The 113,028-nt window shown below is 66.3% G+C and carries 107 protein-coding genes and 1 tRNA gene; 54 read left to right on the forward strand and 54 right to left on the reverse strand.

The features are described from left to right. Positions 1–333: 333 nt before the first annotated feature. Together ACM6JT_RS07700 and ACM6JT_RS07705 are read right to left on the reverse strand one after the other, a co-directional pair. Positions 334–660, reverse strand: a complete 327-nt coding sequence (locus ACM6JT_RS07700) for a hypothetical protein (RefSeq protein WP_414856219.1) — start codon at positions 658–660, stop codon at positions 334–336. Next, complete coding sequence (locus ACM6JT_RS07705; protein ID WP_414856220.1) at positions 641–907, reverse strand: hypothetical protein; 267 nt, start codon at positions 905–907, stop codon at positions 641–643. Before ACM6JT_RS07705 ends, ACM6JT_RS07700 begins: the two co-directional genes overlap by 20 nt. A 580-nt stretch (positions 908–1,487) precedes the next feature. Between ACM6JT_RS07705 and ACM6JT_RS07710 the strand changes: the two genes are divergently transcribed. Beyond that, positions 1,488–1,564: transfer RNA gene (locus tag ACM6JT_RS07710), tRNA-Val, on the forward strand. A 319-nt stretch (positions 1,565–1,883) separates the two neighbouring features. Then, entirely contained in the window at positions 1,884–2,399 is a 516-nt protein-coding gene (locus ACM6JT_RS07715; protein WP_414856221.1) for a DUF2628 domain-containing protein, read from the forward strand. Between the two features lie 115 nt (positions 2,400–2,514). Here ACM6JT_RS07715 and ACM6JT_RS07720 read toward each other — a convergent pair whose 3' ends face one another. Further along, entirely contained in the window at positions 2,515–3,396 is an 882-nt protein-coding gene (locus ACM6JT_RS07720) for a sigma-70 family RNA polymerase sigma factor (RefSeq protein WP_414856222.1), read from the reverse strand. Beyond that, a complete protein-coding gene (locus tag ACM6JT_RS07725) occupies positions 3,396–3,872 on the reverse strand; it encodes a carboxymuconolactone decarboxylase family protein (RefSeq protein ID WP_034183769.1) in 477 nt (158 codons plus the stop codon). The genes ACM6JT_RS07720 and ACM6JT_RS07725 overlap by 1 nt, the downstream gene beginning before the upstream one ends. A 551-nt stretch (positions 3,873–4,423) precedes the next feature. Between ACM6JT_RS07725 and egtB the strand changes: the two genes are divergently transcribed. Both egtB and egtD read left to right on the forward strand, forming a co-directional pair. Next, complete coding sequence (gene egtB / locus ACM6JT_RS07730; protein WP_414856223.1) at positions 4,424–5,656, forward strand: ergothioneine biosynthesis protein EgtB; 1,233 nt, start codon at positions 4,424–4,426, stop codon at positions 5,654–5,656. After that, positions 5,640–6,653 carry an L-histidine N(alpha)-methyltransferase gene (gene egtD, locus ACM6JT_RS07735; RefSeq protein ID WP_414856224.1) on the forward strand — a complete coding sequence of 338 codons (1,014 nt, stop codon included), beginning with the start codon at positions 5,640–5,642 and terminating at the stop codon, positions 6,651–6,653. The genes egtB and egtD overlap by 17 nt, the downstream gene beginning before the upstream one ends. A gap of 281 nt (positions 6,654–6,934) precedes the next feature. Here egtD and ACM6JT_RS07740 read toward each other — a convergent pair whose 3' ends face one another. Beyond that, the gene (locus tag ACM6JT_RS07740) at positions 6,935–7,987 is read right to left on the reverse strand and encodes an RNA-guided endonuclease InsQ/TnpB family protein (RefSeq protein ID WP_414856225.1); all 1,053 of its coding nucleotides are present in this window, start codon (positions 7,985–7,987) and stop codon (positions 6,935–6,937) included. Between the two features lie 86 nt (positions 7,988–8,073). On the opposite strand from ACM6JT_RS07740, the gene ACM6JT_RS07745 reads away from it, so the two are divergent. From ACM6JT_RS07745 to ACM6JT_RS07755, 3 genes are all read left to right on the forward strand, one after another. After that, entirely contained in the window at positions 8,074–8,391 is a 318-nt protein-coding gene (locus ACM6JT_RS07745; RefSeq protein WP_034183773.1) for a hypothetical protein, read from the forward strand. A 37-nt stretch (positions 8,392–8,428) separates the two neighbouring features. Further along, positions 8,429–8,683: a glycine zipper 2TM domain protein gene (locus ACM6JT_RS07750; RefSeq protein ID WP_034183774.1), complete on the forward strand. Its 255-nt coding sequence runs from the start codon at positions 8,429–8,431 to the stop codon at positions 8,681–8,683. A 205-nt stretch (positions 8,684–8,888) separates the two neighbouring features. Beyond that, positions 8,889–9,251 (forward strand): hypothetical protein, encoded by a 363-nt coding sequence (locus ACM6JT_RS07755; protein ID WP_034183775.1) that lies wholly within the window; start codon positions 8,889–8,891, stop codon positions 9,249–9,251. Positions 9,252–9,638: 387 nt separating this feature from the next. Here the strand turns inward: ACM6JT_RS07755 and ACM6JT_RS07760 are convergent, their stop codons facing one another. From ACM6JT_RS07760 to ACM6JT_RS07795, 8 genes are all read right to left on the reverse strand, one after another. After that, positions 9,639–12,665: a type III restriction-modification system endonuclease gene (locus ACM6JT_RS07760; protein WP_131946621.1), complete on the reverse strand. Its 3,027-nt coding sequence runs from the start codon at positions 12,663–12,665 to the stop codon at positions 9,639–9,641. Then, a complete protein-coding gene (locus ACM6JT_RS07765; protein ID WP_131946622.1) occupies positions 12,665–14,683 on the reverse strand; it encodes a site-specific DNA-methyltransferase in 2,019 nt (672 codons plus the stop codon). Before ACM6JT_RS07765 ends, ACM6JT_RS07760 begins: the two co-directional genes overlap by 1 nt. Before the next feature lie 351 nt (positions 14,684–15,034). Next, entirely contained in the window at positions 15,035–16,165 is a 1,131-nt protein-coding gene (locus ACM6JT_RS07770; RefSeq protein ID WP_105390337.1) for a porin, read from the reverse strand. Positions 16,166–16,436: 271 nt separating this feature from the next. Then, positions 16,437–17,114, reverse strand: coding sequence for a response regulator (locus ACM6JT_RS07775; RefSeq protein WP_131946623.1), 678 nt, complete (start codon positions 17,112–17,114; stop codon positions 16,437–16,439). Between the two features lie 12 nt (positions 17,115–17,126). Beyond that, positions 17,127–18,494, reverse strand: coding sequence for a sensor histidine kinase (locus ACM6JT_RS07780; RefSeq protein ID WP_414856245.1), 1,368 nt, complete (start codon positions 18,492–18,494; stop codon positions 17,127–17,129). An 88-nt stretch (positions 18,495–18,582) separates the two neighbouring features. Continuing rightward, positions 18,583–19,440, reverse strand: coding sequence for an ABC transporter permease (locus tag ACM6JT_RS07785; RefSeq protein ID WP_105390340.1), 858 nt, complete (start codon positions 19,438–19,440; stop codon positions 18,583–18,585). A gap of 38 nt (positions 19,441–19,478) precedes the next feature. Further along, positions 19,479–20,276: an ABC transporter ATP-binding protein gene (locus ACM6JT_RS07790; protein WP_034183780.1), complete on the reverse strand. Its 798-nt coding sequence runs from the start codon at positions 20,274–20,276 to the stop codon at positions 19,479–19,481. A gap of 122 nt (positions 20,277–20,398) precedes the next feature. Continuing rightward, positions 20,399–21,406: an ABC transporter substrate-binding protein gene (locus tag ACM6JT_RS07795; RefSeq protein ID WP_243565046.1), complete on the reverse strand. Its 1,008-nt coding sequence runs from the start codon at positions 21,404–21,406 to the stop codon at positions 20,399–20,401. 390 nt (positions 21,407–21,796) lie between these two features. On the opposite strand from ACM6JT_RS07795, the gene ACM6JT_RS07800 reads away from it, so the two are divergent. Further along, positions 21,797–22,441: a response regulator transcription factor gene (locus tag ACM6JT_RS07800; protein WP_034183782.1), complete on the forward strand. Its 645-nt coding sequence runs from the start codon at positions 21,797–21,799 to the stop codon at positions 22,439–22,441. A gap of 11 nt (positions 22,442–22,452) precedes the next feature. Here ACM6JT_RS07800 and ACM6JT_RS07805 read toward each other — a convergent pair whose 3' ends face one another. The 9 genes from ACM6JT_RS07805 to ACM6JT_RS07845 all read right to left on the reverse strand — a co-directional run bounded on the left by ACM6JT_RS07805 (position 22,453) and on the right by ACM6JT_RS07845 (position 33,550). After that, complete coding sequence (locus ACM6JT_RS07805; RefSeq protein WP_051983804.1) at positions 22,453–23,445, reverse strand: fimbrial protein; 993 nt, start codon at positions 23,443–23,445, stop codon at positions 22,453–22,455. Positions 23,446–23,489: 44 nt separating this feature from the next. Further along, complete coding sequence (locus tag ACM6JT_RS07810; RefSeq protein ID WP_131946627.1) at positions 23,490–26,159, reverse strand: fimbria/pilus outer membrane usher protein; 2,670 nt, start codon at positions 26,157–26,159, stop codon at positions 23,490–23,492. A 115-nt stretch (positions 26,160–26,274) separates the two neighbouring features. After that, positions 26,275–27,048, reverse strand: a complete 774-nt coding sequence (locus ACM6JT_RS07815; RefSeq protein ID WP_131946628.1) for a molecular chaperone — start codon at positions 27,046–27,048, stop codon at positions 26,275–26,277. A 130-nt stretch (positions 27,049–27,178) separates the two neighbouring features. Beyond that, on the reverse strand, positions 27,179–27,721 hold the full coding sequence (locus ACM6JT_RS07820; protein ID WP_243712248.1) for a fimbrial protein: 543 nt from the start codon (positions 27,719–27,721) through the stop codon (positions 27,179–27,181). Positions 27,722–27,955: 234 nt separating this feature from the next. Continuing rightward, on the reverse strand, positions 27,956–28,207 hold the full coding sequence (locus ACM6JT_RS07825) for a hypothetical protein (protein ID WP_034183783.1): 252 nt from the start codon (positions 28,205–28,207) through the stop codon (positions 27,956–27,958). A gap of 95 nt (positions 28,208–28,302) precedes the next feature. Beyond that, a complete protein-coding gene (locus ACM6JT_RS07830) occupies positions 28,303–28,614 on the reverse strand; it encodes a hypothetical protein (RefSeq protein WP_034183784.1) in 312 nt (103 codons plus the stop codon). Positions 28,615–28,719: 105 nt separating this feature from the next. Next, a complete protein-coding gene (locus tag ACM6JT_RS07835) occupies positions 28,720–30,861 on the reverse strand; it encodes a peptidase domain-containing ABC transporter (protein ID WP_414856226.1) in 2,142 nt (713 codons plus the stop codon). A 49-nt stretch (positions 30,862–30,910) separates the two neighbouring features. Then, the gene (locus ACM6JT_RS07840) at positions 30,911–32,170 is read right to left on the reverse strand and encodes an HlyD family secretion protein (RefSeq protein WP_034183786.1); all 1,260 of its coding nucleotides are present in this window, start codon (positions 32,168–32,170) and stop codon (positions 30,911–30,913) included. A 48-nt stretch (positions 32,171–32,218) separates the two neighbouring features. Next, entirely contained in the window at positions 32,219–33,550 is a 1,332-nt protein-coding gene (locus ACM6JT_RS07845) for a TolC family outer membrane protein (RefSeq protein WP_414856227.1), read from the reverse strand. Positions 33,551–34,055: 505 nt separating this feature from the next. Here ACM6JT_RS07845 and ACM6JT_RS07850 point away from each other — a divergent pair. After that, complete coding sequence (locus tag ACM6JT_RS07850; RefSeq protein ID WP_414856228.1) at positions 34,056–34,520, forward strand: type II CAAX prenyl endopeptidase Rce1 family protein; 465 nt, start codon at positions 34,056–34,058, stop codon at positions 34,518–34,520. A 133-nt stretch (positions 34,521–34,653) separates the two neighbouring features. On the opposite strand, the gene fliR is transcribed toward ACM6JT_RS07850, so the two are convergent. The 9 genes from fliR to ACM6JT_RS07895 all read right to left on the reverse strand — a co-directional run bounded on the left by fliR (position 34,654) and on the right by ACM6JT_RS07895 (position 40,564). Then, positions 34,654–35,436 (reverse strand): flagellar biosynthetic protein FliR, encoded by a 783-nt coding sequence (gene fliR / locus ACM6JT_RS07855; protein WP_414856229.1) that lies wholly within the window; start codon positions 35,434–35,436, stop codon positions 34,654–34,656. A 23-nt stretch (positions 35,437–35,459) separates the two neighbouring features. After that, positions 35,460–35,732 (reverse strand): flagellar biosynthesis protein FliQ, encoded by a 273-nt coding sequence (fliQ, locus tag ACM6JT_RS07860; RefSeq protein ID WP_131945615.1) that lies wholly within the window; start codon positions 35,730–35,732, stop codon positions 35,460–35,462. Between the two features lie 19 nt (positions 35,733–35,751). After that, positions 35,752–36,513 carry a flagellar type III secretion system pore protein FliP gene (gene fliP, locus ACM6JT_RS07865; protein WP_414856230.1) on the reverse strand — a complete coding sequence of 254 codons (762 nt, stop codon included), beginning with the start codon at positions 36,511–36,513 and terminating at the stop codon, positions 35,752–35,754. Positions 36,514–36,549: 36 nt separating this feature from the next. Continuing rightward, positions 36,550–37,131, reverse strand: coding sequence for a flagellar biosynthetic protein FliO (gene fliO / locus ACM6JT_RS07870; protein WP_414856231.1), 582 nt, complete (start codon positions 37,129–37,131; stop codon positions 36,550–36,552). Continuing rightward, positions 37,128–37,619, reverse strand: coding sequence for a flagellar motor switch protein FliN (gene fliN, locus ACM6JT_RS07875; RefSeq protein WP_034183791.1), 492 nt, complete (start codon positions 37,617–37,619; stop codon positions 37,128–37,130). The genes fliO and fliN overlap by 4 nt, the downstream gene beginning before the upstream one ends. After that, the gene (gene fliM / locus ACM6JT_RS07880) at positions 37,612–38,610 is read right to left on the reverse strand and encodes a flagellar motor switch protein FliM (RefSeq protein WP_034183792.1); all 999 of its coding nucleotides are present in this window, start codon (positions 38,608–38,610) and stop codon (positions 37,612–37,614) included. The genes fliN and fliM overlap by 8 nt, the downstream gene beginning before the upstream one ends. 22 nt (positions 38,611–38,632) lie before the next feature. After that, on the reverse strand, positions 38,633–39,169 hold the full coding sequence (fliL, locus tag ACM6JT_RS07885) for a flagellar basal body-associated protein FliL (RefSeq protein ID WP_051983809.1): 537 nt from the start codon (positions 39,167–39,169) through the stop codon (positions 38,633–38,635). 182 nt (positions 39,170–39,351) lie between these two features. Further along, positions 39,352–40,074, reverse strand: coding sequence for an LrgB family protein (locus tag ACM6JT_RS07890; protein WP_034183794.1), 723 nt, complete (start codon positions 40,072–40,074; stop codon positions 39,352–39,354). Between the two features lie 13 nt (positions 40,075–40,087). Beyond that, the gene (locus ACM6JT_RS07895) at positions 40,088–40,564 is read right to left on the reverse strand and encodes a CidA/LrgA family protein (protein ID WP_034183795.1); all 477 of its coding nucleotides are present in this window, start codon (positions 40,562–40,564) and stop codon (positions 40,088–40,090) included. A 140-nt stretch (positions 40,565–40,704) separates the two neighbouring features. On the opposite strand from ACM6JT_RS07895, the gene ACM6JT_RS07900 reads away from it, so the two are divergent. Continuing rightward, entirely contained in the window at positions 40,705–41,631 is a 927-nt protein-coding gene (locus tag ACM6JT_RS07900; protein ID WP_034183796.1) for a LysR family transcriptional regulator, read from the forward strand. A 19-nt stretch (positions 41,632–41,650) separates the two neighbouring features. Here ACM6JT_RS07900 and ACM6JT_RS07905 read toward each other — a convergent pair whose 3' ends face one another. The 4 genes from ACM6JT_RS07905 to ACM6JT_RS07920 all read right to left on the reverse strand — a co-directional run bounded on the left by ACM6JT_RS07905 (position 41,651) and on the right by ACM6JT_RS07920 (position 44,625). After that, the gene (locus ACM6JT_RS07905; protein WP_131945705.1) at positions 41,651–42,037 is read right to left on the reverse strand and encodes a type II toxin-antitoxin system VapC family toxin; all 387 of its coding nucleotides are present in this window, start codon (positions 42,035–42,037) and stop codon (positions 41,651–41,653) included. Continuing rightward, on the reverse strand, positions 42,034–42,282 hold the full coding sequence (locus ACM6JT_RS07910; protein ID WP_060364783.1) for a type II toxin-antitoxin system Phd/YefM family antitoxin: 249 nt from the start codon (positions 42,280–42,282) through the stop codon (positions 42,034–42,036). Before ACM6JT_RS07910 ends, ACM6JT_RS07905 begins: the two co-directional genes overlap by 4 nt. Positions 42,283–42,396: 114 nt before the next feature. Continuing rightward, positions 42,397–43,959, reverse strand: coding sequence for a DHA2 family efflux MFS transporter permease subunit (locus ACM6JT_RS07915; RefSeq protein WP_105390354.1), 1,563 nt, complete (start codon positions 43,957–43,959; stop codon positions 42,397–42,399). Between the two features lie 177 nt (positions 43,960–44,136). Further along, entirely contained in the window at positions 44,137–44,625 is a 489-nt protein-coding gene (locus ACM6JT_RS07920) for a MarR family winged helix-turn-helix transcriptional regulator (RefSeq protein WP_072442598.1), read from the reverse strand. 174 nt (positions 44,626–44,799) lie between these two features. Here ACM6JT_RS07920 and ACM6JT_RS07925 point away from each other — a divergent pair, with 174 nt between their 5' ends. The 4 genes from ACM6JT_RS07925 to ACM6JT_RS07940 all read left to right on the forward strand — a co-directional run bounded on the left by ACM6JT_RS07925 (position 44,800) and on the right by ACM6JT_RS07940 (position 47,377). Beyond that, positions 44,800–45,084, forward strand: coding sequence for a multidrug ABC transporter ATPase (locus tag ACM6JT_RS07925; protein WP_081938587.1), 285 nt, complete (start codon positions 44,800–44,802; stop codon positions 45,082–45,084). 278 nt (positions 45,085–45,362) lie between these two features. Beyond that, positions 45,363–46,898 carry an efflux transporter outer membrane subunit gene (locus ACM6JT_RS07930; protein WP_414856232.1) on the forward strand — a complete coding sequence of 512 codons (1,536 nt, stop codon included), beginning with the start codon at positions 45,363–45,365 and terminating at the stop codon, positions 46,896–46,898. Then, positions 46,895–47,035, forward strand: a complete 141-nt coding sequence (locus ACM6JT_RS07935) for a hypothetical protein (protein WP_414856233.1) — start codon at positions 46,895–46,897, stop codon at positions 47,033–47,035. Before ACM6JT_RS07930 ends, ACM6JT_RS07935 begins: the two co-directional genes overlap by 4 nt. A gap of 183 nt (positions 47,036–47,218) precedes the next feature. Next, on the forward strand, positions 47,219–47,377 hold the full coding sequence (locus tag ACM6JT_RS07940) for a hypothetical protein (RefSeq protein ID WP_414856234.1): 159 nt from the start codon (positions 47,219–47,221) through the stop codon (positions 47,375–47,377). A gap of 161 nt (positions 47,378–47,538) precedes the next feature. Here ACM6JT_RS07940 and ACM6JT_RS07945 read toward each other — a convergent pair whose 3' ends face one another. From ACM6JT_RS07945 to gspG, 8 genes are read right to left on the reverse strand one after another with little or no spacing between them, the layout of a single operon-like run. Beyond that, complete coding sequence (locus ACM6JT_RS07945; RefSeq protein ID WP_217590095.1) at positions 47,539–48,327, reverse strand: type II secretion system protein N; 789 nt, start codon at positions 48,325–48,327, stop codon at positions 47,539–47,541. Positions 48,328–48,358: 31 nt separating this feature from the next. Further along, entirely contained in the window at positions 48,359–48,865 is a 507-nt protein-coding gene (gene gspM, locus ACM6JT_RS07950) for a type II secretion system protein GspM (protein WP_034183975.1), read from the reverse strand. After that, entirely contained in the window at positions 48,862–50,241 is a 1,380-nt protein-coding gene (gspL, locus tag ACM6JT_RS07955) for a type II secretion system protein GspL (protein WP_414856235.1), read from the reverse strand. The genes gspM and gspL overlap by 4 nt, the downstream gene beginning before the upstream one ends. A 26-nt stretch (positions 50,242–50,267) precedes the next feature. Beyond that, a complete protein-coding gene (gene gspK, locus ACM6JT_RS07960) occupies positions 50,268–51,398 on the reverse strand; it encodes a type II secretion system minor pseudopilin GspK (RefSeq protein ID WP_217590096.1) in 1,131 nt (376 codons plus the stop codon). A 2-nt stretch (positions 51,399–51,400) separates the two neighbouring features. Continuing rightward, complete coding sequence (locus tag ACM6JT_RS07965; RefSeq protein ID WP_034183804.1) at positions 51,401–52,060, reverse strand: type II secretion system protein J; 660 nt, start codon at positions 52,058–52,060, stop codon at positions 51,401–51,403. Positions 52,061–52,067: 7 nt separating this feature from the next. Further along, a complete protein-coding gene (gspI, locus tag ACM6JT_RS07970) occupies positions 52,068–52,469 on the reverse strand; it encodes a type II secretion system minor pseudopilin GspI (RefSeq protein WP_034183977.1) in 402 nt (133 codons plus the stop codon). 2 nt (positions 52,470–52,471) lie between these two features. Continuing rightward, on the reverse strand, positions 52,472–53,041 hold the full coding sequence (locus ACM6JT_RS07975) for a GspH/FimT family pseudopilin (protein WP_034183805.1): 570 nt from the start codon (positions 53,039–53,041) through the stop codon (positions 52,472–52,474). A gap of 39 nt (positions 53,042–53,080) precedes the next feature. Next, positions 53,081–53,533 (reverse strand): type II secretion system major pseudopilin GspG, encoded by a 453-nt coding sequence (gene gspG / locus ACM6JT_RS07980; protein WP_006751354.1) that lies wholly within the window; start codon positions 53,531–53,533, stop codon positions 53,081–53,083. A 176-nt stretch (positions 53,534–53,709) separates the two neighbouring features. On the opposite strand from gspG, the gene ACM6JT_RS07985 reads away from it, so the two are divergent. Then, positions 53,710–54,120 carry a type II secretion system protein N gene (locus tag ACM6JT_RS07985; RefSeq protein ID WP_034183806.1) on the forward strand — a complete coding sequence of 137 codons (411 nt, stop codon included), beginning with the start codon at positions 53,710–53,712 and terminating at the stop codon, positions 54,118–54,120. Between the two features lie 36 nt (positions 54,121–54,156). On the opposite strand, the gene gspF is transcribed toward ACM6JT_RS07985, so the two are convergent. From gspF to gspD, 3 genes are read right to left on the reverse strand one after another with little or no spacing between them, the layout of a single operon-like run. Continuing rightward, the gene (gspF, locus tag ACM6JT_RS07990) at positions 54,157–55,374 is read right to left on the reverse strand and encodes a type II secretion system inner membrane protein GspF (RefSeq protein WP_034183807.1); all 1,218 of its coding nucleotides are present in this window, start codon (positions 55,372–55,374) and stop codon (positions 54,157–54,159) included. Between the two features lie 4 nt (positions 55,375–55,378). Continuing rightward, on the reverse strand, positions 55,379–56,878 hold the full coding sequence (gene gspE, locus ACM6JT_RS07995) for a type II secretion system ATPase GspE (protein WP_034183808.1): 1,500 nt from the start codon (positions 56,876–56,878) through the stop codon (positions 55,379–55,381). Continuing rightward, a complete protein-coding gene (gene gspD / locus ACM6JT_RS08000; protein WP_407971069.1) occupies positions 56,875–59,199 on the reverse strand; it encodes a type II secretion system secretin GspD in 2,325 nt (774 codons plus the stop codon). The genes gspE and gspD overlap by 4 nt, the downstream gene beginning before the upstream one ends. Before the next feature lie 366 nt (positions 59,200–59,565). Here gspD and ACM6JT_RS08005 point away from each other — a divergent pair, with 366 nt between their 5' ends. Both ACM6JT_RS08005 and ACM6JT_RS08010 read left to right on the forward strand, forming a co-directional pair. Next, positions 59,566–60,015, forward strand: coding sequence for a lytic transglycosylase domain-containing protein (locus tag ACM6JT_RS08005; RefSeq protein WP_034183810.1), 450 nt, complete (start codon positions 59,566–59,568; stop codon positions 60,013–60,015). A 146-nt stretch (positions 60,016–60,161) separates the two neighbouring features. Beyond that, a complete protein-coding gene (locus ACM6JT_RS08010; RefSeq protein ID WP_414856246.1) occupies positions 60,162–61,475 on the forward strand; it encodes a GTP-binding protein in 1,314 nt (437 codons plus the stop codon). Positions 61,476–61,605: 130 nt separating this feature from the next. On the opposite strand, the gene ACM6JT_RS08015 is transcribed toward ACM6JT_RS08010, so the two are convergent. Then, positions 61,606–61,884: an HU family DNA-binding protein gene (locus ACM6JT_RS08015; protein ID WP_006401505.1), complete on the reverse strand. Its 279-nt coding sequence runs from the start codon at positions 61,882–61,884 to the stop codon at positions 61,606–61,608. A gap of 388 nt (positions 61,885–62,272) precedes the next feature. Here ACM6JT_RS08015 and mnmC point away from each other — a divergent pair, with 388 nt between their 5' ends. The 7 genes from mnmC to ACM6JT_RS08050 all read left to right on the forward strand — a co-directional run bounded on the left by mnmC (position 62,273) and on the right by ACM6JT_RS08050 (position 71,165). Continuing rightward, positions 62,273–64,219 (forward strand): bifunctional tRNA (5-methylaminomethyl-2-thiouridine)(34)-methyltransferase MnmD/FAD-dependent 5-carboxymethylaminomethyl-2-thiouridine(34) oxidoreductase MnmC, encoded by a 1,947-nt coding sequence (gene mnmC / locus ACM6JT_RS08020; RefSeq protein ID WP_414856236.1) that lies wholly within the window; start codon positions 62,273–62,275, stop codon positions 64,217–64,219. Between the two features lie 679 nt (positions 64,220–64,898). Then, positions 64,899–66,113 carry a cation:proton antiporter gene (locus ACM6JT_RS08025; protein WP_034183813.1) on the forward strand — a complete coding sequence of 405 codons (1,215 nt, stop codon included), beginning with the start codon at positions 64,899–64,901 and terminating at the stop codon, positions 66,111–66,113. Between the two features lie 14 nt (positions 66,114–66,127). Next, positions 66,128–67,243 carry a YbdK family carboxylate-amine ligase gene (locus tag ACM6JT_RS08030; protein ID WP_034183814.1) on the forward strand — a complete coding sequence of 372 codons (1,116 nt, stop codon included), beginning with the start codon at positions 66,128–66,130 and terminating at the stop codon, positions 67,241–67,243. 507 nt (positions 67,244–67,750) lie between these two features. Next, the gene (locus ACM6JT_RS08035) at positions 67,751–68,389 is read left to right on the forward strand and encodes a MarR family winged helix-turn-helix transcriptional regulator (protein WP_034183815.1); all 639 of its coding nucleotides are present in this window, start codon (positions 67,751–67,753) and stop codon (positions 68,387–68,389) included. A gap of 28 nt (positions 68,390–68,417) precedes the next feature. Next, on the forward strand, positions 68,418–69,128 hold the full coding sequence (locus tag ACM6JT_RS08040; RefSeq protein ID WP_034183978.1) for a glutamine amidotransferase: 711 nt from the start codon (positions 68,418–68,420) through the stop codon (positions 69,126–69,128). Positions 69,129–69,341: 213 nt separating this feature from the next. Then, the gene (locus ACM6JT_RS08045; RefSeq protein ID WP_414856237.1) at positions 69,342–70,454 is read left to right on the forward strand and encodes an NADH:flavin oxidoreductase/NADH oxidase; all 1,113 of its coding nucleotides are present in this window, start codon (positions 69,342–69,344) and stop codon (positions 70,452–70,454) included. Between the two features lie 180 nt (positions 70,455–70,634). Continuing rightward, positions 70,635–71,165, forward strand: coding sequence for an SET domain-containing protein (locus tag ACM6JT_RS08050; RefSeq protein WP_407971067.1), 531 nt, complete (start codon positions 70,635–70,637; stop codon positions 71,163–71,165). 130 nt (positions 71,166–71,295) lie between these two features. Here ACM6JT_RS08050 and ACM6JT_RS08055 read toward each other — a convergent pair whose 3' ends face one another. Together ACM6JT_RS08055 and ACM6JT_RS08060 are read right to left on the reverse strand one after the other, a co-directional pair. Further along, entirely contained in the window at positions 71,296–72,780 is a 1,485-nt protein-coding gene (locus tag ACM6JT_RS08055; protein WP_414856238.1) for a sensor histidine kinase, read from the reverse strand. Between the two features lie 118 nt (positions 72,781–72,898). Next, on the reverse strand, positions 72,899–73,591 hold the full coding sequence (locus tag ACM6JT_RS08060) for a response regulator transcription factor (RefSeq protein ID WP_006401494.1): 693 nt from the start codon (positions 73,589–73,591) through the stop codon (positions 72,899–72,901). A 122-nt stretch (positions 73,592–73,713) separates the two neighbouring features. Here ACM6JT_RS08060 and ACM6JT_RS08065 point away from each other — a divergent pair, with 122 nt between their 5' ends. After that, positions 73,714–73,944 (forward strand): DUF3717 domain-containing protein, encoded by a 231-nt coding sequence (locus ACM6JT_RS08065; RefSeq protein WP_034183818.1) that lies wholly within the window; start codon positions 73,714–73,716, stop codon positions 73,942–73,944. Between the two features lie 92 nt (positions 73,945–74,036). Here the strand turns inward: ACM6JT_RS08065 and ACM6JT_RS08070 are convergent, their stop codons facing one another. Both ACM6JT_RS08070 and phhA read right to left on the reverse strand, forming a co-directional pair. Then, the gene (locus ACM6JT_RS08070) at positions 74,037–74,414 is read right to left on the reverse strand and encodes a 4a-hydroxytetrahydrobiopterin dehydratase (RefSeq protein ID WP_258170498.1); all 378 of its coding nucleotides are present in this window, start codon (positions 74,412–74,414) and stop codon (positions 74,037–74,039) included. A 71-nt stretch (positions 74,415–74,485) separates the two neighbouring features. Beyond that, a complete protein-coding gene (phhA, locus tag ACM6JT_RS08075) occupies positions 74,486–75,412 on the reverse strand; it encodes a phenylalanine 4-monooxygenase (RefSeq protein WP_310139224.1) in 927 nt (308 codons plus the stop codon). Between the two features lie 106 nt (positions 75,413–75,518). Here phhA and ACM6JT_RS08080 point away from each other — a divergent pair, with 106 nt between their 5' ends. Further along, positions 75,519–76,004 (forward strand): Lrp/AsnC family transcriptional regulator, encoded by a 486-nt coding sequence (locus ACM6JT_RS08080; protein ID WP_006408082.1) that lies wholly within the window; start codon positions 75,519–75,521, stop codon positions 76,002–76,004. 80 nt (positions 76,005–76,084) lie between these two features. Here ACM6JT_RS08080 and ACM6JT_RS08085 read toward each other — a convergent pair whose 3' ends face one another. Together ACM6JT_RS08085 and ACM6JT_RS08090 are read right to left on the reverse strand one after the other, a co-directional pair. Next, complete coding sequence (locus ACM6JT_RS08085) at positions 76,085–76,618, reverse strand: class IV adenylate cyclase (protein WP_105390365.1); 534 nt, start codon at positions 76,616–76,618, stop codon at positions 76,085–76,087. A 187-nt stretch (positions 76,619–76,805) separates the two neighbouring features. After that, positions 76,806–77,705, reverse strand: a complete 900-nt coding sequence (locus ACM6JT_RS08090) for a LysR family transcriptional regulator (protein ID WP_034183821.1) — start codon at positions 77,703–77,705, stop codon at positions 76,806–76,808. A 410-nt stretch (positions 77,706–78,115) separates the two neighbouring features. Here ACM6JT_RS08090 and ACM6JT_RS08095 point away from each other — a divergent pair, with 410 nt between their 5' ends. The 26 genes from ACM6JT_RS08095 to ACM6JT_RS08220 all read left to right on the forward strand — a co-directional run bounded on the left by ACM6JT_RS08095 (position 78,116) and on the right by ACM6JT_RS08220 (position 107,412). Next, positions 78,116–79,801: a GMC family oxidoreductase gene (locus tag ACM6JT_RS08095; protein ID WP_414856239.1), complete on the forward strand. Its 1,686-nt coding sequence runs from the start codon at positions 78,116–78,118 to the stop codon at positions 79,799–79,801. 447 nt (positions 79,802–80,248) lie between these two features. After that, entirely contained in the window at positions 80,249–81,028 is a 780-nt protein-coding gene (locus ACM6JT_RS08100) for an ABC transporter ATP-binding protein (RefSeq protein ID WP_006477266.1), read from the forward strand. After that, positions 81,025–81,780, forward strand: coding sequence for an ABC transporter ATP-binding protein (locus ACM6JT_RS08105; RefSeq protein WP_034183823.1), 756 nt, complete (start codon positions 81,025–81,027; stop codon positions 81,778–81,780). Before ACM6JT_RS08100 ends, ACM6JT_RS08105 begins: the two co-directional genes overlap by 4 nt. Positions 81,781–81,857: 77 nt before the next feature. Then, positions 81,858–83,057 carry an ABC transporter substrate-binding protein gene (locus tag ACM6JT_RS08110; protein WP_034183824.1) on the forward strand — a complete coding sequence of 400 codons (1,200 nt, stop codon included), beginning with the start codon at positions 81,858–81,860 and terminating at the stop codon, positions 83,055–83,057. Between the two features lie 128 nt (positions 83,058–83,185). After that, complete coding sequence (locus ACM6JT_RS08115; protein ID WP_034183825.1) at positions 83,186–84,070, forward strand: branched-chain amino acid ABC transporter permease; 885 nt, start codon at positions 83,186–83,188, stop codon at positions 84,068–84,070. Further along, a complete protein-coding gene (locus tag ACM6JT_RS08120) occupies positions 84,070–85,044 on the forward strand; it encodes a branched-chain amino acid ABC transporter permease (protein WP_034183981.1) in 975 nt (324 codons plus the stop codon). The genes ACM6JT_RS08115 and ACM6JT_RS08120 overlap by 1 nt, the downstream gene beginning before the upstream one ends. Positions 85,045–85,311: 267 nt before the next feature. Continuing rightward, complete coding sequence (locus ACM6JT_RS08125) at positions 85,312–86,088, forward strand: hypothetical protein (RefSeq protein ID WP_414856240.1); 777 nt, start codon at positions 85,312–85,314, stop codon at positions 86,086–86,088. 77 nt (positions 86,089–86,165) lie between these two features. Beyond that, entirely contained in the window at positions 86,166–87,323 is a 1,158-nt protein-coding gene (locus ACM6JT_RS08130) for an ABC transporter substrate-binding protein (RefSeq protein WP_034183826.1), read from the forward strand. Positions 87,324–87,525: 202 nt separating this feature from the next. After that, positions 87,526–88,581 (forward strand): branched-chain amino acid ABC transporter permease, encoded by a 1,056-nt coding sequence (locus ACM6JT_RS08135; RefSeq protein WP_174380335.1) that lies wholly within the window; start codon positions 87,526–87,528, stop codon positions 88,579–88,581. Positions 88,582–88,585: 4 nt separating this feature from the next. Next, the gene (locus tag ACM6JT_RS08140) at positions 88,586–90,370 is read left to right on the forward strand and encodes an ABC transporter permease subunit (RefSeq protein WP_414856241.1); all 1,785 of its coding nucleotides are present in this window, start codon (positions 88,586–88,588) and stop codon (positions 90,368–90,370) included. Next, entirely contained in the window at positions 90,370–91,125 is a 756-nt protein-coding gene (locus tag ACM6JT_RS08145; protein ID WP_105390372.1) for an ABC transporter ATP-binding protein, read from the forward strand. Before ACM6JT_RS08140 ends, ACM6JT_RS08145 begins: the two co-directional genes overlap by 1 nt. Before the next feature lie 569 nt (positions 91,126–91,694). Continuing rightward, the gene (mnmG, locus tag ACM6JT_RS08150; RefSeq protein WP_414856242.1) at positions 91,695–93,665 is read left to right on the forward strand and encodes a tRNA uridine-5-carboxymethylaminomethyl(34) synthesis enzyme MnmG; all 1,971 of its coding nucleotides are present in this window, start codon (positions 91,695–91,697) and stop codon (positions 93,663–93,665) included. Beyond that, positions 93,662–94,348: a 16S rRNA (guanine(527)-N(7))-methyltransferase RsmG gene (rsmG, locus tag ACM6JT_RS08155; protein ID WP_131946228.1), complete on the forward strand. Its 687-nt coding sequence runs from the start codon at positions 93,662–93,664 to the stop codon at positions 94,346–94,348. The genes mnmG and rsmG overlap by 4 nt, the downstream gene beginning before the upstream one ends. A gap of 50 nt (positions 94,349–94,398) precedes the next feature. Beyond that, positions 94,399–95,178 (forward strand): ParA family protein, encoded by a 780-nt coding sequence (locus ACM6JT_RS08160; RefSeq protein ID WP_034183831.1) that lies wholly within the window; start codon positions 94,399–94,401, stop codon positions 95,176–95,178. A 31-nt stretch (positions 95,179–95,209) separates the two neighbouring features. After that, positions 95,210–96,103: a ParB/RepB/Spo0J family partition protein gene (locus ACM6JT_RS08165; protein WP_034183983.1), complete on the forward strand. Its 894-nt coding sequence runs from the start codon at positions 95,210–95,212 to the stop codon at positions 96,101–96,103. 10 nt (positions 96,104–96,113) lie between these two features. After that, positions 96,114–97,244 (forward strand): SLC13 family permease, encoded by a 1,131-nt coding sequence (locus tag ACM6JT_RS08170; protein ID WP_414856243.1) that lies wholly within the window; start codon positions 96,114–96,116, stop codon positions 97,242–97,244. 567 nt (positions 97,245–97,811) lie between these two features. After that, positions 97,812–98,336: an ATP synthase subunit I gene (locus ACM6JT_RS08175; protein ID WP_034183833.1), complete on the forward strand. Its 525-nt coding sequence runs from the start codon at positions 97,812–97,814 to the stop codon at positions 98,334–98,336. A gap of 109 nt (positions 98,337–98,445) precedes the next feature. Beyond that, the gene (gene atpB / locus ACM6JT_RS08180) at positions 98,446–99,297 is read left to right on the forward strand and encodes a F0F1 ATP synthase subunit A (RefSeq protein WP_034183834.1); all 852 of its coding nucleotides are present in this window, start codon (positions 98,446–98,448) and stop codon (positions 99,295–99,297) included. Positions 99,298–99,372: 75 nt separating this feature from the next. Continuing rightward, entirely contained in the window at positions 99,373–99,642 is a 270-nt protein-coding gene (atpE, locus tag ACM6JT_RS08185) for a F0F1 ATP synthase subunit C (protein ID WP_006482730.1), read from the forward strand. Positions 99,643–99,771: 129 nt separating this feature from the next. After that, a complete protein-coding gene (locus ACM6JT_RS08190) occupies positions 99,772–100,242 on the forward strand; it encodes a F0F1 ATP synthase subunit B (RefSeq protein ID WP_006751767.1) in 471 nt (156 codons plus the stop codon). Between the two features lie 2 nt (positions 100,243–100,244). Then, a complete protein-coding gene (locus ACM6JT_RS08195; protein WP_034183835.1) occupies positions 100,245–100,784 on the forward strand; it encodes a F0F1 ATP synthase subunit delta in 540 nt (179 codons plus the stop codon). 44 nt (positions 100,785–100,828) lie between these two features. Then, positions 100,829–102,370 carry a F0F1 ATP synthase subunit alpha gene (gene atpA, locus ACM6JT_RS08200; protein WP_034183836.1) on the forward strand — a complete coding sequence of 514 codons (1,542 nt, stop codon included), beginning with the start codon at positions 100,829–100,831 and terminating at the stop codon, positions 102,368–102,370. A gap of 69 nt (positions 102,371–102,439) precedes the next feature. Beyond that, entirely contained in the window at positions 102,440–103,315 is an 876-nt protein-coding gene (gene atpG, locus ACM6JT_RS08205) for a F0F1 ATP synthase subunit gamma (RefSeq protein ID WP_034183837.1), read from the forward strand. Between the two features lie 65 nt (positions 103,316–103,380). After that, on the forward strand, positions 103,381–104,775 hold the full coding sequence (gene atpD, locus ACM6JT_RS08210; protein ID WP_034183838.1) for a F0F1 ATP synthase subunit beta: 1,395 nt from the start codon (positions 103,381–103,383) through the stop codon (positions 104,773–104,775). A 240-nt stretch (positions 104,776–105,015) separates the two neighbouring features. Then, positions 105,016–105,441, forward strand: coding sequence for a F0F1 ATP synthase subunit epsilon (locus ACM6JT_RS08215; protein WP_006477288.1), 426 nt, complete (start codon positions 105,016–105,018; stop codon positions 105,439–105,441). 243 nt (positions 105,442–105,684) lie between these two features. Next, complete coding sequence (locus tag ACM6JT_RS08220) at positions 105,685–107,412, forward strand: AMP-binding protein (RefSeq protein ID WP_414856244.1); 1,728 nt, start codon at positions 105,685–105,687, stop codon at positions 107,410–107,412. 728 nt (positions 107,413–108,140) lie between these two features. On the opposite strand, the gene ACM6JT_RS08225 is transcribed toward ACM6JT_RS08220, so the two are convergent. Beyond that, positions 108,141–108,941: a transporter substrate-binding domain-containing protein gene (locus ACM6JT_RS08225; protein WP_034183840.1), complete on the reverse strand. Its 801-nt coding sequence runs from the start codon at positions 108,939–108,941 to the stop codon at positions 108,141–108,143. Positions 108,942–109,090: 149 nt separating this feature from the next. Here ACM6JT_RS08225 and hemE point away from each other — a divergent pair, with 149 nt between their 5' ends. Together hemE and ACM6JT_RS08235 are read left to right on the forward strand one after the other, a co-directional pair. Further along, positions 109,091–110,185 (forward strand): uroporphyrinogen decarboxylase, encoded by a 1,095-nt coding sequence (gene hemE, locus ACM6JT_RS08230; protein ID WP_231944009.1) that lies wholly within the window; start codon positions 109,091–109,093, stop codon positions 110,183–110,185. A gap of 448 nt (positions 110,186–110,633) precedes the next feature. Beyond that, the gene (locus ACM6JT_RS08235; RefSeq protein WP_217590109.1) at positions 110,634–112,895 is read left to right on the forward strand and encodes a primosomal protein N'; all 2,262 of its coding nucleotides are present in this window, start codon (positions 110,634–110,636) and stop codon (positions 112,893–112,895) included. Positions 112,896–113,028 lie beyond the last annotated feature (133 nt).

Genomic DNA, 113,028 nt, shown 5'->3' on the forward strand with positions numbered 1-113,028 from the left:
CCATAGCGCACATCGCTATCAACCTCCCGCTACGGTCCGTCGAGCCTGGCTGGATTCCGATAATATCGACACGAGACTCACTGCCTGATTGGTCACAAAATTCAGCCTCAGGTCAGATGGACCTTCAGCGCTCGATTACGTCTTGGAAAACAACGCGATCGACAGTCGTTCGAGTTCGCCGGAATCCGCGCCCAGCTTGCGATCCGAACGCACGCTCACGAACCGGGCGCACAGCGTTCCGAATCGTTTCGTGAGCCGGTTATCCACAAACGAAGGCTGAGCACGTTCGCGTCACGAGCACATCATCGGTATAGCCGCGATATGAGCATCGCATCAATGCCGTTCGATGACGTATTGCTCCGGACTGCGCCACGCAATCGAACGGTACCCACGTCGCACGACACCGATGTCGCGGTAATACTCGACGAGCGCTTGCGGGCTCCAGTCGCGGCCCGCGGAAAACAATGCGTCGAGATCGACAAGCTCGGCAACGAGCGAGCGGCGATCGTCATCGTCCACGATCGCGCGTTCCCAGCAATCGGGATGTCGAGCGAAGCCCAGCCGCACCAGCGCCTCGACGACGGCCGCCACGTCCGTCACGACAACAGCGACATGGCCGGCAATATCCATCACAAGCGTCTCATTGACGGGTGTCTTCATCGATCGCCTCGCCCAGAGTGAGCCATCTGACGATCTCCGCGAAGTCTTCGTCGGACAGCCCGCCGATGCGATCAACAAACACCCCGTAGTCGAGATCGAACTTCACGTTGAATCGTTCGCCCTTGTAGCGGCAACACAGCACTTCGGCTTCGGGGATCGACACGCGTTGCTCGAACACGATGTCGCCCGGGTGTTGCTGCATCCGGTGTACGACGGCATCGATATCGAGCGCGTCGAGCCGGGTCAACGAAGAATCGGTCATTGCCGTGAGCCTGTGCGCCAGGCCTTCGTATCCTGAATGCCGGCGATTCTACAGATACAGCGGCTCGCGCATCATCCGATGCGCGCCACAGCTTGCCGCTTCGTCTATCCATTCACCGCACGCAGTGCATATCCTGAGCGGATCACAGTCGGCGGACTGTGCTTATCCAAAGGTGTTAACAGGGTTCGTATACATACGTAGTGATAGTTAACAAGCCCCGTGCCTCACAGTGGATAACCTCCGTAACGCACTGAATTTTCAACACGAAGCAGGATGCATAACCATGGGCGTGTCACGTGAACAGCTCCGCGGAGCACAGAACAACTTTTCGTCGATTCACAGCCGCGGCGACATATCCTCAATCGTTCCACTGTGAATCCAGAGGCTTGCAGGACGGTTATCCAGAGGGGCGTGTGGATAACCTCGCGGCGCCGACGCGTTTCGCTGTGACACCAGACATCAGGCACGCGCAGCAACCAGCAAGACCACACGCCTCTCGATTCAAAAAATTTTCACGACGGGGCTTGTGCTCTGCGAAAACCGTCTCTATAATTCGCGGCTTCTTAGGCTCGTAGCTCAGTTGGTTAGAGCACCACCTTGACATGGTGGGGGTCGTTGGTTCGAATCCAATCGAGCCTACCAACGAACAAAATGAAGGGGTCGGCAGCGCGAATTGCCTACAGGCAATCCGGCTCGCCAAACAGACAAACGCCACGCGGCAACTTCGCGTGGCGTTTGTCTTTTCCCGGCCGAAACAACGCATGTTGCCCCCGATGCGTTGCACGCGATTCACGGCATCGCATCCTCATCGGCATCCCGACCCGCGATACACACCGAGTAGAATCGTGTGCGCATCGAAGCGCGCTGCACCGCAAGCCGCCCGATTTCCGGCGCATCCAAACCGCATCAAAACCGCATCAAAACTACAACGCGCGATCCGCGCGACTGAGAGCAAACGACCATGTCCGAGGTCACGACCACCGCATCGTCCGCGAGCAACGACGAAATCGCCGCTTACGTCGGCAAGAAAGCCGCGTGGTTCGAGCGAAAGTGGGAGATCGCCGCATCGCGCAAGAACCGGCAGTCCTGGAACTGGGCAGCCTGTTTCCTGGGCCCGGTCTGGATGGCGTATCGCTGCATGTACTGGCAGGCGGCCGCCGTGCTGGGCGTCACGCTCGGCATCACGTTGGTCGAGTTGCTGTACTTCCCGAAATACTTCGAATCAAGCACGCTCGATCCGGTCACCATCGGGATCGCAGTTGCGCTCGGCTGGTGCGGGAACGGCATCTACAGGACGCACGTCGATCGCAACATCGAAAAGCTGCGCCCGAACGCGACGTCAAACCAATCGTTTCTCGCGCTGCTGGAGGCGCAAGGCGGCACGAACTGGCTTGCGGCGACCGGGTTCGCCATCGCGACGCCGCTGCTCGGTTTACTGATGGTCATGATCCACAACGTCGTGGTCGCGACGCAGTAACAGCGACAACCGACGATCGGCAAAGCAGGGCGGAGAAGCAGGAAGAGGCGGGCGAAAAGCGGGCGGAGGGCAACATCGCACACGTGCACGACACGCGACGCCCCCCGCGCCGCACTCAATGCAAATGCTTCAACTTGTCAGGATTCCGCACGACATAGATCGCGACGATCTTCCCGTCCTCGATCTCGAGCGCCGTCGTCTGCAGCTCACCATCCGATTCCAGCGTAACGAAACCCGGCAACCCGTTGACGAACCCGGCCCGCACGAGCTTCGACGCATGCGTGGCGAACAGCCCGGCCAGGTATTCGTGCACCTTCATCACGTGCTCGAAGCCGAACACCGGCTTGCCCGCAGCCGAGCGCTTGCCGCCGCCGTCCGAATGCAGGCTCACGTCCTCGGCGAGCATCGCGCCGAGCGCGCGCATGTCGCCGCTGCGCGATGCCGCGAAGAACGCCTCGGCCAGCTCGATCCCGCGCTGCTTCTCGACATGAAACCGCGGCCGCGCCTCGCGCACGTGCGTGCGGGCCCGCGCGGCGAGCTGCCGGCATGCGGCTGGGTCGCGCTGGATCGTCGTCGCAACTTCATCGAACTCGAGGCCGAACACGTCGTGCAGCAGGAACGCCGCACGTTCGAGCGGCGAGAGCCGTTCGAGCGCGAGCAGCAGCGGCAGCGTGATGTCTTCCTGTTCGTCTTCCTCGACGACCGGCTCGGGCAGCCACGGGCCGATATAGGTCTCGCGCTGGTGCCGCGCGGACTTCAGCTGGTCGAGGCACATGCGCATCACCATGCGGCGCAGGAACGCCTCGGGCACGCGCACCTCGGTACGGTCGACGTCCATCCAGCGGATGAACGCCTCCTGCACCATGTCCTCGGCATCCGCGACGGAACCGAGCATCCGGTACGCGACGCGAATCAGCGTGCGGCGCAGCGGGTCGAAGCTCGCGGCCGCGTCGGCCCGTTCTTCGGCGCTGCCCCTGGCCGGATCGAGGTTCGTCATCAGGCCACCATCTTCGCGGCAGCGGCCTTCGCGTCGGCCGGCTCGATCCACAGCCCGAAGCCGACAGCGAGCCGGTTCCAGCCGTTGATCACGTTGATCATCAGCGTGAGTTTCACCTGTTCCTCCTGGCTGAAGTGGTCGTTCAGCGCCGCATAGGCGGCTTCGTGCGCGGCGTGGCCCTCTGACAGCCGCGTGAGCGCTTCGGTCCAGCCGAGCGCCGCGCGTTCGCGGTCGGTGTAGCAGGGCGCTTCGCGCCACGCGGACAGCAGGTAGATGCGCTGCTCGGTCTCGCCTTGCTCGCGCGCCTCGGCGGTGTGCATGTTAATGCAGTTCGCGCACGCGTTGATCTGCGATGCGCGGATCTTGACCAGCTCGATCAGCGTCGGCTCGAGGCTCCCGGCGGCGGCGACCGACACGGTCATCCAGTTCTTCATCAGTGCGGGCGCGGCGGCAAACGGATTGAGTTTCGCAGTCATGGTTCCTTCTCCTTTCGTGTGGGTTCCGGTGATATGACGAGCGAGCCCCCCGCATGTGTGACATTGACGCAAAAAATTTTTCTGAAGCGCGCGGGAACGCGGGTCAGCAGGGTGCCGACGACCACGAACGACAGAACGACGTGACGGCGTTTGTCAGACGAGAACCCCACGCGTCACCGAGCCGTCACGATCGCCGCGCGGATGTCATGAGTCGTCAGTAGCCGCAACCGCCGGCATGCGCGTTGCGCTGCCTCGCAACGCAGGGCTCCAGCACGCATCGACGGTCTGTCACGCATGCGACACGCTCACGGCCAATGCTTTCATTTTTCTTTCTATCACGTTTCATCCGCATCCCGATTCGCAGCATTCACATTTCTAGACCATACTGTTCTGCACGGGCAGATGAAGTGAAGCCGCATCTGCGGCCCGGCGCGCGCGCCGGCTGCCCGACGACGCAGCAGCAGGTCGCACGTCAGCCGCGCGCATCATGCGCAAGGCTTTCCCTTTTCCGGCAACGCAACGCAGCGAATCGCGACGTGAACGGTAAACCGATGAGCCTCCTTGCATCACAGCTTCAGCGCCGTTTCCAGGACGTGCGCACCCATAGTGTCGCGTTGACCGCGACGCTGTCCGCCGAAGACCAGGCCGTGCAGTCGATGCCCGACGCGAGCCCGACGAAATGGCACCTCGCGCATACGACCTGGTTCTTCGAGACCGTCGTGCTGATGCGCCGCGTGCCCGGCTACGCGCCGTTCAACGACGCATTCCAGTTCCTCTTCAATTCCTATTACGAAGCGCTCGGCCCGCGCCATCCGCGGCCGCAGCGCGGGCTGCTCACGCGGCCGTCGCTCGACGAGGTGCACGCGTACCGGCAGCACGTCGACGAAGCGATGCTGCGCGCGCTGGCCGGTGCCGATCCGGCGCTGCTCGAGGTGATCGCGCCCGAGATCGAGCTCGGCCTGCATCACGAGCAGCAGCACCAGGAGCTGATCGTCACGGACATGCTGCATGCGTTCTCGTGCAATCCGCTGAAGCCGGCATTCCGGCCACGCAACGGGGCCGACCGAATCGACGGTGATGCGATGGCCGCAGGCGATGCCGGCGCGCAGCACTGGCTGCACCAGCCGGGCAGGCTCGTCGAGATCGGATACGACGGCGATGCGTTCTCGTTCGACAACGAACGGCCGCGCCATACGGCGCTCATACGGCCATACGAGATCGCGAACCGCCTCGTGACGAATGCGGAATTCGCGGCGTTCGTCGCCGACGGCGGCTACGCGCGCCCCGAATACTGGCTGTCCGACGGCTGGGCCACGGTGCAGCGGGAAGGGTGGCAAGGCCCTGCGTACTGGATGCCCGACGACGACGATGCAGCCGCGACGCGCGTACGGCGCACGTTCGGCCTGCACGGCGTCGAACCGCTCGCGCCCGATGCACCGGTGTGTCACGTGAGCTTCTACGAAGCGGCCGCGTATGCGGAATGGGCCGGCGCGCGGCTGCCGACCGAGTTCGAATGGGAAGCCGCGTTCGCCGCGGACGGCATCAGGCAGATGCTCGGGCACGTGTGGCAGTGGACGCGTTCGTCCTACGAGCCGTATCCGGGCTTTCGACCGCTCGCGGGTGTCGCGGCCGAATACAACGGCAAGTTCATGGTCGGCCAGCAGGTCCTGCGCGGCAGCAGCATCGCGACGCCGCCCGGGCACGAACGGCCGACGTACCGCAATTTCTTTCCGCCGGCCGCGCGCTGGCAATTCATGGGGGTGCGACTTGCGCGAGACGTCTGACCTCACGGCCAAGAGCGGTGGCCAGCAACCCGCCCGCGATTCGCGGCCGAGCGCGTTCGAGCGCGACCTGATCGACGGCCTGTCGCGCACGCCGCGCAGCATTCCGCCGAAATACTTCTACGATGCGGCTGGCTCAGCGCTGTTCGACCGCATCTGCGAACTGCCCGAGTACTACCCGACACGCACCGAGCTCGGCATCCTGCGCGATCGCGCGGCGGAGATCGTGCGGCGCGTGGGCCCGCATGCGGACATCGTCGAATTCGGCGCGGGCTCGCTCGAGAAGATCCGCGTGCTGCTCGACGCGTTCGCGGGCAACTACGCGAACGCGCCGGCGCGCTACGTGCCGGTCGACATCTCGGCCGACTACCTGCACGGCGCGGCCGCGCGGCTGCGTTCGGCCTATCCGTGGCTCGACGTCGCGCCGATCGCGGCCGACTACACGAAGGCCGAGCAACTCGCCGAGCTGAGCGCGACGCCGCGGCGGCGCATCGGTTTCTTTCCCGGCTCGACGATCGGCAACTTCTCGCCGGAAGAGGCCGACGCGTTCCTGCGCGATGCCGCGCGACTGCTGCGCGGCGGCGGCTTGCTGGTCGGCGCCGATCTCGTGAAGGACGAGCGCACGCTGCATCACGCGTACAACGACGCGCAGGGCGTGACCGCGCAGTTCAACCTGAACCTGCTCGCGCGCGCCAACGCAGAGCTCGGCGCGGACTTCGATCTCGACGCGTTCTCGCATTGCGCGTTCTACGATCGCGAACGGCAGCGCATCGAGATGCATCTGGTCAGCGACCTCGCGCAGACGGTGCACGTGCGCGGCCATGCGTTCCGCTTCGAGGCCGGCGAGCGCATCCACACGGAGAACTCGCACAAGTTCACGATCGACGGCTTCCATGCGATCGCGCGCCGCGCAGGATTCGAGCCCGATACCGTGTGGACCGACGCGGACAACCTGTTCAGCGTGCACTGGCTGCGCAGCGTCGACGATATCCGCGCGTAACGCGCGCTCCGGCGAACCGCCCGCGCACGGTGCGGGCGGTTCGTATTCCGGGCACGCCGAGCACGCCGGCGCGCTCCGATCGTCCGGTTTCGTACCGAAAATCCCCTTCTTGCCGGCTCGATGCGCCGTTGCAACGGTGCTTCGAATGCCGCCTCTCCCTTGTCCGACAAGGCTTTGCGCGTGCCGGTAAACGTCCGTTACGGGACTCGCATACCCGTTTCACCTGTGTCGGTGCGCGTTGCCTAGACTCCGAACCGTATTCACTTGACGTCTTCCCCCGCTTAAAGGTGGAGGATTCCCACACTTGGCGATGCACGTCCGCATCGGAGAATGTTCAACGCAGCGTTGGTATCTCGATCATGCAAGACACCACATACACTGCAGGTCCACTCTCTTATTCGCAGCCCCGCGATACCTTTCGGCCGCGTCGTGCTGTCTTTCGACCCGCACGACGAACAGGACTGGGTAGAACCGCTTTCGTCCACTTCCTCGAACGTGACCCCGTGCGCTATCGCTTTGTAACGAAGCTTGTTTCGGAAGGACGACCAGGATACGTCGTGAACGCTCTTCGCCATCCTGGTTCTGGCGAGTTTCGCGGCCGACACGTTGCCGACTGCGATGTAATCGAAGCGTCGCACCAAGGCGAGCGCGAGCTTGTGCTGGAAATCGGCGCGGGTATTTGCCACCTTCGCATGCAGCTTCGCGATTTGGCGCTTGTGTTTTCGCGCCCGTTGGGTTTTCGCGAGCTTCTCGGCCGCGCGCTGGCTGAACCGGTCGTTGGGCACCTTCTCGCCCGTCGAAAGTGTGGCGAAGTCTTTCAGGCCGAGGTCGATACCGACACCGAAAAGGATCGGGCGAACCTGAACATCAGGCATCTCAATCACGATGTTGAGGAACCAGTTGCCGCGCGTATCCCGCGCAAAGTTAGTGCCGTCTTTGATCTTCCCTTCCGGGAGCGGCCGGCTGTTGAACACACGGAAGGTATTGCCGGCAAAGCGAAACGCGTCACCCTCACGCTTCAGGTCGCGACCCTTGAGCGGCACCCAGCCAAGGGATTTCCTGCCGCGATAGCGCAGGTAAGGCCGTCGATGCTGGCTGCGCGACTTCGCGTACTGCTCACACGTTGCGTTGATCGTGCCGGAGTGGATGCCGAGTTCCTTGCTGCTGCCTGTGGTCAATACATTCAAATCGAATCCCGTTGGCCACTTCTTGTTCCACCTGAGCGCGTGTTTCTGCGTGTCGTTGCAGAAATTCCAGACGTAGTTCACCGCACGGCTCTGTTTGTTAAGCAGTCCGTTAAGCGACTTCACGCGGTATCGGTAGACAGTAATCATGCTGGTCACTTTAACGTTGGAATGCCGTCTGTCAACGGCACTCCTTTCTTCTCCGCCATAAACGGTGGGGTTTCTCGGAGCAACTGATGAGCAAGAAACTTATTCTCGGTGCAGTTCTCGGTGTAGCGGCGCTGGCAGCTTCGGGCGTCGCATCGGCCCACGTCGACCTGTCGGTCGGCATCGGCGTGCCGGGCGTCTACGCGGCGCCGGCGCCCGTCTACGTGGCTCCGCCCCCGCCGGTCATGTATGCACCGGTCGGCTATCGCGGCGACGGTTGGCGCGATGGCTGGCGCGGCGATGGCTGGCGTGAGCGCGAATGGCGCGAACACGAGTGGCGTCGCCGTGAATGGCGCGAGCACGAGTGGCGCGATCGCGGCGGCTGGCGCGGCGGCCGCTGGGATTAAGCGGTTCGAATAATCAATACAAGAGGAGTGTGAACACATGATGCCCATTCGACACATCAGGCTGTGCGCGACCGCCGCCATCGTTGCGCTCGCAACGATCGGCAGCGCGCACGCGGCGGGCTGCATGAAGGGCGCGGTGGTCGGCGGTGTTGCCGGCCACTACGCCGGGCACCACGCCGTCGCCGGTGCGGTCGGCGGCTGTATCGTCGGCCACCACATGGCGAAGAAGCACGCGCAAGAGCAAGCCGCGCAGCACAAGGCCGCCGTGCAGGGCATGCAGCCGGCACAGTAAGCGCAATCGTTACCGGGGCGGCGCTGCGGCGCCGCGCCCGCCTGCTTCGTTTCCCCGTTTACGCATGACAGGATGGCGGCGCCATCCGGATTGATCTGATGAATGCATGCCGCGCGCATCGTTACGATCATTTACAACGTGGTGTGGCGCGAATCGTGCGCGTTCCTAGAATGCAATCACACAAACGCGCTCCAGGGAGCACAAGATGAAACATCAACGATACCTGTCCGTGCTGACCGCCGCGCTGCTCGCGCTCGGCACGGTTTCCGCGTATGCGGCCGCCGGCGGCAATGGCGGTGGCAACGGCGGCGGTCATGGCGCAGGCGGCTCCGGCGGCAACGCGGGCGGCATGTCCGCTGGCCACATGAGCGGCTCGGCGCTGAGCAACTCGAACAGCGTGCACGCGGGCGACCGCGACAAGGGCCTTGCGCGCGCGGCCGACCGCTCCGATACGATCGCCGATCGCGCCGGCACGCAGCCGGGCCACGGGCACACGCATGGCCATACCGCGCATGCGTCGACGTCCACGCATCATTCGCATCGCAACGCATTCGGCCGCACGCTGTAAGCACGGCACGCAAATGTGATGGAAGGGCGCTTCGGCGCCCTTTTTCATTGCGGCAACGCAATGCCGCTGTCGCGCAAAAACATCGTGCCGACCCGATTTGCAACCAGCCGTAACCGCGCCGCAAACGCGCGAGAATACGAATCGCTTTCACGCGGATAACAAACGGGAAATCGACGCCGGTAGCAGACATCACACGGGTGCCGGCGCACGGCCTGATCCATGAAAAAAAGCTGCGCCTCGTGAGCCGTTTGCGCGGCAGATCGATCTGCTCGCTCTGCGCAACCTCCGAGCCCGTTCCCGGAAAAAACAAAAACCCCACGCTCCGAAAAACGTGGGGTTCGTCAGCAGTCTGGGGCGGCTCATCGCCCCCCTTCGCCGCCCTTCGTTTCAGCGCCCGGCGCCCGCCAGCGGCGCCGCAGGTTCGAACAACGCGTCCGCCTGCCTGACGCGCACGAACCGCGCCGCGCCGTCGCCGTCCACCAGCGCACGGAAATGCGCTTCGCCGCACGCGAGCTTCGCGCGCTCGTGCTCGCTCGGCACGTTGCCGTCCGCATTCGGCGTATCGACGACGAAGTACAGCCGCTCGCCGCCGTCCTGTTCCGCGAGCACGGCCCAGTCCGGGTGATAGCTGCCGAGCGGCGTCGCCACGCGGAACCACGCGGGCAGCTTCGCGTACAGCTTCACGCCGTCGTGCGCCTCGAGCGCATCGGCGAACGCGCGCTCCGCGTCCGTCTCGCACACGACCGCTTCATGGATCGACTTTCGCGCATCGGGCCGCAGGTTGCGCAGATAGCCGGTCAGCGCCTCGCTCTCGAACGACTCGAGCGCATGCACGTGGCGCTCGCCGAGCTTGCGGTACGCGATGCCCGCGACGAGCGCGAGCCGCTTGCAGCGGTTGATCGCATCGGCCGCGACCGCGATGAACTGCTGCGGATTCACGCGGAAATCGTCGAGCCGGCCGCTGTCGGCCAGGATCGTCGCGAGCGAACGGCGCGTGAGCTGCGTGCGGTCCTGCAGTTCGGTGAGCAGGTCGGGCAGCGGCAGCTCGCCTTCGTCGATCAGCACCGTGCCGGCGCCGGCCACCTCGATCGCCTCGATGCCGGCCTTGCCGATATCGATCTCGGCCTTGCGCCACTGCAGCCGCGCACGCGCGATGTCCGGCGCGTCGTGCAACGCGGCCGCGCAGTCGCGCACGAGCTTCGCGTTGTCGAACTCGACGCGGTACACGGTGCGATGACGGATGCGGTCCCACAGCGCGCGGAAATCCTCGCCGAACACGACGGCCTTGCCCGATGCATCGCGCCGCAGTGCAATCGCGCGGCGCTCGTCCGCATTGCGCACCGCGAAGCGGCCCGACAGCTTGCGCAGCGTCGCGACGATCGGCGCGCGCAGCATCTCGAACGCGTCGGGCAGCACGAGCGCGCTCTGGCGCAGCGCATCCTTCAGCCGGTCGAGCACCTTGCCCTGCGCGTCGACGTAGCCCTGCTCGTGCAGATGGGTCCACAGCACGCGCGACAGCTCGATGCCGAGCGCATGCGCGGGCCCGTCGCCTTCCTGCACTGGCAGCGCCGCGAACTGATGCTCCTCGACGATCCCGAAACGGATGCCCGTATCGGCTTCGATTTCCTTCTGCAGGTTCTCCGCGAACGACTCGTAGCGCTCGGTCGCGATCACGGTGAGCGTGTTCACGCCCGCGTCGCGCACGCGTTCGCCGTCCTGGTCGACGGCGAGGCGCAGCCCGCGGCCGAGCGTCTGGCGGCGCTCGCGTTCGGTCTGGATGTCGCGCAGCGTGCAGATCTGGAACACGTTCGGGTTGTCCCAGCCTTCCTTCAGCGCCGAGTGCGAGAAGATGAACTTCAGCGGCGTGTCGAACGACAGCAGCGCTTCCTTCTCGCGCATGATGAGGCCGTACGCGCGCTCCGCGTTCTCGCGGGCCGCGGCGCTGCTCTCGCTCGTGTCGGTCCAGCCGCCCTTGCGGTCGATCGAGAAGTAACCGTTGTGCGCGCGCCCGACTTCGAGCGCGACGTCGACGCCGTCGAACAGCGCCCGGTAGGCCGGCACGCGCGCCGCGCGCGCATATTCCTCTTCGAAGATCAGCGCATAGTCGCCCTTCACGGGCATCCCGTTCTCGTCGTAGCGGCGATAGCGCTCGACCGAATCGACGAAGAACAGCGACAGCACCTTCACGCCGCGCTCCGCGAGGCGCAACTCCTTGTCGAGATGCTCGCGAATCGTGCGGCGGATCATCTCGCGCTGCACGGCGAGCGTGTCGATGTCGCCGAATGCCTCGCCGAGCGACAGGAACGCCTCGCCTTCCGGATGGCGCAGCTCGACGTATTCGGCACCCTTCAGCGCATGCACTTCGCCGATCCGCAGCCCCGCGTACAGCGCGCGCTTGGTCAGGCGTTCGAGATCGTCGCCGTCGGTGGCCGACACGATCTGGCGCTTCACGCCGGCCGCCGTCGCGACGTCGAGCTCGACGCGCGCGCTGATCGCGCCGCGCCGGTTCGATACGCCGACGAGCCGCACGTATGGCTTGTTGTGCGCATCCTCGACGATCGCCGACGCGATCTCGATCTGCTTGACGAGCTTGCGCTCGTACGCGTCGACCGCGTCGAGCCGGTACACCATGTGGTGACGGTCGACGTGCGTCGCCGAATAGCGCAGCGTGCAGAGCGGCGCCATCGCGGCCAGCGCTTCGCGGCCGCGCCCTTCTAGCCCGCCGTCGACGCTCTGCGGCTCGTCGACGATCACGATCGGCCGCGTCGCGCGGATCAGGTCGATCGGCTTCTCGCCGCCGGTCTTCTCGCTGTCCTTGTAGAGGTTGTTGATTTCCTTCTTGTTGATCGCGGCCACCGTCATCACCATGATCTGGATCGCCGCGCTCGCCGCGAAGTGGCGCACCTGGCCGAGCTTCGCGGAGTCGTACAGGAAGTAGTCGTACGGCACGCCCGCGTACAGCGCGCGAAAGTGATCCTCGGTGATCGAGAGCGTCTTGTGCACGCCTTCCTTGATCGCGATCGACGGCACGACGATCACGAACTTCGTGAAGCCGTAGCGGCGGTTCAGCTCGAAGATCGTGCGCAGGTACACGTAGGTCTTGCCGGTGCCGGTCTCCATCTCGACGGTGAAGTCGCGCGAGCCGGGCAGGCCGGACGGCGGCAGCCCGCCGCGCAACTGCACGTCGGCGAGATTGCGCGCGAGCGCGTCGTCGGTCAGCGACAGCCGGTTGCCGACGCCCTGTTCCGATACCGCGAAGCCGAGCGAGCCTTGAGCTGCGGCCGTGGTGCCGGGCGCGGCGTTCGCGAGCACGCTGAAGTCGCCGCGATACGATTCCTGGCCGCGAAACAGGTCGCAGACGGCGTCGATCGCGTCGCGCTGGTAGTCGAGATCCGCTTCGAAATGCAGCCGCATCACAGGCTCCGCACGCGCTTCACGCCGTGCTGTTCGAGCAGCGCGGCGAGATTGAGCTTCGCGACGTCGTCGACGAAGCCGCTGTCGCGGAACAGGCACGTCACGTCATGCGACGCGCCGGTCGCGTCGAGCAATTCGACGATGCCGTCGGCAAGCGGGCCCGCGTCGTCGCGCGAGATGCGCGCGTCGAAGCACGCGACGATCGAGCGGCCGATCAGGTGCACGGTCTTGCTGGCGATCTGGTGATGCTCGACCGGCGTGCACAGGTCGAGGCCGAGCTTCAGCGTCAGCTCGGCGAGCAGGTCGTCCTCGGTGCGGCCGGTCTTCACGTGCTCGACGGACGCGAACAGCGCATGGTCGAAATCGTCGCGGCGCGGATCCCATTCGATCACGTTGGTCGTGTCGAGCCGGTATACGCGGAAGCCGAGGTCGCCATAGCTTTCCGGATAGTCGCGCGCGACTTGCTGCGCGGCGCGGCGCAGGCGCTCCTTCGTGACTTCGGCGAGCGTCGCGGGCTTCTTCAGCTTCGCGCAGAAATCGGCGGCGCTCTGCTGCGTCTTGTCGCGGCGATCGAGCGCCTCGGGCAGTTGCACCATCACGTAGCGGCGCGCGCCGCCGTCGGTCGCGTTCACCTGCATCACCGCGTGGCCGGTCGAGCCGGAGCCCGCGAAGCAGTCGAGCACGATGTCGTCGCCGCGCGTGCACCAGCCGATCACGGCCGCCGCGAAATCGACCGGCTTCGGCTGGTCGAACGGGATCCCGAGCGTCTTCAGCAGCGCGTCGTCGGAGCCGGCGAACGGCAGCACCGACGGCACGTTCTCGTACATGTTCTCGTCGAGATAGTAGATCCGCTGCGGCTGCGTGCTTTCGTCCGCGCCGAATTCGATCTGGCCGCGCTCGATCAGCGCCTGCATCGTCGCGGGCGGGTTGCGCCAGCCGCGCGCCGGCATCGCGCACGGCTTGCCGGTGACCGGGTGGATCAGCGGCGTGAAATATTCTTCCGGCGCCTTCTTCTTGTTCGGCCACGCCATCGACACGAGGCGGTATACGCGGCCGTCTTCCGACAGCCGGTCGTACATCACTTCGCCGCCGGACAGGTTGGTCTGCGCCTTCATCCACGCGCGGTATGCCTTCTGCGCGTCCTTCGGGTTGCCGCTGCGGTACACCGCGTCATGCGCGGCGTCGAGCATGCGCTGTGCATTGCGCTTCGGGCGCTTGAGCGGCGCCTGTTCGAGCAGCGTCTCGGCATTGCGCGCGAACAGCACCAGCGATTCGTGCTGGTACGCGACACCGCGCGCGTCGCCCTTCGGGTTGCGCTTGTCCCACACGGCGACGCCGAGCTCGTTCTCCTCGCCGAAGATCTCGCGCAGCATCAGCACCAGCGCATGCACTTCGTGCTCGTCGATGTGCACGGCGATCAGCCCTTCGTCGGACAGCAGCGCGTGCGCGAGCTTCAGGCGCGGATACATCATGTTCAGCCAGTCGGTGTGGAACCGGCCGTTCGCCTCGGTGTTGGTGCTGCGCTTCGCGCCGCCCTGGGTCTGCCCGGTCATCGCCAGGTAGTGGCGGATGCTGTCGCTGAAGTCGTCCGGATAGACGAAATCGCTGCCCGTGTTGTACGGCGGGTCGATGTAGACGAGCTTCACCTTGCCCGCGTAGCTCTTGTGCAGCAGCTTCATCACGTCGAGGTTGTCGCCCTCGATCACGAGATGGCGCGTGTCGTCCCACGCGACGCTGTCGTCGGGGCAGGGGCGCAGCGTGCCCGTCGACGGCGTCAGCGCGGCCTGGCGCGCGCTGCGCTTGCCGTGCCAGTGGAAGCCGTAGCGCTCGTCGGCGTCGCCGACCGTGCGTTCGCCGATCAGCGCCTTCAGCACGTCGACGTCGACCGACGCGCCGTCGGGGCCTTCGGTCACGAGTTCGGGGAACAGCGCCTTCAGGCGCGCGACGTTGTCGGCGGTGAAATCCGTCGACATCGCCTGCGGGCTGGCCGCATCGAGTTTCTGCATCGTCTTTTCCATCGGAGCCCGGCCGTGCGCGCCAGGACGTCGGGCGCGCTCACGGCACCGGCGGCAATGGCCGCCCGGGCAAACCCGAAACGCTAGCGAGTCGGTCGGCGTAGGTCAAGCGCCGATGTGGGCCGAACGTACGTGCATCGGCCGCGATCGCCCGCCGGACGGGCCGCCAGCGGTTTCGGGCCGGTTGTCGCACGGCAGGCCGGCGGCCGCTTCGCGGGCGTCGCGCGGCACCGCGGAAAGGACGAAAAAAAGGGCACGGTCGGCGCAAAGCGCCGGCGTGCCCGCATGCAGAAATCCCGGACGGAGGGTACGGCGGGGCCCGATGGGCCCCGCACCGGATGGCCGGCCCCGGGATCAGAAACGCGTACGGATGCCCGAAGTCAGTTCGAGCTGGTTCTTCGCGCCGAACGTCGACGCCGCCGTGTAGCCGCCATGCAGCTTCATGTAGTCGCCGGCCAGGTACACCTCGGTGCGCTTGCTCAGGTGGTAGAACACCGACCCGTAGATCGTCTCCTTGAAGCCGTTGGCGACGCCGTTGGTCAGGCTGAACGCGCCGAGGTTCGCGTTCGGCGTGAAGCCGTCCGCGTTGTTCGCGGCGTTCTTGACGCGCATCTGCTGGTAGCCGAGTTCGTAGTCGAGCGCGCCCTTCGGCGCGATCTTCATCGACACCGTCCACGAATCGTCGTGGCGCTGGCCGAGCGAGCCCTGGTCGCCGTTGTAGCGGAAGTAGCCGGCATTCAGGCGCACGATGTCGAACGTGTAGTTGCCGCCGACCGAGAACGTCTGGTTCCTGAAGCCGCCGTGGTTCACGTGGTTGTAGAAGCCCGACACGTTGAACGGGCCGCCGTTGTAGCCGAGCGCGACCTGGTACGCGGAGCCGGTCGCGAACTGCGTCGAGTTGCTGAACTGGTAGCCGGCGCTCGCGAAGATGCCGTTGCCGAACAGCTTCTTCCACGCGATGCCGTTGTTGTAGCGCGTGCCGGTCGGGCCGGCCGCGTAGAAGATCATCTGCTTGAAGTTGTTCGAGTTGGTCCAGCCGCCTTCCTCGGTCGACAGCTTCGCGGAGCCGTACGGGTCGCCGTAGATCGCCGCCGAGTCGCGCGCGATGGTGTTCTGGAAGCCGGCCGTCAGCTTGCCGAAACGTTCGTCCTCGACGCCGACCCACGCGTCGCGGTCGAAGATCTGGCCTTCGTCTTCCATCTGGCCGTTCGCGACCACGAATTCGCTTTCGAGGCGGAAGATGATCTTCGTGCCGCCGCCGATGTCTTCGGCGCCTCGCAGGCCCCAGCGGCTGCCGCTGAACCACGGCTCGCCTTCGTTGCCCATGCCGATCACGTGCTTGCCGTTCGCATCGGCGTGGGTCCGGTAGGTCGGAAAGCTCAGGTCCATCAGGCCGTAGAGCTGCACGCTCGACTGCGCATGCGCCTGGGTGCCGGCGCACAGGCCTGCCGCCGCGATGGAAAGGGCAAGGGTTTTTCGTTTCAAGATCGTCTCCTCCGAGCTGCCGCATTGGAATCTGGTCGTTGGCAGTACGCAATGTATGCCGACTCTTGCCGGCCACAGCGAGAGGGCCGACGCGTAGCATCGTAGAGGGTGCAATCCTTCACGACGCTTTCCCCGACGCAAGAATCGGATCGGTGAAAACACCGAACGCGCAACCATCGCGGATGGTGCAGGCGTGCGGACGCGCGCCCGCCGGGTTTCCGGTGACGTTTCGTGCTACGAATCGATGTTCGGGAGCGAGGAGGAACGCCCGTCAGTCGTGCGCGCTTTTCGCACGCAGGATGTAACCGAGTCCGCGCAGCGTGATGATCTCGGCCGCGCTGCCCGCGAGATGCTTGCGCAGCCGGTGGATGTAGATGTCGATCGCGTCGGCGCTCGGCTCGTCGTCGAGCGCGAACACGCTGTCCATCAGCCGCGCCTTCGACACCGTCTTGTTCTGCTGCAGCATCAGCGTTTCGAGGATCGCATGCTCGCGGCGGCGCAGCGCGAGCACGGTTTCGCCGCAGCGGAATTCGCGCGTGCCGAACGCATAGACGAGATCGCCGCACATGAGCTGCGTCGTGCCGACGCCGGCCTGCCGGCGGATCAGCGCGCGAATCCGCGCAACCAGCTCGCGCGACTCGAATGGCTTCACGACGTAATCGTCGGCGCCCGCGCCGAAGCAGTCGACCTTGTCGTCGACCGAGCCGTGCGCGGTCAGCATCAGCACCGGCACGTTGTCGTTGCGCCGCCGCAGCCGCGCGAGCACTTCCTTGCCGCTGATGCCGGGCAGCCGCATGTCGAGCAGCACCGCGTCGTAGCGTTCGGTCTTCAGCACCGTGTCCGCGCGTTCGCCGTCGCCGACGCTGTCGACCGCGAAATCCTCGCCGCGCAGCAGGTTCACGATCCAGTGCGCGAGTTCGGCGTTGTCTTCGACCAGCAGGAGTTTCATGACGACATCTCTTCAATCGTAGGCGGGCAGCCGTACGGTTACGACAATACCGCGATTGCCGGGCCCCGGCGCAAGCGACACGCTGCCGCCGTGCGCCTGCGCGATCTCGCGGACGATCGCGAGCCCGAGGCCCGAGCCCTCGGTGTCGGCCGACACGCGGTAGAAGCGCTTGAACACGTGCGGCCGCGCCTCGGCTGGAATGCCGGGGCCGTTGTCGATCACGTCGAGCACGATCGCGTCGCCGTCGCGCCGCGCGGCGACCGTCACGCAGCCGCCCGGCTGCGTGTAGCGCACCGCGTTGTCGACGAGGTTCATCACCAGCGCGGTCAGCAGGCTGTCGCTGCCCGCGACGTCGAGCCGCTCGCCGAGATCGGCGCCGAGGTCGATGTCGCGCCGCTGCGCGAGCACGATCGTTTCCTCGAGCACGCTCGACACCACGGCCGCGAGATCGACGCGATGGGTCAGGAGCGTCGACGGCGTCGCTTCCGCATGCGCGAGCAGCAGCAGCTTGTCGGTCACGTCGGCCATCTTGCGGCTGCTGCGCTGCATGCTGTCGAGCACCGACGCGAGTTCCGCATCGTCGTGGCCGCGCCGCTGCGCGTACTGGATCTGCGTGTCGAGCACCGCGATCGGCGTGCGCAGCTGGTGCGCGGCATCCGCGATGAAGCGGCGCTGCGTGGCCGTATGCGTATTGAGCCGCGCGATGCACTGGTTGATCGCGTCGACGATCGGCCGCAGCTCGTGCTGCAGCCGCTCGGGGCGGATCGGCTCCAGCTCCATCGGCCCGCGGTCGGCGACATCGTCCTTCAGCTTCATCAGCGGGCGCAGCTCGAAGGTGAGGCCGAGATAGACGAGCACCACCGCGAGCATCAGCATCAGCGACAGGCGCACGAGCTGCGGCCGCCAGATCGTGGCGACCATCGCGTTGCGCGAGCGCGTCGTCTTCGCGACGACGACCGTGACCGTCTCGATCTGCCCCTCGTCGTAAAGCTGGCGATCGTAGGCCGCCGCGCGCAGCCGCACGCCGTCGAGCGACGTGTCGTACAGCGTCGGCTCGATGCCGTGCCGCGCGGGCACGTCGAGCGCCGGCGTGCCGGCCAGCAGGCGGTCGTGGCCGTCGATCACCTTGTAGAACACCGAATCCTGCGACGGCGATTCGAAGATCTCCAGCGCGGCCGGCGGCACGTCGGCGACCGGCCGCCCGTTGCGCCATTCGACGTCTTCGCCGATCGTGCGCGCGGAAGCGACGAGCGCGCTGTCCTGCACGAGCCCGGCCGTGGTCCGCGCGGTGTCGTACGACATCGCGCCCGCGATCAGCACGAACACCGCGAGCGGCAGCAGCAGCCACCACAGCAGCCGTCCGCGCAGGCTGTGCGCCATCCTGTTGCGCTCCTTCTCCGAAATGCCGAACCGCGCCGGGGGCGCCGGCGCGGTCGGGAGTGTCATGTCAGGCGTCCGGACGCTGCGTTCAGAACGCGGCGGGGCGCCACTTCAAGAGCCGCTTCTCGAGCCAGGTCAGCAGGTAGTCGGCGGCCAGCGCGACCACGGCCAGCACGATCATCGCCGCGAACACGCCGCTCGCGTTGAACGCGCCCTGGGCGGTGGAGATTAGCAGGCCGATGCCTTGCTTGGAACCCAGGAATTCGCCGACGACCGCGCCGACCAGCGCGAAGCCGAAACTCACGTGCAGGCTCGCGAGAATCCAGCTCAGCGCGGACGGGATCACGACCGCCGTGGTGATCTGCCGGCGCGACGCGCCGAGGATCTGCGCGTTCGCGATCAGGTAGCGGTCGGCTTCGCGCACGCCCTGGAACGCATTGCCGAACACCACGAAGAACACCATCACGACGGCCAGCGCGATCTTCGACGCCATCCCGAGGCCGAGCGCGATCACGAAGATCGAGCCGAGCACCACGCGCGGAATCGAGTTCGCGATCTGGATATACAGGCCGAACACGTCGGCCATCAGCTTGTTGCGGCCGAGCACGATCCCGCAGATCACGCCGGCAACCGAGCCGATCACGAAGCCGATGCCGGTTTCCTCGAGCGTGACCCATACCTGCGTGAGCAGCGGGCCCTGCGACGTGCCGTTCGCGAACCAGTCCTGGAGCTGCGCGAAGATCAGCGACGGCATCGAGAAGAAGAACGGATCGATCCATTTGAGCCGTGCGGCGAGTTCCCACCCGCCCAGCACGATCACGAGCACGGCGATCCGCAGCGTGACGATCAGGTTGCGCCGGCGGCGCAGCCGGCGTTGCGCGGCGCGCTCGTCGTCCTCGAGCGTCGTCGCCGGTAGGGCGGTGGGGGGAAGCGTCATGTCGGTCATGCTCCTGTCCTTGCTGTTCTTGCCGTGCGGCGTATGCGTCAGCCGATCTGCACTTCTTCGCGCAGGTCGTGCCAGATGTCCTTGGAAATTTCGATGAAGCGCGTGTCGTAGCGAATCTCCGACGTGACGCGCGGGCGCGGCAGGTCGATCTCGTACACGTGCTTGAGCGTCGCGGGGCGCGCGGTCAGCACGAACACGCGGTCGGCGAGCGCGATCGCCTCCTCGAGGTCGTGCGTGACGAACACGACCGAGCCCTTGTTCGCCGACCAGAGCTGCAGCAGCTCGTCCTGCATCAGCGTGCGCGTCTGCATGTCGAGCGCGGAGAACGGCTCGTCCATCAGCAGGATTTCCGGCTGGTTGATGAAGGTCTGCGCGAGCGCGACGCGCTTCCTCATCCCGCCGGAGAGCTGGTGCGGGTAATGCTTCGTGAACTTGTCGAGGCCGACCTTGCGGATCCATTCCTCGGCCTGCGCATACGCGACGTCCTTCGAGCGGCCGCGGAACAGCGGGCCCGCCGCGACGTTGTCGATCACGTTGCGCCACGGGAACACGGCGTCGGCCTGGAACACGAAGCCGATGCGCGGGTCGATCCCGTCGACCGGGCGGCCCATCACGCGCACCTCACCCGACACGGGCTTGAGCAGCCCGGTGATCAGGTTGAGCGTCGTCGACTTGCCGCAGCCGGTCGGCCCGACGATCGCGATGAACTCGCCGCGCGCGACGCTCATGCTGAAGTCGCGCAGCGCGACGGTGGCCTTGCCTTCCGGCGAAATGAAGCGGCACGACACGTTGCGAAACTCGATCGCCGGTGTGCTCGGGGAGACTGCCTGGGTCATCGCATTCGTCCTGCGGGTGAAGAGGGCGTCGCATCGTGCCGCAACGCCGGGCCGGTCAACCGGGCCGGAACGGGGAGCGCACGGCGGCGGGATCGCCGCCGCCGGCGCCTGACCGAGATCGACTACTTCGCGTTCACGAAATCGTTCGTGTAGGTGCGCGCCAGGTCGATGTGCTTGCCCTTCACCGACGGGTTGAACGCCGACAGCACCTTCAGCACCGTCGCCGGGCCGTCGGCCGGCATCTTCGCGTCGGCGGTGAACATCGGCAGCGACGCCTTCAGCGCGCTCACGTACAGCGCCTTGTCCTTCTGGTAGTCGGCCGGCATCTTCGCGGCGATTTCCTCGGCGCTGTGCGTGTGGATGAACTGCATCGTCTTCGCGAACGCGTGCGCGAGCTTGGTGGCTTCCGCCTTGTGCGAATCGGCCCATGCCGACTGCACGTACAGGCTCGCGGCCGGGTAGGTGCCGCCGAGCGCGGCGCGCGTGCCTTCCAGCGTGCGCATGTCGACCAGCACCTTCGCGTCGCCCATCTTCTCGAGCGCGGACACCGTCGGCTCGGTCGTCATCCCGGCGTCGATGCGGCCCTGCTTGATCGCGGCGATGAAGCTCGCATCGGCGCCGACCGGCAGCATCGTGTACTGCGTCGACGGCACACCGTGCGCGAGCGCGAGGTATTGCGTGAGGAAGCTCGTCGACGAGCCGAGGCCCGTCACGCCGAGCGTCTTGCCCTTCGCGTCGGCCATCGACTTGAACGTCGGCGCGGCCTTGGTCGACACCATCTCGACTTCGCCCGGCACCTGGCCGAACACCGCGATCGCCTTCACGTCCTTGCCCTTGCTCTGCAGGTCGATCGTGTGGTCGTAGAAGCCGACGACGCCCTGCACGGCGCCCGCGAGCAGCTCGTTCTCGGCGTCGACGCCGGCCGGCTGCGACAGCAGCTCGACGTCGAGCCCTTCGGCCTTGAAGTAGCCGAGCTCCTGCGTGAGCCGCGCGGGCAGGTAGATCAGCTTCGCGATCCCGCCGACCATGATCGTGACCTTGCCGGCGTCGTCGGCGGCGAAGGCGGGGTGCGCGGCGAGCGCGCAGGTGAGGCCGGCTGCAACGGCGAGGGTGCGCAGGATGGGTCGCATCGGGTTGTCTCCGTTTGTTTTCCGTGTGGCGCGATGCTTGTTGCATCGTTGAAACGAGTATAGGGACGTGAAACCTTCTGCAACCTTTCGCGGGTGGTCCGAACCTTTAGGGGTTTTCCATGGAAACCCGCTCGGGGCGACGGGCCCCGGGGTGCCGCGACAAGCGGCCGTGGCGACGCGGAACCGGAAAAGGATTTCGCGATTGCCCGATTTTTTCAATTTATCAATGGCAAGCTCAATAATGGAGGCGGCTTATTTCATCGATATATCGTTATGCGACAGATAACCCAAGCCCATAATCCATTCCCGATCGGTTTGTTTTGAAAACCGCCACTCGCGTTATCGGGCGAATTTACTTGTATCCAATTAACATTTCCAGTGAATGAATACATGAGTACGCTCTCGATTGCCGTTGCGGACGACCACCCGGTCGTCGTGGCGTTGCTGAAGCAACTGCCGCAATGGGCGCCGGCTTTTCGCATCACGCATTGCTGCCGAAGCGGCGCGGAGTTGATCGATGCACTGAGAAGGTCGCCGACCGATCTCGTCATCGTCGATTATTCGATGAGCCGGGGGGACAACCCGATTGACGGCTTCGTGCTGCTGCGCAGGCTGCGCGAGGTCGCGCCCGACGCGAAATGCGTGATGTTTACCGCGCAGAAGAATCCGAGCGTGCTCACGGGCGCGATCCGGCTGGGCGTGGCGGCGATCGTCAGCAAGGAAGACGACATCGGCGAGGTCGTCCGTGCGTGCCGGCTCCTCGGTGCGGGGCGCGCGTCCTATTTCTCGCCGATGATACGGGCGATCGTCGCGCAGGCCGGCGCATGCGTGCGCGACGCGCAGCCGAAGCTGTCGACCAAGGAGCTGGACGTCGTTCGCCTGTTTGTCTCGGGGCACTCGCTCGCGAGTATCGCGAAGCAGCTCGGCCGATCGGTCAGCACCGTGTCGACGCAGAAACATATGGCGATGCAGAAGCTGCAGGCCGATTCCAACGTCCACCTGATCCGTTACGCGTACGAAAACGGATTGATCTGACCGCTCGCGCGCTATTTGTAGCTGATCGTAAAGGTCGCCGTGCCATTGGCGGTGCCTGGGCGGGCACCGGATCCCGTCTGGTAATAGCGCGCCGCCAGCGGCACCGACAGGGTGCTCGAGGGCGGCGCATCCGTCACCTTCCACGGCTTGCCGAGCGTCACCGGATTGCCGTCGCTCCCGAGCAACTGGATGCCGACGCCTTGCGCCGTACTCGACGACGACAGCGACAGGATGCCTTCGGATGCGTCGTACGCGTTGCCGTCGAGCGTCAGGTGGACCGCGAAACTGCCGGCGACCTGGGCATCGCACTTCAGGCCGATCGTGAAGACTTTCGACGTCGACGTCGTGCCGATGCCGGAACCCAGTCCCGACGATTTGCTGAGCTTGTGAGTGCCGAGATCCACGGCCACCTGCGTGGTCGACGGCGCGCAGGTCGTTGCCTGGAACGAGATGTTCTTGAAGCCGTAGGTGACGTAGCGGGCCGCTTTCGAATAGTCCTTGTCCGGGCCGCCGATCAGCGCCGTCAGCACCGACAGGATCGGAAACGGCGTCGGTGTGGACGGCGTCGCGCCGATCTTCACCAGCTCGACGTCGATCGTCGCGGAAACGGTCGTCGGCCGAAGCGACGAACTGATGATCTTCCCCATCGGAAACGATGCGTCCCCGGTGCCGCGATTGCCGTTATAGGTCACGTACAAGCCGAGGCCGTTCGCCGTCAGGTCGGAGTCGGCCATCCATCGATAGAGCGTCGCCTCGAAGTTCGCCGATGCAACGGTCTTCATGCAGGACGCGCTGATCTCGATCCCGGTCTTGCTCCAGAGCACCGTGCCGATCGGTGCATCGGCCGCGATCCTGAACGGATCGGGCAGCGTACCGAGTTCCGCCGTGCTCACGTTCTGGCAATTCGCGGCCGCCTGCGCGGTGCCCGCGCCCGCCGCGCAGGCCAGCAGGGCCGCCGTGCAAGCCAGCCTGATGCGATGGATGGGCGTGTTCCTGTCGTTCATGTGCGATTTCATCCGAGGTTGTCGTGCGCGCGTGCCGGGCGCCGTCATGCAGGCGGGGCCGCGTGCCGCGGCGCATCGCCGGGACCGGGCGGCCGCGCGTCGAATTCGCATGGGGCGTCGATGCGCTGGATGGCGACCTGCCGCGCGCCGGCGTCGAGCGGCGGCAACGCCACGCGGATCGAACATTGCCACGCGTCGGCGTGCCCCCATTTCACCGTCAGCTTTTCGTCCGGTTCCGCGATGCGCGCATAGATCTGGCCGCCCTGCGACACCACGCCGACGTTGTTGCCGCGCGCGTCGAATACCGGCGCGCCGAACGGCAATTCCCGGCCGGTCGGCGTCGATGCATGAATCAGCAGCGCACGCCCCTTCACGGTCGGGTAGCGCAGCATCACGACGGCGCCCTGACGCGGCGCCACCTGCAGGCTCGTCGTCTGCAGCTCGACGTCGGCGGGCAGGCCGCGCGGGTCGATCTCGATCTGGTTGAGCCGGTACGGATTCAGGTACGGCACGACCGCATAGCCGCGCCCGTCGAGTGCGACGCCGCCGTATCCGACCACCCTGGCGCCACCCGCCGCCGGCGCCGCGACGACGGCAACCGTGTCGGCTGCATAGGGTGACGCCGTTACGCCACCCGGATGCGCGACGATCGAGCCGCTCAATCCGACCGAGCCCGACCCGTAGCGATCGCCCTTGGCGAACGCGCCCTGAACCGTCGTGTACGGCGTGCGGTACTGGCCGGACACGCTGCCCGAATACGTCGCACCCGCGTCGCGCGACGCGGAAACCGAATAGCTGCCCTGGTTCCGCGTGCCGACGAAACCGCTCGCGGTCATCATCGACGTGACGCCGCGCACGCTGTCGTGCGCGACGTTCGCACTCGCGCGCGGCGCTTGCGCCGAGCGACCGAGCGGCAGCGACACGGTCAGCATGTACTGCGTATCGACGTCGCCGCCGATCGCGCGTGCGCGGTTGACCGAGATGCTGTAGTCGACGACGCGGAAACGGTTGCTGTAGCCGATCTGGAATTGCGTATCGGTGCCGCGGCGCTCCCAGTAGTTCTGCGTGTACGCGCTCACGAACAACTGGCCGCCGTTGTCGCCGAACCGCTGCGACGCGGTGACCGATACCCGGTTGCGCGCGCGCCAGAGCGGCTGTGCAGCGAGGCCTGTCGCGTTGCGCCTGGCGTTGTCGACGTAGGCGAGCGCGTTGTCGAGATCGAGATAGCCGGACGACGAGAAGCGATACGCGGCCACCGACAGGTTGCTGTTCGTCGCTTCCAGCGTCTTGCTGTACGTGATGCGCACGCTCGCGCCGCGTGCCCGCCGGCCGTTCGACGACGTGAATGCGCCGGACACGTCGAGCGCCATCGCGCCGATCGGCGTGTTGAACGCACCGCCGACGAGCAGGTTCTGGTAGTCCTCGTTCGCGAGCACGCCGCCATACAGCGTCAGCAGGTTGGACACGCCACGCGCGTAGGTTGCCTGCACGATGCGCGGCGTATACGACAGGTTCCTCTTGCGCACCACGCCCGCGACGAAACCGAACCGGTTCATGCCGGGCCGCAGCGACTGCACGACCGATGCGTACGGCACCTTGAATACGCGCTCGCTGCCGTCCGATTCGGTGACGGTCACGTCGAGATCGCCGCCGTAACCGGTCGGATAGAGGTCGTCGATCACGAACTGGCCGGGCGGCACGGTCGTTTCGTAGATGACCGCGCCGCTCTGGCGCACGGTCACGCGCGCATTCGAATTCGCGATGCCGCGAACGACCGGCGCATAACCGCGACGGGAATCGGGCCACATGCGATCGTCGTTGGCGATCTGCACGCCGCGAAACGGAAACGTATCGAACAGCTCGCCGGACGTGTTCGCGTCGCCGAGCCTGACGCGCGCCTTGAGCGCCGTCAGGTCGCGTTGAACGTAGGTGTTGGTGATGCTGTAGTGCTGGCCGCCGCGATTCTGCCAGTTCAGCGCGCCGTCGTGACGGAAGTACCATCCGCCCGCATTGATGCCGGCGTTCAGTCCGACGTATGCCGCGCTGTCGCTCCGGCCGTTCGCGACGTTTCCGTAGAGATTCGCGCTGTAGCCGACGAATCCCGCGGTCACGCCGCTGTCCCACATCGACGGATCGACGTAGCCGCGGGCCGTGCGGCGCAACAGCGCTTGCGGGACATGGATGTCGAGGCGCGCCGAGCCGGCGTCGAACGACGCCGACGCACCCGGCAGCAGCGCATCGAACGATTCGCACGCGGCGGGATCGGCGAGCGACGCGAGCGCTTCGGGCGCGATCCGGCTCGTATCCGCATTGATCCTGTCGAGCATGCGGCGGCTGAAGCACACTTGCGGGCCGTTTGCGCCCGATTCGCGCACGGTGACGTCGTCGCGGCCGAGCAGCGCCCCGTTCAGGTACACGTCGGCCCGGTATTCGCCGGGCCAGACCGGGTTGCCCTTCTCGAAACGGGACAGGTCGATTCCGCCGTCCGGCGACGTCAGCACGAAGTCCGGGTCGAACTGCAGCGCCCGGGACGGCAGTGCATCACCGTGGCCCGGCCCGCCGATCCGGGGTTGCGAATCGGCGGGCGCAAGCTCGCTTGCCGCTGCGCCGAGCGGCAGTGCCGACCACGCGAGCAACGCCGTCGCGTACGACCGCCGAAGCGCGAGCGTCGGCCGACCGGTGCGCGGACCGGATGCGGGATGGATGCATTTCATGGGCTTCGTTTCGGATGCTCGAATGGGACGGATCGCCGACGGGCCGCGGGCTCGGTTCGAATCCGACTCGCGTCGCCCGGCGACGCGCGCAGGCGGCTCGAATGCCGAGGTCGAATCAAGGCGTGGCCTCGAGCACCGCCGGCCACTTCACGTCGGTGCCGAAGTCGTTGATCGTCGAATAGTCGAGCTTCGTGCCGGCCGGGAGGCTCGGCAGCGGCATGTTCGGTGCAAACAGACGGTCGGCAGCGGGCGCGATCATCGCGCCGTCGTCGATCGTGTACGTGCGGCCGTCGTGCACGACCTGCGCCGACAGCACGGTGACGTTGAACGGCGACGGATTGGTCGCGCGCAACAGGTAGCCTTTGCTGCCGTCCGGCGCGGGCGCGAGCGACCATTTCACACCTTTGGCCGCATCGACCGCCCCATCGGCATCGAGGCCGGCCGGCCGGAAGAACACCTTGATTCGCGAACGGAACGCGAGCTGCAGCATGGTCGTCGACGGTTGATCGGCGGTTTTCGGCGGAATGTCGAGTACGTTCAGCCAGAACACGGATTCCCGGTCTTGCGGCAGCGGATCGCCGGTATAGACGATGCGCAACGTCTGTCCCTTGCCCGGATCGACGCGAAAGATCGGCGGCATCAACACGAAAGGCACCTTGGCCGTGCCCGGGCGCGAGCGCGGGTCGCCGTCGTCGAGCCATGCCTGCACGAGCGCCGGATCGGTGCCGACGTTGTCGATCTTGGCGGTGATCTCCCGATCGCCGGCCGGATAGACGAGGCGCGTGCCGGAAATGATCACGCCCGCGATGCCGTGCTGTACGGTGCAAGCCAGCACGACGCATGCGCAGATCGGCAACCGGCGGAAGAGAAACGAGAGGAGCGAGTGCATCGTTCGATGAAGAGGGAGGGGGAAGGCCGCGCGACGGGACGCTTCCCCGGAACGGCGATACCGCGGGCCGGAATGGCCCGCGTCGTGCGAGTCGTCGATGCCGGCCGTACGAGACGGCCGGCATGACGGCTTACAGATAGTCGATCGAATACGTGACCGACGTGCTTACGCTGCCGGCCGTCGCCGAGCCGAGCGAGTAGTACTGCGCGCTATAGACCATCGAGGCCGCGTTGTTGACGAGGTCGACCGGACGGCCATTGCGCTGGCTGACGTCACCGGCCTTCAGCGCTTTGCCGTCCATGTCGAGAAGCTGCACGGCGACGTTGGTCGCGGCGTTGGTCTGTGCGCGGTTGTAGAGCGTGCCGTCCGCGCCGTTGACGTTCGGGCCGGCCTCGAAGAACGCGCGCACCGATTGGCCCGCGTTCGTGCAGTTGCTGAGCGCGATGGTGAAGTTCGTCGCGCCCGTTACCGCGCCCTTCGACGCAAGCGAAGCCGCGCCCACGCTCGGAAGCTGGACCGTACCGTTGTTGTCGGCACCGTTGACCTTGATGGTGCAGCTGGCGCCGCTCAGCGCACCCGTGATGTTGATGGTGCCGTCGTATGCATGCGCCGCGAGCGGCATGAACGACATCGCCGACGCCGTTGCGGAGGCCATCAGAATTTTCTTCATCATGATCAGGTATCCCTTTTAATCGCTCAAAAATTCCCACCGGGCACGCAAGCGTGTCGGGAGAGATAAAATTAACTTGCCCGCATCCGTTCCGACTATCGCAATCCATCCAAAAACGGCGCCCGTTCACGATCCCGTTGGCCGATGCGGGCCGCGGGGTTGAGTAGCGTGTCGAAGCGACCGAAGCAATCGGTACGCAAGTCGTAAGGATTGCGAGTCGTCGCACCGAACGCTTGCCTATCGGCCGGTCGGGCGAGCCGCGGCGGCGAGAGCTGCGAGGACCGACACGGTCGCCGCGGCCGCGAGCGCGACGCCTGCTGCGAAGACGACCTTGCCGAGCGTCTCGACGGCGCCCGTCTGGGTGTTGTCCGAAGGAAACGGATTGACCCAGGGTTCGCTTGGCGCGCCCGGCTTGAACAGGCTGTTGATCCAGTCGGCGATGGCGCCGCCCGAAACGGTTGCGAGTTCCATCTTGCTGATTTCACGCATGATTCACCTTCTGACGAAATCGGATTGGCATGGCCGGCATGCCGGCCGGTGCTATGACGGCAGCAGGCACCGCAGGAACGGTGCCCGGCCTCGCATTACTTCGGTGCCGGCAGGTTCGGGTCGAACAGGCCTTCCATCACGCGGTTGAAGACCTTGAGCGTCTGCTGCGCCCCATTGACCCAGCCGTAGACCTTGCCGCCGAGCAGGCCCAGTCCGGCGCCGACGAGCAGGCCCACACCGGCACTGAGGATGCCTGCGCCCAGGATGCCGCCCGTGCTGCCGCCCGTTGCGGCACCCTTGAAGCCGCCGGCAACCAGGCCTGCAATGCCGCCCAGCACCCCCGCCCCCATGTTGCGGAAAAAGCCGCCGCTTACTTCATTCAATTCCATCGTGGTCAACTCGCGCATTTGAAGTTCTCCTTACAGTTACGCATTGCCGATCGTCGAAAGCCGGATCGGCATCGGCTTTCCCGTCGCGCATCGCGCGCGACGGGCACTCCACTTGCGGCGGCGCTAGGCGGCCGCCGGATCGAACCGCGCGTCGACGCCCATTTCGCGTGCGCTGCCTCGCGCGAGTTCGACGACGCGATCCGCGCTCCGGATCGTCTCCGGCCGGTGCGCGATGATGATCCGCGTGATGTTCATCGCGCGCACCGCGTCGTTGATCAGCCGCTCGCGTTCGACGTCGAGATGGCTGGTCGCCTCGTCGAGCACGAGAATCGCGGGTTTCCGGTAGAACGCGCGGGCGAGCAGCACGCGCTGGCACTGGCCGCCGGACAGCGACGAGCCCATGTCGCCGACGAGGCTCTGATAGCCCATCGGCATCGCCGCGATGTCGTCGTGAATCTGCGCGAGCCGCGCGGCTTCCTCGATGCGCGCCTGGTCGGGCTGCGGATCGAAGAAGCCGATGTTGTCGGCGATCGAGCCGGCGAACAGGATGTCGTCCTGCATCACGCAGCCGATCAGCTCGCGGTGCTGATGGAGCCCGAGCTTGCGGATGTCGACGCCGTCGACGCGCACGCTGCCGTGCTCGGGCGTCAGCAGGCCGAGCAGCACCTTCGCCATCGTGGTCTTGCCCTGGCCCGACGGCCCGACGAGCGCGACCGATTCGCCCGGCGCGATCGAGAACGAGCAGCCGTCGAGCACCCACGGTTCGGTCTCCGTGTAGCGAAAGCGCACGTCGCGCACGTCGATCGCGGGCGCCGCCGCGTGGCCGCCCGCCGCCGGCGCGCGCGCGGCCTTCGCTTCCATGTCGGCTTCGGCGTCGGTCAGCACGATGTCGGCGAGCCGCTCGCCGTGCAGCCGCAGCATCCGGAAATCGATCACCGTGCCGATCAGGCCCGCGCCGCGCGCCATGAACTGATCGGCAAAGCTGACGAACGCGACCAGCATCCCCGCCGAGAACTGCCCGTCGATCACCTGTTTCGCGGCCAGCCACACGAGCGCCACGCGGCCCGCGCCGGAGATCACGCCCTGCAGCGTCGAGAAGCCGATCGACAGCCGCTGGATCACGACGTTCTTGTTGGTCGTCTCGACCACGGCATTCGCATAGGTCGCCACGCGCGCCTCCTGCTTGTTCGCGAGCTTGATCGCCTGCACGCCGCGGATCGACTCGAGCAGGTTCGATTCCGCGCGGGCCGCGTACACGATGTGTTCCTCGTTCGCCTGCCGGAACGGCCGGTATGCGAGCCAGCGGATCGCGCCGTACGCGGCGAACAGCCCGAGCACGAGCCACGTGAGCGTCGGGCTGTAGACGAACAGCATCGCGAGCGTGACGATCGCCATCACGCCGTCGAGCAGCGCACCGACGAATTGCGTCGTGAGCGTGCCCTGGATCGTGCCGATCGCGCCGAACCGCGACACGACGTCGCCGATGTGGCGCTGCTCGAAGTACGTCATCGGCAGCCTGAACAGGTGCGAGCAAACGTTTGCCGTCCACTGCACGCCAAGCAGGCTCGAGAACCACGTGACGACCCACGAGCGCAGCGCCGCGACTGCGTTCTGGAACAGCACGACGAGCAGGAAGCCGATGCCGAGCAGCGTCAGCAGATCGGCATCGGCCGACACGAGCACCTGGTCCATCACCCACTGCATGTAGAACGGCGTGACGATGCCGAACACCTCGAGCGCGACCGACAGCAGCAGCACCTGCGCGAATGCCGCGCGGATGCCGGTGACGCCGCCGATGAGCGTCGCCATCGAGATCGATTCGCGCTCGCGCGCCCGCGCGAACGACGGCGACGGCATCAGCTCCAGCGCGACGCCCGTGAAGTGGTCGGACACCTCGGCAAGCGGCACGTCGCGCACGCCGCGCGCGGGATCGTGGATCGTGATCCCGCTGCGCGACACCGACTTCAGCACGACGAAGTGATTCATGTCCCAGTGCAGGATGCACGGGCGCCGCAGCTTGCCGAGCTCGTCGAGTTCGAGTCGCAGCGCGCGCGACGCGAGGCCGAGCCGGTAGGCCATCAGCATCACGTCGTTGAGCGTCGCCCCTTTCAGCGACGGGCTGAAGCGTCTGCGCAGGCTGACGAGGTCGAGATCGCGGCCGTGATAGCTCGCGATCATCCCGACGCACGCGAGCCCGCACTCGGCCGCCTGCGTCTGCAGCATCACGGGCAGGCGGCGGCGCCAGCCGAATTGCAGGGCATCCATCCATTTCATCGTTCAACAGGCTCCATAGCGAATCGAATGCGCGGGGCGTTCATGCCGACGCGCGGCGGCCGAGCGCGTACAGCGGCTCGAGCACCCACTCGATCAGCCGGCGCTGGTCGATCAGCACGTCGGCCTCGAGCGCCATCCCGGGTCGCAGCGTTTCGCGCTTGCCGTACGCGACGATGTCCTGGCGATCGAGCGCGACGACCACGCGGTACAGCTGCTCGGGCACGTTGGTGCGCCCGGTGAGGTTCGCGACCTCCTGAGGCGACAGCGCGGTGCGCGACACGTCGGTCACGCGGCCGAACTGCTGGCCGAATTTCTGGAACGGGTAGGCCTCGTAGCGGAGCACGACGCGCGCGCCGGTGCGCACGAAGCCGATCGCGCGGCTCGGCACCATCAATTGCGCCTCGAGCAATGCGCCCTGCGGCAGCAGCGACACGACCGACTGGCCCGCGTTGACGACCTGCCCCGGTTTCGCGAGCAGCGTCGCAACGACGCTCGCCTGAGGTGCGCGCAGAATCACCGCGCGGCGCGCCTCGTTTTCGGCGATCGACTGGTCGACGTCGGCGAGCTTGCGCTCGATGTCGTTCTGCTGATTGCGGGTATTGAGCGGCAATTCGCGCAGCTGCTGGCGGATCTGGTCGAGCTGCTGCTCGACGTCGAGCCGCTGGCGCGCGAGATCCTGCAGCCGCGCCTGCGCATCGAGCAGCGCGGCTTCCTGCTGCTCGACCTGGCTGTTCGACGCGTAGCCCTGCTCGCGCATCGACTGCAGCTTGCCGAGCTGCCGCTGCGCGAGTTCGGCCTGGCGCGTGCGCTGCGTCTTCTGCAGCGCGATCTGAGCGAGCTGGTCGTTCAGCGCCGCGGTGCGCGCATGCAGCCCGCGTTTCGCCTCGCCACTCAGTTGCGACTGGCTCGCGAGATCGGTCTCGAGGCGCGCACGCTGAAGATCCAGCTGTTCGCGGACCCGCTCGCGCGTGCCGCCGAGCTCGGTCGCAACTTCGGCCGACACGGCCATCAGCTCGGCGCCGGCCGCGACGGTCTGCCCCTCGCGCACGCGCGTGTCGATCACCGTGCCCGTCAGCGGCGGGATGATGGCCAGCAGCCCTTTCGCGGGCAGCAGCTGGCCGGCGACGCGCTCGCGCTTGGTGTAGGTACCGAGCACGAAGAACGCGACGACCGCAAGCGCCGCAGCCGTCGCGACACCGATCGTCAGCCAGCGCCACGGCGGCGAATACAGGCTGACCGTGCCCATCAGCTTGTGCTTGGTCGCGTCGAGCGCTTCCTGACGGAACAGCGAATCAGTCATGTGTCGCTACCGGTGGGATCGAATGGAGGGAGACGGAATCGCGCATGGTCAGCCTGCCGGGCGGCATGCAATCGCGGCGACGTCCGCTTCGCCGAGCGTGCCGAGCGCGGCCGACAGTTGCAGCCGTGCGCGCAGATAGCGATAGCGCGCGTCCGCGAGATCGCGGACCGCCTCGAAATAGCGCTGCTGCGCGTTGAGTTCGTCGATCTGCGTGCGCAGCCCGACCTCGCGGCCCAGGTGGGTCGACTTCACCTTGCTGTCGGCCGACGCGAGCGCGCGCTCCTGCGCGCGGATCAGCGCGAGGCCGTTGGTGATGCCGAGATAGGCGGCACGGGCGCGCTCGCGGGCCTTGCGGCGTGCATCCTCGAGCGCGTCGCGTGCCTGGTCGCGCCGCCGGTAGGCTTCGCGGCTCGCCGACAGCGGGCCGCCGCCGGCGAACAGCGGGATCGTGACCGTCACGCCGATCATCGACGAACGGGTTTTCGACGTCGTGCCGAACACCGAGTCGAGCCCGTTCTCGTTGGCGCCGCGGCTCCAGTTCGTGCCATAGCTCGCCTGCAGGTTCACGACCGGCAGGTGCGCGCCCGTCGCGGCGACGATGTCGGCCTGCGACTGGTCGAGCTGCTTGTCGGCGATCCGCACGTCGACGTTGTCGCGCGTCGCACCGTCCATCGCGGTCGCTAGATCGGCCGGTGCGGCCGGTGTCGCACATTGCCACGAGATCGGCGCCAGCTCGGCCGCCGTCAGCCCGGTGATCCGCTGCAGCGTGCCGCTCGCGACCGCCAGATCCGTTTGCGCGCCGACCGTGCGCGCCAGTGCTTCGTCGAGATTCGCGCGCGCCTCGTCGACGTCGGTGCGCGTGCCGTCGCCGATCCGCAGCGCAGCCTGCGCCTGGTCGAGTTGCTTGCCGAACGCCTGCTGTGCGGCTTCGGCAGCCTGCAGCACTTCGCGTCCGTACAGGACGTCGAAATAGGCGTTGGCGACGTCGTTGATCAGCGTTTGTGCGGCCTTCTCGTACTCGATGTCCGCTTGGTCGGCAAGCGTGCCGCCACGCTTGAAATCGGCGACGCGCGACACATCGAACAGCGGCTGGGTGACGGTTGCGGAAGCGCTGTGACGGCGGACCGCTGCCGCATACGCCGCAGTGGGCTGGTCCTGCTTCGTGTAGTTGCCGGTGAGTTCGGCGCGTGGCAGCAGCCCGGCAAGACCCTGCCAGCGTTTCTCGCGACCGGCGAGCTGCGCGTTGCGAGCCGCGCCGATGCCCGCATCGAAGCGCCGCGCCGCGTTCACCGCGTCGAGCAGGTCGGCCGCATGCACCGGCCATGCGGCGCCGAGCCAGCCGAGAACGGCCACCAGCCGGAAGGATCGTGTCGAAATCATCTGCCTGTATGCGCCGCTGCATGTCGGTCGCAAGAACCGCGGCGAGGTTACGCCGCAAAGCAGGGGATTATTCAGTCATGCGTGACGGCACGATATCGCCGTTTGTCCAATTTTCGGCTGGTACCGGCGGGGCCGCGAAGGGCGGAATGCGACAGTGCATTAAAAGGGGATAGCGGCTCGCCGCGCGAAGCCCAGGCAAGCGCGCCGCTGCAAAGGAGAACGCCGAGGAAGTCCGGTCGGAGCGAAATGCCGCCATCAGCTAACAAATCGACAATTTGACAAGCCTCGCCAGTTGCGACGGCAGCACTGGTGTTCCCATGTTGGTGGCCGTCAACGCCCCGCCTGTTTTCGGCAAGCGGCGACATCAGCAAAAATTGGATGTTCCGCGATAGGTTCGACGTTTATTTAGGACTATTTTTCGAACATTTTCATCGGTGAAATTTTGCCTGGAGATTTCCCTTTGAATGAACGGCGAATTGTAATGGGAGACTGTCTTGATAGCCGTGTGATTCGCACTATCTCGCGCGGCCCGGTGCTCGTCTCGGCACTTCTGACTTGGGTTCTCACATACGTCGCCGGCATTTTTGTCTGGGTTGGCCAATTTGTATTCGAACTTCCATTTGGCTCGTCTGCCGGCGCGCTGCCTGAAATAGTGAAGCACGACCTGTTGACCCGCCTGTTTGTTGGCTCACTCGCTGTACCGATAGTGGAAACATTTCTTTTCCAGTGGCTTCCCATTCGGTTGATTCGCCGCGCATTCGGAGCGAGTGTTTGGTCAGCCATCGGTGCTTCAACTCTTGTGTTCGGTGCGACGCACGGCTACAGCATCCTGTACGTGGCAGTCGCTTTATGGGGCGGGCTGATTTTCGCAACGGTCTTCGTGCTGCGTGATTACCCCGGCGGCCGTCCCTTTTTGGTCGTCGCCACCGCCCATGCCGCCCGCAACACGCTGGCAAGTATCCTCATCTGACGCGAACGCATCACTCCCGGGTCAATCGGTAGAATCGTCGCCAATTGGCCGGATGAATAGGCGCTGAATCCACACGAAATCGTAATGACTCGGCCGAGGCAGCGCCTGTACCTCGCGACGAATGACCCGCGCGTCAGCGCCAGCCGAGCAGCACACGCCCCATCGCATCCAGCCCCATGTCGAACAGGTGCGACACGAACGGCACGAGGTTCGGCACCATCAGCTGCACGAGCAGCAGTCCGACGAGCATCGTCACCGGAAAGCCGACCTGGAACACGCCGATCTGCGGCGCCGCGCGGTTCAGGATGCCGAGCGCGAGGTTCGCGATCAAGAGCGCCGAGACCACCGGCAGCGCGAGCAGCAGCCCCATCTCGAACACGGTCGCGCCGAATGCGGCAAGCGTGCGCCAGCCGGGCGCGTGCAGCAGGTCGGCCGACACCGGCAGCGACTGGAACGATGCGGCGAGCGCGGCGAACACCTGCAGATGGCCGTCCACCGCGAGGAACGCGAGCATCGCGACCGCGTTCAGGAAGCGCCCCATCACGGGCGTCGCGCCGCTCGTGTGCGGATCGAAGAAGGTCGCGAAGCCGAGGCCCATCGACAGCCCGATGAAGTCGCCGGCCGCCTCGACGGCCGCGAACACGAGCTGCATCGTGAAGCCCATCGCGACGCCGATCAGGAACTGCGTGACGACGATCCAGATGCCCTGCGCGGAGAACACGGTGACGTCCGGCATCGCGCCGAGCGTCGGCGCGACGACCAGCGCCATGAACGCGGCGACGCCGATCTTCACGCGCACGGGCACCGCCGCGTGACCGATGACGGGCGCCGTCGCGACGAGCGCGAGCATCCGCACGAACGGCCACAGGAAGGCGGTGAGCCAGCCGTTGAGCTGCGCGTAGGTAACCGAGAACATCGCCGCCGGGGGTTAAGCGCGGCTCAGCCGGCGCCGAGCGTCGCGACGTGCAGCAGCGTCTGCCGCAGGTAGTCGAGCATCGTCGTCAGCATCCACGGGCCGGCGATCACGAGCGTCGCGGCGACCGCGAGCAGCTTCGGGATGAACGACAGCGTCGCCTCGTTGATCTGCGTCGCGGCCTGGAACAGGCTCACGACGAGGCCGACCGCGAGCGCGACCAGCAGCAGCGGAGCGGCGAGCAGCAGGCCGACCATCATCGCCTGGTGCGCGAGGGCCATCACTTGTTCGGGCGTCATCGCGCGATTCCTCCGCTGCTTACGTGAAGCTCTGTGCGAGCGAGCCGATCAGCAATTGCCAGCCGTCGACCAGCACGAACAGCATCAGCTTGAACGGCAGCGACACGGTGGACGGCGACACCATCATCATCCCCATCGACATCAGCACGCTCGCGACGACCATGTCGATGATCAGGAACGGGATGAAGACCGTGAAGCCGATCTGGAAACCCGTCTTCAGCTCGCTCGTGACGAACGCCGGCACCAGCAGCGACAGCGGCACGTCCTCGGGCCCCTGCATCGGCGCGGCCTTCGAGATCTTCGCGAACAGCGCGAGATCGGTCTCGCGGGTCTGCTTCAGCATGAAGGTCTTGAACGGCGCGACGCCGCGCTGCACGGCCTGCTCCATCGGCATCGTGCCGTCGGAGAACGGCTTGTAGCCGTCGTTGTACGCGCGGTCGAGCACCGGCGACATCACGAAGAAGGTGAGGAACATCGCGAGGCCGACGAGCACCTGGTTCGGCGGCGTCGTCGCGGTGCCGAGCGCCTGGCGCAGCAGCGACAGCACGATGATGATGCGCGTGAAGCTCGTCATCATCAACACCATCGCCGGCAGGAACGACAGCATCGTGAGCAGCAGCATCGTCTGCACGCTCAGCGAATAGGTGGTGCCGCCGTGCGGGCCCGGGCTTGTGTTGAACGCGGGCAGGCCGTTCGCCTGCGCGTACGCGAGCGCAGGGGCGACGCAGAGGATCAGCACGGGCGCGAAGCGCGCCGCGCGACGCAGGAATTCGTGTTTCATCGGAAGGCGGGAACGGAAAGAGGGCGCGGCGCCATGTCAGCGGTCCTTGCCGCGACCGAGCCGCTTCGCGGCTTCGCCCGCGAGCGCGTCGCGAAACCGCGAACCGAACGTGCCGGGCAGGCCGCCTTCGGACGAGGCGACGCCGGCGGGTGCGTCGGCCGAACCCGATGCCGCGGCGGCGGTTGCCGCCGCCGGGCTGGCCGGCAGCGTGTGCAGCAGCCGCACGTTGCCCGGCGCGACGCCGAGCACGAGCCAGGTGTCGCCGATCTCGACGATCGTCGCGCTTTCCTTCGCGCCGAGCCCGACGCTCGACACGACCTTCAGCGGGCCGCCGCGCCGCGCGGGCTGGAAACCGAAGCGGCGCGCGAGCCACGCGCACGCGAATACGAGACCGATCACGACCGCGAGCCCGACGAGCGTCTGCAACACCGCGCCGATGCCGAGCGACGGCGCGGCCGAGCCGACCGTCACGCTCGACGCGATCGAACCGGCGTGGTTCACCGCGTTCATGTCGGCGGCGCCGGCCGGCGCGCTGGCGAGCGACACGAAAAGCGAAGCGGCGACGGCCGCCGCCGCGATCGCGATGCGTGCGCGGCGGCCGGGCTTCGCGACGTTCATCGATTCAGCTTCCGGATGCGTTCGGCCGGCGTGATGATGTCGGTCAGGCGGATGCCGAACTTGTCGTTGACGACCACCACCTCGCCCTGCGCGATCAGGCAGCCGTTCACGAGCACGTCCATCGGCTCGCCCGCCATGCCGTCCAGCTCGACCACCGAGCCCTGCGCGAGCTGCAGCAGGTTGCGGATCGCGATCTTCGTGCGGCCGAGCTCCACGGTCATCTTGACCGGGATGTCGAGGATCATCTCGATGTCGTTGTGCGTCGAGTTCGCCGCGGCCTTCGACAGCGGCTGGAACACGCCGGCGCCCGTCGCGCCCGCCTGCACCGGCTGATGGTTCTGCTCGGCAAGCGCGGCGGCCCAGTCGTCCAGGCCCTGTTCCTCTTCCGCAGCGGCCGGTGCCGCCTGCGCGTCGGCGGCCGATGCCGCAAGGGCCGCATCGGCGATGGCTTGCACGTCGTCCTCGGGCGTCTGGTTCAGCTCACTCATATCCACCTTCCTTCATCGAATCGCCCGCGCTGATCATCTTCTGCACGCGCAACGCATATTGACCATTGAAAATTCCGTAGCCGCACTCCATCACCGGCACGCCGTCGACCTTCGCGGTGATCGTGTCGGCGATTTCCAGCGGCAGCACGTCGCCCGCGCGCAGGTTCAGGATCTTCTCGAACGTCGACGGGATCTCGGCGAGATTCGCGCACAGCTCGACTTCGGCGGCCTGCACCTGCTGCGACAGCACGCGCACCCAGCGGCGGTCGACTTCGAGCGCCTCGCCCTGGATCGGCGAACTGAGCACGTCGCGGATCGGCTCGATCATCGAGTACGGCATGCAGATGTGCAGCGTGCCGCCCGTCGGCCCGAACTCGATCGAGAACTGCGTGACGATCACGATCTCGTTCGGCGTCGCGACGTTCGCGAACTGCGTGTGCATCTCCGAGCGCACGAACTCGAACTGCAGCGGCCGCACGCTCTTCCATGCGGTCGCGTAGTGCTCGAACACGAGGTTCAGCAGCTTGCCGATGATCCGCTGCTCGGTGGCCGTGAAATCGCGGCCTTCGACGCGCGTGTGAAAACGCCCGTCGCCGCCGAACAGGTTGTCGACGACGAAGAACACGAGGTTCGGGTCGAACACGAACAGCGACGTGCCGCGCAGCGGCTTCACGTGCACCAGGTTCAGGTTCGTCGGGATCGGCAGGTTGCGGGTGAACTCGCTGTACTTCTGCACCTTCACCTGGCTCACGGAGATTTCGGCCGTGCGCCGCATGAAGTTGAAGATGCCGATCCGCAGCAAGCGCGCGAAGCGGTCGTTGATGATCTCGAGGCCGGGCATCCGGCCGCGGACGATCCGCTCCTGCGTCGCGATGTTGTAGGGGCGGACGCCCGATGTGTCGCGCAGCTCGTCGACTGAATCGGTTTCGCCCGTGACGCCCTTGAGGAGGGCATCGACCTCCTCCTGGGACATGAACTCCTGGTGGCCCATGCGCGCTCCTTTCGCGGCCGCGTTACTGGACGACGAATTCGGTAAACAACACGTCGTCGACCTTCGCGCGCTGGTTGCCCGGCTGCGTCGGCTGCTCGATCAGTTCCCGCAGTTCCTTCGAGAGCGAACGTTTGCCGTCCGGCGTCGCGAGATCCTCGGGATGCTTGTTCGACAGCGCGAGCAGGATCCGGCTGCGGATCTCCGGCATCCGCGCGGTCAGTTGCTCCTGCGCCTTCGGGTCGGTGAGCTTCAGCGACAGGCCGACGCGCAGGTAGTGCTGCGCGCCGTCGTCCGACTGCAGGTTCACGGTCAGCGGGTCGAGCGGGAAGAATACCGGCGCGGCTAGCGGCGGCGGCTCGGCAGGCGCGCTCGCATGGCCGACGCCTTCCTTGCTCAGGAACACGTACATGCCGCCGGCTGCGGCGGCGGCCGCGCCCAGCGCGATGACGGCGATGAGCGCGATGCGCTTGAACTTGCCGGAGGAAGCCGGCTTGTCGGCGGTCGGGTTTGCGGTCGTGGAGGCCATGTGAATGCGTGCGTGATGTCTCGTAGCATGCATTGTTCGGCATCCGGGCCGAGCCCGATGGGCGGAAAAGAGGGGGGATTTGCGGCTATCTCAGCCGATTGTCGGCCGGCGCGGCCCGATGCAGGGTGGGAGCAGCGGCGGAAGGCCGTCATTCAGGGCGCGGGCCGGGGGTGGCCCGGCACGACCGGCAGGCGCCAGCCGCCCGGCGCGGGTGCTCAGATCGGCAGCAGCGTCAGCAGCGGCGCGATCAGTACCATCGCGACGCCGGCGATCATCATCGTGAGGCTCGACACGACGCCTTCCTCGCTGCCGATCTCGCGCGCCTTCGCGGTGCCCACGCCGTGGGCGGCCGCGCCGAACAGCGCGCCGCGCGCGAGCCGCGTGCGCATCGGCACGAGCGCGAGCACGATCTCGCCGAGCAGCATCCCGCAGATGCCGGTCGCGATCACGAACAGGGCCGTGAGGTCCTTCGGCGCGTGGATCTTGTCCGACACGGCGAGCGCGAACGGCGTCGACACCGAGCGCGTCATCAGCGAGCGCTGCAGTTCGGGCGACAGGTGCAGCAGCTTCGCGAGCAGCAGCGACCCGCACACGCCCGCGCCGATCCCGACCGCGACGCCGACCGACAGCGACAGCCAGTGCCGGCGGATCAGGTCGCGATATTCATAGATCGGCACCGCGAACGCGATCGTCGCCGGGCCGAGCAGCCACATCAGCCAGCGCGTGTCGCGGAAATAGACCGAGTACGGGATGCCGGTCAGCAAGACGAGCAGCACCAGCACGCCCGGCACGAACACGAGCGGCGAGAACAGCAGCGTCTTCCTGTACGCGTAGAGCCGCTTCGACACGAAATACAGCACGACCGTCAGCACGAAGCAGCCGAACGAGATCGCGGTATTCACCTTGTCGGCGGACAGGTTCGACAGCAAGGCAGGCATGCGCGGCTCCGGCTCAGTGGGCGGACACGGCGCTCAGGCGCGCACGGCGGCGTTCGGCGAACACGCGCTGCGCGGCGAGCCGGCGTTCGAGCTTCGCGGCGAGGTCGACCGCGACGGCCACCGCGACCATCACGAACGCGGTGCCCGCGAGCATCACCAGCGCGATGCGCCAGCCGTCCTCGCGGAACAGCCCGCCGTACTGGACGGCCGCGACGGCGGCCGGCACGAAGAACAGCAGCATGTCGGACAGCAGCCAGTTCGCGCCGTCCTTCACCCACGCGGGCGCGACGCGGCCCGAGAACAGCAGCACGAGGAGCACCGCGAGGCCGATCACGCCGGACGGGATCGGCAGCCCGACCGTGCGCACGGCCCAGTCGACCGCCAGCCACAGCGCGCCGAGCGCGGCGGCCTGCAGCGCGATCCGGCCGGTGCGCGTCATGCTGCCCGAAGCGGCGGGGCGGGCGGCGGCAGTAGCGGTCGGCTTGGTCATGGCAGGCTCCATACAGATATTCCGTTGATGGTGTGAGTATAGGGTTTCCCCTAACCATAAATAAAATGACTTGTCTCTATCCTTTGCATTCCAATTCGGAATTCGGTTTGCAATCGTTGCACCAATGTGGGGAGTTTTCGATGGAATTGCGCGCGCTGCGGTACTTCGTCGAGGTGGTCCGCCAGCAGAGCTTCACCGCGGCGGCCGACAAGCTGTTCGTGACCCAGCCGACCATCAGCAAGATGGTGAAGGCGCTCGAGGACGAGATCGGTTCGCCGCTGTTGCTGCGCGACGGCCGGCAGATGGTGCTGACCGACGCGGGGCGGATCGTGTTCCAGCGCGGCCAGGACGTGCTCGCCGCGCAGGCGCAGCTGCAGTCTGAGCTGAACGATCTCGGCACGCTCGGGCGCGGCGAGCTGACGATCGGCATCCCGCCGCTCGGCGGTTCGCTGTTCACGCCGATCATCGCCGCGTACAAGCAGCGCTATCCGAACATCGAGCTGAAGCTGTTCGAGCAGGGCGCGCGGATGATCGAGGCGGCGCTGATGTCGGGCGAGCTGGAGCTGGGCGGGCTGCTGGAGCCGGTCGATCCGGCCGTGTTCGAGCGGCTGCCGATGGTGCGCGCGCCGCTGTGGCTCGTCGCGCCGCGCGAGTCGCGCTGGGAGGATCAAGCGACCGTACCGCTCGCGGATCTCGCGCGCGAGTCGTTCGTGTTCTATGCGGAAAGCCTCGCGCTGCACGACGCGGTGCTCGACGCGTGCAGGAAGGCCGGCTTCACGCCGTCGATCGTGAGCCGCAGCGGCCATTGGGATTTCATGGCCGCGCTCGTGCATGCGGGCGTCGGCATCGCGCTGCTGCCGGAGCCGTACTGCCGGCGGCTCGACGCGGGGCAGTTCACGTGCCGGCCGATCGTCGAACCGGAAATCACGTGGGCGATCGCGCTCGGCTGGCTGAAGAAGGGGTATCTGTCGCACGCGGCGCGCGCGTGGCTGGAAGTGGCACGGGCGACGCTGCCCGTCGCTCCCGTCGACGATCTCGCGTTCGGCGGGTTGCGGGCGAGGGAGTGACGGCCGGGCGCGGGGACGATCAGACGTGCTGGACAGGGCCCGGATACCGGGCGACGGTGTGATCGTGCGTGAGCAGGGTAACGCCCTCGGAGATCGCCTGCGCGATCAGCAGGCGATCGAACGGGTCGCGATGCACCGGCGGCAGCTGCTCGACGGCGAGGACGTGTGCGCTCGTGATCGGCAGCTCCACATAGCCGACGTCGAGCAGATTGCGGCGAAGTACATGCGGCTCGACCTGGAAATCGTCACGGTCCAGCCCACGCTTGATGACGATCTCCCAAAGACTCGCCACGCTGAAGAGCAGGGTATGGGCGGAATCCTCGATGAGCGCACGGGCGCGGCCCGGCAGTTCCGCCGCGTCGGCGGCGGCCCAGAGGATCAAATGGGTATCGAGCAACAGCTTCACGCGTCGCCCTCGAACAGCTTCCGGATGTCGTCCCCGCCCATCGAGTCGAAATCGTCCGGGACGCGAATCTGTCCCTTCATGAAACCGATCCGGCTCGGCGGAGCCGGTTCCCGCGTATCGATCGGCACCACCTTGACAAGCGGCTTGCCGGCTTTTGCGATCACGAACGGTTCACCGGCATGGACGGCTTCGTCGATCAGGCGCGATAGATTCGTCTTCGCGTCGTGCATGTTGTAGGTCTGCATGGCATCCCCAATTAAACTAAGTTTAACAACAACTTGGGCTTAGTTTAATTGAGCAGTGAGATCTGCGCAATCAGCCGGAAGATCTAGGACACACGCCGCTGCGCCATGCCGCCATCAATGCCCCATCGCCGGCCCCGCGCCCTTCCTCGGCTTCGTGATCCACACGAGCGCCGCGAGCGCGATGAACATCACCGCCGACAGGTGGAAGAAGTCGTTGGTCGCCATCATGAAGCCCTGCTGCGTGACGAGCTGGTTGAGCTGCGCGTTGGCCGTCTGCCCGACGATGCCGAGCTGCGCGAGTGCGCCCTGGTAGTCGGTCGTGTTCTGCGTGTAGACGCTCACCGATTCCGACAGCCGTGCATGGTGGTAGATCGCGTCGTTTTCCCAGAACGTTGAGCTGGCCGCGGTGCCGATCGCGCCCGACAGCGTGCGCAGGAAGTTCGACAGCCCCGACGCGCTCGCGAGCCGCTCGTCGGAGATGCTCGACAGCGTGATCGTCGTCATCGGCACGAAGAAGCACGCGACGCCGATCCCCTGCACGAGCCGCGGCAGGATCACGTGGTTGAACGGCACGTCGAGCGTAAACGTCGCGTTCCACAGCGACACGCCCGCGAACACGATGAACGCGAAACTCGCGACCATCCGCAGGTCGAGCCGGTGCATGTTGCGGCCGATCAGCGGCGACAGCACCAGCGCGAGCAGCCCGACCGGCGCGGTCGCGAGGCCGGCCTTGCCGGCCGTGTAGCCCATCACCGTCTGCAGCCACAGCGGGAAGATCACGACCGAGCCGAAGAACGCCATGAAGCCGAACGAGATGATCAGTGCGCCGAGCGCGAAGTTGCGGTCCTTGAACAGCGACAGGTCGACCACCGGCTCCTTCTCGGTCGCCTCCCACACGAGCATGAACGCGAGCGACACGACCGCGATCAGCGCGAGCGCGACGATGAACGACGAGTTGAACCAGTCGCGATCCTTGCCGAGGTCGAGCATCATCTGCAGGCACGACACGCCGATCACGAGCAGCGCGAGGCCGACCGCGTCGATCCGCTGCTTCGACGTCTTCGTCTCGCGGCCGCGCAGCAGGAAGTACGCGCAGGTCGCCGAGAACACGCCGATCGGCAGGTTGATGTAGAAGATCCACGGCCACGTGTAGTTGTCGCTGATCCAGCCGCCCAGCAGCGGGCCGAAGATCGGCGCGACGATCACCGTCATCGCCCATAGCCCGAGCGCGAGCCCGCGCTTCGCAGGCGGGTAGCTGCGCATCAGGATCGTCTGCGACAGCGGCACCATCGGCCCCGACACGAGGCCCTGCAGCAGCCGGAACGCGATCAGCGTCTCGAAGTTGGTCGCGAGGCCGCACAGCGCCGACGCGACCGTGAACGCGAGCACCGACAGCGTAAACAGCCGCACCTCGCCGACCCGCCGCGCGAGCCAGCCGGTCAGCGGCACCGCAATCGCGGACGCGACCGAATATGACGAGATCACCCACGTGCCTTCGCTCGTCGCGACGCCGAGGCTGCCCGAGATGGTCGGCACCGCGACGTTCGCGATCGACGTGTCGAGCACTTCCATGAAGGTGCCGAGCGCGAGCCCGACGGTGAGCAGCGCGAGCGCGCCGCCGGTCAGCGGCGCGGGTTCGGCGGCGGGGGAGGCGGCGGATGCCGTGGTGGCGGACATCGGAATCTCCTAGACGCGGCGCGCGCGACGCGCCGGCACAACGCACGGGTGCGCGACGCAGCGCAGCCCGGCCGGGTGGAACGGATCAGGAAAGAAACGCAGCACGTGCCTTGTCATCTTCTGCCCAGACAGAGAAATAAATGAATGCTTAACCTACACATGAGGCCTCCGCGCGCATCAGCAGTCCGGTTCGTCGGGCTTCGGGCAACCGGTCGTGCCGGGCCCGTTGGCGATGAAGCGCTGCAACAGGCCGGTGAGCGTCGCGAGTTCGTCGGCCGAGAAACCGTCGAGCTGCGCGTTGAGCGCGGTCGCGATCAGCGACGGCAGCGCGCGGGCCGCATCGGCGCCGCGCTCGGTCAGCGTCAGCTCGATCATCCGGCGGTCCTGCTCGCTGCGCGAACGCGCGACCAGCCCCTTGCGTTCGAGCCGGTCGAGCATGCGCGTCATCGAACCGCTGTCGTACGACATCTTGCGGGACAGCTCGAACGGCGTGCGCGCATAACCTCGCGACAGCAGCAGGATCACGCCGATCTGCTGTGCGGTGAGGTCGAGCGGCTCGAGCGCGCGATCCATCCGCTCGACGAGCGCCTGCTTCGCCTTCGACAGGTAATAGCCGAGGCTCGTTTCCAGCGCGATGTTCTCGGGATCGTAGAGGCTGCCGGTCATGCGATTGCGCACGCAGCAACAGTGCGTTTCAGGTTAAAACGCGCCCAGTATCTTGAAAAATGATTGCTTAGTCAATATTATTTGAGGCAACCAGTTACGACGTGCATGTTGCACTGCCGGAGACTATGTTCTGACCGATTCGCCCGCGCTGCCGGGCATCCGAGGATGTTCGCGATGCTGTTCCTGAAAAATGCCGCCGGCGCGCTGCGCCGCAACCTGACCGATACCGCTCATCATGTGTTTTCCGGGCCGCACCGCGGCTGGAAAATCGCGCTGTACGTGACGATGCTGGTCGTGCCGGGCGGCTCGCTCGCGGCGCTCGGGTTCGCATGGTTCGATCATCGCCGGCAGCGCAATGCGAAGGGCGGCGCACGCCGCACGAGCCAGCCGGCCGCGACGGAACCGTCGTCATGGCGGCCCGCCACCGAGCCCGTCCCGGTGCCCGTGCGGTGCCACTGACGTCGCGTCACTCCCGCTTTCCCGACTGTCCTGCCTGTTCCGACTGATCGCCGGCCGCGCCCGCTGCGGCCGCTGTCGCGCGGCTGTCTCGCCGCAAGCGATCCGTAATGGCCGGTAACCCGGCCGCTCGCGCCGGTAACACATTCCGGCCGCCGCGCACCGTACCCTTAGGGCTGCGCGGCTTCCCCGCCGTCAGTTACCATTTGTCCGCCAGCGGCATGACGACCGCATCGCGCGACGCCGCTCGCCGGCCGTCGCGCCCAGACAGGAAAACCACGATGCCGTACGCCCCCCTCCCGCGCGCCCTTCGCCCGCTGAGCGCCGCCGTCGCCGTTGCGACGGCCGTGCTGCTCGCCGGCTGCGCCGTCGGGCCCGACTATCACCGGCCCGACACGTCGATTCCCGCCGCATTCAAGGAAGCGCCGGCCGGCTGGAAGGTCGCGCAGCCCGCCGATCGTGCCGACCGCGGCCCGTGGTGGACGGTCTACAACGATCCGCAGCTCGATGCGCTGATCGGCAAGCTCAATGCGTCGAACCAGACCATCGCGCAATCGGCGGCCGCATACCGGCAGGCGCGCGCGCTCGTCACCGAGGCGCGCGCCGCGTATTTCCCGACCGTCGGGCTGACCGCGTCGGGCTCGCGCGCCCGCACGCCGCGCACGTCGAGCGCTTCGTCGAGTTTCGGCAGCGGCTCGTCCGGATCGATCGGCAACAGCTATAGCATCGGCCTCGACGCGAGCTGGGAGCCCGACCTGTGGGGCAAGGTGAGCCGCACCGTCAGCGCGCAGCGCGCCGGCGAAGCGGCCGCCGCGGCCGATCTCGCGAACGCGCGGCTGTCGCAGCAGGCGCTGCTCGCGCAAACCTATTTCCAGCTGCGCACGTCCGATGCGCTGCAGAAGCTGCTCGACGACACCGTGAAGTCGTACGAACAGTCGTTGAAACTCACGCAGAACCAGTATGCGCAGGGCGTCGCCGCGCGCGCGGACGTGATCCAGGCGCAGACGCAACTGCAGAGTGCGCAGGCGGCGTCGATCGACAACGGCGTCGCACGCGCGCAGTACGAGCATGCGATCGCGACGCTGATCGGCGAACCGGCGTCGACCTTCTCGCTGCCGCCGAACCCGCTCGCGGCCGAGCCGCCGATCACGCCGGTCGACGTGCCGTCCGCGCTGCTCGAGCGCCGGCCCGACATCGCGGCCGCCGAGCGCCGCGCGGCTTCCGCGAACGAACAGATCGGCGTCGCGATTTCCGCATTCTTCCCGACGCTCACGCTGTCGGCCACCGGCGGCTTCCAGAGTTCGGTGTGGTCGCAGCTGTTCACGCTGCCGGCGCGTTTCTGGACGGTCGGCCCGCAACTCGCGGCCACGCTGTTCGACGCGGGGCTGCGCGCCGCGCAGACCGACGCCGCGCGCGCGACCTACGACCAGGACGTCGCCGCGTATCGCCTCGCGGTGCTCACCGCATTCCAGGACGTCGAGGACAATCTCGCGTCGCAGCGCATCCTCGCGCAGGAAATCGACGTGCAGCGGCAGGCCGTCGACAGCGCCGAGCACTCGCTCGCGATCGTCACGAACCAGTACAAGGCCGGCACGGTCGCGTACCTGAACGTGCTGACCGCGCAGACCACCGCGTTTACCGCGCAGCAGAAGCTCGCGACGATCGCCGGGCAGCGGATGGTGTCGTCGGTCGGGCTCGTGAAGGCGCTCGGCGGCGGCTGGGATGCGTCGGACATGACGCGCGAAACCGGCGACATGGCTGCGCCGGCGCCCGTGCCGGCAAGTAGTGCAGCGGCCGCACCGATCGCACAGAAGTGAAAATCGCGTTCCGTGCGCATGGCGTCTCGACTGCCGAACCGGCTGTAATGCCGTTGAAGGAAGAGACGCTGAAGGCCGCGAATCCTTTCGTTGAACGACTGCATGCCATGCCGTTTATCGAAATGACCGGAAAATGACATATTTCAGTCACGTCCTAAAAACTGATATTTGAAATTGAAAAATCACTATATCAAGTTTGATTTTTGTCTTCTCTCCGTCATCTCAAAATAAAATCCTTGAACTTATTAATGACTGAGCTTACGAATTCACTGCATCGACACCATGATGCACATTCAGTCATTAACAAGGAGATTACGAAAATGATCGCGAAAATCGGAGAAAAATGTCCTCAGGGCGGTACGTGGCATCCCGTCGGAAATCCGAAGGACACACGCTCTATCGGTATCGGCAATATCATGCCGCCCACACCGAATGGTGAGTCGCATTGGGTTCTGAAAACGCCGACAGGCGACAAGTAAGTTGCACGGGCCGGCCTTGCCGGCCCTTCGTTTCATTACCCGACGCTCCGATATCCGCATCGAGGAAATGATTGGCGCATTGCGCGCCCGACCGGGCAATATCGGTGAAAGGCATTCAGACCGATCGCGCGTTTCGCTAGTGCTCAAGGCTGACGCGCGCGTCAGCGCATCGCGTCGCCGAAGATCAGCGACACCTCGTTGTTCCCGATCGGGTGGCCGAGCAGGTTCAGCAGCCCCGCGAGGTTCGCCTGCTGCTCGGGCGCCGCATGCGCGGTGCCGCGGAACGATCCCTGGCCTGGGCCGAAGCTGCCGTGTCCGTCGAGAAACAGCGGGCCCTGCTTCGTCGACAGGTCGAGATCGGCGCCCGCCCCCTTCGCCTGCAGCACCGCGCGGTACGAACCGAGCGGCTTCACGCGCGACACGCGCGAACTCATCGAGTCGATCGTCACCGTCAACTGGCCGAACGCGTTGTTGCCGAACAGGCGCCAGTCGCTCCAGCCGAGCCGCACGTCGCCCTGCAGGTCGAGCGTGTTGAACGGCGCGCCGAGCCCCGCGAGCAGCGACGCCGGCACGGCCATCGTGCCCGCCGACAGCACCGCGCCACGCCACGTCGCATCGAGCGTGACGGCATCGGGCATCGCCTCGGTCTGGCGCATGCGCATCTGCACGCGCCCGGTCAGCAGCGGCCAGAAGCCCGTGGTCCATTCGACCCGGCCCGGCAGCAGCGTCGCCGCGCTCTGGTCGGCGCCCGGCGCGAGCATCAGCGTGCCCGAGCCGTGCCACAGCGACCCGTCCGGATCGACGAGATTCACGTGTCCGCCGGTCGCGCGCGCGAACTGCGGCGCGATCCACGCGGCCGGCGCGAGCGCGACGAGCGTCACCGCCGTCGCCAGTCCGCCCGCCAGTACCCACGGCAATGCGGTGGCGAGCCGCTTCGTCCATGGCCTCATCGGCCGACCGCCACTTGCGTCATCCACTGCGTCATTTCTGCGTCGACGGTTGCATCACGGCCGTCAGGTCGACCTGGCCGTCGTCCTTCAGCGCGGTCGCGTGCGCCTCGCCGACCTGCACCTTGAACTGCCGGCGCGCATCGTCGAGCCACTGCGTCCATGCCGGAAACGACACGTTCTTCATCTGGATCTGCACGCCGTTGCCGACGATCTGCACCTGCGCACCCTGCAGCCCGTGATCGGACAGCGACGCGGTCAGCGCGTCCTTCAGCGCCAGGCCGGTCGGCGCGACGCCCTGCGCGGCGGCCGTCAGCGACTTCGCCTCGTTCGCCTGCGCGGTCATCTGCGCGAGTTCGCGGCGCATATTCGGCAGCTCGCGCTGGATCCGCGCGCGGCCTTCCTGCGCCGGCGACCACAGCACCGAATACGCGATCGCGACCGCCAGCACGGCGCCGCCCCAGCCGAGCAGCATCTTCTCGCGCTGCGAGCGCTCGCCCCAGAACTGGGTCAGCGTCTGGTTCAGTTGTTCCGTCTTCATGAGCGGCTCCGGATCGTCCATTTGCCCGTATTGCTGTCGACTTCGCCGGACAGGCCGTTGCGCGCGAGGCGCTGCGTGAAATCGGGATCGACCTTGACCTCCGGCTTGAAGCCGACGTCGAGCCGCCGGTCGTGATAGTCGAGCGACGCGATGCCGTTCAGCGGCAGCGCGCCCATCGAGCGCGTCAACCCGCTCGCCAGCGCGAGGAAATCGTTCGGCGACAGCTCGCCGGCCGCCAGGCGCAACTGGTCGAGCTGGCGCTGCATCTGCGCGGGCGGATCGAGCACCGTCGTCGTCTTCGGGAATGCGGACAGCAGCGTTTCGGTGATCTGCGCGGACAGCGCATCGCGCTCGCGCGACAGCTTCCACCAGTGCAGGTTCATCCCGACCACCGCGACGCCGAGCGTCGCCGCGACGAGTGCGATCGGCACGCGCAGGCGCTTCACCGTCGCGCGGTCGAAGCGCCACGGCTGCGATTCGAATTCGAACTGGCACAGATCGAAACGCTCGGTCAGCGCGCGCCGCGCGAACGTGTCGAACGACAGCGGCGCGGCACCCGGCAGCAGCGGGCCGTCGGTGCGGCCGACCGACGCGAGCCGCGGCTCCGCGCCCGGCTCGCCGAGTTCGTACAGTTCGACGTCGCCGCCGCCCGCGAGCGCGGCCAGCGTGCCGGCCGCGCGCGACGCGGGCGCCGCGAAGCCTTCGCCGAGCGCACCGCGCGCAACCGCGAGTTCGAGGCGCGGCGCACCGGCCACGGCCGGCAGCGCGCCGGCTTCGACGAGCGCCGGTTCGACCGCCGTCGCGAGCCCGAGCACGGCGGCGACCGTCGCCGGGCGGGCGGGGGGCTCGACCGCGTCCGCGACAAGCGCGGCATCCGCCGCGCCAGCCGCTTCACCGTCGACCGGCGCGACCGAAGCCGTTTCGGCCGACGTGCGCGGCGCCGGCAGGCAGCGGGTCGCGGGCACCGCGCTCAGGTGCCGGTGGCCGGCCGCCGCGAACGCGTCGCAGATCGCGCGGAACCACGCGCGATCGACCACGGCCAGCACGCGGCGCCCGTCGGGCAGCGCGACCGGATCGAGCGCGATGTGGCAGCCGAGCGGATCCTGGATCAGCTGATCCTCGACGATGTTGGGCAGCGCCTGGCGCAGCTTCGGCCCCTTGAGCGGCGGCACCTTCGCGGCCAGCAGCAGCACGTCGCGCGCGGCGACGATCAGCACCGTCGCATTCGCGCGCGGCAGCAGCGCGAGCGCGGCGCGGCCCGCGCGCTGCACCTGGCCGGCCTTGTCGACGAGCGTGAACGGCAGCTCGGGCCACTGCCATTCCTGCAACGGCACGGCAGGCTCGCGCGGCGGCAAAGAAACAATCAACGTGCTCACAAGAGCTCCTCTCCCGAATGGCGTCGTTATAGCTGGTCGCGGATACGCACGACCCGCGTCGAGTGCGTGGTCGGATCACGATACACGAGCGAGGTGCGATCGACCTCCGCGCGTTCGTGCTGGATCCGGCCATGCACGATGAAATAACTCGAATTGACGTCGACGAGACTCGAGTCGAGCGTCACGTTCGGCGCGCCGGCGCCGCGCAGCGCGAGCTGCACGTCGCCGACGTTGCGGAAAAACACGGTCTCGCGGCGCGACACCAGCGCCTGCGCGGACGACACGCTCATCCCCGGCATGAGCGCCGCGATCACCTCGGCCGGCGCGGTGTTCATGTTCACGGGCGTCGTGGTCGGCAGTACGGTGACGAACGGGCGCAGCCGCGCGACCATCTCGGGCGTCACGCCGTCGACGTCGAGCAGGCTGTCGACGCCCGTCATCATCAGCGGCGCGGGCCCGCGGTCGCCGCCGGACATGCCGGGATCGTCGGTGAAGCCGCCGCCGCCCTGCTGGTCGGTGGTCACCGGCGCGGTGGCCGGCGCCGTGCCGCCGCCGCCCGGCAGCGTCGGCATCTGGAAGCGCGTCGCCGAATGCATGAGGCCCGCGCGCACCTGCAGCGCGATGCGCTTCGCGAACGCGCCGTCGTAGCCGAGCGTCGTCAGCAGGCGCTGGAACGCCTGCAGCTGCGTGACGTTCAACTGCAGCACGCCGGGCGCCGGCGACGCCACGAGGTTGCGCAGGTTGAACTTCGCCTGCGCGTCCTCGATCGAGCCGGAGATATAGGTATCTTCGCCGCCGTTGTCGTTGGGCGCGCCGATCCGGCCGAGGAAGTCCGACAGCTTCGTCTTCGCGATCGGCACGCCCCAGATCCCGCCGAGATACGTGATGCCGGGCGCCGTATCGCCTTCGGAGCGCAGGATCATCCGCGTCCAGTCGAGCGCGCCGCGCGCGACCCACTGCGCCTGCGCGATCACGCGCTGGTTCTCGATGCGGCGGATCTGCACCTGCTGGCGCCACAGCATCCCCGAGACGAGGATCGCCGACAGCGCGACGACGAGCAGCGCGGTGATGATCGCCGCGCCGCGCTGGCGGCCGCATGCATGCGCGCGCGCGGCGGCGCGGTTGGCGAGCGATGAACGGTGAGGGCGCGCGCGCATCGTCATTCCCCGACGAGGAACACGCGCGTGACCGGCACGCGCAGCGACGTCGCGCCGATGCTGACCTGCAGCCCCGTCACCGCGCGCGGCGGCGGCGCGTTGCCGATCTGCGGCACCTTGAGCGCATCGTTGTTCTGCGCGAGCGCGTCGTCGGCCGTCTGCAGGTTGGTGGTCCAGCCCACGCGCGGCACGTACAGCTTCGCGTCGATCGCGCCGACGCCGCCCATCAACGCGACCCAGCTCCAGCCTTCGACGCTGCTGTCCTTCAGCACGCCTTGCAGCCGGTTCGCATCGTCGAGCGGCGGCGACGCGTAGCGCACGACGCGCCCGCCGGCGATCCGGTAGCGGACCACCTGCAGCCGCGGCGCGGCGCCCGGCACGTCGAATTCGCGAACGATCTGCAGCGTGTTGCCGGCGACGCCGATCGCCGGCTGGCCGGCCTCGTCGTCGGTCGCGGCAAGCCGCGCGTCGATGCGCATCTGGTCGAACATCTGCGCGAACACGCGCTCGTCTTCCATCGCGGACGCAACCTTGTCGCGGCCGCGCATGACCTGGTCGAGCCCGCGCCACGCGAGGATGGCGACCACCGCGAGGATCGCGATCGCGATCATCAGCTCGATCAGCGTGAAGCCCCGGGCGGGGCGCGCGTGCGGGCGTCGCATCGGCGCGTCAGAGCGGACGGCTGGTTTCATTCGCGACCACCGTCACCATCTGCGCGAGCACGCCGGCGCGCCCGGGCATGCTCACCGAAACCCGGACGCGCCGGAACACGGGGTTCGGCGTGGCGCTCACGCTCTGCGTGCAGACGAGCTGCACGTTGCCTTGCGAACAGTCGAAGCTCTGGTCGCCGATCTGCGGCCACGCGTGCGTGAGCCGCAACTGCGCGAGCGCGTTGTCGGCGCTCCAACCGGCCAGCAGCCGGCGATGGAGGTCGGATGCGTTGGTCGCCATCGTGCCGACCGCGCGGATCGACGCGGCGAGCGCGACCGCGATGATCGCGAGCGCGACCAGCACTTCGATCATCGTGAAGCCGCGCGACGAAGAAACAGGGAAGGGCAGGCGACGACGCATCGTCATTGCACCTCGTAGCGGCCGTTGCCGGTGCCGACGATCGTCGCGCTGCCGACGGCCGAATGCAGCGTCACGCGCACCGGCGTGTCGACGCTCTCGGTGCCGAACACGACGCGATTCGCGCGCGTGTCGGAACCCGGGTAGTCGATGTCGGCGCCCGTCACACCGCCGTCCCAGTCGCGCGGGCGCAGCAGGTCGTCGCGCAGCGTGCGCCAGCCGTCGGGCGAGCTCACGTCGAAACGGAAGCCGTGCGCGGTCGGTTGCCATGCGATCGGGCGCGCGCGCACCTGCGCTTCATCGCCGGCCGTCTCGAACAGCAGCGCGATGCGCTGCGCTTCCTCGCGCAGGTCGGTGCGCGGATTGCGCGTCAGCGACAGCGACGCGAGCGACACGAGCAGCCCCGCGATCACGAGCACGACCAGCATTTCGAGCAGCGTGAAGCCGCGCGCGCGTGCGCGCCGCACGCCATGCGTCATCGGCCCGCCATCGGCGCGCGCCGATACGGACGGCGCCGTGCCGCGATGCGCACGGCAATCGCGGCCGCAGCGGGAAGTCGTGCGAATGGCGAGCATGAAGAGCGGGAACGAAGCGTCGGGACGATCAGCGCCGGCTTATTGCCACGAACCGATGTCGGAGTCGTTGCTCTCGCCGCCTTCCTTGCCGTCGGCACCGTAGCTGAACACGTCGATCTCGCCGTGCACGCCCGGATTCAGGTACTTGTACCCGTTACCCCACGGATCGTTCGGCAGGCGCTCCAGATAGCCGCCGTCCTTCCAGTTGTTCGGGATCGGATCGGTGGACGGCTTCTGGATCAGCGCGTTCAGGCCCTGTTCCTGGGTCGGATAACGGCCGTTGTCGAGACGGTACAGCTTGAGCGCCTGCATGATCGTGCCGATGTCCTGCTTCGCGGCGATGCGGCGTGCCTCGTCCGGGCGGCTCATGATCTTCGGCACGATCAGCGCCGCCAGGATCCCGAGGATCGCGACCACCACCATGATCTCGATCAGCGTGAAACCGCGCTGACGACGCACGGCCGCGTTGCGGCGAGTGATCCACGTTTGCATGACTGACTACCTCTTTCCAAAAAATGTCGTCGATTGAGTGACGCACCCGGCGCACCGGGACGATTACCTGACAGCAACCTTCCGGACCCGCGGGCGCGGAGCACGCATTGTAAGGCGCGCATCGCCGAGGGCTTTCACCCAACGCAAATTTCATATACATCCGTACAATAGCGCGCATGAACGCGCTCTCGATCCGGATCCTTTCCCTAGCCCTCTTCGCGGGTTTGTGCGCGACGGCCACCTACTGGGTCGTCACGCTGTCGGCCCGCGAAGCGCCGCTGCCCGCCGCCGCCGCGCGGCCGCCGATCCGCACCGAGGACGCCGCGGCGCTCTTCGGCGGTCAGCTCGACAAGAATCCCGTGCAGGACATCCACCTGTTCGGCATCCTCGCGCTCCAGCGCGGCGCCGCGGCGATCATCGGCGTCGGCGGCGAACCGCCGCGTGCCGTGTCGCTCGGTGCCGAGGTCACGCCCGGCGCGAAGCTCGCCGAAGTCCGCCCCCGCTCGATCATCGTCGACCGCAACGGCGCCCGCGCCGAAATCCAGCTTCCGGCGAACACGCCGTCCCCCGCGATCTACATGCGCTGAACGGAACGGCGACGGCCTCGCCAACCAGTCAGGCCGTCACTGCACCATGTTGTTCAGCTCGATGATCGGCAGCATCACGGCCAGCACGATCACGAGCACGATGCCGCCCATCGCCAGGATCAGCAGCGGCTCGAGCAGGCTCGTCAGGAACATCGTGCGGCGTTCGAGCTCGCGCGCTTCGCCTTCGGCCGCGCGATCCAGCATCGTCGTCACGTCGCCCGTCGCTTCGCCGGAACGGATCAGGTGCACGAGCACCGGCGGAAACGTCTTCACGTTGTTCAGCGCGCGCGACAGCGCGGAGCCTTCGCGCACGCGCACGATCGCGTCGTCGATGTTCGCGCGCATCGCGCGGTTCGACAGCGTCTCGCCGGCCGCCTGCAGCGCGCGCAGGATCGGCACGCCGGCCGCGGTGAGGATGCCGAGCGTGCTCGCGAAGCGCACCGTGTTGTAGCCGCGCACGAGCTTGCCCGCGAGCGGCGCGGTCAGCACCCAGCGGTCGAACGCGAGCCGCGGCCCGTCGCGCGACAGCGTCGCCTTCACGAACCACACGATCAGCGCGACCGCGATCAGGATCGCCCACCACCAGTGCCGCACGAATTCCGACAGCGCCATCATCACGACCGTGAGGATCGGCAACTGCTGCTTCGTGCTCGCAAACACGTTGACGACCTGCGGCACCACGTAGCTCAGCAGGAACGTGACGATGCCGAACGCGATCAGCGTGACGATGCCCGGATACGTGAAGGCCAGCAGGATCTTCTGCTTCAGCGCATTGCTCTGCTCGATGTAGTCGGCCAGGCGCGACAGCACGATGCCGAGCTTGCCCGTATGCTCGCCCGCCGCGACGAGCGCGCGGTAGATCTCCGGAAAATCGCGCGGATGCTGGCCCAGCGCATTCGCGAGCGAATGGCCGCCGAGCACCTCGGCGCGGATCGCGGCCATCAGCTCGCGGATGTAGTCGCGCTCGGCCTGCTCGGTCAGCACGCCGAGCGCCTCGTCGAGCGGCAGCCCCGCGATCAGCAGGCTCGCGAGCTGGCGCGTGAGGATCGCCTGTTCGCGCTGCGACAGCTTGCGGCCGAACGCGAGCCGCTGCGTACGCGCGCCGCGCGTCGCGCTGGCGGCCGGCTCGACGACGAGCGGCGTGAGCCCCTGCGTGCGCAACTGGCCACGCGCGGCACGCGCGCTGTCGGCATCGATGACGCCTTTCTGCGCGTGTCCCGCCGCATCGATCGCTTCGAAACGGAATGCCGGCATCGCGCTATGCGCCTCCCGTCACGCGCAGCACTTCCTCGAGCGACGTCGCGCCGGCCGCGAGCCAGCGTTCGGCGTCGTCGCGCAGCGTGCGCATCCCTTCCGCGCGGCCGGTGGCCAGGATCTCCGCGTCGGCCGCGTTGCGATGGATCAGCGAGCGGATCGAGTCGTCGACCAGCAGCAGCTCGTATACGCCGCGCCGGCCCGCGTAGCCCGAATGCCCGCACTTGTCGCAGCCGACCGGATGCCACAGCGTGCGGCCATCCTCGTGCCGCTCTTCCTTGCAGACGGGGCAGAGCTGCCGCACCAGGCGCTGCGCGAGCACGCCGAGCAGCGACGATGCGAGCAGGTACGGCTCGACGCCCATGTCGGTCAGACGCGTGACGGCCGATGCCGCATCGTTCGTGTGCAGCGTCGCGAGCACGAGGTGGCCCGTCAGCGACGCCTGCACCGCAATCTGCGCGGTTTCGAGGTCGCGGATTTCGCCGATCATGATCACGTCCGGATCCTGGCGCAGGATCGAGCGCAGCGCACGGGCAAAGGTCATCCCGATCCGCTCGTTCACCTGCGTCTGGCCGATGCCGCCGAGATCGTATTCGATCGGGTCCTCGACGGTCATGATGTTGGTCGTCGCGGTTTCGAGCCGCGACATCGACGCATACAGCGTCGTCGTCTTGCCCGAGCCCGTCGGGCCCGTGACGAGCACGATGCCGTGCGGTCGCGCGATCAGCTTGTCGAACTGGACGAGCGTGTCACGGCCCATCCCGAGCGCTTCGAGGTTCAGGCGCTTCGCGTCCTTTTCCAGCAAACGCAGCACCGCGCGCTCGCCGTGCCCGGTCGGCAGCGTCGACACGCGCACGTCGACCGGCCGGCCGCCGACGCGCAGCGTGATGCGGCCGTCCTGCGGCAGCCGTTTCTCCGCGATGTCGAGCTGCGCCATGATCTTGATCCGCGAGATCAGTGCGCCGTGCAGCGCCTTCTTCGGGCGCACGACGTCGCGCAGCGTGCCGTCGACGCGAAAACGCACGACGGACGAGTTCTCGAACGGCTCGATGTGAATGTCCGATGCCTGTTCGCGCGCCGCTTGCGTGAGCAGCGCGTTGATCATCCGGATGATCGGCGCGTCGTCTTCCGATTCGAGCAGATCCTCGACCTCGGGGATGTCCTGCATCAGCCGCGACAGATCGACTTCGCCTTCGACCTCGCCGACCACCTGCGCGGCGCTGCCGTCCTGGCGCGCGTATGCCTGGTTGATCGCCTGCGCGAGCTCGTCGGCCGGCACGCGGTGCACGGAAATCGAGCCGAAGTTGCGCGCGATCTCCGCGAGCGCGGCGTCGCTCGTGCGTTCGCTGATCCACACCTCGAGCGTGTCGTCGAGCTGGTGCGCGATCAGCACCTGGCCGCTCTTCGCGAAGCCGTACGGCAACAGGCGCGCAGCGAGCGGCGACGGCGGCTGCCGTTCGCCCGGCGCGCCGTCGTGGGCGGAAGACGCGCGCACGTCGCTCACTGCGAGGCTCCCGGGGCGGTCAGCGGCTGTTGCGGCACCGCCTGCTGCGGCACGCTCTGCGGCTGCGCGGGCGTCTGCTCCGGCAACGGCTGGGCCGGGACCGGCACGACCTGACGCTGCACCTGCTGGCGGCGCATCTTGTCGAGATCGAACAGGTTCCCTGCCGGTGTGCCACCCTGGCTCGGGCCGAGCGGCATCGGCGGGACGATCGGGTCGTCCTTGTCGCGAATCACGTTGTTGTCCGACTTGTACGCGCCCGTCACGCCCTGGATGTAGTCGTAGCGGTTGGCCGTGACTTCCTGCGCGGTACTGCGATCGGAGATGATCACCGGACGCAGGAACACCATCAGGTTGGTTTTCGCGCGCTGCTTCGATTCCGAACGGAACAACTGGCCGATCCACGGGATGTCGCCGAGCAGCGGCACCTTGCTGTTCGACACCTGATAGTTGTCCTGCATCAAGCCGCCGAGCACGATGATCTCGCCGTTGTCGGCCAGGATCGTCGACTGGATCGAGCGCTTCGTGAAGGTCGGGCCGGTCTGCGCGCTCGTGGTGCCGGCGACGACCGCCGAATCCTCGGTATAGAGCTGCAGCTTCAGGATCCCGCCGTCGGTGATCTGCGGCTTCACGTGCAGCGTCAGGCCGACGTCGCGCCGGTCGTAGGTATTGAACGCATTGCTCGTCGTGCCGCTCGTCAGGTTCGAATACGAACCGGTCGCGATCGGCACGTTCTGGCCGACGACGATCTTCGCTTCCTCGTTGTCGAGCGTGATCAGGTTCGGCGTCGACAGCACGTTCGCGTCGCTCACGCCCGCGAAATACTGCAGCAGCGCGCCGAGCCCCTGCACGCCGAACATGTTGTGCAGCCAGCCGATGTTGAGGCCCTGGGTCAGCGTCGAGAGGTTGGCCGCCAGCCCGGTGGTGGCTGCCGTGCCGCCGGTCGTCAGGTTGACGATGCTGTTGCCCAGACCTTGCGTGGGGTTCAGGTTCGTGCCGCCGAGAAACTGGCCGCTCGCCACCTGCCACTGGATGCCGAGGTTGCCCTGCGTCGTCGAGTTCAGCTCGACGATCAGCGCTTCGATATAGACCTGCGCACGCCGCGCGTCGAGCTGGTCGATCACCGAGCGCAGGTTCCGGTAAACCGGATCGGACGCGGTGATGATCAGCGAGTTGGTCGCCGCATCGGCCTGGATCATCCCGCCCGGCTGGTTGTCGTCGCCCTTGTCCTTGTCGCCGCCGAGCAGGCCGGCGCTGCCGAGACCGCCGCCGCTGCCCGACGAGCCGCCGTACCCCGACGACGAAGACGACGAGCCGCCGAGGCCGCCCGACGGCAGCGGCGGGGTGCCGGACGTGCCGGTCGAGAAGTTGCCGCTCGACGACGAGCCGCCGCTCTGGTTGAAGCTGTTCGCATCGTTGGACGATGCCGACGAGCCGCTGTCGCTGCCGCTCTTGCCGAGCATCCCGCGCAGCGTCTTCGCGAGCTTCACCGCATCGGCGTTGCGCAGCGGCACGACGTGCATGTTGCCGGGCACCGCGCTCGGCGCATCGAGCTGCTGTACGAGGCGCTTCGCGGCCGCGAGGCGCGATGCGCTCGACGCACGCAGCATCAGCGAGTTGGTGCGCGGATCGGCCGTGACCGACACCTTCAGCGTTGCATCGCTGTTGCCGATCGCGCCCGGATCGAGCATTTTCTGCAACTGTGCGGCGAGGTCGATCGCGTTCGCGTTGCGCAGCGGAACGACCTGCACCTGCGCGCCTGCGGCGCTGTCGACGCCCGCGATGATCTGCGCGATGCGGCGCACGTTGTCCGCATAGTCGGTCACGACGATCGTGTTGTTCGCCGGGTAGGCCGTCACCGTGTTGTTCGGCGAGATCAGCGGCCGCAGCACGGGCAGCAGGTTGTTCGCCGATTCGTTGTGCAGCTCGAACACCTGCGTGATCACCTGGTCGCCGCGCGCCTGCGGCGCATTGCCGACATAGGTCGGCACGCCCTGCAGCTTCGCGTCGGCCTCGGGCACGACCTTCAGTACGCCGTGATCCTGCACGAGCGCGAAGCCCTGCATGCGCAGTGCCGACTGCAGCGTCTTCAGCGCCTGGTCTTCCGGCACCGGACGTTCGGCAACGAGGTTGAGCTGCCCCTTCACGCGGGGGTCGACGATGATGGTCTTGCCGGTTGCGGCGCCGATCGCCTTCGCGACCTGGTCGATATCCGCATTCACGAAGTTGAGCGTGACCTGAGCGTAGGCGGCCTGCGAGACGATGATGCCGGCGACGACGAGGGTCGTGGCAATGCGCCGCATAACGAAGCGATTTCTTGTCATGGATGAATGGGTCGATGCCGGCTCAGGCCGCTTCCGGCGGTAGTGCTGGGATCCAAGTCCGAAAAAGGCGACATTAGCAGTTTTTCATGTCCGAAATATCACATTGATCCGAAGACTGTCTCACATACGACCTGTATCGGGCGAGTCGTATGTGATATGTAAGATTCGGTGCTATATCGGCATGCCGGCCATCGCCCCCGTTTCGAGATGAACCGACACGGAAATGCGGTATAACCCGGCTGTCGTATTTCCGCATGTCGCAACCTGACGGACTGTCGGTATGATACGTGCGACGGGTTTCTCGCCGCACGAATAACAGGCACGGGTTTTCCCGCCCCTCACGCATTTTCCTTTCGTTTTCGCACCATGAACAGACGGTTCGCTTCGATTGCGTGGATCGCCGCCGGCGTGTGGTTCGCCAGCGCAAACGCTCGCGCGGATTGTTTCGACGAAGCGGCCAGATACCAGCAGGTCAATCCGCTGATCCTGCGCGCGATCGCCTGGCAGGAATCGCGCAACCGGCCCGGCGCGCTGAACAAGAACACGAACGGCTCGATCGACTACGGCCTGATGCAGATCAATTCGGTCCACCTGTCGACGCTGTCGCGCTACGGGATCGACCGCGGCACGCTGATGGAACCGTGCAAGAACGTATACATCGCCGCGTGGCATCTGAAACAGAAGATGAACCGCTACGGCAACACGTGGCAGGCCATCGGCGCCTACCATTCCGAAACGCCGTCGCTGCGCGACAAGTACGCGCGTCAGATCGCCGGCATCCTGACGCAATGGAAGCTGCTGCCGCCCTCGCCGTGACGCCGCGCCGCATCGCGGCCTGACGCGGCGCCGGCCGGCCGGCGCGCGTTTGATGCACAATGCGGGCTCACGCCGCAGGTTCGCCCGTCCGCGGGCCGATCGCGCCCCGGAAGGGCGCCGCGGCCGCTTTTTCATCTTTTCCGTTGGTGTGTACCGCAATGAACCAGCCGTTGCCCGTCACCGTGCTGTCCGGCTTCCTCGGCGCCGGCAAGACCACGCTGCTCAATCACGTCCTCGCGAACCGAGCGGGCCTGAAAGTCGCCGTGATCGTCAACGATCTCGCGGCGGTCAACATCGACGCGTCGCTCGTGCGCGACGCGCAGGCGCTGTCGCACGTCGAGGAACGCCTCGTCGAAATGTCGAACGGCTGCATCTGCTGCACGCTGCGCGACGACCTGCTCGTCGAGATTCGCAACCTCGCGTCCGAAGGCCGCTTCGACGCGATCATGATCGAATCGACCGGTATCGCGGAGCCGATGCCGATCGCCGAAACCTTCACGTTCGTCGACGACGACGGCGAGTCGCTGTCGAAAATCGCGCGGCTCGACACGCTCGTCACCGTGGTCGACGCGTACAACTTCCTGCGCGACTACGGCTCCGACGACGCGCTCGCGACGCGCGGCATCGCCGCATCGGACGAAGACGACCGCACGCTCGTCGAACTGCTGATCGAGCAGATCGAATTCTGCGACGTGCTGGTGATCAACAAGGCCGACCTCGTCGGCGCGGACGAACTCGCGCGCCTGCAGCACATCCTCGCGCGGCTCAATCCGCGCGCGCACCAGGTCGTGTCGAGGTTCGGCAACGTGCCGCTCGACGAAGTGCTGAACACGGGCCGCTTCGATTTCGACGAGGCCGCGAATGCGCCGGGCTGGCTCGCGTCGCTCGATCACGATCACACGCATTGCGACGACCCCGACTGCCATGACGAACATCATGCGCACGTGCACGGCGAAGCCGACGAATTCGGGATCGGCAATTTTGTTTACCGCGCGCGCCGGCCGTTCCATCCGGCACGACTCTGGGCGCTGCTGCACCAGGAGTGGCCGGGCGTGCTGCGCAGCAAGGGCTTCTTCTGGCTCGCGACGCGCAACGACATCGCGGGCTCGCTGTCGCAGGCGGGCGGCGTATGCCGGCATGGCCCGGCGGGTCTCTGGTGGGCCGCGCAGGATCGCGCGGAATGGCCGGACGACGACGAGCTGCTCGCCGAAATCCGCGCCGAATGGCACGGCGATCTCGACGATCGCACGGTCGGCGATCGCCGGCAGGAACTCGTGCTGATCGGCATCGCGCTCGATGCCGATGCATGGCGCGAGAAGCTCGACGCGTGCCTGCTGACCGATGCGGAATTCGCCGTCGGCGCGGCGGGATGGAGCGCGTTCGACGATCCGTTCCCGGCGTGGGATGTCGATTCGCACGACGACGACGATCACGGCGACACGCAAATCGTGCACGCGTAACGGCGTGGTAACGGCTTGTAAAAACAACCGTTAAATCTTGCAAGAGCGGCGCGGACTGTGGCGAAAATGCCGCGCGCGCCCAACAAAAAACCCGCCGAAAGGCGGGTTTTTTTCTGGAACAGGCGCTGGTTTAACGCTTGTTGACGGCGTCCTTGAACGCCTTGCCAGCCGTGAACTTGACCGTCTTGGCTGCCGGGATCTTGATGGTTTCGCCGGTCTTCGGGTTGCGGCCCGTACGTGCTGCGCGCTTGCCCGAACCGAAGCTGCCGAAGCCGATCAGCTGAACCGCATCACCCTTCGACACGGCCTTCTTGATGACTTCGAGCAGCGTGTCCAGCGTTTCGCCGGTTTGAGCCTTGCTGGCGCCCGTTTGGGCGGCGACGGCGTCGATCAGTTCCTGTTTGTTCATTAAGGTTCCTTTATCAGGTTAGGTTGACACGAACAGCGCGAACGCGCCGATTATACGTGCGCGAACCGTGCCGTCGAGAGTCAGACTCCGACGACACAGCGCCGAATCCTGGCCCGCGCGACGCGCCCTCCGGCTTGCCGGCGGCCACCCCGCGGTACGGCGTTGCTATGATAGCGCAGCGCAAACCCAATAACGACAAGGGTTTCAAAGATTTTCATCAGTATTTCGCCGAATGAATCGTCGATTGCCAGTTTTTTGACCTGCGCCAACCGGACAGGATACGCAGCGCGGTCCGCCCGTGCGCCGCCCCGTTGGCTTTTTCCAACGGGCGCTCGGACGACCCCGCGCAATCCCTTGCCAGGCTTGGCTGCCACGTTTTTTGTTTCGCATGCCCGACCGACTTGTTCCCGCCACGCTCGCGCTTCGCGACGACGGCACGCTCGTTTCGCCCGAGTACGGCGACCTCCATCGCGGCGCATCAGGTGCGCTTGCGCATCACCTGTGCGTCTCCGGCAACGGGCTGCCGGCGCGCTGGCAAGGCCGCCGCGCGTTCACGATCGTCGCGACGGGATTCGGCGCGGGCAGCCACTTCCTCGCGACATGGGGCGCGTGGCGCGACGATCCGGCGCGCTGCGAGCGGCTGCATTTCGTCGCAGTCGAGCCGCATCCGTTCTCGCGCGACGACCTGCGCCGCGCGGTTTCGCATATCGTTGCGAACACAACCATATCGGTCGACGTCGATGCACTGGTCGACGCCTGGCCGATGCTCGTGCCGGGCCTGCACCGGCTCGAATTGGACGCAGGGCGCGTGGTGCTCACGCTCGCGTTCGGCGATGCAGTCGACATGCTGACCAAGCTCGTCGCGCGCGCCGATGCGTTTTATCTTGACGGCTTCACGTCGTCGAACGACGCCGATCTCCGCGCGACCGACGTGGTTCGTGCGCTCGCGAAAATCGCCGGCGAAGGCGCGACGTTTGCAACGCATGCGAATTCCGGCGCCGTGAAACACGCACTCGGCGAATCGGGTTTCACGTATCGCGAAGTCGACGATTCGCTCGTCGGCGAATATGCGCCGCGCTGGCGCGCGCGCCGGCACGAGCCGCCGCGCGCACTGCCCGTTGCGGCGCGCCGCGCGATCGTGATCGGCGCGGGCCTGGCCGGCTGCGCGGTCGTCGAACGCCTGGCCGCGCGCGGCTGGGAAGTCACGCTGATCGAGCGGCACGAACGGATCGCGAGCGAAGCGTCGGGCAATCCGGCCGGCGTATTCCATCCGCTGATGACACGCGACGACAACGTCGCAAGCCGGCTCACGCGCAGCGGCTTCCTGCACGCGATTGCACGCTGGCGCGCACTCGAACGCGCGGGCCATGCGTTCGCGCGCAGCACGCACGGGATGATCCATCTCGCCGAATCGGCCGGCGACTTCGCGCGGATGCGCGATGCATTCGATGCGTTCGGCGCACCGTCCGACTATGCGTCGCTGCTCGATACCGATGCCGCGCGCGCGCATCTGAACCTGCCGGTCGCGCATGGCGGCCTGCTGTTTCCGCATGGCGGCGCCGTCTGGCCGGCCGGGCTGTGCGCGGCGCAATGCGCGGCGGCCGGCCAACGCGTGCGCTTGCTCGCGTCTACCGGTGTCGCGCGGCTCGAGCGGCGGGGCGACACATGGCATGCGCTTGATTCGACGGGCGGCACGCTGGCCGAAGCGCCCGTCGTCGTGCTTGCGAACGCGGGCGACGCCGTGCGTCTCGCGGGGCTGCAGCATGTCGTGCTGCAACCGGTGCGCGGCCAGCTCACGCTGCTGCCGCCCGGCACCGCGGCGCCGTTGCCGTGCCCGGCGATCGGCGACGGTTACGCGGTGCCGCTCGACGACGGCACGCTGCTGATCGGCGCGACGTTCGAACCCGACGACGTCGATCCGGCGATGCGCGCGGCCGGTCACATCGAAAACCTCGACCGCGTGCGGCACCTGCTGCCGGGCCTGATCGGCGACGTGCCGGACCTGGGCACGCTGCGCGGCCGCGTTGCATTCCGCTGGGTCGTCGCCGATCGTCTGCCGCTGATCGGCCCGCTCGCGGACGAAGCACAGGCCGTCGCGAACGCACGCGCGCTGAGCGGCGCAAAGGCGCGCGACCTGCCGCGCACGCCCGGCCTCTACGGCGCATTCGGCTTTGGCTCGCGCGGCCTCGTGTGGGCCGCGCTCGGCGCCGAACTGATCGCATCGCAGCTCGAAGGCGAGCCGTGGCCGCTCGAGCGCGAACTCGCCGAAGCCGTCGATCCCGCCCGCTTCCTGATCCGCGCGCTGCGCGCGCGCCGCGTCGGCTCGGCCGGCTGACCGGCTTCCTGTCGCACGAATCGCTCACAGTTTTCCGGCTTCCCCGTGCAAGGTTATCCACCCGGCGCTGTGGATAACCTTGCGAAATCCACACGCACTTCATGTGTAATCACAGTGGACGTAAACTGGGCAACTCGGCACAGCTGTGAAACGGCCCCAAAGTTGCTCATCTCAAACTTCTGTGCACGAACAGCCTGTGCAACGGGTTATGGTTTCGCCAACGCATTGATCCGTCAGCGTAAACCGAAGTTATCCACAGAACTGTGCGCCCTTTGTTAACTTCTACTACGTATATATACAGGTAAACCTTTGAAACCAAAGACCTGTGGTGCCGCACAGCGCCGCGAGTCGATTCAATGGGTTCCAGACCGAAAAAGCTGTGGCACAATCGGTTTCCTTCGCGTTCGTCCGGCCAGGCGCCGGACAAGCTTCAATGGAACGGTCGGCACGGTTTCGAATCTGAATCTTCGAGACTGCGCAGTCCGTTCACACACCAGGCCGACAATCCAGATCGGCAACCTGTGCGACTTTCCGCCGGATGGCGGAACAGGCGGACCCCATGTCCCGCCGTCGTCGACCACAACAATCACATTCGGGGCGATACCCAGCCGGCGCGCATCCATTTCTGACGCTTGACCCTGCGTCGCTGGCGGTTGCTTCCAAAGGAGAAGTCACCACGATGAAGTCGGCGTTCTCATTTCTGCCCAACTGGCCGCTCGCGCCGGATGCCGTGTTCTGGGCCGGGCTCGCGCTGTTCGCGGCCGGCCTGTGTGGCGAACTGTGCTATCGCGCATGGCGCCTGCCGCGCATCACCGGCTATGCGGTAATCGGTCTCGTCGCCGGTTCGTTCGGATTCGGCGTGATCGACGCAAGCACCGACGAAACGTCGCGGCTGCTGATCGACGTCGCGCTCGGCCTGCTGCTGTTCGAGCTCGGCAGCCGCCTCGACCTGCGCTGGATCCGGCGCAATCCGTGGCTCGTCGCGTCGAGTCTCGCGGAAGCCACGCTGACGTTCGTGCTCGTGCTGTTCGTGATGCTTGCGCTCGGTGTGTCGGGAATGGTTGCGCTCGTGCTGTCGGCGATCGCGATCGCGACGTCGCCATCGATGGTGATCCAGCTCAAGACCGAACTGCGCGCGGAAGGGCAGGTGTCGCAGCGCCTCATCACGCTGACCGCGCTCAACAGCGTGTACGCGATCGTGCTGACCAAGCTCGTCACGAGCTGGCTGCACCAGGAAGCGTACGGCAACGTGTTCGCGACGATCCTGCAGCCGCTCTACCTGATCGCCGGTTCGTTCATCGTCGCGTATCTCGTCGCGCGTTCGTGCAATTTCCTGTTCCGCCACATGACGTCGACGATGCGCGACGAGCATTCGTTCGTCGCGCTGTTCGGGCTCGTGATGCTGGCGATCGCGGTGGCACAGGCGCTGAAGCTGTCGACGCTGCTCACGCTGCTGCTCGCGGGCATCATCGTGAAGAACCTCGAAGCGCGTCCGCAGCTGTGGCCCGAGCATTTCGGCACGGCCGGCTGGCTGCTGACGGTGGTCCTGTTCGTGCTGACGCTCACGTCGTTCACGTGGGGCGACATCGCGCTCGGCGGGCTGCTCTCGATCGTGCTGATCGTCACGCGGCTCGTCGCGAAGCTGGCCGGCGTCGTCGCGTTCGCGAAGCCGAGCGGCATCGGGATGAAACAGGGCGTCGCGCTCGGCATCGCGCTCACGCCGATGTCCGCGCTGTCGTACCTGCTCGTCGACGATACCTACCAGCTCTATCCGAATTTCGACCCGCACCTGCGTGCGATCGTGATGTGCACGATCGTGATCCTGCAGCTCGTCAGCCCGTTCGTGGTCTACCGCTGCCTGTCGGCGGTCGGCGAACGCAGCGACAGCAACTGATTCCGGAACCTGCCATGGCACTCGAAACCTTCGTCAATTCCGAACCGTTCACGTTCGGTGTCGAACTGGAGATCCAGGTCGTCAACACGCACAACTACGACCTGACCAAGGCTGCATCCGACCTGATGCGCCTGATCCAGGGCGAGACCTTTCCGGGCAACATCACGCCCGAAATTACCGAGAGCATGATCGAGCTGTCGACCGGCATCTGCCATTCGCACGAGCAGGCGGTCAGCGAGCTGCATGCGATCCGCGACGTGCTCGTGAAGGCGGCCGACCAGCTCAACGTCGGGCTCGCCGGCGGCGGCACGCACGCGTTCCAGCAATGGAGCGACCGGCAGATCTACGATGCGCCGCGCTTCCAGTACATCTCGGAGCTATACGGCTATTTGGCCAAACAGTTCACCGTGTTCGGCCAGCACGTGCACATCGGCTGTCCCGATCCCGACAGCGCGCTGTTCCTGCTGCACTCGATGTCGCGCTTCATTCCGCACTTCATCGCGCTGTCCGCGTCGTCGCCGTTCGTGCAGAACGTCGACACGGGCTTCCATTCGGCACGCCTGAATTCGGTGTTCGCGTTCCCGCTGTCGGGCCGCGCGCCGTTCGTGCTGACCTGGGACAGCTTCGAGGAGTACTTCATGAAGATGGTGAACACGGGTGTCGTCAACTCGATGAAGGACTTCTACTGGGACATTCGCCCGAAGCCCGGCTACGGGACGATCGAGGTGCGCGTGATGGATACGCCGCTGTCGGTCGACCGCGCGGCGGCGATCGCCTGCTACATCCAGACGCTCGCGCGCTACCTGCTGACCGACCGGCCGCTGAAGCTGTCGGAGGACGACTACCTTGTCTATACGTTCAACCGTTTCGAAGCGTGCCGCTTCGGGCTCGAGGGCACCTGCGTGAATCCTCAGACGGGTGAACGCCGCACGATCGCAGAAGACATCCTCGACACGCTCGACCGGATCGCGCCGCATGCGGCTGCGCTCGGTTCGCGCGCGGCGCTCGACGAGATCGGCGCGCTTGCCAAGGCGCGCGTGAACGACGCATCGTGGTTGAGAACCGTTTTCAAACAGGAAAAATCGCTGAACGAAACGGTCCGGCAGCAGTGCTTACGCTGGCGCGAATGAAAAAATGTTTTGCAGATTACAGGCTCGACCGCGTCGCGATTCGCTGAACGACGGTCGGCCCGGTTTCAGGCCGAAATCGTTGCCAGTCGCCCTGAAAATCTGTGGATAACCCGACATTCCTCTGCAAAGTCAACGCTCTGCGGGCGGGATAACCCGGTGGATCATTGCCATTCCCCCGATGGCCGATCCGAACAGGAAAATGCCGATGCGCCCCGTTCCGCGGGTGCGCGGCATTGCAGGCACAACGAAAAAATTCAGTTATCCAGCGATTTTCCACAGAATGCAGGGGATAACTTAGCTGTGCGATTTTCCGCTCTCGCTTAGAATGTCGGCTTTGCGGACACCGGAACGACGCGTGTCTCACCGGTCGCCGCGAATGCGACCGCCGCGTGTGCCTCGCGACGGCCGTGCTGACGCACTCGCAAGAGCGCGTCTGTTTTGAGATGGACATTCGATCTCCACACTACGGCCGCTCGGCATTCCGGGCGGCGGCAAAGCGAAAAGACTATGAGCGAAGGCGTTTACGGGAACCAGGCTTCGGGACGTGTCACCCACAGCCTGCTGCGGTTGAGTACGGCCATGCGAAGCCAGGCATGGGATTGGGCGGAAGGCGCGGGCCTGACGCCGACGCAGGGCGAGATCCTCGTGCTGCTGCTGCAGCGCAAGGGCCCGATGCGGCTCGGCGAGATCGCGCGCGAGACGCAGCTCACCGCGGCGACCACGAGCGATGCGGTCAGCACGCTCGAGACGAAGGGGCTCGTCGAGAAGCGCCGTGCGCTGGACGACGGCCGCGCACTGGCCGTGCGCCTGTCGGCGCGTGGCCGCACGGCCGCGAAGAAGGCGCTGCAATGGCCTGAATTCCTGACGAAAGCGGTCGGCAAGCTCGGCGCGGACGAGCAGGGCGCACTGTATCGCGCGCTGCTGAAGACGCTGCGCGAGCTGCAGGTGGCCGGCGCGACGCCGCCGCAGCGCATGTGCGTGACGTGCGCCCACTTCCAGCCGGGCAAGCTGTCGAAGAAGACCGTGCATTACTGCGCGGCGCTCGACATCTCGATGGCCGACAGCGACCTGCGTCTCGACTGCTCGGTGCAGGAAGAAGCCGACGCGGCGACGCAGAAGAAGACCTGGAAGATTTTCGCAGGCTGACGTCCGTCGATCGACCGGGAGGCCGATGATGAACGCTGAAGTCGTGGCGATCCGCCATGTGCATTTCGAGGATCTCGGGAGCTTCGAGCAGGTGCTCGGCGAACGGGGCCGGCGGGTGCGCTATGTAGACGTCGGGTCGTCGCGGTTCGAGGTGCTCGACGTGCTCCAGCCGTCGCTGTTCGTCGTGCTCGGCGGGCCGCTCAGCGTGTACGACGATGCGCAGTATCCGACGATCGCGCCGCTCGCGGCGCTCGTGCGCCAGCGCATCGACGCTGGGCTGCCGATCCTCGGTATCTGCCTCGGCGCGCAGTTCATCGCCCGTGCGCTCGGTGCGAGCGTCTATCCGGCCGCGCAGCACGAACTCGGCTGGGCGCCGCTGACGCTCACCGATGCCGGCCGTGCGTCGCCGTTGCGCCATCTCGATGGCGCGGCGACATCGATGCTGCACTGGCACGGCGATACGTTCGACCTGCCGGGCGGCGCGATCCATCTCGCATCGACGCCGGCCTGCCGCCACCAGGCATTCGCATGGGGGCAGCACGTGCTGGCGCTGCAATGCCATCCGGAAATCCGCACCGACCGCTTCGAACCCTGGCTGATCGGGAACGCCGGCGAAATCGCGGCGACGCCGGGCATCGACGCCCGCCAGTTGCGCGCCGATACCGCGCAACACGGCCCCGCGCTCGAGACGGCCGCGCGGCGCATGTTCGCGGAGTGGCTCGACAGCATCGGGCTGTGACGCCGCGGGCGGCGCCGTTCGCCGCGAATCCTTGGCCCGGCCCGCATCCGTTGCAGGCCGGCGCATCGCTGCTTGCAACGCGGTTCCTGCCGCGCCGGCAACCTGCTGCCGGTCGCACCTGACCATCCGCTTACTATCGTTTGGGCCATCTGCACGCTTCGGGCCTGCGTGCTACGCTCGTCCGCTCTTTCCCTTTCCAGGCGAGCGGCTTCCATGACTGCGCTGTTTTCCCCGTTCACGCTGCGCGGCGTGACCCTTCCGAACCGGATCGTGATCTCCCCGATGTGCCAGTATTCGGCCGAACGCGGCGAAGCGACCGACTGGCACATGATTCACCTCGGCCATCTCGCGCTGTCGGGTGCGGGCCTGCTGTGCATCGAGGCGACTGCGGTGGAACCCGACGGGCGCATCACGCACGGCGACCTCGGCCTTTGGGACGATGTAACCGAAGCCGCGCTGAAGCCCGTGCTGGCCGCGATCCGCAAGCATTCGCCGGTCCGCGTCGCGATGCAGTTGTCGCATGCGGGGCGCAAGGCGTCGAGCGACGTGCCCTGGCAGGGCGGTCAGCTCGTGTCCGTCGCCGACGGCGGCTGGCTGCCGCACGGGCCGTCGGCCGTACCGCACAAGGAAGGCGAGACGCCGCCGCTCGCGCTCGACGCCGCGGGCCTGAACCGGATCCGCGATGCGTTCGCGGCTGCCGCGAGGCGTGCCGCGCGGCTCGGCATCGACGCGATCGAAGTGCATGCGGCGCACGGCTACCTGCTGCACCAGTTCCTGTCGCCGCTCGCGAACCGGCGCACCGACGAATACGGCGGCTCGCGCGAAAACCGGATGCGTTTTCCGCTCGAGATCTTCGAGATCGTGCGCGCGGCGTTTCCGGAGGACCGGCCGGTCGGCGTGCGCGTGTCCGCGACCGACTGGGTCGAAGGCGGCTGGGAGCTTGACGACACGATCGCGTTCGCGCACGAACTGAAGCGCCGTGGCTGCGACTGGATCGACGTGTCGTCCGGCGGCGTGTCGCCGCTGCAGAAGATTCCGCTGTCGCCCGGCTACCAGGTGCCGTTCGCGCAGGCCGTGAAGCGCGCGGTCGGCATGCCGACGATGGCGGTCGGCCTGATCAACGAGCCCGCGCATGCGAACCGGCTCATCGAGGCCGGCGATGCCGATTTCGTCGCGATGGCGCGCGCGATGCTGTACGACCCGCGCTGGCCGTGGCACGCGGCGGCCGAGCTCGGTGCGCAGGTGACGGCGCCGCCGCAGTACTGGCGCTCGCAGCCGCGCGAGCACAAGGCGTTGTTCGGCGACATCGCGTTCGGCCAGCGTTGACGCGTCGAGCGCCGCAATATTGCGCGCGATGTTGAACGAAGCAATATCGAACGTGTAGGATGCGGGTGATTCGCCGCATGCCCCGACGCGGCACCGACCGGTGCCGCGTTTTCGTTTGGCGCGCGCCAGGTCGCGATCGCGGCTGTCTTCCATTCATTCGTCTTCACAAGGATTCGTTCGATGAGTTCACGCAGGATCGCGGTGCGCCGCTCGGGAGTACACGGCAAGGGCGTGTTCGCGGTGGCGCCGATCAGGGCCGGCGAACGCGTAGTGGAATACAAGGGCGAGCGAATCTCGTGGAAGGAAGCGCTGCGTCGCCATCCGCACGATCCGAGCGAGCCGAACCATACGTTCTACTTCGCACTGGACGAAGGCGGCGTGATCGACGGCAAGATCGACGGCAACAGCGCGCGCTGGATCAACCATTCGTGCGCGCCGAACTGCGAAGCGGAGGAAGTGAAGGGCCGCGTATATATCCACGCGCTGCGCGACATCGGGCCGGAAGAGGAGCTGTTCTACGACTACGGCCTCGTGATCGACGCGAAGCTGACGAAGAAGCTCAAGCGCGAATACGCATGCCATTGCGGCGCGGTTTCGTGCCGCGGCACGCTGCTCGCGACGTCGGACGACGGCGAGAAGAAGAAAAAGAAGAAGGACAAGAAGGACGGCAAGTCCGAGTCCGGCGCGAAGGACAAGAAAAACAAGAAGTAAAACCGGCGGCGGCGCATCGTGCGCTGCCGATTCCGCAGACGGCCGTCGCGTTGCGCGGCAGTCCTTCCCGTTTCCTTATCCGTCGGGCGGCCCGGCAACGGTCGCCCGACGCGAATCGCCCGATGGCCGCTCAATGCGCCGACGCGGCGGCCGGCGTTTCGCTGGCCGGTTTCTCCGTGCGCTGGGCGAGCGGCACCCGCACCACGAAGCGCGAACCGCCTTCCGACGCATCCTCGTACGACACGGTGCCGCCATGCATCGCGATGATGTCGTGCACGATCGCGAGGCCGAGCCCGGCCCCCGTCTCGACGCCGTTGCCGCTTTGCGCGTCGCCGCGGAAGAAGCGCTTGAACAGGTCGGACTGCTGGTTCGCGGGCACGCCCGGGCCGTTGTCCTCGACGACGATCTCGGCGGCCGGCTGGCCGTCTTCGAGCGTACTGCGTGCGACGTTCACCGTGATCCGCGCGCCGTCCGGCCGCGCGAGCGGCACGTATTTCAGCGCATTGTCGAGCAGGTTCGCGATCACCTCGCGCAGCAGCACCGGGTTGCCGCGCACGATCAGCTTCTCGTCGTCGCCGGGGTCGTCGCTGCGCTGGAAGCCGAGGTCGACATGCGACGCGAGCGCACGCGGCACCCACTCGGCACCCGTTTCGAACGCCATCGCCGCGAGATCGACGTCGACGAACCGCGCGGCCTGTTCGCCCGGCTCCGCGCGCGCGAGCGACAGCAACTGGTTCGACAGCCGCACCGCGCGGTCGGCGGCCGCGCGCAGTTCGCGCACCGCGGCGAAGGTCTGGTGCGGGTCGCGTGCGACGGCCGCCTGCTCCGCATGCAGCTTCACGGCCGTGAGCGGCGTGCGCAACTGGTGCGCGGCATCGGCGATGAACTTGCGTTGCGCGTCGAGCGCGGTCTTCAGGCGGCCGAGCAGCGCATTCATCGCGCTCGTCAGCGGCCGGATCTCCAGCGGCACCTCGGTTTCGTCGACCGGTTCCAGCGACGTGTGAGTCTGCCGGTTCAGCGAATCGGCGAGATGCGTGAGCGGGCCGAGCTGCTGGTTCACGACGCGCCACACGATGCCCCAGCCCGCGAGCAGCAGCAGCAGCAGCGGCATCATGATCGCGACGAGGAATTCGGCCGCGATCCGGTAGCGGTGCCGCACCGGCTGCGCGACCTCGACGACCATCGGCTTGCCGCCTTCGACATCGTCGACGCGCACCTGCGCGACGCGCACCGCACGGTTGTCGTACTCGGCCTCGAACACGTACGCGTGATGCATGCGGCGCACGTTGATGCCTCGCAGCGGCAGCTTCGGATCGCCGGCGAGTTCCTGTTCGCCGTCGCTGATCCGGTAGATCAGCGCTTCGGCCGGATCGGAGAACATCGCCTGCGCGAGCGGCGGCACCGTGAACGGCGCGTCGGGGCCGGCGATCTGGATCTGTTTCGAGATGGCGGTCGCGAGATCGGCGAGCGAGCGGTCGATCACGTGCTGCGTGTATTGCCACGCGAGCCAGTAGGCGATCAGGCCGCTCATCAGCGCGAGCATCGACAGCGGTGCGGCGAGGCGCCGGAGCAGCGAGCGGCGCAGGCTGGTGGTCACAGCCGGATCAGGAGACATTTCGACGGGCAAATGGATAAGCGCCGCTCACGGGGAGCGGCGCGGTCGTGCGCCGGGCGGCGACGCGGAGCAGGGCGCACACATGCCGGCGGCACGCGGCCGGCCGGTGTGCGGCCGCTCAGACGCTCGCCGTCTGGCGGATTTCCTGCAGCAGGTAGCCGAAGCCGCGCACCGTGACGATTTCGACGCGGCACTGCTCGAGTTTCTTGCGCACGCGGTGCACATAGACTTCGATCGCGGTATCGCCGAGATCGCCGCCGAAGTGCGTGAGGTGATCCTGCAACTGGGCCTTGCTGACGACGCGGCCGTGACGCAGCAGCAGCATCTCGAGCACCGCGAATTCGCGCGGCGACAGTTCGAGCGGCTTGTCGTCGTTGAAGATGCGGCGGTCGACGCCCGACAGGCGGACGCCGCCGAGCGACACTTCCGGACGCGGCATGTCGCTGTGCGGGCCGCTGCGGCGCATCACCGCGCGGATGCGCGCTTCGAGCTCGGCCGGCTCGAACGGCTTGAGCATGTAGTCGTCGGCACCCGAGTTCAGGCCCTGGATCCGGTCGTTCAGCTCGTCGCGTGCGGTCAGCACGATCACGGGCGTGTGGCGGTTGGTCTGGCGGAAGCGCGTGAGCAGCGTCATTCCGTCGATGCCCGGCAGGCCGAGGTCGAGGATCACGAGTTCGTGGCGGTTTTGTGCCAGCGCCTGTTCGGCAAAAATGCCGTCATGCACCATGTCGACGGTGAAGCCAGCCTGCTCGAGGCTGCTCTGGATACCGCGTGCGATGGGGCGGTCGTCTTCGATCAGAAGGAGTCGCATGAAGTTCGCTCAAGTACAATGGGTTGGCGGTTCAGGCACGCGGACAGCACGAAGCCGTTTCCACAGGGGCGCCGCATCGCGTGACATCAAGCATGGCGGCCAGCGAACGATTAAATCCAATCATGTCCGATATTTCGATCAACGACCTTGAAGCCGCGATCAATTTCTGGCGCGCCCGCTCGCCGTCGAGCGGCGACGAACTCAAACTCTGCGAAGAGGCCAGCGCGCTCTCCAAGCCGTATGCGCTGCTGATTGTACAGCGCGAAAGCGCGCTGCAACTGGAAGGTTTGGACCCCAAGGCGCGGAAAGCGTACGAGACTTACGTGCGGCTTAAGGATGGCTTGGAAAGCTGAAGGCTTTCGCTGACTACATCCTAGAAAACGTTCAGCGAAATGAAAAGTTGACGCGCCGCGCACCGAACGATGCGCGGCGGTAGAGGAAGGGCTCAGGCGGCGGGTTTCGCGTGCGCGCCGGCGCGGTCGATGAACAGCGCGAGCTCGATGTCGCGTTCGGTCAGGCCGTCGGCGTCGTGGGTCGACAGCGTGACGTCGACGCGGTTGTACACGTTGAACCATTCAGGATGGTGGTTCATTTCCTGCGCCTTGATCGCGACGCGCGTCATGAAGCCGAACGCTTCGTTGAAATCGGCGAAGCGCAGGCTGCGCTGGATCGCGTCGCGGCCCGGCACGGCCGTCCAGAGCGGCAGGCCTTCGAGCCGGGTCTTGCGTTCTTCTGATGTGAGCTTGTGGATCATCTTGCACCTCTCGTTCGGTAACGGCGCTCGTGCGCGGCTGCGCCGCGCGGCGCAGCCGGCACCGGTCATTGTTTCATAGTTGTGGGACGGCCATCCGGGGACGGGCGACGGGCACCCGGCGTCCGGCGCGCGCTGGCGCGTTACGCGTCGGCGTCGTCGGGCCAGCCTTCGCCCGTGCCGCGATGCAGCACGCGGTCGGTATCGAGCACCGCGCCGGCCGCGAATTCGGGCAGCGCCGCGAGCCGGTCGGCCAGCGCGCGGCCGTCGACGTCGGCGAGCGCGAACAGCTGCGCGAAATCGTCGATCACGAAGTAGGTCTTCTGGAACGTGTCGATCCGGTACTTCGTGCGCATCACGCGTTCGAGGTCGAAGCCGAGCCGGTTCGGCGCCGCACTTTCGAGGCTGTACAGGCTCTCGCCCTTGCTCGATACGATCCCGGCGCCGTAGATCGACAGCCCGTTCGTGCCGCGCGGGTCGCGGATCAGCCCGAATTCAACTGTATACCAGTAGAGGCGCGCGAGCCGCGCAAGCGCCGCTTCGTCGTCGGCGACCGCGAGCGCGGTGCGGCCGTACGCCTGCATGTAGTCGGCGAACACCGGGTCGATCAGCAGCGGCACATGGCCGAACAGGTCGTGGAAGCAGTCGGGTTCCTGCAGGTAGTCGAGCTGGTCGGGACGGCGCATCCACCAGGTGACCGGAAAACGCCGGTTCGCGAGATGCCCGAAGAATACGCGGTCTGGCACGAGGCCCGGCACCGCGACGATCTCCCAGCCCGTCGCGGGCTTCAACTGGCGGTTCACGTCCGCGAACGACGGCACGCGATCGGCCGGCAGGTCGATCTTGCCGAGCCCCGCGACGAACGCGTCGCAGGCGCGCCCGCGCAGCAGCGCCGACTGGCGTGCATAGAGCTGCTTCCACACCGCATGGTCGACCTGGCCGTAGCGTTCGAGCGGCTGGTCGATGGTGAAATCTGCGCGGGTTTCGAGGCCCGCGTCGAACTGCTCCTGCAGTTTCGCGGTGACGACGGTGGACATGATCAGGCTCTGCACGCTGTGGTTGGGAACCATGCAAGTGTAGAGCGGCCTTCGCGCGGAATGGGCGCAAAGTTGGCGTTGATTTGCCTGGTGATGCGATAATCTCGCATCAAATCACGAATCAATGCGGAGAACGCTCATGCTGGAACTCGATCACTTCGATCTCGCGCTGCTGGACGTGCTGCAGCGCTTCGGTCGCGCGACGCATCAGCAGCTCGGCGAGGAGGTGCCGCTGTCGCCGTCGCAGATCGGCCGGCGGCTGCAGCGGCTCGAGGCGGCCGGCGTGATCGAAGGCTACCGCGTGATGCTGCGGCCCGAAAAGCTCGGGCTCGGCGTCACCGCGTTCACGAGCCTGAAGCTCAAGCACCACGGCGATTCGATCATCGAGCAGTTCCAGCAGCAGATCGACGTGCTGCCGGAAGTGCTCGAATGCCATGCGGTGGTGGGCGATGCCGACTACCTGCTGCGGATCGTCGCGCCCGACCTGAACGCGCTGTCGCAGTTCGTGATGAAGAAGCTGATGCGCGTACCGGGCGTCGACAGCGTGCGCTCGAATATCGTGCTGACGACCTTCAAGCGCAACGGCGCGCTGCCGCTCGCGCACCTGGCGCCCGGCGCCGCGTGACGCGGCGGCCAGCGCAAGCCCGCTATTAGCGGGAACCGGCCCCAGGCGGCGCGTGCCGCACCGTCGCCGGCGGGGCCGGATCAGGCCGTTTCGTGCGGCGTGTCGGCGTTCAGCAGGTCGACGTACGCGACCGCGACCAGATCGTCCTGCGACACGCCGAGCTTCGTGAACACGTCGTGCGCTTCGGCTTCGCCGCCGGCTTCGTCGTCGTCGGGGCCGAGCACGACTTCCAGTTCGATGAAGTCGCCGAGGCCGTCGACGCGGTCGAGGTGGATGCGCGTGCGGCCTGCGAGGTACACGTGCCGTTCCTTCGTCACGATCCCGCGCGTGGTCAGCGCGGTCGCGAGCAGCGCGTGCATCGCGTCGGGATTCGTCACCGGGCTGCGCGTGTAGTACGACGCCTTCGGGCCGTCGCGGTCGTCGCGCTGGTAGAAGATCAGTTCGGCCGGCGTGCCGTCCTCGAAGCGGCGCAGCTTCAGCCGGCCGCGCGGCACGTCATAGAAGAAATCCTGCTGGCGGTAGAACAGCGGCGCTTCGGCCGCGAGCGTCGCCGCGCGTTCGCGCAGCTGGTCGAATTCGCGGGCGCGGGCTTTGATCTCGATGTTGCGGGCCATGCGGGTCTCCTTCAATCGGGGTCTCGCGGTGTGCGAACGCACAATCTAGCAAAAAGGCGGGGACGGCGGCGTGACGACGGGCGGGGGGCGGCGAGATGACGCGTGTTGCGTGTTGTGCGCGACGCTGGTGCACGGCGTGTGGCCCGTAGCGCGTGGCCCGCGGCGGTTGCGCGTTCATCAGCACCGCTCATATCGCCCACTGGGCTTCGATCAGCCGCAGCGCGGCTGCGATCGCCGGCTCGTCGCGCCGCTCGGCGAGCGTCACGAACGTCAGTTCGGTCGGCACCGTCACACGTTCGACGATCGTCAGCGCGTGCGCGTGCGCTTCGGCCAGCGCGGTCGAGTCGCGCGCGAGCGTCAACCCGATGCCCGATTTGACGAGGTCGAGCATCGACTGCTCCTGATCGACCTCGGCGACCTTCACGGGCTGCGCGCCGGCTTCCGCAAAGCGCCGCGACAGCAGCCGGTGATGCGCGGATGCCGGCGGCGTCCAGATCCACGGCAGCGCGGCGAGCGCGCGCCAGTCGTGCGCGCGCTGCACGCGCTCCTTCCAGCCGGCCGGCGCGAGCACGCGGTACTGGAAATGCGTGAGCGTGACGGTGTGGAACAGCGCGCCGTCGAGCTGATCGTCCTCGCCCGGCCGGCCGATGTAGTAGCCGACGTCGAGCGCCTGTGCGCGCACCTGTTCGATCACCCAGCCCGACATCCCGTGCCGCAGCGCCGTCTCGATCTGCGGATGGGTCTCGACCAGCGCGCGCAGGAAGCCGCCGAGCCGCAGGAAACCCGGATCGAGGATCGTGCCGATCCGCAGCCGGCCGCGCACCTCGTGCCGCAGCGCAGCCGCGGCGCGCTGCACGTCGGCGGCCGCGGCGAGCGCGCGTTCCGCATGCGGCAGCAGCGTCTGGCCGTCGCGCGTGAGCGCGAGCCCGCGCGACGTGCGCGTGAACAGCGTGACGCCGAGCGTTTCCTGCAGATGCTTGATCTGCAGGCTGACGGCCGGCTGCGTCAGGTGCAGTTGCGCGGCGGCGCGCGTCAGGTTGCCTTCGCGCGCGACCGTCGCGAACGCGCGGAGCAGGATGAGATCCATCGTCGTGATATGAGCGCTGCTTATAACGCAGTTCAGCATAACTCATTGGATCGGCGGCCGGCAGCCGGAGTACGCTTCATCGGTCGCGTCGCCCGGCGCGTTCCGGCCGGCATCTGGCCGGGGGTATGGCAGGGCAGGCGGGCGCTGCTGCAGACACCCGCCGTGACGCACTATGCTGGAAATGATGCGCGGTATCGCAGCGCGCGGGATAAAACAACGAGATTGCATGGGACCAGCGTAAGCGCTAACTCGATCCAACCACGCCATGGGACCAACGTAAGCGCTAAAGCGCCAACGCTGGTCGACCGCCGTGGGGATGGAGTAAGCGCTGAAGCGCTAACTCCATCCAGCCACGCCATGGGACCAGCGTAAGCGCTAAAGCGCCAACGCTGGTCGACAGGAGACAAACAGTGACTACTCAACGCACGCTCGAAGGCGAATTCGATTACGTGATCGTCGGCGCGGGCACCGCAGGCTGCGTGCTCGCGAACCGCCTGACCGAGGATCCCGACATCCACGTGCTGCTGCTCGAAGCGGGCGGCAAGGACGACTATCACTGGATCCATATCCCGGTCGGCTATCTGTATTGCATCGGCAACCCGCGCACCGACTGGCTGTACAAGACGCAGCCCGAAGCGGCGCTCAACGGCCGCGCGCTGTCGTATCCGCGCGGCCGCGTGCTCGGCGGCTGCTCGTCGATCAACGGGATGATCTACATGCGCGGCCAGCGCGAGGATTACGACAGCTGGGCGCAGGAAACCGGCGATGCGGGCTGGTCGTGGGACAGCGTGCTGCCGATCTTCAAGCGCAGCGAGGATCACCATGCGGGCGCGAGCGACGCGCACGGCGCGGGCGGCTACTGGCGCGTCGAGAAGCAGCGGCTGCGCTGGGAGATCCTCGAATCGTTCGCGCAGGCCGCGCAGCAGACGGGCATCCCGGCGACCGACGATTTCAACCGCGGCGATAATTCCGGGGTCGGCTATTTCGAGGTGAACCAGAAGCGCGGCGTGCGCTGGAATACGTCGAAGGCGTTCCTGCGGCCCGCGATGGCGCGCCCGAACCTGACCGTGATCACCGGCGCGCAGGCGCAGCGCGTGATCTTCGAAGGGCGGCGCGCGGTCGGCGTCGAGTATCACGGCGGCGGCACCGATTATGTCGCGCGGGCGTGTGCGGAAGTGCTGCTGACGTCCGGTGCCGTGAATTCGCCGCAACTGCTCGAACTGTCGGGTATCGGCTGCGGCCGGCGGCTGCAGGCGCTCGGCATCGACGTCGTGCAGGATCTGCCGGGCGTCGGCGAAAACCTGCAGGATCACCTGCAATTGCGGATGGCGTTTCGCGTCGAAGGCGTACGCACGCTCAACACGCTGTCCGCGCACTGGTGGGGCAAGCTGATGATCGGCGCCGAATATGCATTGCTGCAGCGCGGGCCGATGTCGATGGCGCCGTCGCAGCTCGGCGCGTTCGCGAAATCCGATCCAGACGATCCCGCGCTCACGCGCCCCGATCTCGAATACCACGTGCAGCCGCTGTCGCTCGAACGCTTCGGCGAGCCGCTGCACAGCTTCAACGCATTCACGGCATCGGTCTGCCATCTGCGGCCGACGTCGCGCGGCAGCGTGCATGTCACGAGCGCCGATCCGGGCATCGCGCCCGCGATCGCGCCGAACTATCTGTCGACCGACCACGATCGCCATGTCGCCGCGAACGCGCTGCGCCTCACGCGCAGGATCGCGTCCGCGCCGGCGCTTGCGCGCTATCGTCCCGAGGAAATCCTGCCGGGCACACAGTATCGGACCGAGGCCGAACTGATCGAAGCGGCGGGCGCCGTTGGCACGACGATCTTCCATCCGGTCGGCACCTGCCGGATGGGGCGTGCCGACGATGAGCGCGCGGTGGTCGACAGCCGGCTGCGCGTGCGCGGCATCGCGGGGCTGCGGATCGTCGATGCATCGGTGATGCCGTTCATTACGTCGGGCAACACCAATTCGCCGACGCTGATGATCGCCGAGCGCGCGAGCGACATGATCCGTGCCGATCGCCGCGCGGCGCGCGACGCGACGCCGGTGCGAACGGAGGCCACGGTGACGGCCGCATGACGGCACGCTGACACGCGCGACAGCGGGCCGTCATGCGGGCGCCTGCTGATTCGATATGCGAAACAAGCTGCGGTGCCGTTGCAGCGGCCATGCCGGTTGCGGCGGTTCGAGCGGCAAGATCCACGCGAGCCGCGCTGCTTTTTCAATTGCACGCGTACTGCGCCGTGCGGGCGGTCAACAAGCGATGATGCACGTGCCAAAAAAGCGTGGTGAAAAACCGTGCATGGCCGCATGCGGCATCGCGGCCAGCCCTATAAGTGCAAATCCCGATGATTGCACTGCACCAACGGCGCGACAATGTTGCGCAATGTGCATACGCGTCGGCGCGGGAGACCACCCTCGAGGCGTACCACGGCGCCCGGGGGCAGCCGGCTGATCCGCTGACCTGTTCGCGGCCGCTTGCGCCACGCTTCCCGGTGCTTCGCCTGACTTCGTACGGAAGGGAACATGATTCTCGGCGACACGATTCTGGAAACACGCGGACTGACGAAGGAATTCAGGGGTTTCACCGCCGTGAACGGCGTCAACCTGCGTGTGCGGCGCGGCGCGATTCATGCGCTGATCGGGCCGAACGGCGCGGGCAAGACGACCTGCTTCAACCTCCTCACCAAGTTCCTGACACCGACGGCCGGCCAGATCGTCTTCAACGGGATCGACATCACCGATGAGCGGCCAGCGCAGGTTGCACGGCGCGGCATCATCCGCTCGTTCCAGATCTCGGCCGTGTTCCCGCACCTGACCGCGCTGCAGAACGTGCGCATCGGCCTGCAGCGCGCGCTCGGCACCGAATTCCACTTCTGGCGCAGCGAACGCACGCTGAAGCGGCTCGACGATCGCGCGATGGATCTCCTCACGCAGGTCGGCCTCACCGATTTCGCGCACGTGCCGACCGTCGAACTCGCGTACGGCCGCAAGCGTGCGCTCGAGATCGCGACGACGCTCGCGATGGAGCCCGAACTGATGCTGCTCGACGAGCCCACGCAGGGGATGGGCCACGAGGACGTCGACCGCGTGACCGCGCTGATCAAGAAGGTTGCGAGCGGCCGCACGATCCTGATGGTCGAGCACAACATGAACGTGATCGCGGGCATCTCCGACACGATCACCGTCCTGCAACGCGGCGAGGTGCTGGCCGAAGGCTCGTATGCGGAAGTGTCGAAGAATCCGCTCGTCATCGAGGCCTACATGGGCAGCGCCGATGCGGCGCTCGCGGGGGCGCACGCATGAAGCACAGCGAACGGGAGGAACGCGAATTGAGCGGCGTCGAGAGCGGTACGCCCGCGCTGGAGATCACGGGCCTGGAGGCCTGGTACGGGGAATCCCACATATTGCACGGTGTCGACCTGACAGTGCATCGCGGCGAGGTCGTCACGCTGCTCGGCCGCAACGGCGCGGGCCGCACGACGACGCTGCGCGCGATCATGGGCCTCACGGGGCGCCGCAGCGGGTCGATCAAGGTCGCGGGCAACGAGACGATCGGCCTCGCGACGCACCGCATCGCGCATTTCGGTATCGGCTACTGCCCGGAGGAGCGCGGAATCTTCTCGAGCCTGTCGTGCGAGGAGAACCTGATGCTGCCGCCGCCGATCGGGTCGCGCGAGCATGCGATGTCGCTCGACGAGATCTACGCGATGTTCCCGAACCTCGCGTCGCGCCGGCAGAGCCAGGGCACGCGGCTGTCCGGCGGCGAGCAGCAGATGCTCGCGGTCGCGCGGATCCTGCGCACCGGCGCGAACCTGCTGCTGCTCGACGAGATTTCCGAAGGCCTCGCACCGGTGATCGTGCAGGCGCTCGCGCGGATGATCGTCGCGTTGAAGGCGCGCGGCTACACGATCGTGATGGTCGAACAGAATTTCCGCTTCGCCGCGCCGCTTGCCGACCGCTTCTACGTGATGGAGCACGGCCGCATCGTCGAGCATTTCCTCGCGGCCGAACTGGAAAGCAAGATGCCGACGCTGCACGACCTGCTCGGGGTGTGACGCCGCCCCGTTTCCCTTGCCGCTAGCCGTGGCGGCCCTCGAATAACCACAACGCATCAGAACAACAGGAGACGTCAATGAAAATGAAGACCCTCGCACACGCCTGTCTCGCGCTCGCGACCGCCGCGTTCACTGCCGGCGCCGCGCATGCCGCGGATACCGTGAAGATCGGCTTCGTCACCGACATGTCGGGGCTTTACGCGGACATCGACGGGCAGGGCGGCCTCGAGGCGATCCGCATGGCGGTCGCCGACTTCGGCGGCAAGGTGCTCGGCAAGCCGATCGAGGTCGTGTACGCGGATCACCAGAACAAGGCGGACATTGCCGCGTCGAAGGCGCGCGAATGGATCGACCGCGGCGGGCTCGACCTGCTCGTCGGCGGCACGAATTCGGGGACGGCGCTGGCGATGGCCAAGCTCGCCGCGGAGAAGAAGAAGGTCTACATCAACATCGGTGCGGGCGCGGACACGCTGACGAACGAGGAGTGCACGCCGTACACAGTGCACTATGCGTACGACACGATGGCGCTCGCGAAAGGCACCGGCTCGGCGGTGGTGAAGCAGGGCGGCAAGACGTGGTTCTTCCTGACCGCCGACTACGCGTTCGGCAAGGCGCTCGAGAAGAACACGTCGGACGTCGTGAAGGCGAGCGGCGGACAGGTGCTGGGTGCGGTGCGGCATCCGCTGTCCGCGTCGGATTTCTCGTCGTTCCTGCTGCAGGCGCAATCGTCGAAGGCGCAGATCCTCGGCCTCGCGAACGCGGGCGGCGACACGATCAACGCGATCAAGGCCGCGAAGGAATTCGGCATCACGAAGACGATGAAGCTCGCCGGGCTGCTGATGTTCATCAACGACGTGCACAGCCTCGGCCTCGAGACGACGCAGGGCCTCGTGCTGACCGACAGCTGGTACTGGAACCGCGATGCGGCATCGCGCCAGTGGGCGCAGCGCTACTTCGGCAAGATGAAGAAGATGCCGTCGAGTCTGCAGGCGGCCGACTATTCGTCGGTGACGACCTACCTGAAGGCCGTGCAGGCCGCCGGCACGACCGACTCCGACAAGGTGATGGCCGAGCTGAAGAAGATCAAGATCAGCGACTTCTACGCGAAGGGCTATATCCGCGCGGACGGCAGCATGATCCACGACATGTACCTGATGGAGGTGAAGAAGCCGTCCGAATCGAAGGAGCCGTGGGATTACTACAAGGTGATCGCGACGATTCCGGGCGAACAGGCGTTCACGACCAAGCAGGAAACGCGCTGCGCGATGTGGAAGTAAGTGCGACGTAGCGGCGCGCAGGGGCGCGCCGCGCGGTGGCGGCTGCAGCGATGTGCCCGCTGCGCCGCCCGCGTGTGCAATGCAGAAAGGTTGCGCACGCAACGAAACTCATTCTGACGGCTAAGTCGATGGAAATCTTTGGCATTCCGTTGCCGGCGATGCTGAGCCAGTTGCTGCTCGGGCTCGTCAACGGCTCGTTCTACGCGATCCTGAGCCTCGGGCTCGCGGTGATCTTCGGGCTGCTCAACGTGATCAACTTCGCGCACGGCGCGCTGTTCATGCTGGGCGCGATGCTCGCGTGGATGGGGCTGTCGTATCTCGGGCTGCCGTACTGGGCGATGCTCGTGCTGGCGCCGCTGGTCGTCGGTGCGTTCGGGATCGCGATCGAGCGCTCGATGCTGCGCTGGCTGTACAAGCTCGATCACCTGTACGGGCTGCTGCTGACGTTCGGCCTGACGCTCGTCGTCGAGGGCGTGTTCCGCTCGATCTACGGCGCGTCGGGCCAGCCGTACGACGTGCCGTCGCAGCTTTCCGGCGCAACCAACCTCGGCTTCATGTTCCTGCCGAACTATCGCGCGTGGGTCGTCGTCGCGTCGCTCGCGGTGTGTCTCGCGACGTGGTTCGTGATCGAGAAGACGCGCCTGGGCGCGTACCTGCGCGCGGGCACCGAGAACCCGAAGCTCGTCGAGGCGTTCGGCGTGAACGTGCCGATGATGATCACGCTCACCTACGGCTTCGGCGTCGCGCTCGCCGCGTTCGCGGGCGTGCTGGCCGCGCCGGTGATCCAGGTGTCGCCGCTGATGGGCCAGCCGATGATCATCACCGTGTTCGCGGTGGTCGTGATCGGTGGGATGGGCTCGATCCTCGGCTCGATCGTCACGGGCCTGATGCTCGGCGTGATCGAGGGTTTCACGCGCGTGTTCTATCCCGAAGCGTCGGCCACCGTCGTGTTCGTGATCATGGCGATCGTGCTGCTGTTCCGCCCGGCGGGCCTCTTCGGCAAGGAAAAATGATGCAGAGAAAAGTGCTCTACGGCGTGCTGCTCGCCGCACTGCTCGCCGCGCCGTTCATCGGCGCGTATCCGGTTTTCGTGATGAAGGTGCTCACGTTCGCGCTGTTCGCGGCCGCGTTCAACCTGCTGATCGGCTATACGGGGCTGCTGTCGTTCGGCCATGCGATGTTCCTCGCGACCGCCGGCTATACGACCGGCTATTCGATGCAGACGCTCGGTTTCACGCCGGAGCTCGGCGTGCTCGTCGGCACCGTCACCGCGACGCTGCTCGGGCTCGTCGTCGGGTTGTTCGCGATCCGCCGGCAGGGCATCTACTTCGCGATGATCACGCTCGCGTTCGCGCAGATGGTCTACTTCATCTACCTGCAGGCGCCGTTCACGCGCGGCGAGGACGGCCTGCAGGGCGTGCCGCGCGGCCACCTGTTCGGGCTGCTCGACCTGACGAACGACGTCACGCTGTACTACGTCGTGCTGGCGGTGGTCGTCGCCGCGTGCGCGTTCATCGTGCGGGTCGTCCATTCGCCGTTCGGGCAGGTGCTCGTCGCGATCAAGGAGAACGAGGCGCGCGCGATCTCGCTCGGCTACGACACCGACCGCTTCAAGCTGCTCGCGTTCATCCTGTCGGCCGCGCTCGCGGGGCTGGCCGGCTCGCTGAAGGTGCTCGTGCTCGGCTTCGAGACGCTCTCCGATGCGCACTGGACGATGTCGGGCCTCGTCGTGCTGATGACGCTCGTCGGCGGGATGGGCACGCTGTTCGGGCCGTTGCTGGGCGCGGCGCTGATCGTCGCTTTGGAAGACCGGCTCGGCGACATCGGCGAATGGCTCGCGTCGACGACGGGCGTCGCGTGGTTCCATTCGCTCGGCGAATCGACGACGATCGTCACCGGGCTGATCTTCATCGCGTGCGTGCTCGCGTTCCGGCGCGGCATCGTCGGCGAGATGGTCGCGCGGATCAAGCCGCTCAGGGCGTCCTGAGCGTGTGCCGCATGCGTCGCCGCACGTTGATGCGAAGCACCATCCGGCGCGCTCCGGAACGGCGCTGCAGCGGGCTCGAGACGGTGCCGCGCGGCAGGCTGGTGCCCCATTTTCGTGCGGCGATGCACCATAGGGGTAAATGCTAAGTTGCCGTGGTGCTTAAGCCTCTTTAAGATTCACTTCAGTTCTGATGCACCGCGAAACGAATTTGCAGGTGGAGAACGAGGAGACAATCGAGGCACAAAGTGCCCGGACCCCAAAGCGCTGTTGGACGGAATCCAACAGCGCTTTTTCATTTGCGTGCACGGATTTCCACCGATGGTGCATCGGCCTGCGCAATTGCCGTATTCCGCGCTTGCGTTCGCATCGCGTCTTTTCCGCGCTTCGCCGCGTCCCCCGTTTTTTCCCTTTCCCGTAATCCGGTCGCAGACGGTGCGTTGCAATGCGCAGGCCGTCCGGGCTTACCCGGTTGGCGTGCGCGAAACGCGTCCGTTACACTTGGCTTTCGCCGACCGCACGGTCGGGAAAATCGGTCGGCAGTTCTCCTACAAGCACAATGCAGAAGAGGGAGTACGGTTGGATGAGCAGCGCAGGACGATGGATCGGGGCAGGAAGGGCGGCTGGCGCCGCTCGTTCGTCATTGGGTGCGCATCGGTATTTCCCGGCCTTCCCGAGCCGTCCTGCGGCCGGTACGCGCGTTCCGGCGCGATTTGCCGGCATGGCGCCTTCGCCGGTCGTTGCGCTCGCACCCGTCTCGGCATGAACCGCCGCTTTTCCGATCTTTCGCCGCCGGCGCGCGTGGCCGGGCCGAGCCTGGCCGGCGCACCTTCCGGCGATCGTTGCGCACGCATCGATCGCCCGCGCGATCCCGCATTTCTTTGCCTTCTTCATCCCGGCGACACTGCTGCTGCGCATCGTGGCAGTCGAACGAACGTGTCGGCCGCGATGTACGCGCACGTGCATGCGCCGCGCTGTCGGGATCCTGTCGCGGTGGCGGCGTTTCACGGGAAAACGAGCGTAGGCGCGGCAATCAGAGATAGTTAAATTATTAACTTGTTTGGGAAACGGGAGCCGCCCGAGCGACCCGCGGATTTTTCGAGCAGCGTTTGGAGACAACGTAAATGAAGATGAATCGATGGATGGAGGCCGTGCTTGCCGCTGGCCTCGTGTGCGCGGCGGCTACGGCGTCGGCGCAGGTGAAGATCGGCGTGACGCTGTCGGCCACCGGGCCGGCCGCGTCGCTCGGGATTCCGGAAAAGAACACGATCGCGCTGCTGCCGAAGGAAATCGCGGGCAAGAGCGTGCAGTACATCGTGCTCGACGATGCGTCCGACACGAGCCGCGCGGTGCAGAACGTGCGCAAGCTGATCGACGAAGACCACGTCGACGCGATCATCGGTTCGTCCGTCACGCCGAATTCGCTCGCGATGCTCGACCCCGTGTCGCAGGGCAAGACGCCGACGATCTCGCTCGCGGCGAGCGCGCAGATCATCGCGCCGATGGACGCGAAGCGCGCGTGGATGTTCAAGGTGCCGCAGAACGACCAGCTGATGGCCGACGCGATCGCCGGCTACATGGCGAAGCACGGCGTGAAGACGGTCGGCTTCATCGGCTTCGCCGATGCGTACGGCGACAGCTGGTACAAGACGTTCAGCGCGGCGGCCGAGAAGAACGGCCTCAAGATCGTGTCGAACGAGCGCTTCAACCGCACCGATGCATCGGTGATGGGGCAGGTGCTGAAGCTGATGGGCTCGAATCCGGATGCGATGCTGATCGCCGGCTCCGGCACGCCGGCCGCGCTGCCGGCCAAGACGTTGAAGGAGCGCGGCTACAAGGGCAAGGTGTACCAGACGCACGGCGTCGCGAACAACGACTTCCTGCGCGTGTGCGGCAAGGACTGCGAAGGCGAGATCCTGCCGGCCGGTCCGGTGCTCGTGACCGACCAGCTGCCGGATTCGAACCCGGTGAAGAAGGCGGCGCTCGGCTACAAGGCCGCATACGAGAAGGCCTACGGCGCGGGCTCGCTGGCGACGTTCGGCGGCCATGCGTGGGATGCGGGGCTGCTGCTGCAGCGCGCGATTCCGGAAGCGCTGAAGAAGGGCCAGCCGGGCAGCGAGGCATTCCGCGAGGCGCTGCGCGCATCGCTCGAAAGCGTCAAGGATCTGCCCGTGTCGCACGGCGTGATCAACATGACGTCGACCGATCACAACGGCTTCGACACGCGTGCGCGCGTGATGGTGCAGATCGCCGACGGCAAGTGGAAGCTGCAGGCCGAGTAAGCATCACGTGAAACCGGCGTGCGCGGGCGCGAACGGCGCCGTGCACGCCGTCGGCAGGGCGCCGGGCCTGACGGGCCGCGCCCGTGCCGCATGGAACCACCGGGGCTCGCCGCGTGGCGCGCCGACGCGCCGATCTTGCCGTCCGTGCGCGCCGGCCGTTCCCGTCGCCGTTTTTCCGCAGCATTCTCGATACAAGACACGTATGGATCTCTCGATTGCGGCGATCCTCGCGCAAGACGGCATCACGACCGGCGCCATTTATGCATTGCTGTCGCTGGCGCTCGTGCTGGTGTTTTCCGTCACGCGGGTGATCTTCATTCCACAGGGCGAATTCGTCGCCTACGGTGCGCTGACGCTTGCGGCGTTGCAGGCGCAGAAATTTCCCGCCACCTGCTGGCTGCTGTTCGTGATGGGCGTCGCGTGCTTCCTGCTCGAAGTCGGCGGCCTGATCCGGCATCGCGAACGGCGCCATCAGCTCGGCCGCACGCTCGCGACGCTCGGCAGCCGCTACATCCTGCTGCCGCTCGCGGTGTTCGCGATCACGCGCAGTTTTGCCGCGCAGCCGATGCCGATGCTCGCGCAGATCGCGCTGACGCTCGCGATCGTCGTGCCGATGGGGCCGTTCGTCTACCGGCTCGTGTACCAGCCGATCGCCGAGGGCACGACGCTGCTGCTGCTGATCGTGTCGGTCGCCGTCCATTTCGCGATGGTCGGCCTCGGGCTCGTGATGTTCGGTGCGGAAGGCTCGCGCACCAACGGATTCTCGGATGCGTCGCTGTCGATCGGCAGCATGACGGTGTCGGTGCAGAGCATCCTGGTGGTCGTCACGGCGCTCGTGCTGATCGGTGCGCTCTACGTGTACTTCGGCCGCACGATCGCCGGCAAGGCGCTGCGCGCGACGTCGGTGAACCGGCTCGGCGCGCAGCTCGTCGGCATCGGCACGACCGAAGCAGGGCGGCTCGCGTTCACGTTCGCGGCGGGGCTCGGCGTGCTGTCCGGGATCCTCGTCGGCCCGCTGACGACGATCTACTACGACTCCGGCTTCCTGATCGGCCTGAAGGGCTTCGTCGGCGCGATCATCGGCGGCCTCGTCAGCTATCCGCTCGCGGCCGCCGGCTCGCTGCTCGTCGGCGTGCTCGAATCGTATTCGTCGTTCTGGGCGAGCGCATACAAGGAGGTGATCGTGTTCACGCTGATCATTCCGGTGCTGCTGTGGCGGAGCTTCGTGACGCCGCACGCAGAAGAGGAAGAGGAGTGACGCGATGAAGACGATGGTACGCAACAAGACCTTCTGGGTGTTTCTCGTGGTGCTGTTCGCGCTGCCGGTGCTGCCCGGCGCGCTGCAGGTGCCCGAGTACTGGATCACGCTGCTCAACTACATCGGCCTCTATGCGATCGTCGCGATCGGGCTCGTGCTGCTGACGGGCGTCGGCGGGATGACGAGCTTCGGGCAGGCCGCGTTCGTCGGCATCGGCGCGTATGCGACCGCGTTCCTGACGACGCGCTACGGTGTGTCTCCGTGGCTCGCGCTGATCGTCGGAGTCGTGCTGACGGCGCTCGTCGCGCTCGTGCTCGGCGCGGTCACGATGCGGCTGTCCGGGCACTTCCTGCCGCTCGGCACGATCGCGTGGGGCCTCGCGCTGTTCTACCTGTTCGGCAACCTCGAACTGCTCGGCAAGTACGACGGGATCAACGGGATTCCGGCGCTGAACCTGTTCGGCATCACGCTCGAAAGCGGCCGCAGCCTGTATTTCCTGATCTGGGCCGTCGTGCTGGCCGCGATCGTGTCGGTGCAGAACCTGCTGAACAGCCGGCCGGGCCGTGCGATCCGCGCGCTGCGCGGTGGCGGCGTGATGGCCGAGGCGATGGGCGTGAACACCGCTTGGATGCGCGTCGTGATCTTCGTCTATGCGGCCGTGCTCGCAGCAGTGTCGGGCTTCCTGTACGCGCACCTGCAGCGCGCGGTGAACCCGACCCCGTTCGGCCTGAACCACGGGATCGAATTCCTGTTCATGGCCGTGGTCGGCGGCGTGTCGCACGTGTGGGGCGCGGTGCTCGGCGCAGCGATCCTCACCGTGCTGCAGGACTACCTGCAGACGCTGCTGCCGAAGCTGCTCGGCTCGGAAGGCAACTTCGAGATCATCGTGTTCGGCGTGCTGATGGTGCTGCTGCTGCAGTACGCGCGCCAGGGCGTGTGGCCGTTCGTCGCGAGGCTGTTCCCGCGCGGGCCGCGTGCGCATGTGCCCGAGCATGCCGATCCGTTGCCGCAACGTGCGAAGCCCGCGGCCGGCGAGCCGCTGCTCGTCGTCGACAACGCACGCAAGCAGTTCGGCGGGCTCGTGGCCGTCAACGACGTCAGCTTCGACGTGAAAGCCGGGCAGATCATCGGGTTGATCGGCCCCAACGGCGCCGGCAAGTCGACCACGTTCAACCTCGTGACGGGCGTGCTGAAGCCGACAGGCGGCGCGATCACGTTCCGCGGCGAACGCATCGACGGGCTCACGTCGCGCCAGATCGTCCGGCGCGGCATCGGTCGCACGTTCCAGCACGTGAAGCTGCTGCCGGCGATGACGGTGCTCGAGAACGTCGCGATCGGCGCGCATCTGCGCGGCCATACCGGTGTCTGGCGCAGCGTCGCGCGGCTCAATGCACACGAGGAAGCGCAGTTGCTGGCCGAAGCGGCACGCCAGATTCGTCGCGTCGGGCTCGAAAAGCACATGTACGACGAAGCGGGCAGCCTTGCGCTCGGTCAGCAGCGGATTCTCGAAATCGCGCGGGCACTGTGCTGCGACCCGACACTGCTGCTGCTCGACGAGCCGGCCGCCGGGCTGCGCTACCAGGAGAAGCAGCAACTCGCCGACCTGCTGCGACGGTTGAAGGCGGAAGGCATGAGCGTGTTGCTCGTGGAGCATGACATGGACTTCGTGATGAACCTCACCGACCGGCTGGTGGTGATGGAGTTCGGCACGCGGATCGCGGAAGGTCTGCCGCAGGACGTGCAGCAGGACCCGGCGGTGCTCGAAGCGTATCTGGGCGGGGTGGAGTGATGACGGACACAACGATGCCGATTCTCGACGTGCGCGGGCTGGCAGTCCGGTACGGGAAAGTGGAGGCGCTGCACGGCGCGGCGATCAAGGTCGGTGCGGGGCAGATCGTCAGCGTGATCGGCCCGAACGGCGCAGGCAAATCGACGCTGCTGAACGCGATCATGGGCGCGCTGCCGGTGAGCGGGCATGCGTCGGGCGCGGTCGTGTATCGCGGCAACGACGTCGGCGCATTGCCGGTCGAGCAGCGGGTCGCGCGCGGGATGTGCCTCGTACCGGAAAAGCGCGAGCTGTTCAGCACGATGACGGTCGAGGACAACCTCGTGCTGGGCGCGTATCGGCGCAAGCAAGCTGGTGAATCGAACTTCCTCGACCAGCTCGATCACGTGTTCGCGCTGTTTCCGCGGCTGAGGGAGCGGCGCAAACAGGCGGCCGGCACGCTGTCAGGCGGCGAGCGGCAGATGCTCGCGGTCGGCCGCGCACTGATGGGCAAGCCCGACCTGCTGATGCTCGACGAGCCGAGCCTTGGGCTCGCGCCGCTGATCGTGAAGGAGATCTTTCATATCATCAGTGCGTTGCGCGGTACGGGCGTTGCAACGCTGCTGATCGAGCAGAACGCCAGGGCCGCGTTGCAGATCTCCGACTACGGTTATGTGCTGGAGACGGGCGAGTTTGCGCTGGAAGGGCCGGCGGCCGAACTTGCGCAGAATCCGCGCGTGATCGAAACGTACCTCGGGTTGGCGAAGAAGACGGCTTGATAGTCGCGGCGGTTGGCGGGAAACGGACGGCGTGTTTCACGTGAAACACGCCGTTTTTGTTTGTGGGGTTGGAGCAATGTCTCGATGGCCGGTGGTTCGCGGCCAGGGGATAAGTGTCGGGGGAATAGTCGGAAGTTCTGTGTGGTGGCGGTGGGTAATGTGTCCACAGATTCCTGGCGCATGGGTCTCTGCACAGGCTGACGACGTGTCGAATCTCGGGGGATAAGTGCCGGACCAATAACAGGGAAGTCTGTGAGGAGGCGAGGGCACAGGATCTGGCGCCAAGGGGTTGTCGCGCCGGCCACAGGAATCGATGTCGGTCTGTCCTCTGCGGGCCATTTCCACGCTGATCTGTTTTTTGCACAGCCACGACGATGTGCGCCATTCCGGCCGAGAGCCTTGCTGCAGAAGGCGCGACCCCACGAATTCATCCATCCACAGTCGAAAAAACGACTAAATGAACGGACCCTACCATTCGGACGGCCTTCGAGTGAAAAGCGAACCCGCTATAATTCGGCCCATACATTTCTCTGATAGGTTCGTGCGCAGCCCTGCGTACGGAATCCACCATGCTTTTTCCCACAGAATTTGACGTCATCGTCGTCGGTGGCGGTCATGCCGGCACGGAAGCGGCGCTGGCGTCCGCCCGAATGGGCGCGAAGACGCTGCTGCTGACCCACAACATCGAAACGCTCGGGCAGATGAGCTGCAATCCGTCGATCGGCGGCATTGGCAAGGGCCATCTGGTCAAGGAAGTCGACGCCCTGGGCGGCGCGATGGCCGCGGCGACGGACGAGAGCGGTATTCAGTTCCGGATCCTCAATTCGTCGAAGGGCCCGGCCGTGCGTGCGACGCGTGCGCAGGCCGACCGCATCCTGTACAAGGCCGCGATCCGCTACCGGCTCGAGAACCAGCCGAATCTGTGGCTGTTCCAGCAGGCCGTCGACGACCTGATGGTCGAGGGCGACCGCGTGGTGGGCGCCGTCACGCAGATCGGCATCCGCTTCCGCGCTCGCGCGGTCGTGCTGACGGCCGGTACGTTCCTCGACGGCAAGATCCACGTCGGCCTGAACAACTACACGGGCGGTCGCGCGGGCGATCCGGCGGCCGTGTCGCTGTCGTCGCGCCTGAAGGAGCTGAAGCTGCCGCAGGGCCGCCTGAAGACCGGTACGCCGCCGCGTATCGACGGCCGCACGATCGACTTCTCGAAGCTGGACGAGCAGCCGGGCGACCTCGATCCGATCCCCGTGTTCTCGTTCCTGGGCCGTGTAGAGCAGCATCCGCAGCAGTTGCCGTGCTGGGTCACGCACACGAACGAGCGCACGCACGACATCATTCGCGGCGGCCTCGACCGTTCGCCTATGTATACAGGCGTGATCGAAGGCGTCGGGCCGCGTTATTGCCCGTCGATCGAAGACAAGATCCACCGGTTCGCATCGAAGGAATCGCACCAGATCTTCCTCGAGCCGGAAGGGCTGACGACCAACGAGTTCTACCCGAACGGGATCTCGACGAGCCTGCCGTTCGATGTCCAGCTCGAGCTCGTGCATTCGATGCGCGGCCTCGAGAACGCGCATATCCTGCGCCCCGGCTACGCGATCGAGTACGACTACTTCGACCCGCGCGCGCTGAAGGCATCGCTCGAGACGAAGGCGATCAACGGGCTGTTCTTTGCGGGCCAGATCAACGGCACGACCGGCTATGAAGAGGCGGCCGCGCAAGGCCTGCTGGCCGGCCTCAACGCGGGCCGCTACGTGCAGGAGAAGGACGCATGGTGCCCGCGCCGCGACCAGGCATACCTTGGCGTGCTGGTCGATGATCTCGTGACGCGCGGTGTGGCCGAGCCGTACCGGATGTTCACGAGCCGCGCCGAATATCGCTTGAGCCTGCGTGAAGACAACGCCGACATGCGCCTGACCGAGATCGGCCGCGAACTGGGCCTCGTCGACGACGTGCGTTGGGACGCATTCAACCGGAAACGCGACGCTGTTTCACGTGAAACCGAACGCCTGAAATCGACGTGGGTCACGCCGAAGACGCTGCCGCCGGAAGAGGCGACCGCGCTGCTCGGCAAGGCGATCGATCATGAATACAGCCTCGCCGAGCTGCTGCGCCGTCCGGGCGTCAGCTACGACGGCGTGTGCGGCCTGAAAGGCGGCGAATGCGGCCCGGCCGAGCCGCTCGCCGACGATCCGGTGCTGCTCGAACAGATCAAGGAGCAGGTCGAGATCGGCATCAAGTATCAGGGTTATATCGAGCGTCAGGCATCCGAGATCGAACGCAACGACGCGAACGAGAGCACGCGTCTGCCGGACGGTATCGATTACCGCGAAGTGCGCGGCCTGTCGTTCGAGGTGAGTCAGAAGCTCAACGAGTTCCGGCCGGAAACGATCGGGCAGGCGTCGCGCATTTCGGGCGTCACGCCGGCGGCGATCTCGCTGCTGATGGTGCACCTGAAGCGCCGCGGCCTCGGCCGCCGTAATGGCACTGCCGCAGAGGCAACGGAGCAGGGGGACGGCGCCGTCCCGACGCAACAATGACGGCGCGTCGCGCGCCGGCGGTTAATCGGGACGTACTGGAACAGATGCTCGTCGACGGCACGACGGCGCTCGGCCTCACCCTGACGGATGCACAACGCAACCAGTTGCTCGACTATGTCGCGCTGCTCGGCAAGTGGAACGCGGTCTACAACCTGACTGCGATCCGCGACCCGAAGCAGATGCTGATCCAGCACATCCTCGATTCGCTTTCGATCGTCCCGCATCTGCGTGGCCGTGCGTCGGCCCGCGTGCTCGACGTCGGCTCGGGCGGCGGGTTGCCCGGGATCGTGCTGGCGATCGTCGAGCCGGACTGGCGGGTCACGCTGAACGATATCGTGCAGAAGAAGTCGGCATTCCAGACGCAGATGCGCGCGGAGCTGAAGCTCGCGAACCTGTCGGTGGTCACCGGGCGGGTCGAATCGCTGCAGCCGGGCGTCGAAGTGCCGGAAAAATTCGACATGATCGTATCCCGCGCCTTCGCTGATCTGTCCGACTTCGTTAAACTTGCTCGACATCTGGTCGCGCCGGGCGGATCGATCTGGGCAATGAAGGGCGTACACCCGGACGACGAGATTGCACGGTTGCCGGAAGGCAGCCGTGTGAAGCAGACGATGCGGCTGACGGTGCCGATGCTCGATGCCGAGCGGCATCTGATCGAAGTGGCCGTCGACGAAGCGAAATGAAGGCGCGCGGTACGCGCCGTTTGTTTGAAGGTAAAGGGAACACACCAACGATGGCAAAGATCTTCTGCGTTGCGAACCAGAAGGGGGGCGTCGGCAAGACGACGACATCGGTCAATCTCGCCGCAAGCCTTGCAGCGCAGGAGCAACGAGTCCTGCTGATCGATCTCGACCCGCAGGGCAACGCGACGATGGGCAGCGGGATCGACAAGGCCGCGTGCGAATCGACCGTGTACGAGGTGCTGGTCGACGGCGTGTCCGTGACCGATGCACGCGTGCGTCCGGAAGGCGTCACCTACGACGTGCTGCCCGCGAACCGCGAGCTGTCCGGTGCCGAGATCGAACTGATCAGCATCGACAACCGCGAGCGCCGGCTGAAGGCGGCGCTCGAGCACGTGGCCGACGACTACGACTTCGTGCTGATCGATTGCCCGCCGACGCTGTCGCTGCTGACGCTGAACGGGCTGTGCGCGGCGCATGGCGTCGTGATCCCGATGCAGTGCGAATACTTCGCACTGGAAGGGTTGTCGGACCTCGTCAATACGATCAAGCAGGTTCACGCGAACATGAACCGCGACCTGAAGATCATCGGCTTGCTGCGCGTGATGTTCGATCCGCGCATCACGCTGCAGCAGCAAGTCTCCGATCAACTGAAAGCGCACTTCGGCGACAAGGTGTTCGACGCGGTGATTCCGCGCAACGTGCGCCTGGCGGAAGCGCCGAGTTACGGGCTGCCGGGCGTCGTGTTCGACCGCAGCTCGCGCGGTGCGCAAGCGTATCTGCAGTTCGGTGCCGAGATGATTGAACGCGTTCGCGCGTTCGAGGTGTCGTGATCCGGACATGAGCGAAGCGAGGAAGAAAGACATGAACGCGGTACCAAAGAAGAAGGGCTTGGGACGTGGCCTCGAAGCGCTGCTCGGCGGCAGCGCCGATATCACCGAAGCGGTGAAGATCGAAGGCGCACCGAACACGCTCGCGCTCGGCAAGCTGCAGGCCGGCAAGTACCAGCCGCGGACGCGGATGGACGAAGGCAGCCTGCAGGAGCTCGCGGCAAGCATTCGCGCGCAGGGCGTGATGCAGCCGATCCTGGTACGGCCTATTTCATCAGACAAATACGAGATCATCGCGGGCGAGCGGCGTTTCCGCGCGGCGCGCCTGGCAGGCCTCGACGAAGTGCCGGTGCTCGTGAAGGACGTGTCCGATCAGGCCGCCGCGGCGATGGCGCTGATCGAGAACATCCAGCGCGAGGATCTGAACCCGCTCGAAGAGGCGCACGGCATCCAGCGCCTGCTCGACGAGTTCGGTTTCACGCACGAACAGGCGGCCGAATCGGTCGGCCGTTCGCGCAGCGCGGTGTCGAACCTGCTGCGCCTGCTGAACCTCGCTTCGCCGGTGCAGACTATGCTGCTGGCCGGCGATCTCGACATGGGGCACGCGCGCGCGCTGCTCGCGGTCGATGCGGCAACGCAGATCACGCTCGCCCATCAGGTCGTCAACAAGCGCATGTCGGTGCGCGAAACCGAGAAGCTCGTCGCACATACGACGAAGGAAGCGCCCGCCGTGAAGGCTCGCGCGAAGGACGACGGCGGCCGCGACACGCGCCGTCTCGAGGAGGAGTTGTCTGACCTGCTCGCGTCGACGGTGAAGATCAAGCTCGGCCGCCGCGGGCGAGGGCAGGTGATGATCGACTTCGGCAACCTCGATGCGCTCGAGGGCATTCTCGCGCGGCTGCGCGGCAACGTAGCGACCGAAGAGTAACGAGTTGGCGATGACTGAGACGGGCGCACCGGCGCCGCGCCGGTGGCTCGGATGGCTTGCGCAGGAGCCCGTGCTATCGGTGCTCGTGCTTGGCCTGATCGTGCTGCAATGGGTGCGTCCGCAACCATTTTCCGTACTCGCCGGCCGCGTCGACTGGCAGACGGTCGCGACGCTCGCGGGCCTGCTGATGCTGACCAAGGCGCTCGAGTTGTCCGGCTGCCTGATGTGGCTCGCGCACCGCATCGTGCATCACGTGCATTCCGAGCGCGGGCTCGCGATGCTGCTCGTCGTGTTCGCGGCGGTGCTGTCGATATGGCTGACCAACGACGTCGCGCTGTTCGTCGTCGTGCCGTTGATGGTGTCGTTGCGTGCGCTGACGCCGCTGCCGTTCCGGCGGCTCGTGATTGTCGTCGCGCTGGCCGTCAACGCGGGGTCCGTCGCGACGCCGCTCGGCAATCCTCAGAATCTATTCCTGTGGCAATTGAGCGGCATGTCGTTCGGCCGATTCGTGGTCACGCTCGGGCCGCTCGCGATCGCGCTGATGGCGCTGCTGCTCGCGCTGACCGCGTGCGCGTTTCGCGCAAAACCGCTCGACCTGTCCGGCGACGTCGTCGCATTGCCCGTGCAGCGCATGCACGCGCTGATCGCCGCGGTGCTGTTCGCGGCATTCGTGCTGCTCGCCGATGCGCACCATCCGCTGCCGGGTCTGGTGGCGGTCGCGATCGTGCTGTTCGTCGTAAAACGTGACGCAGTCCTGAAGATCGACTGGCTGCTGCTGCTGATCTTCGTCCTGATGTTCGTGGTGCTGCGCAGCGCGGCTGCGCTGCCCGTCGTTCACGACGCGATTGCGCATGCGCGTCTCGATTCGCCGCTGCGCGTATTTGCGGCCGGTGCCGTCCTGTCGCAGGGGATCAGCAACGTGCCGGCCGCGATCCTGCTATCGGAATTCACGCACGACTGGCGTGCGCTCGCGTTCGGCGTATCGGTCGGCGGTTTCGGTTTCGCGATCGGTTCGCTCGCGAACCTGATCGCGGTGCGTCTCGCGAAGGAGCCGCGCATGTGGCTGCCGTTCCACCTGGTCTCGATTCCGTTCGCGCTCGTGAGCGCGGCACTCGGCGCGTGGCTGCTCGTGCACGGTTGAGCGTTGCGGATGCGTGCGGCACTGGCGTGCCGTTCGAGTGGCGGGGAGGGGGCGCGACGTTCGCGATGATTGCGAGGCTGTTGATAAGTGCTGCGATTCACAGTCGATCGCCTGTGGTGGTGCGACAACTGATTGGATGATTCGACGCGTCGGCATCCGATCGAATTTCGTGCATCGGGCACGGTTGACCGGCCACGGTGTTTTGCCTGTCCCGGGGTGTCGGGCCGAGTCGTTCCGGGCAGCTGCTTCACAGCGGTTTTTCGGCGGCGATCGTGCCGCTTCGTTCGAGCCCGCGTCGGGCATCGCTTCCACGCCATCTACCATCACCGGACATTTTTCGAGCAAGAAATACCGGTGCAAAAATTCGACCTTACAACTGTCATCGTACGTCGTCGAATCGCGTGTTTTTCACATGATGAGGCGTCGTTTTACGCAGGTTTTTGTCGCGTCTAAAGCCTTGAATCACTTGCAACTATCGCTTACAATCGCCCGGATTTGTTAGCTAGGCACCCCTGAAAGCTTTCAGAAAGCTTGGGGCCGGGTTCAAGGATTTTGCGGAAGATTGCGATGGCGGGTCAGGCGCCGGACGACAGGCACGATGATCAGCGCACGCAACGCACCGCTTCGGCGGCCGGCGAGCGGCGCGAATCCGACGATGACTGGGATGCCGAGCAACAAGATAACAACATCGTTCCGCTCACGCGGGCGGAAGCCGAGAGGCTGTTCGGCCCGGACGTGAGCAAGCCCTCGCGCGTGACCCCCTACAAGGTGGTGATCGCGCAAGTGGTCTTGTCCCTGGTTGCAACGCTGGCGTGGTGGCTGTTTTCGAAGTCGCCGGGCGCCGCTGCGCAATCCGCGTTTCTGGGTGGAGCGATCGGCTGGGTACCAAGTGCGCTGTTCGTGGCACGACTGAAGGCAGGTGGTTCGGCCACCGTGATGAGCTGGGTGATGGGCGAAGCCCTGAAGCTCGGCCTGACGATCGGGATGTTCGCAGCAGTGGCGTTCGGCTGGGCCGGCGTGCACTGGGTGCCGTTCCTCGTCACGTACCTCGTCGTGCTGAAGACGTACTGGATCGCACTGGCCTGGCGGTAAGCAACAAGCAGCGTGCGGTTTCGACAACGAACCGCACCGGCCCGTTCCCGCAATAGCGTGTTGCGGAACAGGCAAAACGATTTTCGACAATTTGGGTGGCATTAACGATATGGCAGCTAGCGAAGGCACGCGCGGTCCGGATCCGTCCGAGTACATTGCGCACCACTTGCAGAATTTCTCCACCTCGCATCAGACGTCGATTTTCGACATCCACGTCTGGAATCTCGACACGCTGTTCTGGTCGATCGTATGCGGCATCGTGACGATCCTCCTGCTGCGTCTGGCCGCCCGCAAGGCGACGTCGGGCGTGCCGGGCCGTTTCCAGTGCGCGATCGAGATGCTCGTCGAAATGGTCGAAGACCAGTCGAAGGCCATCGTCCACGGCAATCGCACCTTCATCGCTCCGCTCGCCCTCACGGTGTTCGTGTGGGTCGCGCTGATGAACTCCCTCGACTTCCTCCCGGTCGACCTGCCGGGCCGCGTGATCGGCCTGCTCGGTCTGTCGGACGTGATTTCCCACCATCGCATCGTCCCGACGGCCGACCTGAACGGCACGCTCGGCATCGCGCTCGGCGTGTTCGTCCTGATGATCTACTACAGCATCAAGATCAAGGGCGCGGGCGGCTTTGTGCATGAGCTGCTGTCGGCCCCGTTCGGTGCCCACCCGCTGCTGTGGATCCCGAACCTCGCGCTCAACATCGTCGAATATCTCGCGAAGACCGTCTCCCTCGGTATGCGGCTGTTCGGCAACATGTACGCGGGTGAGCTGTTGTTCCTGTTGATCGCCCTGCTCGGCAGCATGTGGAGCTTCGGTGGCGACGCAACGTTCCTCGGCTTCGTTGGTCACGTGATCGCGGGTAGCGTCTGGGCAATCTTCCACATCCTGATTGTTCTGTTGCAGGCATTCATTTTCATGATGCTGACGCTGGTGTATCTCGGCCAGGCGCACGACACGCACTAAGCGCGGCGTGCAAGAAAGAGTCTTCGTTTTAGTTTTTTAAATCTCAGTTCCAAGTCTTTTCACAAAGGAGTGATCATGCAAGCTTACATCGCCAACATCCAGGGTCTGACCGCCATCGGTATCGGCATCATCATCGGCCTGGGTGCAATCGGCGCCTGTATCGGTATCGCGCTGATGGGTGGCAAGTACATTGAAGCCTGCGCACGTCAGCCGGAACTCATCAACCCGCTGCAAACGAAGATGTTCCTGCTGGCTGGTCTGATCGACGCTGCATTCCTGATCGGCGTTGGTGTCGCAATGCTGTTCGCGTTCGCGAACCCGCTCCTGTCGAAGCTCGCAGGCTAAGGTTCCTCGGAAATTTGCGTCCGGCGTGAGCCGGCGCAGGGCGGAACGGAGACTTGGGGCGCTGATCGAATGCAACTCGATGAGCGCCTTACCGTTTCATTTTTCCGGAATAGCAGATAAGGAAACACCGTGAATCTCAACGCAACTCTGTTTGCGCAAATGGTCGTGTTCCTGGTCCTCGCGTGGTTCACGATGAAGTTCGTGTGGCCGCCGTTGATCAACGCCCTCGACGAACGTTCGAAGAAGATCGCCGACGGCCTCGCCGCCGCGGAGAAGGGCAAGGCGGAACTCGACGCAGCGCACAAGCGCGTGGACCAGGAACTCGCGCAGGCCCGCAACGACGGCCAGCAGCGCATCGCCGACGCTGAAAAGCGTGCCCAGGCGGTCGCCGAGGAAATCAAGGCCAACGCCCAGGCTGAAGCCGCCCGCATCGTCGCCCAGGCGAAGGCGGAAGCAGAACAGCAAATCGTGAAGGCGCGCGAAGCGCTGCGTGGCGAAGTCGCCTCGCTGGCCGTGAAGGGCGCCGAGCAGATCCTGAAGCGCGAAGTCGATCAAACGGCCCACGCCCAACTGCTGAATCAACTGAAAGCCGAGCTCTGATCATGGCCGAACTTGCAACCATCGCCCGCCCTTACGCAGAAGCGCTGTTCCGCGTGGCCGAGGGCGGTGACATCGCCGCCTGGTCCACGCTCGTGCAAGAGCTGGCCCAGGTTGCGCGTCTGCCGGAAGTACTGTCGGTCGCGTCGAGCCCGAAGGTGACGCGCACGCAAGTAGCCGAGCTGCTGCTTGCTGCGGTGAAGTCGCCGCTCGTGGCCGGCGCCGAAGCGAAGAACTTCGTGCAGATGCTGGTCGACAATCATCGCATCGCGCTGCTGCCGGAAATTGCCGAGCAGTTCGAGGCGCTCAAGAACGAACGTGAAGGTGCTGCCGACGCCGAGATCGTGAGCGCGTTCCCGCTGAACGGCGCGGATCTCGAAAGTCTCGTCTCGGGCCTCGAACGCAAGTTCAAGCGCAAGCTGAAACCGACGGTCGAAGTCGATTCGTCGCTGATCGGCGGCGTGCGCGTGACGGTCGGCGACGAAGTGCTCGACACCTCGGTTCGCGCGCGCCTCGCATCGATGCAGGCTGCCTTGACCGCCTGAGCGCCACGCCGGCACGCAACAGAATTGACTATCAGGAGCGAATAATGCAACTCAATCCCTCTGAGATCAGCGAGCTGATCAAGAGCCGGATCCAGGGCCTTGAAGCGAGCGCAGACGTTCGCAACCAGGGCACCGTGATCTCCGTGACCGACGGTATCGTGCGTATCCACGGCCTGTCGGACGTGATGCAGGGCGAAATGCTCGAGTTTCCGGGCAACACGTTCGGCCTCGCGCTGAACCTCGAGCGCGACTCGGTCGGCGCGGTGATTCTCGGCGAATACGAACACATCTCGGAAGGCGACGTCGTCAAGACGACGGGTCGCATTCTGGAAGTCCCGGTCGGCCCGGAACTCGTCGGCCGCGTGGTCGATGCGCTCGGCAACCCGATCGACGGCAAGGGCCCGGTCAACGCGAAGCTGACCGACGCGATCGAAAAGATCGCCCCGGGCGTGATCTGGCGCAAGTCGGTGTCGCAGCCGGTGCAGACGGGCATCAAGTCGATCGACGCGATGGTGCCGATCGGCCGTGGCCAGCGTGAGCTGATCATCGGCGACCGTCAGTGCGGCAAGACCGCGGTGGCGCTCGACGCGATCATCAACCAGAAGGGCAAGGACCTGATCTGTATCTACGTCGCGATCGGCCAGAAGGCTTCGTCGATCATGAACGTGGTTCGCAAGCTCGAAGAAACGGGCGCGATGGAATACACGATCGTCGTCGCCGCCACGGCATCGGATTCCGCAGCAATGCAGTATCTGGCACCGTACGCCGGCTGCACGATGGGCGAATACTTCCGCGACCGCGGCCAGGACGCGCTGATCATTTATGACGACTTGACCAAGCAGGCTTGGGCATACCGTCAGATCTCGCTGCTGCTGCGCCGCCCGCCGGGCCGTGAAGCGTACCCGGGCGACGTGTTCTATCTGCACTCGCGTCTGCTGGAGCGTGCGGCTCGCGTGTCGGAAGAGTACGTCGAGAAGTTCACGAACGGCGAAGTGAAGGGCAAGAGCGGTTCGCTGACGGCACTGCCGGTCATCGAAACGCAGGCAGGCGACGTGACCGCGTTCGTTCCGACGAACGTGATCTCGATTACCGACGGCCAGATCTTCCTGGAAACCGACCTGTTCAACGCAGGCATCCGCCCGGCAATCAACGCCGGCGTGTCGGTGTCGCGAGTCGGTGGCGCCGCTCAGACGAAGGTCGTGAAGAAGCTGTCGGGCGGTATCCGTACCGACCTCGCGCAGTACCGTGAACTGGCCGCATTCGCGCAGTTCGCATCGGACCTCGACGAAGCGACCCGCAAGCAGCTCGAGCGCGGCCGCCGCGTGACGGAACTGCTGAAGCAGCCGCAGTACCAGCCGCTGCAGGTGTGGGAACTGGCCGTGTCGCTGTACGCCGCGAACAACGGCTACCTCGACGACCTCGACGTGAAGCAAGTGCTGCCGTTCGAGAAGGGCCTGCGCGAAAGCCTGAAGACCAGCAACGCTGACCTCATCAAGCGCATCGAAGACACCAAGGATCTCTCGAAGGACGACGAAGGCGCACTGCGCTCGGCGATCGAATCCTTCAAGAAGTCCGGTGCCTATTGATCCGCGAGTGACACACTGAGGCCGCGCGGGTGCTGATGCGCCCGCGCCGCTTCGGTCAAGGAGCAAGCTATGGCTGGAATGAAGGAAATTCGCGGCAAGATCAAGAGCGTGCAGAACACGCGCAAGATCACGAAGGCGATGGAGATGGTGGCCGCATCGAAGATGCGCCGCGCGCAGGAACGCATGCGCGCTGCTCGTCCGTACGCGGACAAGGTCCGTGCCATCGCCGCGCACATGAGCCGTGCGAATCCGGAGTACCGTCACCCGTTCATGGTGGCGAACGACGGCACGAACACGGCCGGCATCATCCTCGTCACGACGGACAAGGGTCTGTGCGGTGGTCTGAACACCAACGTGCTGCGTGCGACGGTGCAGAAGTTCAAGGAGCTGGAAGAGAAGGGCCAGAAGGTCGAAGCCACCGCGATCGGTAGCAAGGGCCTCGGGTTCCTGAACCGCTTCGGCGCGAAGGTGATGTCGCAGGTCGTGCACCTCGGCGACACCCCGCATCTGGACAAGCTGATCGGCGCGGTGAAGACGCAGCTCGACCTGTACTCGGAAGGCAAGCTGTCGGCGGTTTATATCGCTTACACGCGCTTCGTCAACACGATGAAGCAGGAAGCCGTGATCGAGCAGCTGCTGCCGCTGTCGTCGGAGCACTTCGAGGCCGACGACGGTACGCCGGCCACGTCGTGGGACTACATCTACGAGCCGGACGCGCAGGCAGTCGTCGACGAACTGCTCGTGCGTTACGTCGAGGCGCTGGTGTACCAGGCCGTCGCGGAGAACATGGCGTCTGAGCAATCGGCGCGGATGGTCGCGATGAAGGCTGCGTCCGACAACGCGAAGACGGTGATCAGCGAACTGCAGCTCGTGTACAACAAGAGCCGTCAGGCCGCGATTACGAAAGAACTGTCGGAGATCGTCGGCGGCGCAGCCGCTGTTTAAGCGCGCGCCCGGACGACAACTGCGCCTTTGCGCGAGTAAAGAATCAGGTATTTAAAGGAAAAGCGATGAGTACTGCTGCTTTGGTAGAAGGCAAGATCGTACAGTGCATCGGCGCCGTTATCGACGTGGAATTCCCGCGCGACAGCATGCCGAAGATCTACGACGCGCTTATTCTCGATGGCTCGGAACTGACGCTCGAAGTCCAGCAGCAGCTGGGCGACGGCGTGGTCCGCACCATTTGTCTGGGTGCATCCGACGGCCTGCGCCGCGGTCTGACCGTGAAGAACACGGCAAATCCGATCTCGGTGCCGGTCGGCAAGCCGACCCTCGGCCGGATCATGGACGTGCTCGGCCGTCCGATCGACGAAGCCGGCCCGATCGTGAGCGAACACACGCGCTCGATCCACCAGAAGGCTCCGGCGTTCGACGAACTGTCGCCGTCGACCGAACTGCTCGAAACGGGTATCAAGGTCATCGACCTGATCTGCCCGTTCGCAAAGGGCGGCAAGGTTGGCCTGTTCGGCGGTGCTGGCGTGGGCAAGACCGTCAACATGATGGAGCTCATCAACAACATCGCGAAGGAACACGGCGGTTACTCCGTGTTCGCGGGCGTGGGCGAGCGTACCCGTGAAGGGAACGACTTCTACCACGAAATGAAGGACTCGAACGTTCTCGACAAGGTCGCGCTGGTGTACGGCCAGATGAACGAGCCGCCGGGCAACCGTCTGCGCGTCGCGCTGACCGGCCTGACGATGGCCGAGCACTTCCGTGACGAAGGCCTCGACGTGCTGTTCTTCGTCGACAACATCTACCGTTTCACGCTGGCCGGTACCGAAGTGTCGGCACTGCTCGGCCGTATGCCGTCGGCAGTGGGCTATCAGCCGACGCTGGCTGAAGAAATGGGCAAGCTGCAAGAGCGCATCACGTCGACCAAGAAGGGCTCGATTACGTCGGTCCAGGCCGTGTACGTCCCTGCGGACGACTTGACCGACCCGTCGCCGGCTACGACCTTCGGCCACTTGGACGCAACCGTCGTTCTGTCGCGTGACATCGCTTCGCTGGGTATCTACCCGGCGGTCGACCCGCTCGACTCGACGTCGCGCCAGATCGACCCGAACGTGATCGGTGAAGAGCACTACTCGATCACCCGTCGCGTTCAGCAGACGCTGCAGCGCTACAAGGAACTGCGCGACATCATCGCGATTCTGGGCATGGACGAACTGTCGCCGGAAGACAAGCTGTCGGTCGCGCGCGCACGTAAGATCCAGCGTTTCCTGTCGCAGCCGTTCCACGTTGCCGAAGTGTTCACGGGCTCGCCGGGCAAGTACGTGCCGCTGAAGGAAACGATCCGCGGCTTCAAGATGATCGTCGACGGCGAGTGCGACCACCTGCCGGAACAGGCGTTCTACATGGTCGGCACGATCGACGAAGCCTTCGAGAAGGCCAAGAAGATCCAGTAAGGGTCATGTGATCGGAGTAAGCGCTGAAGCGCTAACTCCCGTCGACCGCCGCAGGGCAAGAGTAAGCGCTGAAGCGCTAACTCTTGCCAACCGCGGCATGGGGCGGGAGTAGGTGCTGAAGCACTAACTCCGGTCGACCGCCGCGGGGCAAGAGTAGACGCTGAAGCGCCAACTCTTGCCAACCGCGGCATGGGACGGGAGTAAGCGCTAAAGCGCTAACTCCCGTCGACAGGAGTCGATATGGCAACCATCAAAGTAGACGTCGTCAGCGCGGAAGAGCAGATCTTCTCGGGCGAGGCGAAATTCGTCGCGCTGCCGGGCGAAACGGGTGAGCTGGGTATTCTGCCGGGCCACACGCCGCTGATCACGCGGATTCGTCCGGGTGCGGTGCGCATCGAAGTCGAGGGCGGCAACGACGAATTCGTGTTCGTCGCGGGCGGCATTCTCGAAGTGCAGCCGGGCGCCGTGACGGTGCTCGCCGATACCGCGATCCGCGGCAAGGACCTCGACGCGGCGAAAGCCGAGGAAGCGCGCAAGCGTGCCGAGGAAACGCTGCAGAACGCGAAGTCGGATCTCGACCTCGCGAAGGCGCAATCCGAGCTCGCGACCGCGATGGCGCAGCTCGAGGCGATCCAGCGTCTGGCGAAGATCCGCAGCCGGCACTGAGCCGCGCCGCGTATCCCGCGAAAGGAAAGCAGCCTTCGGGCTGCTTTTTTTTCGCTGGTCCTTTGCGTGCCGCGGTGTTTCGTCCGGTCGTGCTATTTCATCCGTCCGCCGCGAATTGATGTCAGAGTGTCGTCAGCGGAGCGCGTCATCATCCGCAGTCAGGCCGCCCGTCGCGAGTGTGGCGACGGAGGCGGGCGCAGCAAGCGCCCGCGGTCCGATCAGACAAAAAAGACGGAGACATTCATGGCAGCAGACCTTGGCGTGGGGGCGCTGATCGCGCCCGAAAACGGACTGTCGTACGTGCGCGGCGCGACCGACGTGCCGCTATCCGAAGCGACGATCGGCAGGTTCCTGCGCGATACCGCCGGCCGTTTTCCCGACCGTCCGGCGGTCGTGTTCCGCGAGCAGCAGGTGCGCTGGACCTGGCGCGAATTCGCGGACGAGGTCGACGTGCTCGCGGCCGGCCTCGCCGCGCTCGGGATCGTGAAGGGCGACCGCGTCGGCATCTGGTCGCCGAACCGCAGCGAATGGCTGCTCACGCAGTTTGCGACCGCGCGTATCGGCGCGGTGCTCGTCAACATCAACCCGGCCTACCGGCTGTCGGAACTCGAATACGCGCTGAACAAGGTCGGCTGCAAGGCCGTGATCGCGGCCGAGTGCTTCAAGTCGTCGGCGTATGTCGAGATGCTGCAGACCATCGCGCCGGAGCTCGCGACCGCGACGCCGGGCAACCTGCAGGCGGCACGCGTGCCGAGCCTGCGTACGGTCGTGTCGATGGGCGACGTCGCGCCGGCCGGCATGTTCCGTTTCGCGGACGTGATGACGCGCGGCCGCCAGGCCGTCGACCCCGCGCTGCTCGATGCGATCGGCGCGACGCTCGAGTCCACCGACGCGATCAACATCCAGTTCACGAGCGGCACGACGGGCAGCCCGAAGGGTGCGACGCTCACGCATCGCAACGTCGTCAACAACGCGCGCTCGATTGCGATGGCGATGCGCTTCACCGAGCAGGATTCGCTTTGCATCCCGGTGCCGCTGTATCACTGCTTCGGGATGGTGCTCGCGGTACTCGCGTGCGTATCGAAGGGTGCGGCGATGGTGTTCCCGGGCGAAGCATTCGACCCGGTCGCGACGCTCGCGGCCGTGGCCGACGAACGCTGCACCGCGCTGCACGGCGTGCCGACGATGTTCATCGCCGAGCTCGATCATCCCGAGTTCCCGACATTCGACCTGTCGACGCTGCGCACAGGGATCATGGCCGGCTCGCCGTGCCCGATCGAGACGATGAAGCGCGTCGTCTCGCAGATGCACCTGTCGGAGATCACGATCGCATACGGGATGACGGAGACGAGCCCCGTGTCGTTCCAGAGCTCGACCGACGATCCGCTCGAGAAGCGCACGACGACGGTCGGGCGCATCCAGCCGCATCTCGAAGTGAAGATCGTCGATCCGAGCGGCGACATCGCGCCGGTCGGCGCGACGGGCGAGCTGTGCACGAAGGGCTACTCGGTGATGCTCGGCTACTGGGACGACGACGCGAAGACGCGCGAGGTGCTGGTCGACGGCTGGATGCATACGGGCGATCTCGCGACGCTCGACGCGGACGGCTACTGCAACATCGTCGGCCGGCTGAAGGACATGGTGATTCGCGGCGGCGAGAACGTCTATCCGCGCGAGATCGAGGAATTCCTGTTTCGGCATCCGAAGATCCAGAGCGCACAGGTGTTCGGCGTGCCCGATGCAAAATACGGCGAGGAGCTGTGCGCGTGGATCGTGCTGCGCGCGGACGAGCAGATGACCGAGGACGACGTGCGCGCGTTCTGCAACGGGCAGATCGCGCACTACAAGATTCCGCGCTATATCCGCTTCGTCGACGAGCTGCCGATGACGGTGACGGGCAAGGTGCAGAAATTCGTGATGCGCGACCGGATGATCGAGGAACTGAAGCTCGACGTGCAGAAGACCGCGTAAGTTGGCCTGCGGCCCGGCGGCGGAAAAACGCGGCGGCCTGCGGGTCGTTGCGTTTTCGATGGACGAAAAAAAGCGGGCTTATTAGCCCGCTAAAAACCACACGCTACGGGGTTAGCGCGAGGAGACCAAAGATGAAACCGAGTCCGGCGGGGGGCCGGAAACGACTCCAACAGGGATGCCCCTGGGAAGGGCTTCGGTACGTGACCGACTGGCTCGCAGCGCTTCGCGTCCGCTCACACTTGGCACACGAGACCGCATCCGTGTTGAAACCGTTGAGGCCATTGTGGGCGAATTACCGACCCATCGCGGTAACAAAGTGTTTCAGGTTGTAACGCCCGCCAGATAAGGCTTTCCGGGATTTTTTGCTGTTTTCGGGGTCCTGAAAAAGGTCATTTTTACCCATATTTTCCGCAGCGTTTTCATCATATGCATACGGCGCGTTTTTCACGCGTATCGGGCGCGATGAATTGCCGATTTACACGTGAGAAAACGCACCGCGCGGCAGATACCGCGCATGACGATTCATTCGTCAGAAAGATTTTGAAACGTGATCGGGATGTGTGGAAGTCGGCCGTTTGGCCGATTCGGGTGATTTCGCGCGGCCGCGGAGCGCCGGGGCAAGGTGGCGATGTGTAACTGCGGCAGGCCGGCCGCCGCCGCGCAGCGATTTCAGCGGGCAGCGGCCACGGGGTCGGTGCCCGTCATCGGCCGCCGCAAAACATGCGCGCTTACTTCAGCCACTTGTCCGAAATCGCCTGGTATTCGCCGGTCGACAGTGCGAGATGCAACCACTGGTCGACGTACTGCTGGAACGCGACATCGCCGCGCGGCACCATGTACGCCTTCTCGCCGAACTGGAACGGCTTGTCCGGATGAACCGAGCACAGCCCCGGATTCAGTTTTTGCTGCAGCTGCGTCTCGGACGCATCCGTCACCATCACGTCCGCCTTGCCCGCGAGGATCTGCTTGAAGATCGTCACGTTGTCCGGATAGACGGTCAGGTTCGCGTGCGTGAAGTACTGCTTCGCGAAACGTTCGTTGGTGCCGCCCGGGTTCACGATCACGCGTGTTTCGGGCCGGTCGATCTGCGCGACGGTCTGGTATTTGTCGGCGTCCGCGCAGCGCACGATCGGCGTCTTGCCGTCGACGACGTACGGCTGCGTGAAGAACACGCGCTTCTGGCGCTCGAGCGTCGTCGATATGCCGCCCACCGCGACGTCGCATTTCGCGACGAAATCGCCGGTCAGGTTCGACCAGCTCGTCTTCACGTAGTCGGCCTTCACGCCGAGCGACTTCGCGAGCGATTCGGCCATGTCGATGTCGATGCCCTCGAAGCGGCCGTCCGCGCGGTAGTACGAATACGGTTTGTAGTCGCCCGTCGTGCAGACGCGCAGCGTGCCGCGCGCGAGCACGTCGTCGAGCCGCGAGCCGGCGCCCGGGGCGGCAGGGGCGCTGCCCGCGCCGGTCTGCGCGTGCGCGGCGGCGCAGCAAAGCAATGCGGCCGCGGCGAGCGTGGCGAATGTCTTCATCGGTCTCCTCCTTCGTTCGGTTCGATATGAGCGTCCGATCATAACGGAGCCATCGCGCGCGTCATATGGCCGCCATCGCATCGGCATGCGCAGCCTGACGCCGGCTGTCCGGTAAAATGCCGCTTTGCCTTCGCATCGTCGCTCCTACCGTGGCCCATAACCTGCTCAACGACACCTTCCTGCGTGCGCTTCTGCGCGAGCCGACCGACTACACGCCGATCTGGCTGATGCGCCAGGCCGGCCGCTACCTGCCCGAATACAACGCGACGCGCGCGCGCGCCGGCAGCTTCCTCGGCCTCGCGAAGAATCCCGACTACGCGACCGAGGTGACGCTGCAGCCGCTCGAGCGTTTCCCGCTCGACGCCGCGATCCTGTTCTCGGACATCCTGACGATTCCGGACGCGATGGGGCTCGGCCTCGACTTCCAGGTCGGCGAAGGGCCGAAGTTTGCGCATCCGGTGCGCACCGAGGCCGACGTCGCGAAGCTCGCGGTGCCGGACATCGAAGCCACGCTCGGCTACGTGACCGGCGCCGTGCGCGAGATCCGCCGCGCGCTGACCGACGGCCAGGGTCGCCAGCGCGTGCCGCTGATCGGCTTCTCGGGCAGCCCCTGGACGCTCGCGTGCTACATGGTCGAAGGCGGCGGCTCGGACGATTTCCGCACGGTGAAGTCGATGGCGTATTCGCGCCCCGACCTGATGCACCGGATCCTCGACGTGAACGCGCAGGCGGTGGCCGCGTACCTGAACGCGCAGATCGAAGCGGGCGCGCAGGCCGTGATGATTTTCGACACGTGGGGCGGCGCACTGGCGGACGGCGCATACCAGCGCTTTTCGCTCGACTACATCCGTCGCGTGGTCGCGCAGCTCAAGCGCGAGCACGACGGCGAGCGTGTGCCGGTGATCACGTTCACGAAGGGCGGCGGGCTGTGGCTCGAGGAGATCGCGGCGACCGGTGTCGACGCGGTCGGGCTCGACTGGACGGTCAACCTCGGTGCCGCGCGCGAGCGCGTCGCGGGGCGCGTCGCGCTGCAGGGCAACCTCGACCCGACGATCCTGTTTGCGCCGCCGGCCGCGGTGCGCGAACAGGCGCGCGCGGTGCTCGACAGCTACGGCAACCACCCGGGCCACGTATTCAACCTCGGGCACGGCATCTCGCAATTCACGTCGCCCGATCACGTCGCCGAACTCGTCGACGAGGTACATAACCACAGCCGCGCGATCCGTAGCGGAGCCGCCGGCTGAACGCAAGCGCTGTCATGCTGCACTGCGGGGTGACAGCGTTTCGCTGCCGGCGCTAAACAGGGCGCAACCCCGTACCGGTTGCCGATTCGTTGCTTGTCAAGACTTGACTTATACACATTTTCCACGTTGCAGCGCGGTAGAGCCCTGTGTCGGTCAAATTGTCTCGCTATGGTTTGGTAATTTGAATAGCAGCCTTATGGAATAAGGCTCCGCGGGGCACCGCCGCAAACGGCGGAAAACCGCGGAAAACACGGCCCGGCGCGCGTTGCGGCCATTGAGCGGCGAGTTCTCAACAAAGTTATCCACAGGCTGGGCAGGGTATACGGCGATTCCTAATGCGAATCCAAAACTTAGCGCCGAATCTGAAGTTTTACTTTAAGTTCGCTGCCGCGATGCGGGTGCGAGTGCAAGCCGTCCATGCGGCACGTACCGCCGCCGGGGCGCCGTGATGAACGGCACCTACCTGCGCGTCGCGCTCGACCATCCGCTCGCGACCCTGTTCGACTACCGCTGCGATGCGCAACCGGCACCCGTGCCCGGCACGCTCGTGCAGGTGCCGTTCGGCAAGCGGCAGGCCGTCGGGCTCGTCTGCGAAGTGACGACTCACACCGACGTGCCGCCGTCCCGGCTGCGCGCGATCGATGCGATCTGCACCGACTTGCCGCCGCTGTCGGCGGACTGGCTCGCGCTCGTGTCGTTCGCGGCCGACTACTATCAGCGCGGGCGCGGCGAGGTCGCGCTGCCGGCGCTGCCGCAGGCGCTGCGCGACGCCGGACGCTGGGGGCGGCTGCTGGCGCCCGAGGTGCGCTACCGGCCGACGGAAGCCGGTCGTGCGGCACTGCCCGATGCGTTGCCCGCACGCGGGGCCGCGCTGCGACGGCTCGCGCAGGCGCTCGTCGACACCGGCTCGCTGGGGCTGCCCGACGCGCGCGTGCTGCATCCGAAGGCGGCCGCGACGCTCGACGACTGGGCGGCGCGCGGCTGGGTCGACGTCGAGGAGATCGGCTGGAACGACGCGCCTGTGCCCAAAGCTGTGGATAACCTGTCGACAACCGGTGGACGAGCCGTGCCGCCGGCGCTCACCGACCAGCAGGCCGAGGCGCTCGACGCGATCCGCGCTGCGCAGGGTTTCGCGCCGTTCCTGCTGCACGGCGTGACGGGCAGCGGCAAGACCGAGGTCTATCTGCATGCGCTCGCGTCGCTGCTCGACGCGCGGCCGGACGCGCAGGCGCTCGTGCTCGTCCCTGAAATCAACCTGACGCCGCAGTTCGAGGCCGCGTTTCGCGCGCGCTTCGCGGGTGCGCTCGCCGACGACGCGATCGTCACGCTGCACAGCGGGCTCGCCGAGGGCGAGCGCGCGCGCAACTGGCTTGCCGCGCACACGGGCCGCGCGCGGATCGTGCTCGGCACGCGCCTCGCGGTGCTCGCATCGATGCCGACGCTCGCGTTGATCGTCGTCGACGAGGAGCACGAGCCCGCGTACAAGCAGCAGGAAGGGCTGCGCTACTCGGCGCGCGATCTCGCCGTGTGGCGCGCGAAGCAGCTCGGCATCACGGTCGTGCTCGGCTCGGCGACGCCGTCGCTCGAAACCTGGTGGCAGGCCGAGCAGGGCCGCTACACGCGGCTCACGCTGTCGCGCCGCGCGGTGGCCGACGCGACGCTGCCGACCGTGCGGCTGATCGATCTCGAGGAGGAGCGGCGGCGCGGGCGCGCGTCGATGGGCGGGCTGTCGGGGCCGCTCGTCGCGGCGCTGAAGGCGCGGCTCGAGCGCGGCGAGCAAAGCCTCGTGTTCCTGAACCGGCGCGGCTACGCGCCGCAACTCGCGTGCGACGCATGCGGCTGGGTCGCGGGCTGCCCGCGCTGCAGCGCGTACGTCGTGCTGCACAAGCCCGAGCATGCGCTGCGCTGCCATCATTGCGGCTGGGAGGCGCGCATTCCGCGGTCGTGCCCCGAGTGCGGCAACGTCGACATCGCGCCGCTCGGGCGCGGCACGCAGCGCATCGAGGAGGCGCTCGCCGAGGCCGTGCCGGGCGCGCGCGTGCTGCGGATCGACGCGGACAGCACGCGCCGCAAGGGCAGCGCGCAGGCGCTCTTTTCCGACGTGCACGCGGGCGAGGTCGACATCCTCGTCGGCACGCAGATGATCGCGAAGGGGCACGACTTCCAGCGCGTGTCGCTCGTCGGCGTGCTCAACGCCGACACCGCGCTGTTCTCGCACGACTTCCGTGCGAGCGAACGGCTGTTCGCGCAGCTGATGCAGGTGAGCGGCCGCGCGGGCCGCGCCGGGCTGCCGGGCGAGGTGATGGTGCAGACGCGCTACCCGCGTCACGCGCTGTACCACGCGCTCGGGCGGCAGGATTACGTCGGCTTCGCGAATTCGACGCTCGGCGAGCGCCGCGACGCGCACCTGCCGCCGTTCGTCTACCAGGCGCTGTTGCGCGCCGAAGGGCGCACGCTCGACGCGGCGCTCGCGTTCCTGCTGCAGGCCGCGGCCGCGTTGCCGGGGCTGCCGGGCGCCGATCGCGTGACCGTGTACGACGCGGTGCCGATGACGATCGTCAAGGTCGCGAACGTCCACCGCGCGCAGTTGCTGCTCGAAAGTGCGTCGCGGGCGGCGCTGCAGCATGCGCTGCGCGCATGGCAGCCGGAGCTGCGTGCGCTGAAGGGCGTGCTGCGGTGGAGCGTCGAAGTCGATCCGCTGGATATCTGAGCGGCGCCCGCGCAGCCGTCGCGCGGTGCGCCGCCGCGTTGAAGCCCGGGCCGCCGGGCCCCTCCGAACCGTCTCTCGTCGCGCGCTCATACCAGGCGGCACACTCGCCGCCACACCCAGTGCAACCCGTTTT

The organism is Burkholderia sp. IT-111MI5 (assembly GCF_949752865.1).
GTDB lineage: Bacteria > Pseudomonadota > Gammaproteobacteria > Burkholderiales > Burkholderiaceae > Burkholderia > Burkholderia pyrrocinia_C.

Excerpts from the sequence above, each read along its gene's own strand:
- fliO (WP_414856231.1), bottom strand. The coding sequence starts at position 37,131 with ATGAACGTCGCGAAGCCCGGCCGCCGCGCACGCATCGCGATCGCGGCG.
- ACM6JT_RS08110 (WP_034183824.1), top strand. The coding sequence starts at position 81,858 with ATGAAAATGAAGACCCTCGCACACGCCTGTCTCGCGCTCGCGACCGCC.
- ACM6JT_RS08035 (WP_034183815.1), top strand. The coding sequence starts at position 67,751 with ATGAGCGAAGGCGTTTACGGGAACCAGGCTTCGGGACGTGTCACCCAC.
- ACM6JT_RS07925 (WP_081938587.1), top strand. The coding sequence starts at position 44,800 with ATGCTGTTCCTGAAAAATGCCGCCGGCGCGCTGCGCCGCAACCTGACC.
- ACM6JT_RS07900 (WP_034183796.1), top strand. The coding sequence starts at position 40,705 with ATGGAATTGCGCGCGCTGCGGTACTTCGTCGAGGTGGTCCGCCAGCAG.
- ACM6JT_RS07740 (WP_414856225.1), bottom strand. The coding sequence starts at position 7,987 with ATGATTACTGTCTACCGATACCGCGTGAAGTCGCTTAACGGACTGCTT.
- fliR (WP_414856229.1), bottom strand. The coding sequence starts at position 35,436 with ATGTTCTCGGTTACCTACGCGCAGCTCAACGGCTGGCTCACCGCCTTC.
- ACM6JT_RS07985 (WP_034183806.1), top strand. The coding sequence starts at position 53,710 with ATGAACGCGCTCTCGATCCGGATCCTTTCCCTAGCCCTCTTCGCGGGT.
- gspG (WP_006751354.1), bottom strand. The coding sequence starts at position 53,533 with ATGCAAACGTGGATCACTCGCCGCAACGCGGCCGTGCGTCGTCAGCGC.
- ACM6JT_RS08015 (WP_006401505.1), bottom strand. The coding sequence starts at position 61,884 with ATGAACAAACAGGAACTGATCGACGCCGTCGCCGCCCAAACGGGCGCC.
- ACM6JT_RS07700 (WP_414856219.1), bottom strand. The coding sequence starts at position 660 with ATGAAGACACCCGTCAATGAGACGCTTGTGATGGATATTGCCGGCCAT.
- ACM6JT_RS07940 (WP_414856234.1), top strand. The coding sequence starts at position 47,219 with ATGATCGCGAAAATCGGAGAAAAATGTCCTCAGGGCGGTACGTGGCAT.
- ACM6JT_RS07800 (WP_034183782.1), top strand. The coding sequence starts at position 21,797 with ATGAGTACGCTCTCGATTGCCGTTGCGGACGACCACCCGGTCGTCGTG.
- ACM6JT_RS08140 (WP_414856241.1), top strand. The coding sequence starts at position 88,586 with ATGAAGACGATGGTACGCAACAAGACCTTCTGGGTGTTTCTCGTGGTG.
- ACM6JT_RS08160 (WP_034183831.1), top strand. The coding sequence starts at position 94,399 with ATGGCAAAGATCTTCTGCGTTGCGAACCAGAAGGGGGGCGTCGGCAAG.
- gspD (WP_407971069.1), bottom strand. The coding sequence starts at position 59,199 with ATGACAAGAAATCGCTTCGTTATGCGGCGCATTGCCACGACCCTCGTC.
- ACM6JT_RS08090 (WP_034183821.1), bottom strand. The coding sequence starts at position 77,705 with ATGGATCTCATCCTGCTCCGCGCGTTCGCGACGGTCGCGCGCGAAGGC.
- ACM6JT_RS07765 (WP_131946622.1), bottom strand. The coding sequence starts at position 14,683 with ATGGAAAAGACGATGCAGAAACTCGATGCGGCCAGCCCGCAGGCGATG.
- ACM6JT_RS07830 (WP_034183784.1), bottom strand. The coding sequence starts at position 28,614 with ATGCGCGAGTTGACCACGATGGAATTGAATGAAGTAAGCGGCGGCTTT.
- ACM6JT_RS08025 (WP_034183813.1), top strand. The coding sequence starts at position 64,899 with ATGAAGTCGGCGTTCTCATTTCTGCCCAACTGGCCGCTCGCGCCGGAT.
- fliN (WP_034183791.1), bottom strand. The coding sequence starts at position 37,619 with ATGAGTGAGCTGAACCAGACGCCCGAGGACGACGTGCAAGCCATCGCC.
- ACM6JT_RS08135 (WP_174380335.1), top strand. The coding sequence starts at position 87,526 with ATGGATCTCTCGATTGCGGCGATCCTCGCGCAAGACGGCATCACGACC.
- ACM6JT_RS08085 (WP_105390365.1), bottom strand. The coding sequence starts at position 76,618 with ATGGCCCGCAACATCGAGATCAAAGCCCGCGCCCGCGAATTCGACCAG.
- phhA (WP_310139224.1), bottom strand. The coding sequence starts at position 75,412 with ATGGTTCCCAACCACAGCGTGCAGAGCCTGATCATGTCCACCGTCGTC.
- ACM6JT_RS07715 (WP_414856221.1), top strand. The coding sequence starts at position 1,884 with ATGTCCGAGGTCACGACCACCGCATCGTCCGCGAGCAACGACGAAATC.
- rsmG (WP_131946228.1), top strand. The coding sequence starts at position 93,662 with ATGACGGCGCGTCGCGCGCCGGCGGTTAATCGGGACGTACTGGAACAG.
- ACM6JT_RS07725 (WP_034183769.1), bottom strand. The coding sequence starts at position 3,872 with ATGACTGCGAAACTCAATCCGTTTGCCGCCGCGCCCGCACTGATGAAG.
- atpG (WP_034183837.1), top strand. The coding sequence starts at position 102,440 with ATGGCTGGAATGAAGGAAATTCGCGGCAAGATCAAGAGCGTGCAGAAC.
- ACM6JT_RS07820 (WP_243712248.1), bottom strand. The coding sequence starts at position 27,721 with ATGATGAAGAAAATTCTGATGGCCTCCGCAACGGCGTCGGCGATGTCG.
- ACM6JT_RS08060 (WP_006401494.1), bottom strand. The coding sequence starts at position 73,591 with ATGCGACTCCTTCTGATCGAAGACGACCGCCCCATCGCACGCGGTATC.
- ACM6JT_RS07825 (WP_034183783.1), bottom strand. The coding sequence starts at position 28,207 with ATGCGTGAAATCAGCAAGATGGAACTCGCAACCGTTTCGGGCGGCGCC.
- ACM6JT_RS07815 (WP_131946628.1), bottom strand. The coding sequence starts at position 27,048 with ATGCACTCGCTCCTCTCGTTTCTCTTCCGCCGGTTGCCGATCTGCGCA.
- ACM6JT_RS07975 (WP_034183805.1), bottom strand. The coding sequence starts at position 53,041 with ATGCTCGCCATTCGCACGACTTCCCGCTGCGGCCGCGATTGCCGTGCG.
- atpD (WP_034183838.1), top strand. The coding sequence starts at position 103,381 with ATGAGTACTGCTGCTTTGGTAGAAGGCAAGATCGTACAGTGCATCGGC.
- ACM6JT_RS08220 (WP_414856244.1), top strand. The coding sequence starts at position 105,685 with ATGGCAGCAGACCTTGGCGTGGGGGCGCTGATCGCGCCCGAAAACGGA.
- gspI (WP_034183977.1), bottom strand. The coding sequence starts at position 52,469 with ATGCGTCGTCGCCTGCCCTTCCCTGTTTCTTCGTCGCGCGGCTTCACG.
- ACM6JT_RS07910 (WP_060364783.1), bottom strand. The coding sequence starts at position 42,282 with ATGCAGACCTACAACATGCACGACGCGAAGACGAATCTATCGCGCCTG.
- ACM6JT_RS08105 (WP_034183823.1), top strand. The coding sequence starts at position 81,025 with ATGAAGCACAGCGAACGGGAGGAACGCGAATTGAGCGGCGTCGAGAGC.
- ACM6JT_RS07945 (WP_217590095.1), bottom strand. The coding sequence starts at position 48,327 with ATGAGGCCATGGACGAAGCGGCTCGCCACCGCATTGCCGTGGGTACTG.
- ACM6JT_RS08070 (WP_258170498.1), bottom strand. The coding sequence starts at position 74,414 with ATGACCGGTGCCGGCTGCGCCGCGCGGCGCAGCCGCGCACGAGCGCCG.
- ACM6JT_RS08235 (WP_217590109.1), top strand. The coding sequence starts at position 110,634 with ATGAACGGCACCTACCTGCGCGTCGCGCTCGACCATCCGCTCGCGACC.
- ACM6JT_RS08005 (WP_034183810.1), top strand. The coding sequence starts at position 59,566 with ATGAACAGACGGTTCGCTTCGATTGCGTGGATCGCCGCCGGCGTGTGG.
- atpE (WP_006482730.1), top strand. The coding sequence starts at position 99,373 with ATGCAAGCTTACATCGCCAACATCCAGGGTCTGACCGCCATCGGTATC.
- ACM6JT_RS08120 (WP_034183981.1), top strand. The coding sequence starts at position 84,070 with ATGCAGAGAAAAGTGCTCTACGGCGTGCTGCTCGCCGCACTGCTCGCC.
- ACM6JT_RS07840 (WP_034183786.1), bottom strand. The coding sequence starts at position 32,170 with ATGACTGATTCGCTGTTCCGTCAGGAAGCGCTCGACGCGACCAAGCAC.
- ACM6JT_RS08040 (WP_034183978.1), top strand. The coding sequence starts at position 68,418 with ATGAACGCTGAAGTCGTGGCGATCCGCCATGTGCATTTCGAGGATCTC.
- ACM6JT_RS08170 (WP_414856243.1), top strand. The coding sequence starts at position 96,114 with ATGACTGAGACGGGCGCACCGGCGCCGCGCCGGTGGCTCGGATGGCTT.
- ACM6JT_RS08130 (WP_034183826.1), top strand. The coding sequence starts at position 86,166 with ATGAAGATGAATCGATGGATGGAGGCCGTGCTTGCCGCTGGCCTCGTG.
- ACM6JT_RS08115 (WP_034183825.1), top strand. The coding sequence starts at position 83,186 with ATGGAAATCTTTGGCATTCCGTTGCCGGCGATGCTGAGCCAGTTGCTG.
- ACM6JT_RS07795 (WP_243565046.1), bottom strand. The coding sequence starts at position 21,406 with ATGCGACCCATCCTGCGCACCCTCGCCGTTGCAGCCGGCCTCACCTGC.
- ACM6JT_RS07890 (WP_034183794.1), bottom strand. The coding sequence starts at position 40,074 with ATGCCTGCCTTGCTGTCGAACCTGTCCGCCGACAAGGTGAATACCGCG.
- ACM6JT_RS08100 (WP_006477266.1), top strand. The coding sequence starts at position 80,249 with ATGATTCTCGGCGACACGATTCTGGAAACACGCGGACTGACGAAGGAA.
- ACM6JT_RS07895 (WP_034183795.1), bottom strand. The coding sequence starts at position 40,564 with ATGACCAAGCCGACCGCTACTGCCGCCGCCCGCCCCGCCGCTTCGGGC.
- ACM6JT_RS07810 (WP_131946627.1), bottom strand. The coding sequence starts at position 26,159 with ATGAAATGCATCCATCCCGCATCCGGTCCGCGCACCGGTCGGCCGACG.
- ACM6JT_RS07760 (WP_131946621.1), bottom strand. The coding sequence starts at position 12,665 with ATGCGGCTGCATTTCGAAGCGGATCTCGACTACCAGCGCGACGCGATC.
- ACM6JT_RS08045 (WP_414856237.1), top strand. The coding sequence starts at position 69,342 with ATGACTGCGCTGTTTTCCCCGTTCACGCTGCGCGGCGTGACCCTTCCG.
- ACM6JT_RS07775 (WP_131946623.1), bottom strand. The coding sequence starts at position 17,114 with ATGAAACTCCTGCTGGTCGAAGACAACGCCGAACTCGCGCACTGGATC.
- ACM6JT_RS07755 (WP_034183775.1), top strand. The coding sequence starts at position 8,889 with ATGAAACATCAACGATACCTGTCCGTGCTGACCGCCGCGCTGCTCGCG.
- mnmC (WP_414856236.1), top strand. The coding sequence starts at position 62,273 with ATGCCCGACCGACTTGTTCCCGCCACGCTCGCGCTTCGCGACGACGGC.
- ACM6JT_RS07920 (WP_072442598.1), bottom strand. The coding sequence starts at position 44,625 with ATGACCGGCAGCCTCTACGATCCCGAGAACATCGCGCTGGAAACGAGC.
- gspF (WP_034183807.1), bottom strand. The coding sequence starts at position 55,374 with ATGCCGGCATTCCGTTTCGAAGCGATCGATGCGGCGGGACACGCGCAG.
- ACM6JT_RS07785 (WP_105390340.1), bottom strand. The coding sequence starts at position 19,440 with ATGACCGACATGACGCTTCCCCCCACCGCCCTACCGGCGACGACGCTC.
- ACM6JT_RS07965 (WP_034183804.1), bottom strand. The coding sequence starts at position 52,060 with ATGCGACGCCCGCACGCGCGCCCCGCCCGGGGCTTCACGCTGATCGAG.
- fliL (WP_051983809.1), bottom strand. The coding sequence starts at position 39,169 with ATGCATGCTACGAGACATCACGCACGCATTCACATGGCCTCCACGACC.
- ACM6JT_RS08145 (WP_105390372.1), top strand. The coding sequence starts at position 90,370 with ATGACGGACACAACGATGCCGATTCTCGACGTGCGCGGGCTGGCAGTC.
- ACM6JT_RS08165 (WP_034183983.1), top strand. The coding sequence starts at position 95,210 with ATGAACGCGGTACCAAAGAAGAAGGGCTTGGGACGTGGCCTCGAAGCG.
- ACM6JT_RS08195 (WP_034183835.1), top strand. The coding sequence starts at position 100,245 with ATGGCCGAACTTGCAACCATCGCCCGCCCTTACGCAGAAGCGCTGTTC.
- ACM6JT_RS07750 (WP_034183774.1), top strand. The coding sequence starts at position 8,429 with ATGATGCCCATTCGACACATCAGGCTGTGCGCGACCGCCGCCATCGTT.
- ACM6JT_RS07790 (WP_034183780.1), bottom strand. The coding sequence starts at position 20,276 with ATGACCCAGGCAGTCTCCCCGAGCACACCGGCGATCGAGTTTCGCAAC.
- ACM6JT_RS07845 (WP_414856227.1), bottom strand. The coding sequence starts at position 33,550 with ATGATTTCGACACGATCCTTCCGGCTGGTGGCCGTTCTCGGCTGGCTC.
- ACM6JT_RS08050 (WP_407971067.1), top strand. The coding sequence starts at position 70,635 with ATGAGTTCACGCAGGATCGCGGTGCGCCGCTCGGGAGTACACGGCAAG.
- ACM6JT_RS07780 (WP_414856245.1), bottom strand. The coding sequence starts at position 18,494 with ATGGCGCACAGCCTGCGCGGACGGCTGCTGTGGTGGCTGCTGCTGCCG.
- egtB (WP_414856223.1), top strand. The coding sequence starts at position 4,424 with ATGAGCCTCCTTGCATCACAGCTTCAGCGCCGTTTCCAGGACGTGCGC.
- ACM6JT_RS08175 (WP_034183833.1), top strand. The coding sequence starts at position 97,812 with ATGGCGGGTCAGGCGCCGGACGACAGGCACGATGATCAGCGCACGCAA.
- gspK (WP_217590096.1), bottom strand. The coding sequence starts at position 51,398 with ATGCGCGCGCGCCCTCACCGTTCATCGCTCGCCAACCGCGCCGCCGCG.
- gspM (WP_034183975.1), bottom strand. The coding sequence starts at position 48,865 with ATGAAGACGGAACAACTGAACCAGACGCTGACCCAGTTCTGGGGCGAG.
- fliM (WP_034183792.1), bottom strand. The coding sequence starts at position 38,610 with ATGGGCCACCAGGAGTTCATGTCCCAGGAGGAGGTCGATGCCCTCCTC.
- ACM6JT_RS07745 (WP_034183773.1), top strand. The coding sequence starts at position 8,074 with ATGAGCAAGAAACTTATTCTCGGTGCAGTTCTCGGTGTAGCGGCGCTG.
- ACM6JT_RS07835 (WP_414856226.1), bottom strand. The coding sequence starts at position 30,861 with ATGGATGCCCTGCAATTCGGCTGGCGCCGCCGCCTGCCCGTGATGCTG.
- fliQ (WP_131945615.1), bottom strand. The coding sequence starts at position 35,732 with ATGACGCCCGAACAAGTGATGGCCCTCGCGCACCAGGCGATGATGGTC.
- fliP (WP_414856230.1), bottom strand. The coding sequence starts at position 36,513 with ATGAAACACGAATTCCTGCGTCGCGCGGCGCGCTTCGCGCCCGTGCTG.
- atpB (WP_034183834.1), top strand. The coding sequence starts at position 98,446 with ATGGCAGCTAGCGAAGGCACGCGCGGTCCGGATCCGTCCGAGTACATT.
- ACM6JT_RS08215 (WP_006477288.1), top strand. The coding sequence starts at position 105,016 with ATGGCAACCATCAAAGTAGACGTCGTCAGCGCGGAAGAGCAGATCTTC.
- ACM6JT_RS08225 (WP_034183840.1), bottom strand. The coding sequence starts at position 108,941 with ATGAAGACATTCGCCACGCTCGCCGCGGCCGCATTGCTTTGCTGCGCC.
- ACM6JT_RS07915 (WP_105390354.1), bottom strand. The coding sequence starts at position 43,959 with ATGTCCGCCACCACGGCATCCGCCGCCTCCCCCGCCGCCGAACCCGCG.
- ACM6JT_RS08065 (WP_034183818.1), top strand. The coding sequence starts at position 73,714 with ATGTCCGATATTTCGATCAACGACCTTGAAGCCGCGATCAATTTCTGG.
- ACM6JT_RS07805 (WP_051983804.1), bottom strand. The coding sequence starts at position 23,445 with ATGAACGACAGGAACACGCCCATCCATCGCATCAGGCTGGCTTGCACG.
- ACM6JT_RS08030 (WP_034183814.1), top strand. The coding sequence starts at position 66,128 with ATGGCACTCGAAACCTTCGTCAATTCCGAACCGTTCACGTTCGGTGTC.
- ACM6JT_RS08080 (WP_006408082.1), top strand. The coding sequence starts at position 75,519 with ATGCTGGAACTCGATCACTTCGATCTCGCGCTGCTGGACGTGCTGCAG.
- atpA (WP_034183836.1), top strand. The coding sequence starts at position 100,829 with ATGCAACTCAATCCCTCTGAGATCAGCGAGCTGATCAAGAGCCGGATC.
- ACM6JT_RS07930 (WP_414856232.1), top strand. The coding sequence starts at position 45,363 with ATGCCGTACGCCCCCCTCCCGCGCGCCCTTCGCCCGCTGAGCGCCGCC.
- ACM6JT_RS07720 (WP_414856222.1), bottom strand. The coding sequence starts at position 3,396 with ATGACGAACCTCGATCCGGCCAGGGGCAGCGCCGAAGAACGGGCCGAC.
- ACM6JT_RS08055 (WP_414856238.1), bottom strand. The coding sequence starts at position 72,780 with ATGTCTCCTGATCCGGCTGTGACCACCAGCCTGCGCCGCTCGCTGCTC.
- mnmG (WP_414856242.1), top strand. The coding sequence starts at position 91,695 with ATGCTTTTTCCCACAGAATTTGACGTCATCGTCGTCGGTGGCGGTCAT.